The sequence below is a fragment of the Halomonas sp. GT genome (genome assembly GCF_002082565.1).
Lineage (GTDB): Bacteria > Pseudomonadota > Gammaproteobacteria > Pseudomonadales > Halomonadaceae > Vreelandella.
Window position 1 is genome coordinate 800,463 of the sequence record NZ_CP020562.1, and the last position, 115,343, is coordinate 915,805.

At 51.5% G+C, this 115,343-nt stretch carries 99 protein-coding genes (1 of these 99 only partly in view); 48 read left to right on the forward strand and 51 right to left on the reverse strand.

Translation table 11 applies throughout. The annotated features are described in order from the left end of the window. The 3 genes in view from B6A39_RS03740 to B6A39_RS03750 are tightly spaced (each overlapping or abutting the next) and all read left to right on the forward strand, a layout consistent with a single transcriptional unit that may run on beyond the window. Positions 1-736 carry the 3' portion of a DUF2157 domain-containing protein gene (locus B6A39_RS03740; RefSeq protein WP_083001499.1) on the forward strand. It extends 239 nt beyond the left edge of the window, so only the last 736 of its 975 coding nucleotides appear in the window; its start codon lies beyond the left edge, outside the window; it ends in the stop codon at positions 734-736. Continuing rightward, positions 733-1,827 carry a DUF4401 domain-containing protein gene (locus tag B6A39_RS03745; RefSeq protein ID WP_083001501.1) on the forward strand — a complete coding sequence of 365 codons (1,095 nt, stop codon included), beginning with the start codon at positions 733-735 and terminating at the stop codon, positions 1,825-1,827. The genes B6A39_RS03740 and B6A39_RS03745 overlap by 4 nt, the downstream gene beginning before the upstream one ends. Next, positions 1,817-2,362, forward strand: a complete 546-nt coding sequence (locus tag B6A39_RS03750; RefSeq protein WP_083001504.1) for a GDYXXLXY domain-containing protein — start codon at positions 1,817-1,819, stop codon at positions 2,360-2,362. The genes B6A39_RS03745 and B6A39_RS03750 overlap by 11 nt, the downstream gene beginning before the upstream one ends. 9 nt (positions 2,363-2,371) lie before the next feature. Here the strand turns inward: B6A39_RS03750 and B6A39_RS03755 are convergent, their stop codons facing one another. Beyond that, positions 2,372-3,283, reverse strand: coding sequence for a LysR family transcriptional regulator (locus B6A39_RS03755; RefSeq protein WP_083001506.1), 912 nt, complete (start codon positions 3,281-3,283; stop codon positions 2,372-2,374). A 156-nt stretch (positions 3,284-3,439) separates the two neighbouring features. Between B6A39_RS03755 and ycaC the strand changes: the two genes are divergently transcribed. After that, positions 3,440-4,069, forward strand: coding sequence for an isochorismate family cysteine hydrolase YcaC (gene ycaC / locus B6A39_RS03760; RefSeq protein ID WP_083001508.1), 630 nt, complete (start codon positions 3,440-3,442; stop codon positions 4,067-4,069). A gap of 188 nt (positions 4,070-4,257) precedes the next feature. Then, the gene (locus B6A39_RS03765) at positions 4,258-5,205 is read left to right on the forward strand and encodes a pirin family protein (RefSeq protein ID WP_083001510.1); all 948 of its coding nucleotides are present in this window, start codon (positions 4,258-4,260) and stop codon (positions 5,203-5,205) included. A 105-nt stretch (positions 5,206-5,310) separates the two neighbouring features. Here B6A39_RS03765 and B6A39_RS03770 read toward each other — a convergent pair whose 3' ends face one another. Then, entirely contained in the window at positions 5,311-6,192 is an 882-nt protein-coding gene (locus tag B6A39_RS03770) for a pirin family protein (RefSeq protein ID WP_083001513.1), read from the reverse strand. A gap of 247 nt (positions 6,193-6,439) precedes the next feature. Between B6A39_RS03770 and B6A39_RS03775 the strand changes: the two genes are divergently transcribed. Next, a complete protein-coding gene (locus B6A39_RS03775; RefSeq protein WP_083007838.1) occupies positions 6,440-8,170 on the forward strand; it encodes a mechanosensitive ion channel family protein in 1,731 nt (576 codons plus the stop codon). Between the two features lie 55 nt (positions 8,171-8,225). Here B6A39_RS03775 and B6A39_RS03780 read toward each other — a convergent pair whose 3' ends face one another. Beyond that, entirely contained in the window at positions 8,226-11,402 is a 3,177-nt protein-coding gene (locus B6A39_RS03780) for an acyl-[ACP]--phospholipid O-acyltransferase (protein ID WP_083001515.1), read from the reverse strand. 134 nt (positions 11,403-11,536) lie between these two features. Between B6A39_RS03780 and B6A39_RS03785 the strand changes: the two genes are divergently transcribed. Both B6A39_RS03785 and B6A39_RS03790 read left to right on the forward strand, forming a co-directional pair. Continuing rightward, the gene (locus B6A39_RS03785; RefSeq protein ID WP_083001518.1) at positions 11,537-12,295 is read left to right on the forward strand and encodes a helix-turn-helix domain-containing protein; all 759 of its coding nucleotides are present in this window, start codon (positions 11,537-11,539) and stop codon (positions 12,293-12,295) included. A gap of 60 nt (positions 12,296-12,355) precedes the next feature. Further along, positions 12,356-13,219: a putative RNA methyltransferase gene (locus B6A39_RS03790; protein ID WP_083001520.1), complete on the forward strand. Its 864-nt coding sequence runs from the start codon at positions 12,356-12,358 to the stop codon at positions 13,217-13,219. Between the two features lie 101 nt (positions 13,220-13,320). Here the strand turns inward: B6A39_RS03790 and B6A39_RS03795 are convergent, their stop codons facing one another. Together B6A39_RS03795 and B6A39_RS03800 are read right to left on the reverse strand one after the other, a co-directional pair. Beyond that, positions 13,321-13,527, reverse strand: coding sequence for a cold-shock protein (locus tag B6A39_RS03795; RefSeq protein ID WP_009722287.1), 207 nt, complete (start codon positions 13,525-13,527; stop codon positions 13,321-13,323). 222 nt (positions 13,528-13,749) lie between these two features. Next, entirely contained in the window at positions 13,750-13,965 is a 216-nt protein-coding gene (locus B6A39_RS03800) for a TIGR02450 family Trp-rich protein (protein WP_083001522.1), read from the reverse strand. 141 nt (positions 13,966-14,106) lie between these two features. On the opposite strand from B6A39_RS03800, the gene B6A39_RS03805 reads away from it, so the two are divergent. Then, the gene (locus B6A39_RS03805; RefSeq protein WP_083001524.1) at positions 14,107-14,580 is read left to right on the forward strand and encodes a nucleoside deaminase; all 474 of its coding nucleotides are present in this window, start codon (positions 14,107-14,109) and stop codon (positions 14,578-14,580) included. A gap of 150 nt (positions 14,581-14,730) precedes the next feature. Here B6A39_RS03805 and B6A39_RS03810 read toward each other — a convergent pair whose 3' ends face one another. Beyond that, on the reverse strand, positions 14,731-14,904 hold the full coding sequence (locus B6A39_RS03810) for a YqaE/Pmp3 family membrane protein (RefSeq protein ID WP_009722289.1): 174 nt from the start codon (positions 14,902-14,904) through the stop codon (positions 14,731-14,733). A 346-nt stretch (positions 14,905-15,250) separates the two neighbouring features. Here B6A39_RS03810 and B6A39_RS03815 point away from each other — a divergent pair, with 346 nt between their 5' ends. Further along, positions 15,251-17,299 carry a TonB-dependent receptor family protein gene (locus B6A39_RS03815; RefSeq protein WP_083001527.1) on the forward strand — a complete coding sequence of 683 codons (2,049 nt, stop codon included), beginning with the start codon at positions 15,251-15,253 and terminating at the stop codon, positions 17,297-17,299. A gap of 74 nt (positions 17,300-17,373) precedes the next feature. Here the strand turns inward: B6A39_RS03815 and B6A39_RS03820 are convergent, their stop codons facing one another. From B6A39_RS03820 to B6A39_RS03830, 3 genes are all read right to left on the reverse strand, one after another. Further along, complete coding sequence (locus B6A39_RS03820; protein WP_083001529.1) at positions 17,374-19,854, reverse strand: glucose/quinate/shikimate family membrane-bound PQQ-dependent dehydrogenase; 2,481 nt, start codon at positions 19,852-19,854, stop codon at positions 17,374-17,376. Between the two features lie 275 nt (positions 19,855-20,129). Further along, on the reverse strand, positions 20,130-21,134 hold the full coding sequence (locus B6A39_RS03825; RefSeq protein ID WP_083001531.1) for an NADP-dependent oxidoreductase: 1,005 nt from the start codon (positions 21,132-21,134) through the stop codon (positions 20,130-20,132). A 193-nt stretch (positions 21,135-21,327) separates the two neighbouring features. Continuing rightward, positions 21,328-21,708, reverse strand: a complete 381-nt coding sequence (locus B6A39_RS03830) for a septal ring lytic transglycosylase RlpA family protein (RefSeq protein ID WP_009722293.1) — start codon at positions 21,706-21,708, stop codon at positions 21,328-21,330. A gap of 317 nt (positions 21,709-22,025) precedes the next feature. Here B6A39_RS03830 and B6A39_RS03835 point away from each other — a divergent pair, with 317 nt between their 5' ends. Both B6A39_RS03835 and B6A39_RS03840 read left to right on the forward strand, forming a co-directional pair. Next, positions 22,026-23,465, forward strand: a complete 1,440-nt coding sequence (locus tag B6A39_RS03835) for a hypothetical protein (RefSeq protein WP_083001539.1) — start codon at positions 22,026-22,028, stop codon at positions 23,463-23,465. A gap of 114 nt (positions 23,466-23,579) precedes the next feature. Continuing rightward, on the forward strand, positions 23,580-24,353 hold the full coding sequence (locus B6A39_RS03840) for an RsiV family protein (RefSeq protein ID WP_083001541.1): 774 nt from the start codon (positions 23,580-23,582) through the stop codon (positions 24,351-24,353). A gap of 4 nt (positions 24,354-24,357) precedes the next feature. On the opposite strand, the gene B6A39_RS03845 is transcribed toward B6A39_RS03840, so the two are convergent. Further along, the gene (locus tag B6A39_RS03845; protein WP_083001543.1) at positions 24,358-25,236 is read right to left on the reverse strand and encodes a DMT family transporter; all 879 of its coding nucleotides are present in this window, start codon (positions 25,234-25,236) and stop codon (positions 24,358-24,360) included. 101 nt (positions 25,237-25,337) lie between these two features. Here B6A39_RS03845 and B6A39_RS03850 point away from each other — a divergent pair, with 101 nt between their 5' ends. From B6A39_RS03850 to B6A39_RS03860, 3 genes are all read left to right on the forward strand, one after another. Continuing rightward, entirely contained in the window at positions 25,338-26,210 is an 873-nt protein-coding gene (locus tag B6A39_RS03850) for a LysR substrate-binding domain-containing protein (RefSeq protein ID WP_083001545.1), read from the forward strand. Positions 26,211-26,247: 37 nt separating this feature from the next. After that, positions 26,248-26,442: a tautomerase family protein gene (locus B6A39_RS03855; RefSeq protein ID WP_083001547.1), complete on the forward strand. Its 195-nt coding sequence runs from the start codon at positions 26,248-26,250 to the stop codon at positions 26,440-26,442. A gap of 81 nt (positions 26,443-26,523) precedes the next feature. Then, on the forward strand, positions 26,524-27,081 hold the full coding sequence (locus tag B6A39_RS03860) for a cytochrome b (protein WP_083001549.1): 558 nt from the start codon (positions 26,524-26,526) through the stop codon (positions 27,079-27,081). Between the two features lie 22 nt (positions 27,082-27,103). Here the strand turns inward: B6A39_RS03860 and B6A39_RS03865 are convergent, their stop codons facing one another. From B6A39_RS03865 to B6A39_RS03885, 5 genes are all read right to left on the reverse strand, one after another. Continuing rightward, positions 27,104-28,897: a diguanylate cyclase gene (locus B6A39_RS03865; RefSeq protein ID WP_083001551.1), complete on the reverse strand. Its 1,794-nt coding sequence runs from the start codon at positions 28,895-28,897 to the stop codon at positions 27,104-27,106. Between the two features lie 140 nt (positions 28,898-29,037). After that, entirely contained in the window at positions 29,038-29,904 is an 867-nt protein-coding gene (locus B6A39_RS03870; protein WP_083001553.1) for a LysR family transcriptional regulator ArgP, read from the reverse strand. Positions 29,905-30,027: 123 nt separating this feature from the next. Continuing rightward, positions 30,028-30,795 carry an ABC transporter ATP-binding protein gene (locus B6A39_RS03875; protein ID WP_083001555.1) on the reverse strand — a complete coding sequence of 256 codons (768 nt, stop codon included), beginning with the start codon at positions 30,793-30,795 and terminating at the stop codon, positions 30,028-30,030. Positions 30,796-30,968: 173 nt separating this feature from the next. After that, on the reverse strand, positions 30,969-32,303 hold the full coding sequence (locus B6A39_RS03880) for a glycerophosphodiester phosphodiesterase family protein (RefSeq protein WP_083007839.1): 1,335 nt from the start codon (positions 32,301-32,303) through the stop codon (positions 30,969-30,971). A 234-nt stretch (positions 32,304-32,537) separates the two neighbouring features. Then, a complete protein-coding gene (locus B6A39_RS03885; RefSeq protein ID WP_083001557.1) occupies positions 32,538-33,494 on the reverse strand; it encodes a siderophore-interacting protein in 957 nt (318 codons plus the stop codon). A gap of 174 nt (positions 33,495-33,668) precedes the next feature. On the opposite strand from B6A39_RS03885, the gene fhuB reads away from it, so the two are divergent. Both fhuB and B6A39_RS03895 read left to right on the forward strand, forming a co-directional pair. Further along, on the forward strand, positions 33,669-35,669 hold the full coding sequence (gene fhuB, locus B6A39_RS03890) for a Fe(3+)-hydroxamate ABC transporter permease FhuB (protein WP_083001559.1): 2,001 nt from the start codon (positions 33,669-33,671) through the stop codon (positions 35,667-35,669). Positions 35,670-35,779: 110 nt separating this feature from the next. Further along, complete coding sequence (locus B6A39_RS03895; protein ID WP_083001561.1) at positions 35,780-36,391, forward strand: LysE/ArgO family amino acid transporter; 612 nt, start codon at positions 35,780-35,782, stop codon at positions 36,389-36,391. Between the two features lie 15 nt (positions 36,392-36,406). On the opposite strand, the gene ltaE is transcribed toward B6A39_RS03895, so the two are convergent. Then, positions 36,407-37,414 (reverse strand): low-specificity L-threonine aldolase, encoded by a 1,008-nt coding sequence (ltaE, locus tag B6A39_RS03900; RefSeq protein WP_083001563.1) that lies wholly within the window; start codon positions 37,412-37,414, stop codon positions 36,407-36,409. A gap of 129 nt (positions 37,415-37,543) precedes the next feature. Between ltaE and B6A39_RS03905 the strand changes: the two genes are divergently transcribed. After that, complete coding sequence (locus tag B6A39_RS03905; protein ID WP_083001565.1) at positions 37,544-38,773, forward strand: NAD(P)/FAD-dependent oxidoreductase; 1,230 nt, start codon at positions 37,544-37,546, stop codon at positions 38,771-38,773. 55 nt (positions 38,774-38,828) lie between these two features. After that, positions 38,829-39,350, forward strand: coding sequence for a spermidine N1-acetyltransferase (gene speG, locus B6A39_RS03910; protein ID WP_083001567.1), 522 nt, complete (start codon positions 38,829-38,831; stop codon positions 39,348-39,350). 117 nt (positions 39,351-39,467) lie between these two features. Here speG and B6A39_RS19135 read toward each other — a convergent pair whose 3' ends face one another. After that, positions 39,468-39,590: a hypothetical protein gene (locus B6A39_RS19135; protein ID WP_269747981.1), complete on the reverse strand. Its 123-nt coding sequence runs from the start codon at positions 39,588-39,590 to the stop codon at positions 39,468-39,470. Between the two features lie 606 nt (positions 39,591-40,196). On the opposite strand from B6A39_RS19135, the gene B6A39_RS03915 reads away from it, so the two are divergent. Beyond that, complete coding sequence (locus B6A39_RS03915) at positions 40,197-41,024, forward strand: alpha/beta fold hydrolase (protein ID WP_083001569.1); 828 nt, start codon at positions 40,197-40,199, stop codon at positions 41,022-41,024. 34 nt (positions 41,025-41,058) lie between these two features. Then, complete coding sequence (locus tag B6A39_RS03920; protein ID WP_083001571.1) at positions 41,059-41,823, forward strand: metallophosphoesterase; 765 nt, start codon at positions 41,059-41,061, stop codon at positions 41,821-41,823. Here the strand turns inward: B6A39_RS03920 and B6A39_RS03925 are convergent. Beyond that, positions 41,769-43,205 carry an aminotransferase-like domain-containing protein gene (locus B6A39_RS03925; RefSeq protein ID WP_083001573.1) on the reverse strand — a complete coding sequence of 479 codons (1,437 nt, stop codon included), beginning with the start codon at positions 43,203-43,205 and terminating at the stop codon, positions 41,769-41,771. The two genes, B6A39_RS03920 and B6A39_RS03925, sit on opposite strands and share 55 nt — an antisense overlap. Before the next feature lie 136 nt (positions 43,206-43,341). Here B6A39_RS03925 and B6A39_RS03930 point away from each other — a divergent pair, with 136 nt between their 5' ends. Beyond that, positions 43,342-44,502, forward strand: coding sequence for an MFS transporter (locus B6A39_RS03930; RefSeq protein WP_083001576.1), 1,161 nt, complete (start codon positions 43,342-43,344; stop codon positions 44,500-44,502). A 244-nt stretch (positions 44,503-44,746) separates the two neighbouring features. Beyond that, positions 44,747-46,174: a Glu/Leu/Phe/Val family dehydrogenase gene (locus tag B6A39_RS03935; protein ID WP_083001578.1), complete on the forward strand. Its 1,428-nt coding sequence runs from the start codon at positions 44,747-44,749 to the stop codon at positions 46,172-46,174. Positions 46,175-46,259: 85 nt separating this feature from the next. Here the strand turns inward: B6A39_RS03935 and B6A39_RS03940 are convergent, their stop codons facing one another. Beyond that, entirely contained in the window at positions 46,260-47,147 is an 888-nt protein-coding gene (locus B6A39_RS03940; protein ID WP_083001580.1) for a LysR family transcriptional regulator, read from the reverse strand. Positions 47,148-47,294: 147 nt separating this feature from the next. On the opposite strand from B6A39_RS03940, the gene B6A39_RS03945 reads away from it, so the two are divergent. The 6 genes from B6A39_RS03945 to B6A39_RS03970 all read left to right on the forward strand — a co-directional run bounded on the left by B6A39_RS03945 (position 47,295) and on the right by B6A39_RS03970 (position 54,415). Beyond that, a complete protein-coding gene (locus tag B6A39_RS03945) occupies positions 47,295-48,734 on the forward strand; it encodes an aldehyde dehydrogenase family protein (protein ID WP_083001582.1) in 1,440 nt (479 codons plus the stop codon). Positions 48,735-48,744: 10 nt separating this feature from the next. Then, positions 48,745-49,734 (forward strand): dipeptidase, encoded by a 990-nt coding sequence (locus B6A39_RS03950; RefSeq protein ID WP_198036755.1) that lies wholly within the window; start codon positions 48,745-48,747, stop codon positions 49,732-49,734. Positions 49,735-49,831: 97 nt separating this feature from the next. Continuing rightward, on the forward strand, positions 49,832-51,409 hold the full coding sequence (locus B6A39_RS03955; RefSeq protein ID WP_083001585.1) for a BCCT family transporter: 1,578 nt from the start codon (positions 49,832-49,834) through the stop codon (positions 51,407-51,409). Next, positions 51,402-53,246 (forward strand): hypothetical protein, encoded by a 1,845-nt coding sequence (locus B6A39_RS03960; protein ID WP_083001587.1) that lies wholly within the window; start codon positions 51,402-51,404, stop codon positions 53,244-53,246. The genes B6A39_RS03955 and B6A39_RS03960 overlap by 8 nt, the downstream gene beginning before the upstream one ends. Continuing rightward, positions 53,243-54,010, forward strand: a complete 768-nt coding sequence (locus B6A39_RS03965) for a DUF3726 domain-containing protein (RefSeq protein ID WP_083001589.1) — start codon at positions 53,243-53,245, stop codon at positions 54,008-54,010. Before B6A39_RS03960 ends, B6A39_RS03965 begins: the two co-directional genes overlap by 4 nt. A gap of 21 nt (positions 54,011-54,031) precedes the next feature. Continuing rightward, positions 54,032-54,415, forward strand: a complete 384-nt coding sequence (locus tag B6A39_RS03970) for a RidA family protein (protein ID WP_083001591.1) — start codon at positions 54,032-54,034, stop codon at positions 54,413-54,415. Positions 54,416-54,691: 276 nt separating this feature from the next. On the opposite strand, the gene B6A39_RS03975 is transcribed toward B6A39_RS03970, so the two are convergent. Continuing rightward, the gene (locus tag B6A39_RS03975; RefSeq protein WP_083001593.1) at positions 54,692-55,627 is read right to left on the reverse strand and encodes a cation diffusion facilitator family transporter; all 936 of its coding nucleotides are present in this window, start codon (positions 55,625-55,627) and stop codon (positions 54,692-54,694) included. A gap of 168 nt (positions 55,628-55,795) precedes the next feature. Here B6A39_RS03975 and B6A39_RS03980 point away from each other — a divergent pair, with 168 nt between their 5' ends. Then, a complete protein-coding gene (locus B6A39_RS03980) occupies positions 55,796-56,314 on the forward strand; it encodes a GNAT family N-acetyltransferase (protein ID WP_083001595.1) in 519 nt (172 codons plus the stop codon). A 290-nt stretch (positions 56,315-56,604) separates the two neighbouring features. On the opposite strand, the gene B6A39_RS03985 is transcribed toward B6A39_RS03980, so the two are convergent. Further along, positions 56,605-57,162, reverse strand: a complete 558-nt coding sequence (locus B6A39_RS03985) for a carboxymuconolactone decarboxylase family protein (protein WP_083001597.1) — start codon at positions 57,160-57,162, stop codon at positions 56,605-56,607. 32 nt (positions 57,163-57,194) lie between these two features. Continuing rightward, positions 57,195-58,520 carry an aspartate aminotransferase family protein gene (locus tag B6A39_RS03990; RefSeq protein WP_083001599.1) on the reverse strand — a complete coding sequence of 442 codons (1,326 nt, stop codon included), beginning with the start codon at positions 58,518-58,520 and terminating at the stop codon, positions 57,195-57,197. A 188-nt stretch (positions 58,521-58,708) separates the two neighbouring features. Here B6A39_RS03990 and B6A39_RS03995 point away from each other — a divergent pair, with 188 nt between their 5' ends. Continuing rightward, the gene (locus B6A39_RS03995) at positions 58,709-59,596 is read left to right on the forward strand and encodes a MurR/RpiR family transcriptional regulator (protein ID WP_083001601.1); all 888 of its coding nucleotides are present in this window, start codon (positions 58,709-58,711) and stop codon (positions 59,594-59,596) included. A gap of 23 nt (positions 59,597-59,619) precedes the next feature. Here the strand turns inward: B6A39_RS03995 and nirD are convergent, their stop codons facing one another. The 3 genes from nirD to B6A39_RS04010 form a co-directional block, all read right to left on the reverse strand. Further along, positions 59,620-60,009, reverse strand: coding sequence for a nitrite reductase small subunit NirD (gene nirD, locus B6A39_RS04000; protein WP_083001603.1), 390 nt, complete (start codon positions 60,007-60,009; stop codon positions 59,620-59,622). A 62-nt stretch (positions 60,010-60,071) separates the two neighbouring features. Next, positions 60,072-62,579 (reverse strand): nitrite reductase large subunit NirB, encoded by a 2,508-nt coding sequence (gene nirB, locus B6A39_RS04005; RefSeq protein WP_083001605.1) that lies wholly within the window; start codon positions 62,577-62,579, stop codon positions 60,072-60,074. Between the two features lie 2 nt (positions 62,580-62,581). Beyond that, complete coding sequence (locus tag B6A39_RS04010; RefSeq protein ID WP_083001607.1) at positions 62,582-63,970, reverse strand: NAD(P)/FAD-dependent oxidoreductase; 1,389 nt, start codon at positions 63,968-63,970, stop codon at positions 62,582-62,584. 654 nt (positions 63,971-64,624) lie between these two features. Between B6A39_RS04010 and B6A39_RS04015 the strand changes: the two genes are divergently transcribed. From B6A39_RS04015 to arfA, 3 genes are all read left to right on the forward strand, one after another. Then, complete coding sequence (locus B6A39_RS04015; RefSeq protein WP_083001609.1) at positions 64,625-67,363, forward strand: nitrate reductase; 2,739 nt, start codon at positions 64,625-64,627, stop codon at positions 67,361-67,363. After that, complete coding sequence (gene cobA / locus B6A39_RS04020) at positions 67,323-68,222, forward strand: uroporphyrinogen-III C-methyltransferase (RefSeq protein WP_083001611.1); 900 nt, start codon at positions 67,323-67,325, stop codon at positions 68,220-68,222. Before B6A39_RS04015 ends, cobA begins: the two co-directional genes overlap by 41 nt. Positions 68,223-68,384: 162 nt before the next feature. Further along, positions 68,385-68,534 (forward strand): alternative ribosome rescue factor ArfA, encoded by a 150-nt coding sequence (gene arfA / locus B6A39_RS04025; protein ID WP_083001613.1) that lies wholly within the window; start codon positions 68,385-68,387, stop codon positions 68,532-68,534. Between the two features lie 66 nt (positions 68,535-68,600). Here the strand turns inward: arfA and B6A39_RS04030 are convergent, their stop codons facing one another. Further along, positions 68,601-69,341, reverse strand: coding sequence for a response regulator transcription factor (locus B6A39_RS04030; protein WP_083001615.1), 741 nt, complete (start codon positions 69,339-69,341; stop codon positions 68,601-68,603). Between the two features lie 159 nt (positions 69,342-69,500). On the opposite strand from B6A39_RS04030, the gene B6A39_RS04035 reads away from it, so the two are divergent. Both B6A39_RS04035 and B6A39_RS04040 read left to right on the forward strand, forming a co-directional pair. Then, positions 69,501-70,013 carry a hypothetical protein gene (locus B6A39_RS04035; protein WP_083001618.1) on the forward strand — a complete coding sequence of 171 codons (513 nt, stop codon included), beginning with the start codon at positions 69,501-69,503 and terminating at the stop codon, positions 70,011-70,013. Between the two features lie 53 nt (positions 70,014-70,066). Next, positions 70,067-72,295 carry an ATP-binding protein gene (locus B6A39_RS04040; RefSeq protein WP_083001619.1) on the forward strand — a complete coding sequence of 743 codons (2,229 nt, stop codon included), beginning with the start codon at positions 70,067-70,069 and terminating at the stop codon, positions 72,293-72,295. Between the two features lie 6 nt (positions 72,296-72,301). On the opposite strand, the gene B6A39_RS04045 is transcribed toward B6A39_RS04040, so the two are convergent. Both B6A39_RS04045 and B6A39_RS04050 read right to left on the reverse strand, forming a co-directional pair. Further along, positions 72,302-73,486 carry an EAL domain-containing protein gene (locus B6A39_RS04045; RefSeq protein WP_083001620.1) on the reverse strand — a complete coding sequence of 395 codons (1,185 nt, stop codon included), beginning with the start codon at positions 73,484-73,486 and terminating at the stop codon, positions 72,302-72,304. A 152-nt stretch (positions 73,487-73,638) separates the two neighbouring features. Then, positions 73,639-75,324: a methyl-accepting chemotaxis protein gene (locus B6A39_RS04050; RefSeq protein WP_083001621.1), complete on the reverse strand. Its 1,686-nt coding sequence runs from the start codon at positions 75,322-75,324 to the stop codon at positions 73,639-73,641. Between the two features lie 518 nt (positions 75,325-75,842). On the opposite strand from B6A39_RS04050, the gene B6A39_RS04055 reads away from it, so the two are divergent. Together B6A39_RS04055 and B6A39_RS04060 are read left to right on the forward strand one after the other, a co-directional pair. Further along, entirely contained in the window at positions 75,843-77,429 is a 1,587-nt protein-coding gene (locus B6A39_RS04055; RefSeq protein WP_083001623.1) for an amidohydrolase family protein, read from the forward strand. 6 nt (positions 77,430-77,435) lie between these two features. Then, the gene (locus tag B6A39_RS04060) at positions 77,436-78,329 is read left to right on the forward strand and encodes a CobW family GTP-binding protein (RefSeq protein ID WP_083001625.1); all 894 of its coding nucleotides are present in this window, start codon (positions 77,436-77,438) and stop codon (positions 78,327-78,329) included. Between the two features lie 57 nt (positions 78,330-78,386). Here the strand turns inward: B6A39_RS04060 and B6A39_RS04065 are convergent, their stop codons facing one another. From B6A39_RS04065 to B6A39_RS04095, 7 genes are all read right to left on the reverse strand, one after another. After that, entirely contained in the window at positions 78,387-80,234 is a 1,848-nt protein-coding gene (locus B6A39_RS04065; protein ID WP_083001627.1) for an ABC transporter ATP-binding protein, read from the reverse strand. A gap of 140 nt (positions 80,235-80,374) precedes the next feature. After that, complete coding sequence (locus tag B6A39_RS04070) at positions 80,375-81,982, reverse strand: gamma-glutamyltransferase family protein (RefSeq protein ID WP_083001630.1); 1,608 nt, start codon at positions 81,980-81,982, stop codon at positions 80,375-80,377. Between the two features lie 35 nt (positions 81,983-82,017). Further along, positions 82,018-83,526, reverse strand: a complete 1,509-nt coding sequence (locus tag B6A39_RS04075; protein WP_083001632.1) for a tripartite tricarboxylate transporter permease — start codon at positions 83,524-83,526, stop codon at positions 82,018-82,020. A 16-nt stretch (positions 83,527-83,542) separates the two neighbouring features. Next, positions 83,543-84,013 carry a tripartite tricarboxylate transporter TctB family protein gene (locus tag B6A39_RS04080; RefSeq protein WP_083001635.1) on the reverse strand — a complete coding sequence of 157 codons (471 nt, stop codon included), beginning with the start codon at positions 84,011-84,013 and terminating at the stop codon, positions 83,543-83,545. Between the two features lie 65 nt (positions 84,014-84,078). Next, the gene (locus B6A39_RS04085; RefSeq protein ID WP_232318748.1) at positions 84,079-85,059 is read right to left on the reverse strand and encodes a Bug family tripartite tricarboxylate transporter substrate binding protein; all 981 of its coding nucleotides are present in this window, start codon (positions 85,057-85,059) and stop codon (positions 84,079-84,081) included. 111 nt (positions 85,060-85,170) lie between these two features. Then, positions 85,171-85,701 (reverse strand): chromate transporter, encoded by a 531-nt coding sequence (locus B6A39_RS04090; RefSeq protein WP_083001637.1) that lies wholly within the window; start codon positions 85,699-85,701, stop codon positions 85,171-85,173. Continuing rightward, positions 85,698-86,255, reverse strand: a complete 558-nt coding sequence (locus tag B6A39_RS04095) for a chromate transporter (RefSeq protein ID WP_083001639.1) — start codon at positions 86,253-86,255, stop codon at positions 85,698-85,700. Before B6A39_RS04095 ends, B6A39_RS04090 begins: the two co-directional genes overlap by 4 nt. Before the next feature lie 190 nt (positions 86,256-86,445). Between B6A39_RS04095 and B6A39_RS04100 the strand changes: the two genes are divergently transcribed. After that, entirely contained in the window at positions 86,446-87,114 is a 669-nt protein-coding gene (locus B6A39_RS04100) for a GntR family transcriptional regulator (RefSeq protein WP_083001642.1), read from the forward strand. A 97-nt stretch (positions 87,115-87,211) separates the two neighbouring features. Then, positions 87,212-87,760, forward strand: a complete 549-nt coding sequence (locus B6A39_RS04105; protein ID WP_083001644.1) for a DUF1415 domain-containing protein — start codon at positions 87,212-87,214, stop codon at positions 87,758-87,760. 59 nt (positions 87,761-87,819) lie between these two features. Here B6A39_RS04105 and B6A39_RS04110 read toward each other — a convergent pair whose 3' ends face one another. The 8 genes from B6A39_RS04110 to B6A39_RS04145 form a co-directional block, all read right to left on the reverse strand. After that, positions 87,820-88,314, reverse strand: a complete 495-nt coding sequence (locus B6A39_RS04110) for a GNAT family N-acetyltransferase (protein ID WP_083001647.1) — start codon at positions 88,312-88,314, stop codon at positions 87,820-87,822. A gap of 23 nt (positions 88,315-88,337) precedes the next feature. Beyond that, entirely contained in the window at positions 88,338-89,330 is a 993-nt protein-coding gene (locus B6A39_RS04115; RefSeq protein WP_083001649.1) for an LLM class flavin-dependent oxidoreductase, read from the reverse strand. A gap of 133 nt (positions 89,331-89,463) precedes the next feature. After that, complete coding sequence (locus B6A39_RS04120) at positions 89,464-90,150, reverse strand: SDR family oxidoreductase (RefSeq protein ID WP_083001651.1); 687 nt, start codon at positions 90,148-90,150, stop codon at positions 89,464-89,466. 81 nt (positions 90,151-90,231) lie between these two features. Continuing rightward, the gene (locus B6A39_RS04125) at positions 90,232-91,515 is read right to left on the reverse strand and encodes a nitrate regulatory protein (protein ID WP_083001654.1); all 1,284 of its coding nucleotides are present in this window, start codon (positions 91,513-91,515) and stop codon (positions 90,232-90,234) included. Between the two features lie 114 nt (positions 91,516-91,629). After that, positions 91,630-92,982: a NarK family nitrate/nitrite MFS transporter gene (locus B6A39_RS04130; RefSeq protein WP_083001656.1), complete on the reverse strand. Its 1,353-nt coding sequence runs from the start codon at positions 92,980-92,982 to the stop codon at positions 91,630-91,632. 301 nt (positions 92,983-93,283) lie between these two features. Continuing rightward, entirely contained in the window at positions 93,284-94,303 is a 1,020-nt protein-coding gene (locus B6A39_RS04135; protein ID WP_083007842.1) for a patatin-like phospholipase family protein, read from the reverse strand. A 102-nt stretch (positions 94,304-94,405) separates the two neighbouring features. Next, on the reverse strand, positions 94,406-95,503 hold the full coding sequence (locus B6A39_RS04140; protein WP_083001658.1) for a CZB domain-containing protein: 1,098 nt from the start codon (positions 95,501-95,503) through the stop codon (positions 94,406-94,408). A 228-nt stretch (positions 95,504-95,731) separates the two neighbouring features. Next, positions 95,732-96,457 carry a murein L,D-transpeptidase catalytic domain family protein gene (locus B6A39_RS04145; protein ID WP_083001661.1) on the reverse strand — a complete coding sequence of 242 codons (726 nt, stop codon included), beginning with the start codon at positions 96,455-96,457 and terminating at the stop codon, positions 95,732-95,734. A 127-nt stretch (positions 96,458-96,584) separates the two neighbouring features. Here B6A39_RS04145 and B6A39_RS04150 point away from each other — a divergent pair, with 127 nt between their 5' ends. Further along, the gene (locus B6A39_RS04150; RefSeq protein WP_083001663.1) at positions 96,585-98,225 is read left to right on the forward strand and encodes a L,D-transpeptidase family protein; all 1,641 of its coding nucleotides are present in this window, start codon (positions 96,585-96,587) and stop codon (positions 98,223-98,225) included. A 138-nt stretch (positions 98,226-98,363) separates the two neighbouring features. Here B6A39_RS04150 and B6A39_RS04155 read toward each other — a convergent pair whose 3' ends face one another. Next, complete coding sequence (locus tag B6A39_RS04155) at positions 98,364-100,025, reverse strand: peptidoglycan DD-metalloendopeptidase family protein (protein ID WP_083001666.1); 1,662 nt, start codon at positions 100,023-100,025, stop codon at positions 98,364-98,366. A 634-nt stretch (positions 100,026-100,659) separates the two neighbouring features. Between B6A39_RS04155 and B6A39_RS04160 the strand changes: the two genes are divergently transcribed. Together B6A39_RS04160 and B6A39_RS04165 are read left to right on the forward strand one after the other, a co-directional pair. Continuing rightward, positions 100,660-101,580, forward strand: coding sequence for a LysR family transcriptional regulator (locus tag B6A39_RS04160; RefSeq protein ID WP_083007843.1), 921 nt, complete (start codon positions 100,660-100,662; stop codon positions 101,578-101,580). Positions 101,581-101,679: 99 nt separating this feature from the next. Next, on the forward strand, positions 101,680-102,702 hold the full coding sequence (locus tag B6A39_RS04165; protein ID WP_083001668.1) for a glutathione S-transferase family protein: 1,023 nt from the start codon (positions 101,680-101,682) through the stop codon (positions 102,700-102,702). Between the two features lie 128 nt (positions 102,703-102,830). Here the strand turns inward: B6A39_RS04165 and B6A39_RS04170 are convergent, their stop codons facing one another. Then, on the reverse strand, positions 102,831-103,313 hold the full coding sequence (locus B6A39_RS04170) for a PRC-barrel domain-containing protein (RefSeq protein ID WP_083001670.1): 483 nt from the start codon (positions 103,311-103,313) through the stop codon (positions 102,831-102,833). A 50-nt stretch (positions 103,314-103,363) separates the two neighbouring features. Next, positions 103,364-103,561, reverse strand: a complete 198-nt coding sequence (locus B6A39_RS04175; protein WP_083001673.1) for a CsbD family protein — start codon at positions 103,559-103,561, stop codon at positions 103,364-103,366. Positions 103,562-104,068: 507 nt separating this feature from the next. Between B6A39_RS04175 and B6A39_RS04185 the strand changes: the two genes are divergently transcribed. Together B6A39_RS04185 and nfi are read left to right on the forward strand one after the other, a co-directional pair. Then, positions 104,069-105,781 carry a DEAD/DEAH box helicase gene (locus tag B6A39_RS04185; RefSeq protein ID WP_083001675.1) on the forward strand — a complete coding sequence of 571 codons (1,713 nt, stop codon included), beginning with the start codon at positions 104,069-104,071 and terminating at the stop codon, positions 105,779-105,781. A gap of 157 nt (positions 105,782-105,938) precedes the next feature. Next, on the forward strand, positions 105,939-106,631 hold the full coding sequence (gene nfi, locus B6A39_RS04190; RefSeq protein ID WP_083001677.1) for a deoxyribonuclease V: 693 nt from the start codon (positions 105,939-105,941) through the stop codon (positions 106,629-106,631). Here nfi and B6A39_RS04195 read toward each other — a convergent pair. Then, positions 106,624-107,340 (reverse strand): glutamine amidotransferase, encoded by a 717-nt coding sequence (locus B6A39_RS04195; RefSeq protein ID WP_083001679.1) that lies wholly within the window; start codon positions 107,338-107,340, stop codon positions 106,624-106,626. The two genes, nfi and B6A39_RS04195, sit on opposite strands and share 8 nt — an antisense overlap. A gap of 150 nt (positions 107,341-107,490) precedes the next feature. On the opposite strand from B6A39_RS04195, the gene tpx reads away from it, so the two are divergent. Beyond that, a complete protein-coding gene (gene tpx / locus B6A39_RS04200) occupies positions 107,491-107,994 on the forward strand; it encodes a thiol peroxidase (RefSeq protein ID WP_083001682.1) in 504 nt (167 codons plus the stop codon). 22 nt (positions 107,995-108,016) lie between these two features. Here the strand turns inward: tpx and B6A39_RS04205 are convergent, their stop codons facing one another. Together B6A39_RS04205 and B6A39_RS04210 are read right to left on the reverse strand one after the other, a co-directional pair. Further along, positions 108,017-108,688, reverse strand: a complete 672-nt coding sequence (locus B6A39_RS04205) for a gamma-glutamyl-gamma-aminobutyrate hydrolase family protein (RefSeq protein ID WP_083001684.1) — start codon at positions 108,686-108,688, stop codon at positions 108,017-108,019. A 29-nt stretch (positions 108,689-108,717) separates the two neighbouring features. After that, a complete protein-coding gene (locus B6A39_RS04210) occupies positions 108,718-109,725 on the reverse strand; it encodes an amidoligase family protein (protein WP_083001687.1) in 1,008 nt (335 codons plus the stop codon). A 128-nt stretch (positions 109,726-109,853) separates the two neighbouring features. On the opposite strand from B6A39_RS04210, the gene B6A39_RS04215 reads away from it, so the two are divergent. Further along, entirely contained in the window at positions 109,854-112,367 is a 2,514-nt protein-coding gene (locus B6A39_RS04215; RefSeq protein WP_083001689.1) for a mechanosensitive ion channel family protein, read from the forward strand. Here B6A39_RS04215 and B6A39_RS04220 read toward each other — a convergent pair. Then, the gene (locus tag B6A39_RS04220; RefSeq protein ID WP_083001691.1) at positions 112,284-112,715 is read right to left on the reverse strand and encodes a hypothetical protein; all 432 of its coding nucleotides are present in this window, start codon (positions 112,713-112,715) and stop codon (positions 112,284-112,286) included. The genes B6A39_RS04215 and B6A39_RS04220 overlap by 84 nt on opposite strands. Positions 112,716-112,780: 65 nt before the next feature. Further along, complete coding sequence (locus B6A39_RS04225) at positions 112,781-113,779, reverse strand: J domain-containing protein (RefSeq protein WP_083001694.1); 999 nt, start codon at positions 113,777-113,779, stop codon at positions 112,781-112,783. Between the two features lie 115 nt (positions 113,780-113,894). On the opposite strand from B6A39_RS04225, the gene B6A39_RS04230 reads away from it, so the two are divergent. Beyond that, positions 113,895-115,325, forward strand: coding sequence for a hypothetical protein (locus B6A39_RS04230; RefSeq protein ID WP_083001696.1), 1,431 nt, complete (start codon positions 113,895-113,897; stop codon positions 115,323-115,325). Positions 115,326-115,343 lie beyond the last annotated feature (18 nt).

The window sequence follows — 115,343 nt, forward strand, 5'->3', positions numbered from 1 at the left end:
CGCGTTGGTATTGGCGGCTGGCATCGCGGTGTGGGGCAGCGCGAGGGTAATGCTTTTTCGCGTGGCATTAACTGCGGCGTTTCTGTTGATAGGCGTACTACTGGCGCTGGTGGGGCAGGTTTATCAAACCGGTGCTGACCCATGGCAGCTGTTTTTCACCTGGGCGTTGCTCACTTTGCCGTTGGTATGGGCAGCACGCTTTGATGCACTTTGGGTAGCGTGGCTAGGGCTTTTGAACCTATCCGTGTGGCTGTATAGCAGCACCTGGGGCGGTATTTTAGGCAGCGTGTTCTTTACTGATAACGCCGGTTTATGGGGGCTGGTGCTTATTAACTTAGCGGCTCAAGTCGTGTGGGAGTGGGGCGCGCAGCGCCGAGGTTGGCCAGGGCGTTGGGCAATTTGTTTGTTGGCGCTGGGTAGCGGCGTGCCGCTGACGCTACTGATGATGGCGTGGGTGAGTGGGGAAACGCATGCGTTGACACCGATTGTGGCGGTTTACCCCGTGTGGTTGGCGGTGCTGTATGGCGTTTATCGTCAGTGGCGGCTTGAGTTATTTATGTTGGCAGGGGGGTGCGTATCGCTGATAGCGGTGGCCACATTGCTGCTCGCACGCTACGTACTATGGGAAGGCCAATGGAATGAAGGCGGCTTGCTGTTGCTGGCAGGTGCAGTCTTTGCCATGGGGGCGGCAGCGGTGATGTGGCTGAAGCGATTAAACGCGGAGGAGGCGTCATGAGTCAGTCGATGAGTACGTTAACGCAGCAATTAACTCAGGCTGGCATTGCGCTAAATGAGCCTTCATCAACAGCGCCGCTGGAATCACCTTGGTTTGTGCGGGTTCTGCAGGCGTTTTCCGGCTGGTTAGCAGCGCTGTTTCTATTGGGTTTTATTGCCACTGCAGTGGTATTTGTACTGGAAAGCACAGGGGCTTCTCTTGTTGTAGGCAGCCTGTTGATTGGCGGGGCATTCGCGCTACTACGCGCAGCGAGAAGCGATGTGTTGGAACACATGGCGCTGGCATTTAGTTTAGCTGGGCAATTATTAGTGGCCTGGCCAGCGGTCGAGATGTGGGGTGTTTCCGCAAGCCTATGGTGGGTACTGCTGGCGCTACAGTGCGCGCTGGCGCTGATCATGCCGAGCCAGGTTCACCGCAGTATGTCGGCGTTTTTAGCAAGTTTAGCGTTAGCGATGGCGTTGGCAGCCAATGGACTGGCACCGGTGGCGATTGGTTTGGTGGTGCTGGTGCTGACACTGCTCTGGTTGAATGAATGTCGTTGGCCTAGGCGCATAGGGGCAGTTCAGGCATGGGGAGCTGGCCTGTTAGTGGGGTTGTTGGTGCTTCAAGGGCAGGCGTACTCTAACCAGCTTGCCTGGTTCTACGATTCAGGTGCTCAGTGGTTTGGCCCATGGCTTGCCAGTTGGCTGAGCACTGCGTTGGTGGCGTTAGCCTTAGTATGCGTTATTCATCAGGCATTTCGTCAGCACTCTCAGCCTGCCATTGTGCAACGCTTGGCGATTTATGGCGCAGTCGCGCTAGTGGCGGTGGTATCAGTTTATATGCCGGGGCTTGGCGCTGGGGTTACCGTACTATTGCTCGGATTCACGATTGGCCATCGGGTGCTGATGGGAAGCGGTATTTTGTTACTACTGATGGCGGCTAGTAGTTATTACTACTGGCTAGACGTGACGCTGTTGGTGAAATCACTCATGTTGCTGGCAATGGGGGCGTTCCTGTTAACCCTTCGCTGGTTATTGAAGCGTTGGTGGCTCAACCAGTGGCTAACAGTGCATAAGCCCGCGCTGCTAGGAGATACCAATGAGCAGTAACGTGAAGCGACACCGCTGGATAGTGATTGCCGCCACTGTCGTTGTGCTAGCGGTGGTTAACTGGATTATTTGGCAGAAAGAGCATCATCTGGCCGAAGGTGAGATTGTTTATTTGGAGCTTGCCCCCGTTGATCCGCGCTCGTTAATGCAGGGCGACTACATGGCGCTAATCTTTGCGTTGGCTAATCGTATTCGCATGCAGCACGCAATGGATCGCCACGAAGAGGCGGGTGGAAATGCCATGCAAACGGCAGCCAATGACAGCGTGGTGGTTCGTTTGGATGACGCATCAATCGCCCACTTCCAGCGCTTGGATGATGGCACGCCGCTAGGCGACGACGAAAGGCGTTTACGTTATCGGCTGCGCAATGGAGGCGTGCGCTTTGCTACGGATGCGTTCTTTTTCCAAGAAGGCCATGCTGAGCGTTTTGAGCCCGCCCGTTATGGTCAGTTTCGAGTCAACGAGCACGGCGAGCTACTGTTAGTGGCGCTATACGATGAATCGCTAAACCGCTTGGGAGAGATGGAAAGGTGATGCGTTGCATCAGTGTTCAATACCCATTGCCGCATAGCGCTCGGCTAAGAAATCAAGCAGCGCCCTTACTGAGGGAAGTAAACCGCGGCGAGAGGGGTAAACAGCGTGGATGACTTCTCTGCGCGGTTCCCACTCAGGTACTACTTGCACTAGCTTATTTGAGGTCAACGAATCGCCTAGCATTAAACTTGGGAGTTGCACCACACCAACACCAGCCAGCGCTGCTCTATAAAGTGCGGTCATATCCGTGGTAATAAACCGTGGCGAATGTTCAATTCGGCACTCTTCACCGTCGCGTTGAAGGTGCCAAGCGTGAGCTTCCTCTGGCCTTGCTCTGCTTAGGCTAGGCATTTGGCGAAGATCGTTGGGCGTTGATGGCATGCCATGCTGCTCAATCAGTGCTGGGCTTGCTACCAAGCATTGCCCGCGATCCGATAGTACCTTCAGAATAAGCTCGCTATCTTCCAATGGAAGGGGGCGGGCACGGAGCGCAATATCAAAGCCTTCAACAAAAGGGTCAATGCGGCGGTTAGTTCCTTCCAGATGTACCTGGACATCTGGGTATAGCACCATGAAATCCGCCAGTATTGCACTTACGTGAAAGCTCAATAGCCCAGTGGGACAACTGATGCGGATGGTACCGCAGGGCACTTGTTTGGTTTCTTCGATGAACTGCTGGGCCGCTTCAGCTTCCACTAACATGGCTTTGCAGTGCTGGTAGTAGCGTTGGCCAATATCTGTGAGCGTTAGGTGGCGGGTCGAACGGTGCATCAAGCGCACGTTAAGCTGACTTTCTAACTCTCCCACTCGCCTACTTAATTTTGATTTGGCAATACCCAGCGCACGACCTGCTGGAGAAAAACCACCATGGTCGACTACCTTCACAAAATAATAAAGATCATTCAGATTAGGGGGCGTCATGTGTTCTCCCTCTGTTCTCCCTATGCAACGCTGTGTCTTAATTTCCCATCTAATCATCAAGTAAGCGAACTACTAAACTCTTTATGGCATGCGCAACAGCTTTTGGATCTTTGTTTTCCAAAAGCCCACTCAAGCTAATAGATAAAGGAGTATGTCATGGCTAACCCCTATGTTCGTCTCGATAAAGATAACGCCGCCGTTCTTTTAGTAGATCATCAAACTGGGCTGTTGTCCTTAGTTCGTGATATTGACCCTGATCGGTTCAAAAATAACGTACTGGCGCTTGCAGATTTGGCGAAATACTTTGGTCTGCCAACGATTCTTACCACAAGCTTCGAAGATGGGCCTAATGGGCCCCTGGTGCCTGAATTAAAAGAGATGTTTCCAGAGGCGCCTTACATAGCACGCCCTGGACAAATAAATGCCTGGGATAACGAGGATTTCGTAAAAGCGGTTAAGGCGACAGGAAAGAAACAACTGATTATTGCGGGCGTAGTGACAGAAGTATGTGTTGCTTTCCCGGCGCTTTCCGCACTTGAAGAAGAGTTTGACGTGTTTGTTGTCACAGACGCATCGGGTACCTTTAACGAGCTTACCCGTGATGCTGCTTGGGATCGCATGAGTAGTGCAGGCGCGCAGTTGATGACCTGGTTTGGAACAGCCTGCGAGCTACATCGCGACTGGCGCAATGATATAGAAGGCTTGGGCACACTTTTTGCAAATCACATACCTGACTATCGTAATTTAATGAATAGCTACAGTACTTTGACAAAGAGCTCTGAGTAAGGCCTCTGACAAAGAGCTCTGACAAGAAGTAAACCGTGTTTTGACCGGAAGTGAGTGAGCTTCCGGTTTTTTTAATAATTTTGAGCTATTTATTAAAGGCAAAAGACTGGCTAGACGATAGCTTTGTAAAATAAAAACTATCGATGATGCCATTGCTCCGTTGTCCATTGTATATGGAGGAAATTCCTATGAGCTGGATGCCCGACATTGAGCCAAAATGCCCTTCCGCAGGCAATCTACACGATATTGAAACACTGATCGTACCTCGTGCACACGACCTAGGTGGCTTTGAAGTACGACGTGCGCTTCCCGCGCCCAAGCGCCAGATGGTTGGCCCGTTTATTTTTTTCGATCAGATGGGACCCGCTGAATTTCTTAGAGAGGATGGTATCGATGTTCGTCCTCATCCCCATATTGGACTTGCCACAGTTACTTACTTGTATCAGGGAGAGTTCCAGCATCGTGACAGTCTGGGGACTAATCAGATGATCCATCCTGGGGCGGTTAATTGGATGGTTGCTGGCAATGGCGTGACCCATTCCGAGCGTACTAGCCCCGCTACACGTCAGAATAAGCACTCCCTGTTTGGTATTCAGACGTGGGTGGCATTGCCTGAAGCATACGAAGATAAACCCGCCAGTTTTGCGCATCATGAGCAGGAGACATTGCCGCTGCTTAAAGGTGAGGGTAAAGAGGTTCGCTTGATTCTAGGTTCGGCATGGGGTGAACAGGCGCCTGTTCAGACTTTTTCTGAAATGTTCTATGCGGATGCGGTACTCCAGCCCGGCGCTAAGCTTCCTTTGCCCGATGACCACGAAGATCGAGGCCTCTATGTAACGTCGGGTAGCGTTAGTATTGCAGGGGATACATTCGATGCGGGACGAATGATGGTTTTCCGTCCGGGTGATCCCATTACCTTAACCGCGGGCGAAAGCGGAGCTCGGCTAATGCTGCTCGGCGGCGAAACGCTCAATGGACCACGCTATATCTCCTGGAACTTCGTGGCGTCTTCACGGGAAAAGCTAGAGGCTGCCAAGCAGGCGTGGATGGAAGGAGACTTTGAGCATGGGCGGTTTAAATTGCCGCCGGGGGACGATGAAGAATTCATCCCCTTTCCAGACCAGCACCGCAATTAATTTACAACGAAAGGGATGGCTGTCTAAGCCAGCCCTTTCGTTACTTCAACAGTAGTTATTTCAACAATAGAAGCTTCAATAGTCGTTACTTAAACAGCGGTGTAATTAACTTGGCATTTGGCCAAAGCGGCCGTTGTTAAAGTCTTCTATCGCTTCAATGATGTCACGTTCGCTATTCATCACAAACGGCCCATGACCGACCACTGGCTCATTGATCGGCTCGCCACTCAGCAGCAAAAGGGTTGCATCATTATTGGCTTCAAGCGTCAGTGCGTCACCTGCTCTAGAAAGCTCGGCTACTTGTGCGTCACGCAGTACCTCTTCGCCATTGATTTGAACCGTCCCTTTTAGCACGACCAGCAGGGTTGTCCATCCATCCGGTTGCGTCAGCGTGGTTGTCTGGCCACCGTTTAGTCGCACATCCCATACGTTCATCGGCGAGAACGTCTGTGCTGGGCCCGAGTGAGCCTTACGGTTGTCATCTATATAGCTGCCGGCGATCACGCGGACGCTCCCAGCGTGATCAGGTAACGTTGCCACAGGGATCTGGGCATTAAAAATTGCCTGATAGCCTGGCGTGGCCATTTTGTCTTTGGCAGGCAAGTTTACCCACAGCTGCACCATCTCAAGTGTGCCGCCTTGCTCTGTAAACGTGGGCGAATGAAACTCATCGTGCAGGATACCCGCACCTGCCGTCATCCACTGCACGTCGCCAGGGCCAATTACGCCGCCTTTGCCCGTTGAATCTCGGTGCGCCACTTCTCCCTGGTAGACAATCGTGACTGTTTCGAACCCTCGGTGCGGGTGTTGCCCGACACCGCGTGGCCGCGTGGTGGGAGTAAAGTCGGCGGGGCCAGCATAGTCTAGTAGCAAAAAAGGACTTAACTGCTCGGAACGTGGGCCATAGGAAAACAGCGAACGCGCCGGAAAGCCGTCACCAACCCAATGAGGGTGCGGTGCGCTGGTAACACCTACTAACTTTTTCATTGTTTCTCCTCACAGAGTACGTTGTTGGTTAAGAAGGGTACGCGTTAGGGAAAGCAACTAATAGATAGTGAATATAAGACGCAGAGTTGCAGTGCTGGAACACTAGGTGCTTGCTTGATTGAAGAACGTAGTCTGTACTTTGGTCAACCACTGACATGGAGGCACTGTGTTTAGCGCAGGGCTGGCGGCTTTTGCGCCAGTTGGTGGCTGGTTGTTTGGCTCACTTACTTTTAATGACAAGGTTGGTATGAAAAAAAACAGCTCGTGGCCTGTGTGGGTTGCGCTGGTTGTCACTTTGGTGTTTTCCAGCGTCTGCGCAGCGCAAACTCAAGGAGATGAGAGCGAGGATAAGCGATGGTTCGCCATTGATTCGCTTAACACAGGGCTAGGCGATGTGCCTGAGGATGTTGGGCGGATGTCGCCACGGGAAATGGTTCGCAGCTTTTTAGCGTTCACCGAAAGCGAGAATTACGCCGCAGCCGCGCATTTGCTTAACCTCAACGATATTGATCCAGGCGAACAGCAGGCTCAGGGCGCCGAGCTCGCTAAGCAGTTGGCTGAGGTATTAAAACGCGGTGAGTGGCTGGACGCATCTAATATGTCCGGCCGTCAAGACGCGGTGATAGAAGACCCTTCCGGGCAGAATCCGCAGGCAGGCGAGCCGCAGCGCAATATTGAACTGGCAGCTTTAACGGCAGAGGGCCAGGCCTACGATGTTCGGCTGGGGCGATACCGCGTGGGTGAAGAAGATCCGGTGTGGTTAGTCATGCCAGAGAGCGTGACGTTTATTCCGACTCTTTACGAAGAGTACGGGCCTTCAATGCTGGAACGCTATATTCCCGAACGGTTAAAAGCATCGTTTGGCATGCTAAAAATCTGGGAGTGGTTAGCAATCCCGATTTTTTTAATCGCCATTGGTACGGTGGGAGTGGTCACTTATTACTCAGTTGGGCTAGTAGCTCGCATCCTGCCTTCTGGCGTGTCTACTATTTTTGCCGATCAAATTGGCGTGCCCATGGCGATGATTGTTATGTCGCTGGTAACGCAGATGCTGCTGGACTACGTCGTATCCTTTTCCGCTATTGCGACGACGACGTTTCGCGTGCTGTTGATCTCTATTATGGCCTGGGGTGCAGGTACTATTGCGCTGCGTTTTGTCGACACGATTATGCTGCGTTTAACGCGACGCTTGGTGGGGGAAATTGATGACACGAAGCCTAAAGATCAGCGACGGCTGCTAACCTCGCTATATGCATTGCGCCGCGCCATTATTCTGATCACCGTAACCGGTGTATCTATCTACATCCTAGGCCAAGTCCAGCTTTTCGAAACCCTTGGCTTGTCTATTCTGGCGTCTGCTAGCGTATTGGCAGTATTAGTGGGTGTGGCGGGGCAAACGGTTCTTGGCAATATTCTCTCCTCGTTTCAGTTATCGCTTGCGAAACCTATCCGTATCGGCGACTTGGTGATCTTTGAAGGGGAGTGGTGTTATGTCGAAGGGATCTTTTATACCTATATTCGACTGAGATCATGGGACGAACGACGCTTGATTGTGCCCGTCACCTACTTCACTTCTAAGCCTTTCGATAACTTGTCTGTGAAGAGCACCAAGCTGTACCGATCCTTGGTGCTGACGCTTCACCTCAGTGCCGATATAGGGCTGCTAAGAGATAAGTTCCTCGAATTTGCCAAAGAGGAAGAGAACGTTGTTGAACACCATAAGCTGCTCTGTTACGTGACGGCACAAACGGGGACGGCCCAGACTATCACCTGCTATTTAATGACATCTGACCCCATGGCAGGCTGGACGGCCGAGATGAACCTGCGCGAGAAGCTGCTGGCCTTTATCCGCGATAACCATCCAGAGTGGTGGCCAAGGGAAATCATGGTTATTAGCCATGAGGATATTGCGCGTGGAGAAGGGCAAGGAAAACGTTCTCAGGAATCGGATAGCTCTGCGGATAAACCGCCTGAATAATAGGCATTAAGCAGCGGCAAGTGCCGCTGCTTTTATCAGTTCTATCGCTCAGTGTTTATTTACAAAGTGTCAAAAAGCCGTCTTCATCGATAAACCCTTTATCGCCGGTGACGAACCAGCGTTGGCCATCGAGTTCTTTAATGGCGGCGGCTGTGCGCTCTGAGTTGTTTAGGTAGCCCTGCATCAATTGGGGGCCGCTGATCAAAATCATGCCCGCTTCTCCGGTAGGCTGTTCCACAAAGCTTTCCGGCTCAACGATTTTAAAGCTGGTGCCGGGGAGCGGCATGCCGACGGTACCCGCTTTACTGCCTTGCTGTATTGTTTGGTAATGAGCGCCCAACGAATCCGGTAGATTGACCGATGCCACAGGAGCGGTTTCGGTTGCCCCGTAGCCTTTATAAATAGGCTTATGGAATTTTAGGACGAAGTCGCTGCATACCTGCTCATCCAATGTTTCGGCACTGACAACGACTGCCCGTAGGCTTTCTAGCATGAGTGGGTGCACTTTGGGGCTGTGGTTTAGGTGCTGTAGAAAGTCTGATGTGCCGAACATCAGGGTGGCTTTGTGCTTGGCGACAGCGCTGGCAATGCCAGCAGTGTCGTTGGGGTCCGCGTGGCAGACCAACGGCAGGCCTTCGATAAGTGGCAGCAGTTGGGTAACGGTGAGCCCAAAGGCATGAAACAGAGGCAGCGAGCCGATCACCACATCGTCATATTGGGTATTAAGCACATCGGAGGTCTGCTTGATATTGGCCATCAGATTGCGGTGACTCAGCATGACGCCTTTAGGCTGCCCTTCGCTTTTGCTTGGAAACACAATGGCGGCGGTGGTATTGGCATCTCTACTGCGGCAGTAAAGGCGCTGAAGCAGCCACGCAGGTAGCAGGCGAACGGCAAGCCAAGTGCTGACGCGTTCATGGCGCCGGGTATCGGCTTGTAGGTCTTCCAGGTAGATCGTCTGAGTGTTTGCTAGCCGCTGGCTGATGTTTAACCCTTGTTGCTGGAGTTTTTCGACGAAGTGGCGCGAGGTCAGCACTGTATTGATGTTGGCTTGGGTGAGTGACGCAGAAAATGGGGTTTCGTACGAATTGTCATTGGGGCTGTCGTGGAGACTGTCGTTAAAATGATAGTTGAGGTTAACCAGTGTTTTTCCAGCCAGAAGTGTTGCCATATTGGCCAGTGCACCCACGCTGCTATTGGGCAGCAGTAAACCTACGTTTTGCCTAGGAGTTAGCGTGTGGATGCGCTTTGCAATAAGCAGACTGGCGGTAAGTGCTTGGCCTGCCGTCAGCGGGTGGCTAAGGGTATCCGTGAGTGCTTGTGCGCCAAGGTTACGCTTCACGCTTCGAATCCAGGCGTCAGGCAGCGAGGGCAGTTCATCGATAGCATGTTGCCACGAGTTGGTTGCTTGTTCGAAGATGCGCCGTTTGAGCACGTCGGCCGGGGTGTCTTTAGGCAGCGGCTTGCCAAACGCAACGACGACTGAGCGATGGAGAGGCGCGTTACGCAGCTCTTTGAGTTTGCTGGATGAGCGAGAAAACTGGCTACCCCACAGCCCGCGTAGGTAAAACGGAACAATACGTACCTCTGGGTTGGCAAGCTTACAGGCGCGTTCATAGCCTCGGCGCAGCTCGCCTAACTGGCCGTTGCGGCTAATCGCGCCTTCGGGGAACAGGCATACCACTTCACCGTTATTCAGCTGTTCGGCAACGGCGGCTAGGGCGTTATCTGCTCCTGCGCCCCGTTCGATAGGAATACAGCCCAGCGCCTTAAAAAACCAACGTAAATACCAACGCTGATAAATATCCTTCAGCATGACAAAACGCACAGGGCGAGGGCTGGCAATTTGCACCATTGCCCAGTCCACCCAACTGATATGATTGCCGAGCAGCAGCACGCCGCCTTGGGCGGGCAGGTTTTCGAGCCCATGGACATCAACACGATAGCGGCGGGTCAGTAGAAAACTGAGTAGAAAGCGCACCAAGCTTTGGGGCAATTTGAAGATAGTGTAGCCACCGCCCACCATGGCAACGGTCGCCACGAGTAGCAACAGGTAGTGGCTATCCACACCTGCCAGGGCGAACAGCGCGGTAAGCGCCAGAAAGCCCAGCATAGAAAGGTTCTGAATCCAATTGTTGGCAGCCAGCACAGTGCCTAGCTCATGGTCTGCCGCGTGAAATTGAATCAGTGCATTGAGCGGCACAATGAATAACCCGCCCATCATGCCAATAAATATAAAGTTCAGTGCTTGGCTGATGGGAGTAGTAAGCATTGGCAGGCACCACAGACCCACCGCAACGCCGATAGCGCCTAATGGAATCAAACCGGTTTCAATACGGTTACGAGACAGCTCGCTGGCCAGCAATGATCCTAATGCAATCCCAATACCGCTAGCGGCAAGAATCCCTTGCAGCACTAAGTTGTTATCAATGCTGAGTGCATCTTTGGCATAGGCGGGAAACGCGGCGAGCAGCACTTGACCCACCGACCAGAAAGTTGCAAGACCGATAATTGACAGCCGCAGCACCGGTTGGCGGCCCAAAATGCTCAGGTTGTCTTTCAGTGCGCTGCCTTTGATATAGCGCTGCCAAGTGAGTGGGGGCGTTGAGGGCTGCGCGTTATCTGGTTTCAAGCGATACAGTGCCATCACTTGTATAACGCTGTTCAACACCAGCAGCCAACCCAGCGGCGCAATGCTGCGCAATAGCTCGCCGGGTGTTTGGGCGCTGGGTAAGATCCAGCTTTCAAACAGCGCGGTAAAGACCACGGTGCCGGCCAGAATGGCACCAATGGTGACGGCCTGGATAAGCCCGTTAGCTTCTGCCAAGCGGGGTTTGCCAAACAGCCCTTTCACCAAGCCATATTTGGCGGGGGAGTAGAAGGCCGATTGAATTGCTAGCACTAGCGTCATGGCAAACGCCAGCCAAAACCAGCCTTGGTAATAAGCGGCGGTGATGCCCAGTGAAACAGCGACAGCAGCCCAGGCGGAAACCCGGAGAATGCGAACTTTGGGATAGCTATCCGCCACATGACCTGCGGGGCTAAACAGCAAAATAAACGGCAAAAGGATAAGCCCATTGACCAACGCCGTCAGTACCACCTGGGTTTCGCCGTCGTAGCTTTTAAAAATCGTGTTTTGAATGACGATTTTATGTCCTAAATCCACAAAGGCATTCAAGAAAATGGCAATCAGGTAGGGCCAAACACCCGTGATGCGTAGTAAAGGTTGCATGAAATGACGCCTTATAAACCAGAAGTTAGGGCACTTTCGGTAAATGGGGTTAATGTTGCAACTTTGGTGGTTCAAGTTGTGTTATTTGGGCTTTACGGTATCGTTATACGCTACTTTATATGTCTGGAGGTCATGTGTCTCAGACAAGTGCACTTATCGATACCTTAAAACGTCAGCTGCGTTCCCAGGGTAAAACCTACGCTGATGTGGCGTTATGGCTTGGGTTGAGCGAGGCCTCGGTCAAACGGCTATTCGCTGAACAGCACATTACCTTAGAGCGGCTAGAGCGTATTTGCGATCAGCTTAACCTGGAATTTGCTGAGTTGGTGCAATCCATGCAAGAGGAAGAGCACCGTTTGCAGGAGCTGACCCAGGCGCAGGAGCAGAGCATTGTCGATGATCGTGAGCTGTTTTTGGTCGCTGTGTGTGTGATTAACGGCTATCGGTTTGATGAAATTCATCACCAGTACCAGCTCAGCGAGGCTCAGTGCACTCGGCAACTGCTGGCGCTAGAACGGCTAAAGCTGATTGACCTATTGCCGGGTAATCGAATCCGGCGGCGTGTGGCCGCGAATTTTCGCTGGCGCCCTGGTGGCCCTATTCAGCGTTTTTTCCAGCAATATATTGCCACGGAGTTTTTTCACTCTCGTTTCGAGAGCGACAGCGAAAAGCTTATTGTGCTGAATGGCCTGCTTTCTCATGCGGGTAATGCTGAATGGCAACAAACGATGCAGCGGCTGGCAAAAGAGTTTCACGCCCTGTGTGAACGCGAAAGCGGGCTGCCCATTCATCAGCGCTTTGGCACTACCTCGGTGCTGGCTGTTCGTCAGTGGCAGTCAACGCTGTTTAAAGAGTTTGCCCGCGGACCATATGGGCAAAAGAAAAGTGTATAAACTATTGTTTTTTTATGAGTATACGTTTTATGAGTACACATTTTATGAGTTTGCAATGCTATGAATAGCACTCCTTTTCAATTACTAGCCTGCCCGTTAGATGGCGAGCCACTTTATCTGGCAGGCAGCACTTGGCGTTGCTCTGCTGGACATAGCTTCGATGTTGCCAAGCAGGGTTATGTCAACTTGCTTCCGGTACAGCAAAAGCGTTCCACTGACCCTGGTGACAGTAAGCTGATGGTGGCGGCAAGACAGCGTTTTCTTGGGGCTGGTTACTATCAGCCCATTGCTCAGGCGGTAAGCAAACATCTGTTAAGCCATGCTGAGGCTCAACCTGCTAGCTCGCTATTTGGCTGCCTAGATGCTGGCTGCGGTGAAGGCTATTACTTGCGTGAGCTATCCCGTGCTGAATCGAATTCGCGACCACTTTCACTGGTGGGGTTAGATATTTCCAAGTGGGCAGTGCTGTCGGCGGCCAAGCAAGATAATAAGAAATCTCCACTCTGTAGCTGGGTAGTCGGCAGCAACGCGCACTTGCCAGTTCAAACGGCAACGCTTGATAGTGTGCTGTGTATGTTTGGCTTTCCAGTGCATCACGAATTTGCGCGGGTATTAAAGCCGGGCGGCTTGTTGTTGCAGGTTGAAGCAGGAGCGGAGCACTTGCGTGAGCTACGAGAGGTGATTTATCCCACGCTTAAGCCAGAAGCGATAAGCGAACGGGAGGTGCCGGAAGGCTTTGTATCGTTGCAGACAGAATCACTTAGCTATCAAATAGCGCTGGAAGGGCAAGACTCGATTGGTGATTTATTAGCGATGACGCCCCATCTTTACCGCGCTAGTCAGGAAGGGCGGGCACGTGCAGCGGCACTTGATGCGTTAACGCTGACGGTGGATGCCAAACTAATGGTATATGAGCGTAAATAAGGGGCGAAGGTTTTCAACACGCAAACGCAACAAGGCCCGCATAAGCGGGCCTTGTTATCCGAACCGGTTAAGGTTCGAGCAAATTCTTAAACCGTTAAGGCTTAGGACATTTGCTTGATGTTAGAAGCCTGAAGGCCTTTCTTACCCTGGGTAACGTCAAAAGAAACGTTAGCACCTTCTTGAAGGGTTTTGAAACCGTCAGACTGAATTTCAGAGAAATGAGCAAAAAGGTCGTCGCCGCCGTCAGAAGGAGCGATGAAACCAAAACCTTTAGTGTCGTTAAACCATTTAACTGTGCCAGTTGCCATGATGTAGATCCTTTCGCGCTAATGCGCCGTAATAAAGTTCCTGGTATTACCCAGATGAATAGTAGCGGGTGAAACAAGGAATACAATATCAGGCTGCCGAAATAGATCGTACACTTCTGAAACCATGCTGCTTGCTAACCAACTGACGCTACAGTGACATGATTTTTTCTTCGGGTCAAAGCCTTTTATGAATATTTTCTGAGGGTGGTGTCAGGATAATGGCTACTTCCACCCCATTTTCCAGATGCTAGCGTCTTTTAAGTCTTGCCAAGCAAGAATGGTCTCGCGGTTGGAATGAATAGCTTCAATGATCACCTCTACGACCTGCTCCTCTTCATTACGTCGTAATTTGGTGACGATGAAATGCTTCTCTTTATGGTGAGGTTGGACGGCAGTCCATTTGCTGTTGTGAAGTTTATTCGGGTTGATGTTGTTCACGATGATATTCCTGTGGGGATTGTGTTTGGGAGTGCTATACGGTGAATCAGACCTTAAATGTTAAAAATGGTATCTTTGACGAAGCATTTTTGAAACGACAACCCTGCCGGTAAGGCACGTTATCAAAACGAGGAGAATCCAATGATTGCCGAATACGAACTGGCATATCTAAAGCGCGCCGTGGCTTTAGCAGAGGAGGCTTTAAATGCAGGGGATGAGCCATTTGGTAGTGTGCTGGTAAATGCTGAAGGTAAGGTATTAGCCGAGGATCGAAATCGCATTGCCGGTGGAGATTCTACTCAGCATCCAGAGTTTTCGCTGGCCCGTTGGGCAGCGAATCATATGACGCCTGAAGAGCGCTCTAAAGCGACCGTCTATACCTCTGGAGAGCACTGCCCAATGTGTGCAGCGGCTCATGGGTGGGTAGGGCTAGGGCGTATCGTTTATGTCAGCTCCTCTGAACAATTGGGTGCATGGCTGGCTGAACTTGGCGTAGCGCCGCCGCCTGTCGCTCCGCTGTCGATTAATGAGGTGGTGCCCGATTTGGCTGTTGATGGCCCAGTGCCTGGTCTGGATGAGCAAGTTCATGCCTTGCATTGCCGCTTGCATGCATAACGTCAGAGTCGAGTTTTGAAGGGCAGGATTTTTATTGGCTGGCTAGGATCGTTGATAAACGTATGGCCAATAAAGACAAACACCGCCTTGTGTTCTACAAGGCGGTGTTTATTAAATCAGTGCAAAAAAAGCATCAGTGCTTCGGTTTGTCTAATGTTTCAATATGACATAGAACGCATGGATGATGCCTGGAACAAAGCCAAACAGCGTGAGAATGATATTCAGCCAGAAATGTCCTTTGAAACCGACCTCAAAAAACACCCCTAGTGGGGGCAGAATAACAGCAAAGATCATCTTGATCGGGTCAGTTGCGGTAAACGCCATGCAGCCTCCTTTGCTTACACAGTCTGTGTTAGTAACGAACACGTTAATAACGTAGGTATCAATAGCGTGGGTATTGATAACGTAGATATCGATAGTGGTTTTAGCGCTGATTGCTAATGCTTCAATAACAATGCTTTGCAGCTGCTGACTGTAGCGTAGTCATAATGGATAATTTTAGCGAATCAGAGCGCTTTAAATAAGACCCCGCGTTTGGGCTATCGTTCACCCGCTTAGCCAGGCGTATTCAAGAAACTAGGTTTTCAAAAAAATTAGGGCTTCAAGAAATTAGGGCTTCAAAAAATTAAGGCTGCGAAAGCCCGTCAACTTCAGATTATTAAGGGACATCATGAGCCACTATCTACCGCCATCACTACTGCTCGCGAGCGTTTTTCTAGCCAGCCCTGTGGGGGCGCAGGCACCCAGCAGCGAAGAGACTGTGCTGGCTACAGTAGAGGTGAGCGCCCCGCGTTTAGCCCGCGAGCTGTATGCCACGCCAGCGGCCGTTTCTACCTTGGAGCGTGAAGAGATTGCCCAAGGTCAGCAGCGGGTGAGGTTGGATGAAGCGCTTAACCGAGTGCCGGGTGTGTTTTTACAAAACCGCGATAATTTCGCTCAAGGACAGCGAATCGCTATTCGCGGCTTTGGCGCGCGTGCTCCATTTGGTGTGCGTGGGATTACCGTTATGGTAGATGGCATTCCGTACACGCTTCCAGATGGTCAAGCCCAGCTGGATGCTATTGATTTAGATAGCGCCGAGCGCATTGAGGTGATCCGCGGGCCGTCTTCAGTGCTTTATGGCAATGCGGCTGGCGGGGTGATTGATGTGACCACTGCCGATGGGCGTGATAATCCTGGTACACGGCTGCGGATGGGTGCAGGTAGCGATGGCTATCAAAAAGTGGCACTGCAAAATGGTGGTGTACAGGGCGATTGGTCGCACCATATCAGTCTGACGGCGCTTAATGTTGATGGCTATCGCGAACAAAGCTCAACCGAGAAGTATTTGCTGAATGCCAAAATACGTCGAGAATTAGGCAGTGAGCGGGCGGTTACCGCGATTATTAATCTACTGGAGAACCCCCGATCGGAAGATCCCGGTGCACTTAATGCCCGTGAAGTTGCCGCTGGGCGTGATCAAGCAGCGCCTAATTCAATCGCGCTAGATGCAGGACAAAGCGTTGACCAGCAGGTGTTTGGCCTCCAGTACGAAGACTTAGCGGCAGGGGATGGTGAGCTGTACCTCAAGGGCTTTATTGCTAAACGTAGCTTTGAACAGCAGCTTCCATTTGTGGGCAGTAGTCGTTTGGGGTATCAGCGCGACTATATGGGCGCAAGCGCTGAATACCATCACGAGGTGGCGTTAGGAGGTCTGCCGCTTAGCTATATTGTGGGCGTTGATGCGGCTCGCCAAGAGGATGAGCGTTTTCGTAATAATGTCGATGCCCAGGGGGGTGTTGGCGAGCAGTTAGCGGATGAAACCCAAACTGCGACGTCCGCTGGCGTGTTTGCCCAAGGAGATTTAGCGCTCTCGGAACAGCTCTCGCTCTCGTTGGGCGCGCGATTTGACCGGGTGGCGCTAGACGTCGACGATACGTTTCTTGATGACGGAGATCAAAGCGGAAAGCGTACCTTTAACGAGTGGAGTGGCTCGGCGGGGCTAAGCTATCGCTATCGTCCGCAGCACCAAGCGTATATTAATACCGGCACCGCGTTTGAGACGCCCACGTTTTCTGAGTTTGCCAATCCGACTGGCGGTGGTTTCAATCCCGCTGTTGAGCCGCAAAAAGCATGGAATCGCGAAATAGGGTTGCGTGGCTACATTGAGCCGTTGGCAATGGATTACGATCTCGCACTATTTTCGGTCCGCGTTCGCGATGAGCTAGTGCCGTATGATGAGGGTGGCCGTACCTTCTATCAGAATGCAGGCGACACAAATCGCGATGGCCTAGAACTGGCGCTGGGCTGGCAGCTTGCCGACCAGTGGCGTCTGGATAGCGCTTTAACTCTCGCGCGTTATGAATTCGATAAGTTTGCAACACCTAGTGAACGCTTTGATGGCAACCGGATTCCTGGATTGCCAGAGCAGACGTGGGTCAATCAATTAACCTGGGAAAACCTTGATCAGCGTTTCGCCACGTTGGAAACCGAATACATCGGTGATTTAGTAGCGGATAACGCTAATGCGACGGAGGTAGATAGCTATTGGCTGCTCAACCTCCGAGTGGGTGATAGTTGGCAGTTAAGTGAAGGTACGCGACTAAGCGCTTATCTTGGTCTGCGCAATTTGCTTGATGAAGAGCACTATGCCAATGTGCGCTTAAACGGCACCTTTGGCCGCTTTTATGAGCCAGCCCCAGGGCGAAGTGTTTATGGCGGCGTGGAGCTGAGTTTTTAATCAGAGGCTCCTTAGCAAAAAACGGGCGACCCATTGGGGCGCCCGTTCTCATTTATTACTACGCTGAGTGATGGCTATTCCGGTAACGCGTAACCAATCACGTAGTCACCCATTTTGGTGCCGAAGGTGCCGTGACCACCGGCGGTAACGACTACATACTGGCGGCCATCTGCGCCGGTGTAGGTCATCGGCGTTGCTTGGCCACCAGCAGGTAAACGAGCTTTATACAGCTCTTCGCCAGTGGTGATGTCGTAGCCGCGCAGGTATTGATCCAGTGTGCCGCTTAGGAATGAAACGCCACCCGCAGTAGTCAGTGGGCCGCCTAGCGCAGGAACGCCGACGTTCAGGCCAATCGGCAGATCAAAGGGCATGCTGTCGCGGGTGGTGCCATTGCGGTGCTTCCACACAACCTCGTTACTTTGTAGGTCGATTCCTGCCACATCGCCCCAAGAAGGCGCCTGGCAGGGAAGGCCGAGTACTGACAGCAGCGGGCCGAGTTCAACCGCATAAGGTGCGCCTGTGTTGGGCTGCAAACCTTGCTCGCTAGCGGATCCTTGGCCATCCTCAACTTCATCACGTGGAATCAGCTTGGAAACAAACGCTAAGTACTTCGCGCCGGTAAACAGTGCTTGGCGTTCGGGGTCTACCGCAACCCCCCCCCAGTTCATCACTCCAACGTTGCCGGGGTAGATAATGCTGCCTTCCAGCGAAGGCGGTGTGTACTGGCCTTCATAACGCAGCGAGCGGAACTGGATGCGGCACATCATCTGATCAAAGGGTGATGCGCCCCACATGTCGCGCTCAGTCAGCGGCGGTGGCAGCAAATTCAGCGCTGAGCGAGGTTGAGTTTCTGCCGTCCAGTCGCCTTCAATAGCACCTTGAGGAGCGGGCACTTCTTCAATGGGCACAATCGGCTCGCCAGTCTCACGGTTTAATACATACAAGCTGCCTTGTTTAGTGGGCTGAATGACAGCCGGCTGGCTGCCATCTGTCGTCGCCAAGTCAATCAATACGGGTTGTGCGGGTGTGTCCATGTCCCATAAGTCGTGGTGCACAAACTGGTACACCCAGGCCACTTGGCCGTCGTCCAGATTAAGCGCTACTAGCCCGGCGCTGTAAGTCTCATCATTTTCAGAACGGTTAGCGCCGTATTGGTCCGGTGTTGCGTTACCCATGGGGAGATAAACGAGGCCGAGCGCTTCATCAACGCTAATCGGTGCCCACACATTCGGTGAGTTGCGTGTGTACGTCTCGCCTTCCTCTAACGGTGCGGTGTCTTCGGGGTTACCGCTGTCCCAGTTCCACACCAGCTCGCCAGTATGCACATCAAAAGCGCGTATAACGCCAGAGGGTTCGTCGGTTGAGCTGTTGTCGGTAACGTGGCCACCCAAAATCACTAAGTCTTCAGTGACAGTAGCAGGCGATGTCGAGTAATAGCCCCCTGGGCTAAATTCGCCAATATTGTTCGTCAGATCGATTTCACCGTTCTCACCGAAACTTTCGCAGCGCTCACCTGTATCGGCGTTAAGCGCAATCAGGCGGGCGTCGGCGGTGGGCAGATAAAGCCTGCGGGGGCACATCACATTGGTGGCGCTTAGCAGCTCAGAAGAGGAGCCTTCGTCAGAGGTCAGCGAGAAGGATAGGTCGAGTTCAAATTGGCTGCCATCGGCATACAGTGTTGGTTTATCGATGGTGGAATCTTCAGCACTGCTGGAATAGTTAGCCGCATCGTAGTAAGCCAAGCCACGGCAGGTCATATGCGCCCAGCCGGAAAAATCCTCTGCGCCCATGGTGCTAATATTGGGATCAAACGCCCACAGAGTTTCGCCAGTTTCGGGCGACAATGACATCGCACGGCTGTGTGATGTACAAATATAAAGGCTATCGTTGACCTTCAAGGGTGTGTTCTGGTTGGTGATTTCAGGTGGTGCATTGGGGCCGGGTTCATCACCGGTTTGAATACGCCATACTTCTTCCAGCTCGCCGATATTGTCGGGGGTAATCTGGCTAAGTGAGGAGTAGTGTGTTCCTGCATTGGTGCCGCCATAAGCGGGCCAATCATCGCCTGCAGCCTGTGCAGGGTTAACTTCTGCATTGTTACTGGCCGACTCAATCGTGCCTTTAATAGTGCCTGGGTAGGTAAATTGGCTGGCAATTGCCACGATAATCGCTGCGGCAATGCTTGCCATTAGCGCTAGGCTGCCGCCGCGTGAATGTAGCGGTTTTCGCCACCAGGGAAGCAGTAAAATAATGCCAATTAAACAGACAATGGCAACCCTGGGAACCAACTGCCACCAGTCTAAGCCGACTTCCCAGAGTGCCCATAGCAGCGTTGCAAAAAGTACCACCGCATAAAGCCATAAGGCGGTGCCTTTGCGCATTGCCAGCAGTATACCGACAACAAAAATACTAATCCCAGCGATTACATAGTAAGCACTACCGCCTAAGTTGAGCAGCTTGGCGCCGCCAATGGTTAGTGCAACACCAGCTACCGCGAGTAGCAGGCCCAACAGTAATGCTGGCCATTTTCCGCGGGCACGCGTGTGTTCATCCATGAGAAAGCCCCTATTAACAACGAGTTGAAGTCGCTTGGTAAAATTATAAAAGCGACAGATCTGCAACGTGCCCTAACCCATTGGCAGTGATGATGGGTTAAAACACACATTGATTGTCAGTAATTTTAATAATCAATTCGCTTTTGGTCTAACTATTTGCTTGCTAATTAGTGCCATAAACCAAAAAAGCCGCGCCTGTTGCCGTAGCGCGGCTTGTTATTGAGATAGGAAATAGTGAGGTAGGAAATGTGGGGTTAGCTTGACGTAAGCATGGCTTAGTTAGTGAGCTTCACCAGCATTTTGCCGGTATTGCCCCCTTCAAAAAGCGCTAAAAAGGCATCCGGTGTACTTTCAAGCCCCTCTTTAACGGTTTCTTTATAGACTATATCGCCTTTCGCTACCTGAGGAGAAACTTCGTTAAGGAAGTAGCGATAGCTCGACCAGTGATCAGCAACAATAAACCCCTGCATTTTAGCCTTACGTACCACCAGTTGGGAAAGGTTGCTCGGCCCTGGTGCTGGCGCTTCAGCGTTATAGCTGTCAATCATGCCGCATACGGCAATACGTGCGCCGTCATTGAGCTGATTTAACGCGGCTTCTAAGCAGATACCGCCAACGTTCTCAAAATACACATCAATGCCATTTGGGCTAGCAAGCTTAATAGCGTCGCTAAGCTCCTGTGCACTTCGGTCTTGGTAGCTAACTGGCTCAACGCCCAATGATTCAAGCCACGCAAGTTTATGTGCAGCACCAGCAATGCCAACTACGTGGCAGCCTTTTGCTTTCGCCAACTGTACTGCAAGCGAACCAACGGCACCACTGGCAGCGCTTACCAGTACATTGTCGCTAGGTTTACATTCGGCAATAAGGTTCAAACCTGTCCATGCTGTCATTCCTGGCATGCCCAATACGCCTAGGTAAGCTTGTTCAGGCACATCACTGTCTGGTAGGACAGTGACACTGTCGCCGCTCACCTGAGCGATATCACGCCAGCCGCCCATGTGGCTAACTTTATCGCCTTCCTTAATCGTTGGGTGATTAGATGCTATGACGTCGCCGATTGCGCCGCCTTCCATCGGTTTGCCCAGCTCAAAAGGGGCAACATAGGTGCGCACCCCTGTCATTCGGCCACGCATATAAGGGTCAACGGATAGCCAGCGATTGCGAATCCTCACTTCACCGTCGTCAAGGTCAGGAAGTTCCTGGCTTTCCAGCGCAAATAATTCGCGCTTAGGTAAGCCCGTGGGATAATTAGTTAATGTAAAAAAGCGAGATTGCATGGGTGCCTCCTGCATATATGATTTAGACAAATCTCCTTGCAGCATAGAGACCGTTAGCGTGCTTTCAAGTTCGGCGAAAGATTAATTTCAGTGCAATAAAAAAGCGGCCCTTGTGAGCCGCTTCCAATCAAACTGATTGTTCTTTAACGCTGTTTGTTTAAGGGGTATCACACGCTTGCGGGTGTGTTATCCGTTAATCGACCAGGGTGATCATGACTGGTGCAACGCCACGTCGAATCATACCGAGTTGGCGAGCTGCCCGTTTAGAAAGGTCAATAATTCTACCTTTAACAAAGGGACCGCGGTCATTGATTAGTACTTCAACTTCTTGCCCAGTATCAGGGCGAGTTACAAGCACCTTGGTGCCAAAAGGAAGTGTTGGGTGAGCTGCCGTCAGCGCCTGTTGGTCAAATGGTTCGCCACTGGCAGTGGGCGACCCTTGAAAACGGTCACTGTAGAAGGAAGCAACCCCTTCACGAATTTCGATATCAATAGCAAACGCATGACTAGCGGTAAAAAAAATGAGTAATGCCGCTGCACAACTCGTTCGGATGAAACGTTTAGATGCTCCCATTGGAGTGCCTCAGTTTTACATAGTGCGAATTCTTTACGTGTCGGTGTGTTACCGAACATATCCTTCGATAGTAACGTGAGCTTTTTGATACGGCAAGCTTTAAGAAGATCGACGCAATTGGCTCCTAAATTATGAATTTTTGCAACTTTCTATAGTGCCTTTGCTTTTCAGCAAGTTAACGAAATGTGGCTGATATAACCAGGCTGTCTTTTAGGGCTAATGTAAATTTTAGATAAACACTCACTTTAATCAGGTAAGCATCATATAATTAATGCTCGCTAGGTTTTAAAAGTTTGCCAATAAACAAGGATGCACCTATGGCTAAGTCTTCTTCTCTAACGCTGATTTTGGTTGCTGTCGGCGGGGTTGCTGTTGGGTTTTTAGCTGCTCAGACCGTGCCGAGCTTTACGACACCGGCCTCCGCTGAAGAGTCTGCCAGCCCAGAGCAGGGAGAGGCTTCCCCGGCATTAGCAGGGCTTGATAGCGTCACGCTTGGCGAGCGTGCTAGAGGTGAAATTACCTCGGCAGGTGAGTTAAACGGTAATGACGGTAGTCGCTATTTGCGCTATGCCATCAGCCTTGAAGAAGGTTCGTTAGTAGAATTTTCTCTTAGCGGCGCCTTGCAGGGGTTGGTAGCACTCTATGACGATCAGCTACAGCTGTTAGAGAGTGCTGAGACAGTTCGTCACCATGTCGAAGAAACTGGAGACTATCTGGTGATTGTCAGTGGGGCGGATGCAAGTAGCTATGGCCCATTCACCCTTAATAGCCGCACGGTTGAACTGAGCGATTCTGACACGCTGGCCATTGGCGAGCCGATGGATAGCTGGTTAGATGGCACCTCTCGGGAAGTATCGTTAACCGTCGAAGAAGCAGGCATGTATCAAATCGAGATGCGCGCTGATGAGTTTGATGCGTATCTGGAGCTATCCGGTCCGAACGGCTACTACCGTGAAGACGATGATGGTGCTGGCAACTTAAATGCACGTATTTCAGACTTTCTTGCTCCTGGTGATTATACCGTCACTGCACGGTCTGCATTCGGCGAAGGGAGTGGCCTTTTCACGTTGAGTGCCGAACCGCGTGAATTGCCGGGTGATGGTGAGCTACGCAACGATGGTAGCGTTATGCCTAGCGATACGCTTAGCGGTTGGTTGAGCGGTCAGGAGCTGAGTTATCAGCTAGAGATCGAAGAAGCAGGTATGTATCAAATTGATATGCGTTCAAACGATATCGATGCTTACCTTGTGTTGGAAGGACCTAATGGCTATTTCCGCGAAGATGACGACAGTGCTGGCAATTTGGACGCCAGTATTGCTGATTTTTTAGCGCCGGGTAATTATCAGTTAACAGCACGCACGGCGTATGGCTCCGATAGTGGTTTGTTTACGCTGTCAGTAGAGCCACGTGAATTGCCGGATGATGTAGAGCTGCGTAATGAAGGTGAGCTAACGCCCAATGAAACGCTCAATGGCTGGTATAGCGGTGAGCCGTTGACTTATGAACTCACCTTAGAAGAAAGCTCTTTGGTCAGGCTTAACATGCGTTCAAGTGACTTTGATACGTATTTAGAGATTTATGGAGAAAACGATTCTTACAGCGACGATGACGGCGGTAATGGCACTAACTCACGTATAGAGCAGGCGCTTTTGCCGGGAACCTACACCGTTATTGCTCGTGGCTTCGCTGTTAGCGGCAGTGGTATGTTTGAGCTACAAGTAAACGCAGAGCCAACAGAAATGCAGCCCGACGCGTAATGTAGCGCACACTGCATGATTAACAACGCCCTTGCTGGTTACAGCAGGGGCGTTTGCTGTTGTATTACTATTGACCTGATTTGAAAGTGGCTACGTTATTCACAAGGAGGTTTTATGTTGCGCTATTCAGCCGGTTTAACGGTGATTGGTTTATTGTTATTAGGTGGCTGTCAGTCGTCAGAGGATGCTTCTGCAGAGTCACTTACGCTTGCTTCAATAGCAGTTGAAAAAGAGTACTCAGCACCTGAGTGTCAAGTTGAAAAGTGCTCTACAGTCACCGTGTCGGCGCTCGCGTTTCCTCAATCTCCTGAGCTAACAGACCAGTTACAAAAACGGCTATTAACGCTTGGTATGGGCATCACTGAAGAGAGCACATTGCCAGCGGATAGCTGGGATGCCTATGCACAAAACTTTTTTGAGCTAGCAGAGGAAGATAATCGCACCGCACCTGGAGCAATGACTAGCGAAGCGATGTTAGAAGCCAAGGTTTACGGGCAGCACAATGACTTATTGATACTTGAATTGAATAGCTACGTTTATCATGCGGGGCAAGCGCATGGTTTACCAATGACTGAGTTTATGGTGATAGATGAACGTCTGCGACGCGTGGTTGATTCAGACGATATGCTGCTGGAAGGCCAGCAGGAAGCTTTTCAAGCACTGCTCGATCAGGCCCATCAACGCTGGATAGAGGAGATGGGCCATGATGAGCAGTTTGCCATCAGTTGGCCGCTCAGCGAAAGCCACAACATAGCCCCGTTAGCAACTGCCTGGGAAGTTAAATATAACGTCTATGAAATTGCTCCTTATGCCGTCAGCCAGCCTGTCTTGACGCTATCCCTTGATGCGTTGGAGGGCATCGCAAAGCCCCGCTATTTAGGAAAATAATGAGTCAGCGGCTCGCCTTTAAGCAGCCCACGACGACCAATAAGGCAGCCGTTGGCAGTCGCCAGTCGAATACGCTGACGCCTGCCAGCACCAGAAGTAGTGCCGCTAGGATCGGTACGCCATAGGCAAGGCTGCCTACTAGGCTGGCTTGACCAAATCGTAGCGCTTTATCCCAGGCCACCATAGCGATACCGTAAGGCCCAAGGCCCAGCGCGATGCCCGCCAACAGAGCCTCGCCCTGTGGCATTATGAAAGTTCCTTCCATTATCAGGCTGGCGCAGGTTGCAAACGCACAGGCGATCATTAATAACCGCGGTAGCAATGGCGTCAGTGATACGGGGGCTACTTGCCCCAGCCATGAGTAGAGCGCCCAGCAACAAGCCGCCAGTAGCGCTAACCCATACCCAGAAGCAGCGCCACCAAAACCACCACTTAAGGCCTGAGGCAGCAGCAAAATAGCGGCGCCAGAAAAAGCGATTAACGCGCCTGTTACGCTTGCGATATGCAGACGGCCCAACCGACTCCACTGGCTTAACAGTACAAACAGTACTGGCCAGGTGTAAGTGATTAACGCGGCTTCTGCGGCGGGAGCTAAGCGCATACCGATGTAATAACTGCTAACAGCGCCGACAATTAACAGCGGTAGGCCAAGCCATACGCTAATTTGCCAGCGAGGTCGGCAAGCCGCGACATTGACTCGACGGCTTAGTGGCAATGTTGCAAGTGCACCTGCCAGCAACGTAAGTGCGGTGAGCTGAAGCGGAGAGGTATCCCGCGCCAACTCTGCTAATAGCGGCGCTATGCTCCATAACATCACCGCCACAAGCGCTGCGCATACACTGTACCTGGGTGATATTACAACGGGGGAATGAACGGGATGCATGGCGTCTCTCCTTGCGTTAAACCTGAGACGCGCAGCATACTCAGTAAAAACTCATCACAATATCGATCTTTTATGATCATTCTTATCAATAATGGTGATGTATGCGTGCGCCAACATTTGACCTAACGCTACTTCGTACGCTGGTTACGATTGCCGATACTGGTAGTGTCACGGCAGCGGCAAAGCGGCTGGCGTATACCCAGTCAACAGTGAGCATGCAGTTACAGCGCTTAGAGACACAGCTTGACGTGAGTTTGCATGAGCGAGCGGGACGGCGACTACGTTTTACACCTGAAGGAGACCGCTTGCTGGCTCACGCACGCCGCCTATTGGCACTTAATGACGACGCGTGGAGTGATATGCAGGCGCGCCAGATAACAGGCGATTTAACGTTGGGTATTCCTGAAGACTATGCGTCGCTGTTGCCGTCAGTATTTGCGTACTTTCACCAGCTTTATCCTGCGGTGGGACTAACCGTAAAGTGTGGCACCAGTGCGCACTTGGTCGAACAGGTCAAAGCAGCGGAGTTGGACTTGGCGCTAGTAACTCGCCAACGGAACTCGCCAGGTGGCGATGTGATTCGTCGTGAGCCGCTGATATGGGCAGTGGGGGTTAATCAGCAGCCTTCGCTAAGTGACCCTATTCCGCTTGCGCTTTATTCGCCGGGTGCTGATGTTTTTCGGGAGGTTGCTGAGCAGGCGTTACAGGGAGCAGGACGTGATTGGCGCGTTGCGTATACCAGCCAATCAATGGCGGGTCTTGCGCCTATCGTCACGGCGGGGTTAGCCGTTGTTGTGGTAACGCGTAGTATGTTAACTCCATCGCTACGTCCGCTGGATGACAGTAGCGGCCTTCCTGCCTTGCCAATGATTGAACTAGCGCTCCATCGTGCTCCACACCGTCCTTCTGAACCTGCGCGGCGTTTAGGGGAGTTGATTCGCGAACAGCTAGCGGCACCTAGCGAAGCGTTATAAGGTGTTGCTTTAACGTATTCTTTGACAGGAAGCTACGATGCCTATAGTCACTATCCAGCAATTCCCCCGTGATCTTGCGCAAAAGCGAGAATTGGCAAAGCGTATTACTGACGCTTTCTGCGAGGTGTATGGTACCGATCCGGTGAGCGTGCAGGTGTTTTTTCAAGAAGTGACGCAGGAAAATTGGTCCAAAGGCGGCCAAATGGGGGTTGATCGTGATTCTGCTCAATGAGGAGCTCGATAATTAGTTTTTCTAACGCAACCTGACTGAACTAAGCTAACTACCATGACGCGAATGGCCCAGGAGTTCTGAATGCACGAGTTAGATCACTATATTTATCCGCACCGAGTGTTGCATTGGTTAGTGGCAGTCGCCGTGTTGCTGTCATTGGCAAGTGGCTTGACGCTTGGATTCCTGGGCTATGAACGCACCGTAGATTTGCTTGGGAATACGCTTACCAACGTGCTCTATACCAGTCATAAAACGTTAGGCGTGACAATACTGTTGCTAATGACCTTGAGGATTATTACGCGGCTAGCTTTTGTTGTGCCCGACCACGAACCGCCGCTCAATGCCTTCGAGCGGATTGTCAGTACTAGCGTGCATCACTTGCTTTATGCAGGGTTAGTGGTTATGCCGCTAATTGGTTGGGCAGCCACCGCTACCGGCGGCTTTCCTGTTGAGTTTTTCCAATGGCATTTACCGGGGTTATTGGGCAAAAACGAAGCGCTTTCGCAAACGCTGTTTATTTGGCATGAGCGTTTAGGGTGGGCGTTAGTCGTGCTCATTACGCTGCATATTGCGGGCGCTCTATTTCATTGGCGAATCAAGCGCGATAACGTTATGAAACGTATGAGCTTGTTTGACTAATATAGCTTAATATCCGTTCGGGTCACGCTGAACCATAGCCATAGTAACGGGTGGTTTGGCGTGACTTGACGGCGTACATTTGGCTATCTGCCTCACGCAGCAAGCTGGCTAACGTATTGTTATTTTCATGGCTAATACTAATACCTATGCTGACGCCTACGCTAACTAGCGTGCCGCAAGGCAATTTGATAGGTGAGCGAATGGCCTGTTCGATACGATTGCGCATCTCCTGTAACACGGTCTGATCAGACACCCCCTCTAGCAAGAGAATAAACTCGTCGCCACCAAAGCGCGCGCAATGATCACTCTCACGTGCGACATGAACGAGACGTTTGGCAACTTGCTGGAGCACGAAGTCGCCTACTTCATGGCCATACTGGTCGTTAATAGGTTTGAAGCAGTCAAGGTCGCACATGACCAGAACCAAAGGCGTATGCGTTTGTTTACAGCGTTCAAGAGCGGCCTCTGCACAGCGTGCCAGCCCATTGCGATTAAGTAGGCCAGTGAGCATATCGTGGTTGGCAAGCTTTTCTAATGCTTGGGTACGAGCGGCTACCTTGGCTTCAAGAATAGCTTCCTGCTTTTTTAAAATTGCGACGGTTTCTGCTTGAGCGCGCTCTTTCTGCCATTTTAATTTATTAAAACGTGCGGCCAATGCGAAAGATAGCAGCAACATCTCAATGGCTGAGCCGATTTGTATTCCGTGAAGCGTAATAAAATTCGCGGGCAGAATACTGAGATTGCGCAGCGCAAATACAGCAGCGCCTAATAGAAATATTGACCAAGCGAGAACAAAAATACGGGCGCTAGGTACGCGGCACCAACTGCAATAAATACCGCACACTAGCATTAACAGCGAGGCAGCAAATCCTGTTATATCCATTAAGCGCAGGGCAGGTTGAATCGGCAACAATATCACTGCTATGAGCGCTAAATAGCAGTAGCCTCGAAACAGCGAGATGGCTTGGTGCCATCGTGGGCAGTAGATGGCTGTATTGAGGAAGCTTTGGGCAAACAGGGTTCCTATTGTTGAAGCAAACGTAAAACCAATCGCTACCAGGCGGGCAGTGTTATCGCCCAAGAAGCTCCAGAACATCAGTGTGCCAATGCCATTGAACGTCAATATCGCCAGTGTAAAACCAAAGGCAAAGAGAGCGTAGTAGAGAAATACGCGCTCTTTAAGCCCAAAAAATAGCAGCAAGTTGTAAATGCTTAATGCCAGCAGCATGCCGAAATAGGTCGCTAGCCAGAAATTATGCCGGTCATTTTGAGTATAAAAAGCTTCAGGTGTCATTAAGCTATAGCTTAGAAACTTGCTACCTGTGGCATTTACCTGGGTATAGAGCGTCACCGTTTCATTGCCGGCCAGCATCAGAGGGAAAACAGCCTGACGGTGGGCGATTGACCGTTCATCAATGGGTACGGCGCTCCCGCTGTGCTGAACTTCACTAGCGTGTTCTCTCAGCGTATACAGCGTGACATGATCTAAAAATGGGTACTCGAACTTAACCATCCATGTAGTGGGGAAGGGGGACGCATTATAAATTTGCGTCTTTAGCCATACATCGCTTTGTGTATAGCCGAAATGCAAATCAGAAGCGTGATGGGCCGGTTTAAATGAGGGAGATAAGGCTAAAATATCACTTAGGTTCAGTGATTCTGACGTATGCCAGTATCCGCTTACTTCATTTAAATCGTAGTGTGCCTGTTCAGAAGAGACGGCGATTGTGGTAGCTGCACTCGTTTGAGTGTGCCAGCTAATAATAAGCACTAAAAAGCCTGCCGGAAGGCGCTTTAACCAACAGTAAGCATCCATAGATATCGCTATTTTGGATTTTTTGGGTTGGGCTTTGTTGCTACTAGGTCTTAGTGCCTAGGTTCCCTTGCCTGCCTTGGACGCGATTTCCTCCTAAGCTGAGTGTAGACGCCTTTTAAAGTGAGTGGCCGACAATGAGGCTAAAGCATGAGGCAGTTCAGTCTTTCTGTTAGGCGTTGGACAAGCTGTCCACTGTGGCGCCAGAAGTGCCAATAAAGTGGAACCGTAAGCGAATGACCAGGAGCGATGCTAACCAGATGGCTGCTTTGTAACTGATCTAGTACCTGTAATTGTGGAATCATCCCGTATCCAATGCCTGCTGTGGCGAGACGCACAAACCCTTCTGAAGTAGGGCAAAGATGGTAGGGGAAATGGCCATGATAGCCACACTGGGCAAGAAACTGATGCTGAAGCTGGTCATGAGGGCCGAATACTATCACCGGGGCTTGCTGAAAGGCCTCTGGAGAAAGGCCGTCAGGAAAGTAGCGTTTCACGTAAGCAGGTGAAGCAAGCGGTAGATAACGCATCTCGCCTACGTTAATACACCGAGCACCCGCAATGGGGGTTGGCGTAGAACAAAGACAGGCCGCTACATCTCCATCTCGCAAACGTTTAAGCCCAACGTCCTGATCCTCAATGACTAAATCGAGCAATACGCCCTCGGTCTGACAGATATCTGCCACTGCGTTTGCCCACCACGTCACCACGCTGTCAGCGTTGATTGCGATTCTTAATCGAGTCGTTGCGTTATCAAGAGTCGGTAGCGACTGATGTAGATCGCGTTCCAATAACTGTACTTGCTGGTAGTGGGTGAGTAGCCGCTGACCCGCAGGCGTGGGCGAAAGTTTGGGGTGGCGCATTAGTACTGGCTGGCCTAAACGCACTTCCAGGGCTTTTATGCGTTGGGAGATGGCTGATTGAGAAAGCCCCAATACATCGCCTGCTCGTTCAAAACCGCCGCACTCCACCACTGTGGCCAGGGCATGGAGAAGTTTGTAGTCAAACATGGCGGTATCTCAATCAGCTGGGCAGTAAACGATAATCAAAGCCCTTGTGTTAAGCAAAGCCAATTCTCAGGTGAAGACTGCTCTGGAAAGAAAACTAACCCGACCGGGTGGTGTGGCGAAAACTCATTGGGCCACGGCAATATTGTGCTCTCCGTTGGGGTGCTTCATCACCTGCATCGGTAGGCCATAAATCGCTTCTAAGGTGCTGCAGCTCATCAAATCATCCGGGCTGCCATGGGCTAGCAAGCGACCGCTGTGCAGTGCCATCAATTCATCGCAGTAGCGCGAGGCCATATTGATATCATGCAACACAATAATGACGCCAAGGTTCAGCTCATCGCATAGCTTGCGAACCAGCGCTAGCACCTCAATTTGGTGGGCGATGTCCAGCGCTGCTAGCGGCTCATCAAGGAGTAGAAAACGACTTCCCTGGGCGAGTAGCATCGCCAGCCACACCCGCTGGCGTTCGCCGCCAGAGAGCGTATCGACTAGGCGGTCGGCAAATGCCTCTGTATGGGTTAACGCTATGGCGCGTTCTACGGCATCTTTATCTTTCTGTGTATGGCGACCCAGTAACCCGTGCCATGGGTAGCGACCAAAGCTGACCAGTTCGCGCCCCGTCAGGCTTTCAGCACTCGGTAAATGTTGCGGTAAATAAGCGACCTGACGTGCGAACTCTCGATTACCCCAATCACTCAGTGGGCGCTGGTCGAAGTAAATCTCTCCCCGGCTGCTGGGCTGCTGCTGGGCCATGAGCTTGATTAGCGTCGATTTTCCCGAGCCGTTGTGGCCAATCAGGCCATATACCTTACCTTCATGAAAGGTATGCTCAATGGGCGTTAGAATCGGTTTGCCATTGATTTCAAAGGCGGCCCCTTTGACCTCAAACATGCATTACTCCTAGCAATAGGATGAAGAATGCGCCTATTCTAGTGCTAATGGTTATCATTTTTAACAAAAAAGTAAAAAGATTTATGTGGAATATGAAAGATGCCGCTTTTGAAAAGCAGGTAATTGATAGGTCTTAGTCAGTAAGTGGTTAGCTAAAAAGTTATTTAAAACAGTCAGGGAGCACCCCGCTGGGCGCAGTTGTCGTAGAAAGTAACCGTGGCGGGCCAGTCGCTGAATACGCCGATGACCCCTACCTCATTGACGAGGGCATCCAAGGTGATCAGTTTGTCGCCATCACGCTTGATAACATCTTCAGTCGTGTTGTGGTACCACTGGCCGCCTTCCCCTAGCGGCCCTGAGCGCTCAAGTGTCCAAGTAATCATTGCTAAACCTGCGTCTCTAGCGTGCCGGGCATAAAGTGAAGGTTGGAGGCGTCTTTCCTGCTCGTTACTGCCAAACGCTGGGTTCGCCTCGAGTAGCATCCAAGTAGGAGGAGCGATAATCTGAACACCACTTTCTACCAGCGACTGCATGCTCGGTTGCCATGTATCAGGGTTAGTGTGATCAAAGCCTTCATCGCTGTAGCGGCCATCTAGGTAAACCGCCTGTTTGCCAAACTCCGGCTCATGTTCAATCCAGTAAAGCACATCATTTAGACTGAATGACTGTGGGAACACGTCATTAGGGCGAACACCTGCGGCCTTATACTCATCTATCATTTTTTGTGCGTAGGCCTGCTGTGTGAACTCTGGCGTAAACGGCATCTCTACCTCAGGTGTTTTCAGTTCTGGGGTCATCTGCACGCCTAACTGTTGAAAGAGAGCAATACTGTCGGCATGGCTCATCAATGTGCCGCGTGTCGCATAAAGCTCTGTGCGCCACTCAGGCGTGCCTGCAAGATACTCCTCAAGGGTGGTGGCTTCGCTGTTGACTCCTTCCATGGTGCCTTGCAGGCTGCGAAATTCAGACAATGTGATGTCACTTGTACAACAGCGAATATCTGCTGCATTCATTAGCTCTCCATTGGCCTCATCAACAATAGGAGGAACGCTACATTTTTCAGCTAAGTCCGTCTCGACGATGTTGGTGGTGTAGTGTAAGTCGCACTGAGAGTGGCGGCAGACAAGTTCTTCATCAGCGGTGAAGGCGACATCGCACTCCAGAATGCCTGCACCGCCTTGGGCACCGGCAATGTAAGATTCGAGCGTATGCTCAGGAAACTGTAACGGGGCACCACGATGGCCAATCGTTAGAGGGGACCTCTGCCACTGGGTTTGCTCTGCAGCACAATTCAGTAAAGAGGCTTTCAAGGCACGCTCGTGCTCGTTATCTGCACTCATATCATTTACCAAAAACAGCGGGCGTGGCCCCAGCGTCACCTGCTGTGCTGCGCTAATAAGGGCGTCTTCCCCATGCGCTGAGCCTGTCGCTTCTTGGGCATGAGCAGTGTTAGCGGCCAGCAGGCCACTGACGACAAGGGTGGTAGCTAAAAAGTTGAAGTAGGTCATCAGCGCAATTCTCTGTGCCGCAAAGTGGATGTTTTGAGTGTAGGCAGGTCTCACGCGTTCTTCGATGACAATCGCAAGCTTCATAGATATTTACATAGTAATTCTAACTTTTTGAGATGTTACCCCTAGCATCAATACGGTGATGACGTGAGTTTGGCCCACCAGCCCTAGCGTGTGTTAACGGAGGTAGCGTTATGAACATTTTTGAAGACTATATTGTTTATCGCCGCACCCTTAGCCATTGGCTTTACCCAGCCGCCAGTAGCCCATGCTAGTGACATATTGTTTGGGTAGACCGCACTCGTTAATCAAGTAGCGGCGGAGCGTCATGGCGACTTTGGTTTCAGCGGCAATCCAGGCATAGAAGGGCGCGCTGTCGTCCAAATTGGCAGGCTCCCAGAGCGGTGCGTTTTCATCATGACCCAGTTCATCCTCACTGCATTTATCCTTACTGCCATGAGTCGCAGTCGAAGGACTGCCTCCCAGAGTGGCAATCTCTTTTTGTAAATCGATATCGCGCAATGCTCTCAGCAGCAGCTCGCCGTGCTTGCTATGGGGCTCTCCATCACGCGCCAGCCAGCGCAGCTTCGCGATCTGGGGAAGCGGCTGAACATCGTCGCTACGAGGGACTTCGAAAAGCGCTTCGACGTTGGGTTTGAAAGGTAAATCGTTAAGCGCTTCGAGTATGCCTGCGGCGGCGGGAAGCGCAGTTTCGTCGGCGATAATCAGGATACGTCGCACGTCTTTAGGCGGTTTCCATTCGTAACCCTGTTTGGGGCCTTCTGCATTGGCGACGGGGGCTGCCATGACTAAGCGATCACCTGGGCGGGCGCGCATTGCCCAGCGTGACGCAGGCCCATTGTCGCCGTGCAAAACAAACTCTACATCTACCTCGGCCTGTTCTGAGCGGAGCGCGCGAAGGGTATAAGTGCGCGCGGCGGGCCGCTGGGCATCGGGCAAGGCGCGGTAAGCACCATACCAGTCGTCCTCTTCCCGTTTACCGATCTCCAGTAGTGGGTTAAGAGTGCCACCGCCTTCAGGAAAGAAGAGTTTTATACGTTGATCCGGTGCGTAGGTCGCCATGTGGCTGACACTAGGACCGCTAAACGTGAATTTAACTAACGAGGCGCTGACTTGGGTGCGCTGAGCGAGGGTGATATCGAAAAGCTGGTAACTCTGCTTGGCCGCCATCGTAGCTGTCTCCGTTCATAAAGTAGTTAATTGTAGTGCTAATTATTATCATTTAGAATAATTGTTGATAATTCAATCATCAATTCCAGAAAACACCAAGGCTAAGACAATGACGCTGCTGCCTATCACGCCGTGCGTGACGATGTGCCCGGCTATAAGAAGAGGTTGTTTGCCATGTTAGGTGCCGGGCTATTTACCCAGCGAGCAGGGAGGATGTCGCCCGCGAAAGCTTTCCTACTGCTTAGCTTGCCGATGGTGCTGCTGTTTTGGGCGGGCCTGCAGGGGCAGGGCGGTTTTGCGCTGGGGGTGCAGGCGTTAGTGGCGCCCACCTTCGAGAATGTTGACGAGTTACTGCTTTATTATGCGTGGTGGCCGCGCTTCTCGATTGCACTGCTAGCCGGAGGGGGCTTGGGGTTGGCCGGAGTTCTGATGCAGCAGGTGTTGCGTAATCCGCTGGCTTCGCCTACCACGCTGGGTGTGGCATCGGGCGCCAACCTTGCACTATTGACCGTCACTTTGATGGCCCCTGGACTACTAGTAGTGGGGCGTGAGTGGATCGCTTTAGTGGGGGGGGCGTTGGCGGTGGGGTTGGTATTCCTACTTTCCTGGCGGCGTGGATTGGCGCCGATCGTGGTCGTGCTGGCGGGATTGGTGGTTAATCTGTATTTGGGGGCGCTCTCTACAGCGCTGCTGCTGTTTAACCACGAGGCGCTCTCAGGATTGCTGATCTGGGGCGCTGGTTCGCTGACGCAAAACGGTTGGGACGGCGTTGCCATACTCTGGCCACGGCTGGCAATTAGCTGTGTGGCGGCATGGTTTCTGCTGCGTCCCTTGGCGGTTCTGGAGTTGGACGACGCCAGTGCCAAGAGCTTGGGTGTCTCGCTGACCTATTTGCGTTTTGCCGGTATGGGGTTGGCGGTATTTATTACCGGTAGCATCGTTAGCGTGGTGGGCATTATCGGGTTTATTGGCTTGGCGGCGCCCAATATTGTGCGTATGGCCGGTGCGCGGCGCTTAGGGCCGCGGCTGCTTTGGTCGACGTTGCTGGGGGCCGTATTATTGTCCACCACTGACCTATTGCTTCAGCAGTTCTCTGGCATGGCTGCGGCCTTTATTCCTACTGGGGCGATTACCGGTGCGCTGGGTGCACCGCTTTTAATGTGGCTGATTCCGCGTTTGAAGCTGCAGGGCGATCGGCCACCAAAAGGTGCGGGCGTTTTCGCCAATCGCCATCCTGCACCGTCACGCTTGGCTACCGGTTTACTGATCGCGTTACTGGCCGCGACAGTGCTTGGGTTGTTAGTTGGGCAGGGGGTAGACGGCTGGTATTGGCTAGCGCCCCATAATTGGGGTGTTATGCAGTGGCGTTTTCCTCGGGTAATGGCGGCTGCGGCCAGTGGATTAATGCTGGCGATTGCAGGCACTATTCTTCAGCGACTTTCCGCTAACCCCATGGCCAGCCCTGAAGTGTTGGGTATCAGCGGAGGCTGCGCCATTGCGCTAATGTTGGGGATTTTCTTACTGCCCGCGCCCACTAACATGATGTTGATTGGCGTAGGTACCCTGGGGGCTTTTGCAACGCTGTTAGTGTTGGTCGTTATCAACCGCAAGAGCGGTTATCTCCCCGAACGTTTGCTGCTTACCGGGGTGGCGGTCAGTGCACTGTTTGATGCAGTGCGCAGCGTAATGCTAGCAGGCGGCGACCCCCGAGGTCAGCAGGTGATTGCTTGGTTGGCGGGCTCCACCTATTACGTGGATGTTACCAATGCGGTAGTCGTAGGAGGCATTGCCGCTGTACTAGCATTGGTCTCGCTGCCCTTTACCCGCTGGCTGGATATTTTGCCCCTGGGCGCACCGACGGCCAAGGCCCTTGGAGTAACTCTTAACCGAGCTCGTTTGGCGTTACTGCTGTTGGTATCACTGCTAACTGCCTGTGCCACCCTGGTGGTGGGGCCGCTTTCGTTTATTGGCCTGCTGGCGCCGCATATGGCGCGTTTAATGGGCTTCTCTCGTGCAGGGCAGCATCTGTTGGGGGCCGCGTTAATCGGCATGCTATTGATGGTGTTGGCCGACTGGGTGGGGCGTCAGATTATTTTCCCTTATGAGATACCGGCAGGCTTGGTCGCTTCCTTGATTGGCGGTGCCTACTTTATGTGGGGGCTTCGGCGACTATAAGTAAAACTAATGCTCTATTAGCAAGATGATTTTTAGTTATTTAGATTGCCCGTTACCTTAGTGCCACGATTCTTTAAAGCGGCATTAATTCTGACACTGGGGACAGGGCAATGTGGGAAAGCTACTTAACGGGCTTAGTGGTATCTGGCGGGATCATTATGGCTATTGGGGCGCAAAATGCTTACGTTTTGGGGCTGGCGGTGCGTCGTGAATATCACTGGTGGTCAGCTGGGATGTGCATGAGCGCGGATATTATCTTGCTAACCGCTGGCATGTTCGGCGCCAGTGCATTTTTACTGACGATGCCGAATGCGATGGAAGCCATGCGCTGGATAGGTGTGGCGTTTTTAAGCTGGTTGGCCGCACAAGCCTTACTTCGGGCTGTTAGCGGGCGGGAAGGGTTGCAGGCGGGTGGCGTAAAAGCTCGGAGTTTGCGCGGTGTGCTACTGGCAACCTTGGCCGTTACAGTACTGAACCCCCAAGTGTATCTGGACACGCTATTGTTAATTCCTGCCATTGGCGCCCAGCAGGAGAGCGCTGGTGTATTCGTTGCCGGTGCGTCGACTGCCTCTGTTTTATGGTTTAGCTTGCTGGCGTGGGGCGGGTCCGCGCTTTCGCCTTGGCTTTCCCGCCCGGGTGCATGGCGTACCATCGATGGGCTAATTGGACTGATGATGGCGGCCATTGCTATGCACTTGGCGCTGGGTTCTACGTTGCTATAACAGGCCCTATACTGATTAGTGGCGACTGAAGTAGCTTTGCATAACGGCGATTACTTTATCGATATCAGTCTCATCAATATCCCGGTGGACAACAAAACGCGTGGCGTAAAGCAGCTCAATCAAAATGCCATGTTCTTTCAGCCACGCAGAGAGCGGCTTCACATGTTCGTCGGGGAAGTGCGCGAACACCATATTGGTTGCCTGATCGGTGATTTTAACGCCAGGCAGTTTTGCTAAGCCTTTCGCCAAGCGTGCAGCACGATGGTGGTCATGGGCTAAGTCTGCGACATGGTGCTCCAAAGCATACTGGCAGGCGGCGGCGATAATGCCTGATTGGCGCATGCCGCCACCGACCATTTTGCGCCAACGCCGTGCGCGGTCGATCAATGCTTGCGAGCCCACTAAGGCAGAGCCGATGGGCGCGCCCAGGCCTTTCGAAAAGCAAAGCGAGACGCTGTCAAACGGCAAACAGAGCTGCTTGAGTGAGGCATCAGTGGCTACTGCTGCATTAAATAGTCGCGCGCCGTCTAAGTGCGTTGCCAGCCCTCGTTCCCGGGCAAGCTCAGTGGCTTTGATTACGTAGTCTGCGGTTAGCACTTTGCCGCCAATGGTGTTTTCTAGCGCCAGCAGCTTTGTGCGCGCAAAGTGAAAATCATCGGCTTTGATGGCTGCGCCTATTTTCTCTAACGGCAAGCTACCATCGACGGCATTTTCAATCGGCTGCGGTTGAATGCTGCCTAATACCGCAGCACCGCCACCTTCATAGCGATAAGTATGGGCTGACTGCCCGACAATGTACTCATCGCCGCGTTCGCAGTGGGCCATTAGCGCCACTAGGTTGCTTTGTGTACCGCTTGGAAATAGCAGCGCCGCTTCCTTTCCTGTCTGCTCAGCCAGCTTTTCCTGAAACGTGTTGACCGTTGGGTCATCACCCCACACATCATCGCCCACTGGAGCGGCCATCATGGCATCTTTCATGGCAGCGGTAGGACGGGTCACCGTGTCACTGCGTAGGTCAATCATGCGGAACTCCTTTTTGGGTTAGCCACGTTGAGACGCTTTACCGAGCAAGTTGTCAGGAACCATCTATGGTTAACAGCATACTTCTATCGCTCATAGCATACTCCAGGGCAACCCAGCATAGGCAATCAGATGGATTTGAAAAGTGGCTACCCGTTTTGGGCCGTAAAGAATGGCCTGTTAAAAACATTTCCCCAGCTTACCCGTGATCATCAAAGTGAAGTGGTTGTTATTGGCGGTGGTATTACTGGAGCCTTGATGGCGGATGAACTAAGCCGCAACGGCCATCATGTGGTGGTGCTTGAGCGTCGTGACGTTGGGTGGGGAAGCTCTGCCGCCAGCACAGCGTTACTGCAGTACGAAATTGATACCCATATGGCCGAGTTAACCAAACGCTATGGGGAAGATGAGGCGGTGCTTGCCTATCGCGCCTGTGCCGATGCCATCGGTGAAATTGAAACCTTGGCCGCAGGGTTAGGGGATGTAGATTTTGAACGTCAAAAAAGCCTTTATTACGCCAGCAATGGAGAGGATGTTTCGTCGCTCAAGGAGGAACTGTCTCTACGCCAAAAGCATGGTTTTGACGCTGACTGGCTTGAAAGCGAGGCGGTATTGGCAGAGTACGGTTTTGTGGCACCTGGGGCTATTCTTACCCAGCTGGCCGCTGTTGTTGACCCATATCGGATGGCCTATCAACTGTTTTCCAAGGTTGTTGAGCGTGGAGGGGAGGTATATGACCGCACGCAAATGCAGATGATGACGCCGGATGAGCAAGGCGTCACGCTGACGCTGTTGAATGGCGCCAAGCTGCGCTGTCAGTATGTGGTGATGGCTGCAGGGTATGAGTCGCAAGCCTGGTTGCCCGAATCGGTGGCCGTCAACCGCAGTAGTTACGCATTCATTACTGACCCGTTACCGCCTGAGGCATTAGGTAAGTTACGTCACACCATGGTGTGGGAGTCGGCGCGTCCCTATCTCTATATGCGTACTACCCGAGACGGACGGCTTCTTGTGGGCGGCGACGATGATAATGAAGACATACCCAAGCGTCGTGACGCGCGAGTAGAGGACAAAGCCGAAGGATTGGCACGCAAAATAGAAGCATTATGGCCAAAGCTTGCTATTAACCCGACGTTTTCATGGGGCGGCACTTTTGCAGAAACTGACGACGGATTGCCGTTTTTCGGCCCTCATGAGGCATATGGCCCACGAGTGCATTTTGCGATGGCTTATGGCGGTAATGGGATCAGTTATAGCATGATTGGCGCCAAGCTACTTAGGGCGCTGATTGAAGGCAAACAGCATCCCTTAGCTGTGCTTTTTTCATTTCAGCGACTGACGAGATATTCCCGTAAAACGTGATAGTCCTCAGCGGATAATGAGTAATTTGAATGACGATGCAAGAGAGTAGTAGGTGATGGATAAACAACTTTATTTACGTGCATTAGAGCGTAATGATCTGCGCTTTGTTCACGAGTTAAATAATAACCAGAGCATCATGTCGTATTGGTTTGAAGAGCCTTACGAATCATTTGATGAGCTGGAGGAACTTTATAACAAACATATTCATGATAACGCCGAACGGCGCTTTGTAGCAGAGGACAGCGACGGGAATGCCATTGGTTTAGTCGAACTGATTGAAATTGACTATATTCACCGCAGCGGTGAATTTCAGATCATCATCACGCCAGATCACCAGGGTAAAGGATTTGCTCGGTCATTAATCCGTCAAGCACTGCACTACTCGTTCACGATTTTAAACCTACACAAAATATATCTGATTGTGGCGGTGGAAAACGTTAAAGCTATTCATCTCTACGAGGAGAGCGGTTTCATAGAGGAGGGGCATTTGGTTGAAGAGTTTTTTATCAACGGCAAATACCGCGATGTGAAGCGAATGTATATCTTGCAGGACACTTACTTAGCGCAGTTGGCTTGATATACAAGCAGTGAATGGTCTTTGCCCCCAATGCTGTATAGAAGTGTTTTGATGAAATATTAATCAGAACGACAACGCCTCAGGCTGAAAACTAACCAAGGACTGAGGCGTTGTTGCTTACTGCTGACTCATATAAGCAGCGATGGCGTCGAAAGCTGCACGTTGCTGTTGGGCACGATTAGCCCAAACCTGCATCACATCCACTTCTCCTGTCTGACCTTGAGCAGCGAAAGATGACATAGCGAGTACTCCTAATTCAGAGGTTGAGGGACGGTTCAGCCATAATGGGCTCTAGTGACCCCAGTTTAGTTATACATAGTTTGCTTTGTGCATCGCAGCAAGTTAGCTGCAGGTTAAAGTCTATGCGCATTTCAGCCCTTAAAGCTAGTCCTAAAGATGTAGGAGAATTGCTATGCCGTGTAAGAAATGGCTTACAAAATCGAAAGATGGTCACCTATATCTTTGAATGGAAAAGATTTTCATAAAATAAAAAAGCCGACTGAAAAAGTCGGCTTGTGTCGTTATCTTTTCGTCTACAGGGGAGAGATGGCGATAAAAAAATGCTTCTTTCAGCCGAAATAGGCCGCTAATGCTTCATTAGCAGCATGCTGCCAATGGGCTTGACGGCGCCAAAAAGCAAGTACCTCGTCATCTTGAGTAGATAATGCGAATGTAGAGATCATAAGGTGGTCCTCCTATTGGGACACACCTAGAGTATAGGCTATTTTTGTTGCGGTGCAGCATTTTGGCCATTAATAACCAAAATAATCGTACACAATTTTATGTACCTAGAAGGGTATGCTGATGACATACCTATAACTAATCAATAAAACAACGAGTTATATCATGGTGCCAACTACTGCCGATTCTGACACACTCTCTCCTGAACCTAATTTTCAAGACCGTTGGGTAGCAACTCCGCGTGGTCGCCTGTTTGCTCGTACTTGGGTAACGTCTCATTTGCGCTCGGACGTGCCCATTGTCCTGCTCCATGACTCGTTAGGTTGTGTGGATTTATGGCGTAGCTTTCCAGCAGCGCTATGTGCGGCGACCCAGCGACGAGTGATTGCTTATGACCGTCTAGGGTTTGGGCGCTCCGATGCGTGCCTGACACCGCCACTGCTGAGCTTTATTGACGATGAACCCTTTACTAGTTTTGCAGCACTTCAGAACGCCTTTCAACTAACGCGTTTTATTGCGCTGGGGCATAGCGTCGGCGGTTGTATGGCGGTGCACTGTGCAGGACAGTATGCAGAGCAGTGCCAAGGAGTGATTACCATTGCAGCGCAGGCGTTAAACGAACCACGCACGCGACACGGTATTGAAGAGGCAAGGGCCGCGTTTCAAATGCCGGAACAATTTGCCAAATTAGAAAAGTATCACGGCGATAAAGCTCGTTGGGTACTGAATGGCTGGATAGACACGTGGTTGCATCCAGCGTTTGAACACTGGTCGCTTATTCCCGCTCTTAACCGCGTTCACTGCCCCACGCTAGTGCTTCATGGTGAAAATGATGAATATGGTTCGCACCGCCAACCTGAATGCATCGCTCGCAATACCCGTGGTTCTGCGCACAGTGAAATACTGCCGGGCGTTGGGCATGTGCCCCACCGTGAAGCGGAAGTAGTGGTTGTTAATTATGTTAGAGAATTTATTGAGCGGCTTACGCCATAAGACAACCGTTCCACAGGGAAACGTGAGGAATGCTATGCGCTTACGAATTTTATCCGACCTTCATTTGGAGTTTTTTGATGGAGACCGCGAATTGCCAGAGGTAGAAGCCGATCTCATCATTTTGGCAGGCGATATTCATCAAAAAACGGACGGGCTTGCCTGGGCCAGGCAGCGGTTTCCAGAGATGCCTATTTTATATGTGCCGGGAAACCATGAATTTTACGGTACCTGTATGCCATTACTTCGTGAAGAGCTCGCCATGGAAGCCAAGCGCTACAATATTGAGTTGCTGGATAATCGAGCGGTGACTATCGGGGGAGTGCGTTTTTATGGCACCACGTTATGGACTGATTTCTCGCTCTATGCCGATGACCCAACGCACAACCCAGAAGAGACCGATGCTAAAGCATTGCGCTATATGCCTGATTTTCGCATCGTGACAACCGCTCCTGGCCATGTTTTTACGCCTCAAGCAAGCCAAGAATTACACGTTGAAGCACTTTCTTGGCTCAGCAATGAGCTTGCGCAACCCTTTAATGGGCCACGCGTTGTTATTAGCCATCACGCGCCTTTACACAGCTGCATTCCTGAGCAGTATCTCGGTGATGCGTTGTCCCCAGCCTTTGCCTCCCACCTGCCTCAATTGATGGGCAAGATGGACCTATGGGTGCATGGTCATGTTCATGAGCCCGTTGATACTTTATGTAATGGCACGCGCGTCATCGCTAATCCAGGCGGTTATCCCTATGAGTTCACTCCAGCCCTGTTTGAGCCGAGCTTGGTGGTTGAAGTTGATTGATAGGTCATTGAATCAATAAACCCTTTCGCCCTTGGGTCTTCAATATAAGCAACGTTGAGTCTCCGCCAGGGCGTTGGTTGATGATCGGCAAAGAATAAATGCCCTGGCGACAGGGTAACTTTCCAGTCATCAGCCAGTTCACTCAATCGTTCAGATGTTATCGCTGTCGGTGGCTTTGCCCACACAAACATCCCGCCGGTAGGCTCGGTATAAACTTCCCAATTGGCACGTTTGAGCATCGCAAGCGCCAGAGACATGTGGTTGGAAAGCCTAGCACTTAACCGTTCAGTCAGTTTTCGGTAGCTACCGTTTTGAAGCATGGTGGTAATAACTTGCTCTGCAAAGCGTGAAGAAGAAATGCTGGTTAGCATTTTGATATCGACAATGCGTTGCACCATTGAAGAAGGCGCTGCGATATAACCAACGCGCAGTGAAGAGGAGAGGCTTTTTGAAAAACTGCCCAGATAAATAACTCGGTTGAGGCCATCTAACGCAGCTAAGCGAGTGCTTGGCGCATGTTGAAAGTCTGCATAAATATCATCTTCTATCAGTTTGAAATCGTACTGCTCGGCTAATTGTAATAAGCGATGCGCAACGGTGGGCGTTAGCGTTCCCCCTGTGGGGTTTTGAAAAACGCTGTTGGTATAAAAAAGTGTCGGCCGATGCTCTGCAAGTAATTCTTCTAAGCGTTCAAGATCAGGGCCGTCGGCTAAGCGAGGCACGCCGATAACACGGACACGTTGCAGATGTAGCAGGCCAAATAAGTTGTAATAGCCTGGTGATTCCACGAAGACAACGTCTCCGGGTTCGAGAAGCAGGCGTACCAATAAATCTAGCGAATGACTGCTGCCGCTGGTGGTGATTATTTGCTGATGATTGGCCGTGATCGCTAAAAGCCGAAGTCGCTCTTGTATTAAGTGCCGTAACGCCGTGGGGCCTTGGGGGGTGCTGTATTCAAAAATGTCCGCGCGATTCATACGCGCAACGTGACGGATCGCATAAGTTAAATCATCGCTCTCCCGCCAATGACTGGGTAACCAACCACATCCAAGGGGCAGGGCCGTCTCATCAGCACTAAAAAGCCCCCAAAGCCCGTTGGTCACTTCCTGCAGTGGGCTGGAAACTGTTTGGTGCTCACTTGGTGGACTATCGGCAACAAAAAATCCTGCCCCCGGTTTTGAGCGGACCAACCCTGCCGAGATTAAACGCTCGTAAGCCTCAATGGCCGCATTGCGGCTAACGTGGTGTGTCGCAGCTAAATAGCGAATGGAGGGTAGGCGGCTGCCATTGCCAGGTTTGTTTTGTTTAATCCAAGTGCTGATCGCCTCTTCAAGTTGCTGTGCAATAGGCGTATTGGCATGCCGATCAACTTTTAACTTCATATATAGTCCTGCTGGATCAACTGTTCATTAAAAAATCGGAACAGTGCCTCAATAATAGTGGCCCAGTGTATCTTACCCCGCTTGAATAAGCGTGCGAGCTTTATGGTTCTTTTAGCAATCTCAAGTGAGTTAATGCATGAACCAGTACAGCGCAGCCCGCCTTGCTTTCGGGCTATGTATGATTACCACAGCCGTTAATTTGCAAGCACCGCTATATAGTGCGTTAGCAGCGCAAGGCGGGGTTGGTGTTGGTGCCACGACAATTGCTTTTGCCTGTTACGTAGCAGGGGTGATGCCCGTATTGCTGGGGCTTAATGGCTTGGCCGAGCGGGTAGGTTACAAAGCAATCATTGTCACTGCGTTACTGCTTAATATGCTGGCCACTTCCCTGATGCTAATAGCGCCTGGCATCGTAATGCTCGGCGTGGCGCGTTTTCTACTTGGGGTGGGGACCGCGCTGGCATCCGCGGTGGCGCCAGCCTATATGCAACAATTATGGCAAGGCGATGATAAACAAGCTTCTACCAGTTACGTCACGATTAGCAGCGCGCTTGGGTTCGGTTTAGGGGCTGCGGTGACTAGCGTTTTTATCGTTACTACGCCTAGCTTAACGCCCCCCAGTTTGTGGTTATATCTATGTATTAGCGCTTTCGCATTAATAGGCGTGTTGACGCTGCGAAAAAGCATGCCTAGTGGGCCGAAAGGCAGCATGTTACGTTTGCCCAGTTACCCAAAAGGGGCTATTCGATTTGGCTTTGCGATTTTAATTGCCTGGGCCACGGTGGGGTTGGTAATTGCCATATTGCCTTCCGCATTAGAGCAGCATGGTTTAAGCGTTTGGAGTGGTTTCGCTGTTTTCGGTATTTGCAGCTGTGGCGTGTTATTTCAACCCTGGGCCAGAAAGTTGTCGTCATATCGGTCTACGTTATTGGGGCTTGCGATTCTGCCACCGGCTTATGGGCTGATTGCTTGGGGAGCTATCGCGGGGCACTTACCCATATTACTACTAGGCACGATCATGGCTAGCAGCGCCTGTTACGGCTTTATTTACCTAGGCGGATTAAGTGGCGTGTTAGCCGTGGCTGGCCCATCTTCTACCCAAGCGAGCGCTGGATATTTTCTAATGGCCTACATTGGTTTCAGTATTCCTGTGGTCACAACGGGAGTGCTTATAGATGCCCTAGGGCATAACGCGGCATTAACGCTGTTTGGAGTTGCCTTATTGGGGGGAGTTGTCACAACACTCTGGTTAGTTATCCAGAATCAACGAGAGTACCGCCCAGTGCTAATGGATTAGGCTGGCGCCGTGGCTCTTTAAGCAAATAGCTGACGAAAAATTTAGTGGCGCTTTATATGCTGAGACTATTTAACAATAGTTGAAAGTTGCTGGCGCAGAGGCTTTGTTAAAGTCAGTGAGTTGGGAGGCTTAAACAACAATAATCTTGCAATACAAACGTAAGCGTTGGTTATCCCCAAAACAGTACTGATAACAGCACTGATAACAATACTGATATAAACAACGCAGCAATGGAGCGCCACTAATGAGTGATACTAAGTTCGCCCAACAGGGTATGTCTTTTCGTGAAAGTGTTGAGCACATGGTGGATCACGCCATCGACATCATGGAGCTGGAAGAGGGCATTGGAAATGCTCTGAAGGTATGCCAGAGCGTGGTGCAGGTATCGTTTCCGATTGATATCGACGGCAAGATTGAAATGTTTACTGGCTGGCGAGCCACCCATAGTGATCATCGTCTGCCCTCAAAAGGCGGTATTCGTTTTGCGATGATGGTCGATCAGGACGAAGTCGAGGCATTGGCAGCGCTAATGACCTATAAATGCGCGATTGTCGACGTACCGTTTGGTGGTTCAAAGGGTGGGCTGATCATTGATCCGAGCAAGTACACTCAAAAACAGCTGGAAGCCATTACGCGGCGTTTCGCACGCGAGCTGATAAACAAAGGTTATCTAAGTCCTGCCACCAACGTACCTGCTCCCGATATGGGCACCGGACCGCGTGAAATGGGCTGGATGGTAGATACCTACCGCCAAATGTTCCCTAATGACATCAACTACATGGGGGCGTTAACCGGGAAGCCGGTCGAACATGGTGGCGTGCGAGGGCGCAACGAGGCGACCGGACGCGGGGTGCAGTATGCGTTGCGCGAACTTTTTCGCCACCCTGAAGAAATCAAGCGTTGTGGTCTGTCTGGCAGCTTGGCTGGCAAACGAATCGTGGTGCAGGGGTTAGGCAATGTGGGCTATCACGCCGCGCATTTTCTGCAAACCGAAGATGACTGCTTGATTACCGCGATCATTGAACGTGATGGCGCCTTGGTTAACGACAATGGTTTAGATGTTAAGGCCGTGCGTGAGTATATTGCTGAGACCGGTGGCGTTAAGGGATATCCGGCGGCTGAGTACCAAGAAGATGGCAGCAAGGTGTTAGAACGTGCCTGCGATATTCTTATTCCAGCGGCATTGGAAGGCGTTATCAATGCCGAGAATGCACACCATATCCAAGCGCCGCTTATTGCTGAAGCTGCCAATGGCCCGATTACCTATGAAGCAGATAAAATTCTTCAGCAGCGGGGGATTGAGATTATTCCCGATGCTTACTGCAACGCCGGTGGCGTAGTGGTTTCCTATTTTGAGTGGATTCGCAACCTGAATCACGTTCGCTTTGGCAGGCTCGATAAACGCTTCCATGAAGCACGTGGTCAGCACATTATTCGGGCGATTGAAGAATCAACGGGCCATAAGGTGCCAGATCATCTGGCTGATGAGCTAGCCCGCGGCGCCGACGAGTTTGATCTAGTACGTTCTGGTTTGGACGACACCATGCGTTTGGCGCTACAAGAGATCATTCGCACCCGTAATGAAAACCCGAAAGTTAACGACTACCGCATGGCGGCTTATCTGATTGCCATCGAGAAAGTTGCCCGCCACTATCGCGATATCGGTGTTTAATACAACGCTGCTATTGCTAGCTCAGCTGTAACGCAGTAGTGCATAAGCCATCCCTCATGTGTGTCATGAGGGATGGCTGAGTGTCTTAGCGATGACTTCCTTCCAGCTGCGCTATTAAATAGCCATACATTGCATCTGCGGCGGGTGAAAGGCTTTGACGTGCTCGCCTTAATACACCAATTCGGCGCTCCAAGTGTGGGGTGGCGAGTGGAATAAAGCGCAGCCGCTGATGTTCTTCCTGAAACGCTAACCGGGGCAGGGTGGTTACACCTATACCCGCTTCCAGCATGGCAGTCAGCGAAATCATGTTGGAAATATACAGCGTGCTATGGGCTAAAAGCTCTGCTGCTGGTGACCCTTCAAGCAGGCGCGAGGTGCCGTTACGAATGAGTGTATACGGCTTTAAAGCGCGCCAATGCAGTGCATCTTTCTGAGCCAGTGGGTGGTCGTCACGACACACCACGCCAATATCATCGTGGAGTAGCGCATCAAAGCGGAGGGTGTCATCGGGTAGCCATAAGCTAGTGATGCCGAGCTCTACCTCGCCTTTCAGAACCATCTCATTGACTCGCTCGGAGTGGCCGTCCTGTAGGCTGATATCAATACCGGGGTAAGCCTCCAGAAATCCGGCTAATAGAGCGGGCATAAGACGGCTGGCGACCGAGGGTACAGCGGCAATATCAACGCGGCCACGCTGCTGGCGAGCAATGGCCAGCGCATCGCGACATACTCGGTCGTGATGCGCTACCAATTCGCGAAAACGTGGTTCGCACCAACGGCCAAAGGGCGTTAACAGGGCTTTGCCGCCGCCTTTTTCAAAGATCGGCTGGCCAAGGCGCTCTTCAAGGTCACGCACGGCCATAGAAATGGCTGGCTGACTGCGATGCAACTGATTAGCTGCGGCGTGAAAGCCACCCGAATCAAGAATCGCCAGTACATAGCGTAAAGGTGCCAGTTTCAATTCGGGGAGCATGGTCGGTGTTTCATCTCGCTATAGTGGCAAGCTGCAATGGTAAGTTTTACTGATCATTTTATCTGAATTATTGATTATCCTTATCTTCCCGCCTTCTCTAGCATGTCGTCAACAACCCGTATCAACGACATTAAGAGAGAGGTCGCTATGTCATCCCTCCACGCGCTCTATATCAACGGCCAGTGGGTCGATGGCGAAAGCCATATCACCAACGTCAATCCCTCGGATCTTGCTGATGTGATTGGTGACTATGCCCAGGCGAGTGTTGCCCAGGTTAACGAGGCAATCAATGCAGCTCGCAGTGGTCAGCGGGAGTGGGCCAAGAGCGGTTTGGAACAGCGCTATGGCGTGCTGATGGCAATCGGGGATGAGTTAATGGCGCGAAAGGAAGAGCTTGGCTGCCTGCTATCCCGTGAAGAAGGCAAGCCGCTGGCTGAAGGTATGGGCGAAGTGGCGCGTTCGGCGCAGTTTTTTCACTATTACGCCGCTGAAGTGCTGCGCCAGATTGATGAGCGGGTAGAGTCAGTCCGTCCTGGCGTTGAAGTTGATACACGCCGCGAGCCGGTAGGCGTGGTGGGCATTATCAGCCCGTGGAACTTCCCCATGGCTACCGCGGTGTGGAAGATCGCCCCAGCACTGGCCTTTGGTAATGCGGTTATTTTTAAGCCTGCCAATCTAGTACCGGCCAGCGCTTGGGCGCTGACCGAAATCATCAGTCGTCAAACACTGCCAGCGGGTTCCTTCAACCTACTGATGGGGAGTGGTGGTCGTGTTGGCGAGGCGCTGATCACAAGCCCAGTTATTAATGCGCTGACCTTTACCGGGTCGCTGGAAGTGGGGCGCCGGGTGGCGGCCGCTACCGCCGGTAATCTGGTCAAGTGTCAGTTGGAAATGGGCTCCAAGAACGCCCTGATTGTTGCTGAAGATGCCGATCTGGATCTAGCGGTGGAAGCGGCGTTTAACGGTGCCTATTCCGGTACGGGACAGAAGTGCACAGCGTCTTCACGGCTGATTGTTCATGAAACCATTCACGATGCGTTTGTGGACAAGCTGACTGCGCGGCTAGCGAAAGCCAAAGTCGGGCCAGCCCTGGAAGAAGGTGTGCAGATTGGGCCCGTCGCTGATGCCCGTCAGTTGGAGTCCAATCTTCATTGGATTGAACGTGGTAAAGCTGATGGCGCCAAACTGGTCTTTGGCGGTGAGCGGGTAAGTTGCGCCAGCCAAGGCTTCTTTATGGCCCCCACGCTGTTTGTGGAGACCACTAATGAGATGGCCATCAACCGCGAAGAGGTCTTCGGACCAATAGCCTGTGTGATCAAGGTCGCCGATATGGACGAGGCGATCGCTACCCTGAATGACACTAATTTCGGCCTAACCGCAGGCATTATTACTGACTCATTGGCGCTGGCGACTCGCTTTAAAGCCGAAGCCGAGACCGGCTGTGTGATGGTCAACCTGCCCACCGCTGGCACCGATTATCACGTGCCGTTCGGCGGACGGAAGGACTCCAGTTTCGGCCCCCGTGAGCAGGGGCGCTATGCGCGTGAGTTTTATACTGTAGTCAAGACTTGCTACGTGAAAGCGTGAGGAGCGGCGCATGTCTAAACAGGTGCTGACCGTTGATGGACTGCAGTATTCCAACTGGTCTCGAGAGATTTTTGAGCAGATGCGCGAGGGTGGTGTGGATGCCGTCCATGCCACTCTGGTGTATCACGAAACCTTGCGCGAAACCCTAACCCGCATCGGCGAATGGAACCGCCGTTTTGAAGCCCATGGCGATTTGATTATGCCGGTGCATGCCCCGAGCGATATTTTGCGCGCTCAGCAGGCAGGCAAAGTGGGCATATTCTTTGGCGCTCAAAACTGCTCGCCGATCGAAGATGATATCGACATGGTGGCGGTGCTGCGCCAGTTGGGCCTTTTGATTATGCAGCTCACCTATAACAACCAAAGCTTGCTGGCGTGTGGTTGTTATGAAAGTGAAGACAGCGGTATTACCCGCTTTGGCCGCCAGGTGATTCGCGAGATGAACCGGGTCGGTATGGTGATTGATATGTCTCATAGCAGCGAACGCTCGACGCTTGAGGCTATCGAGATTTCCGAGCGCCCGGTAATTATCTCTCACGCAAACCCGAGCTTTTTCCACGCCGCCAAGCGTAATAAGTCTGACAAAGTGCTTCATGCAATTGCTGAAAGCGATGGTCTGCTGGGCTTTTCGGCTTATCCGTTCCACCTGAAGAACGGCCCGGACTGCACTCTGGAAGATTACTGCGACATGATTGCCCGCACCGTAGACATGATGGGGATTGAACACGTCGGCCTGGGAACAGACTTGTGCCAAAACCAGCCGACCACGGTGCTGGAATGGATGCGTAACGGTCGCTGGTCGAAAGAGATGGATTACGGTGAAGGCAGTGCCAACAACGCAGGCTGGCCCCAGCCGCTAGCTTGGTTACGCGATAGCCGCGATTTCCCCAACCTGATTATTGGGCTGCGTACCAAAGGATTTGGCGACGAGGAGATTGCTCGCATTATGGGGCGCAACTGGGTCGAACTGTTAGAGCGAACGATCATGTTAACGACCTAACCGGCCAATTTATCACGCCACACCGGCTGCATTGATCACTATCAACACTTACCACCAACACTTACCACCAACAATAATCAATAACGAGGTTCCCCCCATGAACTCACCCAAAGACACAGGCCCTGCCCATGGGCTTGCTAAGTTCGGCGACCCGGTGGTACTCGGGCTTAGCGGCGGTTTTGTAATTCTTTTCGTGGTGCTTTCGTTAATCAATCTCGAGGGAGTCGCTGGGGCTATTTCAGCTGGTTTTGCCTGGACAGCGGCTGTGCTGGGTTCGTATTTCCAACTGCTATTGCTACTGACGTTCTTTATTGCCATTGGCTTGGCAATTTCGCCAGCAGCCAGCGCTAAGGTGGGTGGTCTGGATACGCCCGAGCTGAGCACCTTTAAATGGCTTTCTATCATTATGTGCACCCTGCTGGCGGGCGGCGGCGTATTTTTTGCTGCAGGAGAACCGGTGTATCACTTCGTGGTTACACCGCCCGCCTTCGACACTGAAGCTGGTACGGTGGAAGCCATTGCCGGTGCGCTAGCGCAGTCATTTATGCACTGGGGCTTTCTGGCCTGGGCGGTACTTGGCTCGCTGACGGCTATTGTGTTGGCTTACTGGCACTATGACCGCGGCCTACCACTTCAGCCACGTACCTTGCTTTACCCAGTGCTGGGCGAGCGGTTGATGCGTAGCTGGGTCGGTGGTGTCGTAGATGCCTGCTGTGTCATTGCCGTAGTCGCAGGCACCGTTGGCCCCATTGGCTTTCTGGCGACCCAGGTCAGTTTTGGCCTGCATGAGCTGTTTGGGTTGAGTTCAGGTTATGGCACCCAGTTGGCCATTCTGTTGGTACTGGGCACTGTCTATGTCACTTCTGCCGCGACCGGTATCCATCGTGGTATTCAGCTGCTCAGCCGTTTCAATGTGTTTCTGGCCCTTGCAATCGCTGCCGTGATCTTTGTATTTGGCCCAACGCTGTTCTTTACCAATGCTTACCTGCAAGGCTTTGGTGTCTACATCAGCTCCTTTTTCGCCATGGCGACCATGACCTCGGAAACTGCGCCGGCTTGGTGGATGCAGTGGTGGACTGTGTTCTTTTTCGCTTGGTTTATTGGCTACGGCCCACTAATGGCGATTTTCGTGGCACGTATTTCCCGTGGTCGCACTATTCGTCAGATGATTCTAGCAGTGGCGGTTATGGCGCCCATTGCGACTACCGTCTGGTTTACTCTGCTGGGTGGTGCCGGTATCCACTATCAGCTAACCGGAGCGATTGACTTGGCCGAGGCGCTCAATAACTTCCAGTTTGATGTGGCCACCTTGACGGTTGCACAGGCGCTACCGGGTGGCACCCTAATGGCTCTGGCAATTTTGCTATTAACGACCATCTTTGTGGCTACCACGGGTGACTCAATGAGCTACGCCATTGCTGTGGTTTGTACTGGTCATGATGAGCCACACACAGCTGTGCGCATTTTTTGGGGGATCACTATGTCGTTAATGGCCGCGATCCTGCTTTACATGGGCTCCGGTCAAATCGGTGTTCTGCAGCAATTTATCGTGATTACCGCCATTCCCGTTTCGCTGGTGCTGTTGCCATCTCTGTGGTTAGGGCCAAAAGCGGCCTATGCCATGGCACGTGAACAGGGACTGACGACGCGCAAGAAGGTGATCGTTAATGAGTAACCGAGACTGGGTGCTGGCGCCACTCGCGCCCCTGAATCTTCGCCCCGCTGATGAAGTGATGCGCTTGGAGCGTCTGGGCAGCTTGCATGCTTGCCGACTGAGTTTTGTGCGTTCCCTGATGCGTCAGATGGGGCGTCAGCGTTGGCAAATAAGCAGGGTGCGTTTTGATCTTGATGAAAATGGCTATGGCACTGCCGTTTATCGCCTCCAGACTCCCTATGGGCGTTACCACGGCGTTATGTTTGCCCAGGCGCTTGACGATGAGCGCCGCTCCGACCGCGTTATTGCTGACGCTTGGGACGTCACGTTTGGCTTAGTGGAAGGTGACGTAGATGACAGTTTGCTGGAACAAATGGCCGCCAATGTGCCCTTGCAGGAAGCAGGGCGTCAACATCCTCGGGTGCTGGTGCTGTCCCGCGCCAACAAGAGTTTGCGTAACTTTGCCCACTTTGTAGAAGCGTTAGGCAATGGTCAGCAGCCGGACCCGCAGTGGTTAACTCGGGTGGGCTATCTCTATCGCACCACGGCGGTTTACGGCAATGGTAAGTTTGGTCTCGCTGACTTCGCTCGCTTGCATGAAAACCCTGACTTCCGTCGGCCATTCTCGGTGCAGATGGCCGGCGTCTATTTGTTGCGGCATTTCTCGATTGAACAAGTGGAGCATCTGGCACGCAGTCAATCCCCTGAAACGGCTTGCGGGCTAGCCATCGAGTTGCGCCGCTATTTGGGGATAGGGAACTCAACTGGTCTAGGGATGGCTCCCTTTCTAATTAACCATCCGCAGCTGATTGCCCAGTGGGTCACCCAGCGTGAAACCGCATTGGCGTTGGCACAGCGTCAGGCGCCTAGCGAAGAAGAGCGAGCGCGCTTGATTGCGCTGACCAAACGTGCCCAGCAGCATTTGGCAGAAACCGTAACCGAGGATGCTGAGCAGCGCGAGCGCAACGTCGCAACCGTGGCCGCATTACCAGATGTGTTGAGCTGGTTGGAAAGTGTACCGTTGGAAGAGAACCTATGGGCTCAGTTAGTGGCGTGGAGCGAGCGCACTCTGTCGCTAGAAGCTCAGGAGCTCATCAATACGCTGTTGATCGAGCTGTACCCTGAGCAGGTTGACCCGCTGGAAGAGCAGATGGGGGTTAATGAAAACCTCGACCTTGAGCCGGATATGCCATTGATGCGTCTGCGCCAACTAATTGAAACGCACTACGGTTGGGCACTTTCCCATGATTATACCAGCGATGAGGGTGCGTATTGGTTCTGGTACCGGTCGGCTGAAAAAGAGGAGCCGCGCCTAGGCGTGCGCGATGAGGAGCCTGGCGCTGAAAAGGAGGTGCCCATTGCCATGGGGCCACGTGTCGCCCACAGCCACGCAGCGATTTGTGAGTTTTTAGAGGATACACCGCGGGCCAAAGTGGTCGATTTTCTACTCGCCAAGCCACGGCATAAGGAAATTATTCGCCGCGTGCAAACCCTAGTAAAAGCCACTTACGGCGATATTCATGCCAACCTGTGGCATCGGGAAATGAAGCCGATGCATCTGCTGCGCACTAAGCTGGCGTTTTTTGGTGCTAGCCGCTTCGACCCCAAATCAGATCGCTGGGTGCGTATTACGCTGTTCCAAGGAGCGCCGTTGGTGGAAGAACTCAACGCCGAGCCGGAAGATCTCAGTCACTTCGATGATTGGAGTTTTCCGCTACAGCCACAGTTGGAAAAGGGCTGCGTGGCACCCGCTGGGCTATCTCCTCAGGGTGATCAATATCCACAGGGCGAGCGGTCGCCATTACAACAGTCGTCATTCCAGCAACAGCGAACTGCTAAAGGGGGAGTGTCGTTATGAAAGTCTCCTTTAATGAGCTGCAAGGTCTGTGCAGAAAAGCATTTACTGGGATTGGATTTGAAGACGGTGATGCCGCCGATGCCGCCGATATGGTGGCGTGGATGCAGTGTCATGGTTTCAACGCAATTGATCAGCTTAACCGCGGGCTAGATTTCCTGCTTGAAGAAGACCCTGAGTCGTTACCCAAGGTGATTTATCAGGACGGTGACCTAGCCGTACTGGATGGCCATGGCCAAAGCGTGCTGCGCAGTATTAGCTTGGCGACTGAATTGGGTTTTGCCAAAGCGCGTGCCCGCGGGCTTTCGGTGGTCAAAATTCGCCGCTGCCATAACCGCCAGCTCATCATGGGCTATCTGTCACGCCTCGCGGGTCGTGGTATCAATATTACTGCCTTCTGGCGTAATGCTCAGGAGCCGCTCACCGAGCAGGTGGTGGGCTTTCGTGCGGGCCGCTCTACGCCAGAAGTGCGTATCTATTCGGTGCGCGATGTTCCGGAAGAAAACGAACCCAACGACGGCATCACCCTAGTGATGGCCAACCACGTTGAGCTACTGCCTTCCCTCGGTGTTGATCATGACCTTGACCTGCTGGCTCGTCATTCTGAGTCTGATCTAATGGCCTGCCGCGAGCGTTCTCTGCAGGAAGGTATTGAGGTGAATGACGCTATTTGGGCACGCCTTAAAACGCTTGCTCATCGTATTCTTGTGGAGTCTTCTGAGGCTTCCCGAGGCGGTGCTGGCGCAGGTGTCAACGACAACGATTGAGAGCTAAATGGGAAGACTGTCATGATCCAACCGGTAAGAACTGATCTCTATGCGGCTAAGGCCCCGCTTGAATGGGCCGTGGTCGGCAATGGCATCTTATTCACCACACAAATTCCCATCGGCGACGATGGCGCTGTGGTGGAAGGCGGTATCGAAGCACAAACTCGTCAGACGCTAGATAATTTGCAACATACCCTGAAAAGCGCCGGCGCAGGAATGCAACAACTGACTCAGGTATTGATCTACGTGACGCAACGCGAAGATCTGGCCACCGTTAATCGCGTCTATGCGGAATATGTCACCGCGCCTTTTCCCAATCGGGCCGCCATTATTGTGTCTGGTTTTGCGCGAGAAGAGATGTTGGTAGAAATGGTGGCTTATGCCGCTGTATCAGAGGTTTCATAGTTATCATAGACACAAGCGTTATTCCCGAGTCACCGCATGTCATTCCCGAGTGGGGTTATCGGGAATCCAACTTGACCTTGGCCTGCAGCAGCCCGAAACCCCAGGTCAACATGGATTCCCGCTAAAGGCCTGCGGGAATGACGAGGGCGGCTCGGAGGTCTGGGGTGGAGTCATCGTCAAGCACTTATTAAACAAAAAACCAGCCCATCTGCTAATGCCAGTCAGCCTTAACTGACTGGCATTAGGCCCACGGGCCGCTTTTTTAGTGATGTGCGATTAAGCGCGTTTTTTCACTAACTGCCCGCAGGAAGGCGCTGCCCAGCGATCATCTTCGGTAAAGACCACATCGCAGACGACCGGCGAGTAAATACGGCGCACTTCTTCATCAATTTGCTGGCGTAGGACATCTTGATGGGCAAGCGTAGACGCATGAAATGCTTTGGGTAGCACCACATGGACCATGATATACAGCAGGCGGCCAGGGCGTACCATGCGAACCCGCACTTCCTGGGTATCGATATCTGCAAGACCACGAGCAACCGCCTGGCGAACTGGCTCGGCGATTGTTTCGTCGGGTGTTTTATTGAGCAGTTCTCGCAATGCCTGGGAGGCCATTCGCACCGGTACGCCAAGGCATAGCAGCACCACGGCCATTACCAGAAGTGAATCGACATAAGGTACGATTCCCCGCCAGTCTAGGCGCTCAAATAGCATCACCAAGCAGAACGCCGCTAACACAGCAGCCGAGATAATACTGTTCACCAGCCAGTTGAGTTTGTCAGCAGCCACCAGCGGGCTACTAACATGGCGCTGACTGCGGTGCATGACCCATGCGGTGAGCGAGCAAGCGGCGGTGGCAAACAGTGCGTAGATAACCGCCAGCCCCGCTGAGATCTCCCGTCCACCTGTCAGTAACGCAGCGATGGCGTCCACCAACGCAAAGATGGAAACGCCTAATATCAATAAGCCTTTGCATAGATTTACCAATGACTCGAAGTAGCTGTAGCCAAATGGATAGGACTCGCTATCGGGTCGGCTGGCTAGCTTACTAACCTTGATGGTGACCAGGGCTACGCTAAAATAGATAAGGTTAAATAACCCATCCAGCAAAATAGCCTGGGAGTTAGATGCCAGTGTCGCAGTGATACCTGCACAGCCAATCAGCAGCGCCATAAAGGCAGAAAACGCTAAGGTGCTGGATTCTGTTTTCACGAACGTTTGCTCCAATATTACCTACCCAAGAGGCTGGCAAGCATAGCAATATCAGTGGTCGCAATGTCAGTGATTTGTTTATTCTAAGGCTACAGAGATAGTCTTTAGAGATAGCCTTTAGAGATAGTCTTTGATGCACTGATTTAGCATCCAAGGAGAGATGTGCTTATGCGCCATGCTGATGCTGTTTCCTTTAGACAAATTGCTCCGGAAGATGCCGCCGAACTATTGTTGTTCGAAGCCACTGAACGTGACTGGTTTGAGCAGCACATAGAGGCCAGAGCGGAGCACTTCTACACGCCTGAAGGTACTCGCCAGCATATTAATGAGTGCTTGGCGTTAAATGCCCGAGGACGTATGAGACCGCTTATTATCCAACATCGAGGTGTGATAGTTGGGCGCGCCAACCTACGTGAGATAGAGAATGGTTACGCTAAGGTGGGGTATCGGATAGCCCAACATGCGAGTGGTAATGGGCTGGCGCAAAAGGCATTGAAGCATCTTATTAGCGAAGCTCGTTGCATTTACCAAATTAATACGCTCACGGCGACTGTTTCTTTAGACAATCACGCTTCACAGCGGGTACTGAAAAAAGCTGGGTTCGAAGTAATGGAAAAGCTACCTGAGTATTCGGTAGTAGCAGGGCGGAAGCTTGACTGCGTGGTCATGCAAAAAACAGATGTGTAGTGTTTAGAAACAAATGTATTGTTGTGAGATAGGGCTTTAGCTTTGGTTCGACACTTCGACGATGATTCAACTGATTTACCTAGTTATAGCAAGGGTGGCTACGCCGCCATCGCCCTCTAAAGTGGCCTCCTACATTAGATGATGAGCCTTGAGTGCCTGAATAAAATTAAGCGGGCACTGATCATGGGCAGCCACTGATTTAATGAGACCTGAATCCTCGCAAACGTATGCATAAGTACTTAATGGTCTGCCCTGGGATAGGTTGAAGCCTGCACCAGGGACAGGAATGTCTAAGAGGTTAACGAAAATAGCGCTGGCATTTTTTCCGCTTCTTGTTGAATGTTGTCGTCGACCGGCGTGTCGTAAGTCTTGAGCAGGTAGCCCAATACCGAATAAAACCCCACCATAGCAATCAGGTCGATAACGGCCTTACGTCCGATGGCGTCTGCTAACTCTGCTTCTTGCTCAGTGGACAGCATTCGGTGATCAAACAATGCATCCACCGCGTCGACGATAAGACCATCAACGCCTTCGGGGCGAGTTCGAATGGCATCGATCCGAGTCGTGGAGAACCCAAGAGCGAGCGCCCGACTAACATGATGAGCCCATTCGTAGCGTGACCCCATGCGCAAGCCCGCGCGTAGAATCACCACCTCGGTTAATTCTGGCCCTAAGGCATTTTCCTTAACAACATGCTGGCGCAAAGGTGCCCAGGCGTTGAGTAAATCCGGGTGATGAGCCATGGTGCGATAGACATTGAGAGCACCGGCAAAGTCTTCGCGTAATTCTGCGATCTCGTTTGGCCAATCGGCATCAGCAATAGGCGGGCAGGGAGAAGAGGGCGTCATGGGTGAGCTCCATTCAGATAGGGTGCGTGACATCACTCGGCGATGGCGGCGTTGATGGCGTTGGCAATGCGCTCAATGATTAGGTCGACATCATCGGCTTCAATAATATAGGGCGGTGCGAGCAGGATATGATCACCGTGAATACCATCAATCGTGCCGCCCATAGGGTAGCTGATTAGCCCACGAGCCATGGCTTGTCGCTTAATCTTGGCGTGAATTTTTCGGCTCGGATCGAAAGGTGTTTTCGTGTCCCGGTCCGCCACCAGCTCGATACCGCGAAACAGCCCTCTTCCCCGGATGTCGCCGACATAAGGGGATGCACCGAGAATGTCTTCCAAACCGCTTTGTAATCTCGCGCCCATGGCGTTTACATTGGCAAGTGTCTCGGGGCGCGCAATGATTTCAACCACTTTGTTAGCGGTTGCCGCGGCAACAGGGTGGCCGATGTAAGTATGCCCGTGCTGGAACAGGCCAGAACCGTTGGCGAAGCTTTCGTAAATTTTGCCGGACAGCATCACTGCGCCGATCGGCTGATACCCCCCGCCCAAGCCTTTGGCTATGGTGACGATATCCGGTATGACGTCGTCTTGCTCGCAGGCGAAGACCGTGCCGGTCCGCCCCATGCCGCACATCACTTCGTCGAGGATCAGTAGCACGCCATATTTGTCGCAAATCGCACGAACACGTTTAAAATAATCCGCGACAGAGGCGACAGCTCCAAGGGTGGCGCCTACGACGGGTTCGGCAACGAACGCCATCACTTCTTCAGGGCCAAGTTCCAAAATTTTTGCTTCGAGTTCATCGGCAAGCCGAATAGCGTAAGCCTCAGGCGACTCATCGGGGCCTTTCTCGCGATAGGCGTAGCAGGGGGAGACATGATGAGTTTCTGGCAGAATGGGCTGAAACTGCTTACGCCGCATCGCATTGCCACCGGTTGCCAACGCACCAATTGTGTTGCCATGGTAACTCTGACGCCTAGCAATGATGTGCCTACGCTGTGGGGCGCCAATTTCCACGAAGTACTGCCGTGCCATCTTCAGCGCCGCTTCAACGGCCTCTGATCCGCCTGACACGAGATAGACGTAATTCAAGCCTTCAGGTGCTAAGTTGACGAGTTTTTCGGCAAGTGCTTCGGCAGCATCGGTGGTGAAAAACGAGGTGTGTGCGTAGCAGAGGTTATCAATTTGAGCACGCATCGCTGCCAGCACTTCCGGATGGGCGTGACCAACGCTGGTGACCGCAGCGCCACCCGAGGCATCTAAGTATCGGCGTCCAGCAGTGTCTGTAATGTAGACGCCTTGCGCCGACGCGGCATGAGGGAGTGTTGGGCCGATACTGCGATGAAGAATACGAGTCATGGAGACGGTTCCTTATGGTCACTAAGCGATGAGAGCACGCCATAAGGAGAAGATTGGCACAGTTCAGTTCATAAGTGCAACATGTGAATCATTTTTGTTTTTAATAAAACACATAGATCATTGTTTTTTTAGAACTGTAACGTTTAAATCGGCGGCTGTTTTAACAAGCCGTATAAGAGGCAACACGCATGCCGCAGCGCGACCCTTTAAGGGAACAGATTATCGCCCAGTACGATGCTATGTCGCCGCAGCTTCAGCAGGCTGCCCGCTACGTGCTGGAACACCCGGATGAGGTGGCGCTGGTTTCTATGCGCGAGTTGGCGCGCCATGCGGCGGTGCAGCCTGCGACCATGACGCGGCTTGCAAAATTCCTGGGCAAGCAAGGATACGATGACATCCGCGAGCACTATGTGGCAGCGCTGCGGCGGGGAAGTGATGGCTTTGCCGCTAAAGTTCGCCAACGAAACGAGGGGGCTAGAGCCTCGGCCAACGGCAATATCGCCGCGCATATGCTGCATGGGCTGAGTGCTCAGATTTCCCAGCTCTGTGAGCCTGACTCGCTGCAGCGATTGGAAGCCATCGCTAACACGCTGAAATCGGCGAGAAAAGTGTATGTACTAGGCTTGCGTTCATGTCACTCCGTGGCGTGGCATTTCCATTACGTTATGTCACTGTTGGGGGACCGCTCGGTCCACCTAGATGGGCCGGCGGGCACCGGCGGCGATGCGCTAATTCGCGCCACGCCCGAAGATGCCTTGCTGGTTGTCTCCGTCAAACCTTATGCAGTAGCGACACTGGAACTGACGCAGTTGGCAAAAGACAAGGGGCTGACGATTCTGTCGATCACCGATAGTGAAGTATCGCCACTGGTAGGGATGTCAGAGCAGACGATTTTTTGTCCCACGGAAAGCGACAGTTTTTTCCATACGTTAACGCCCGCCTTAGCCATCTCAGAAGTACTGTGCACCTTATTGGCAGAAGATGATCGACCACAGGCACTCGATGCGTTGCAGCGGGCGGATGAACATTTCTTGAGCCTGAATACCTACGCGAGCGCTATTCCTCGACGGGAGTAACGTCATCGTAAAGCAGTTGTCAGTTACCCCTGCACCCATACCTCCTCGCCCCTAAACGCGACTTTCCAGGTACGCAGCTTGACGTTCTCATCCTCTAAGCATTGGCCATCTTCAAGGCGAAAGTGCTGCTTATAGAGTGGCGAGGCAACCACCGGGCTGCCTTGTACATCACCGATAATGCCGCGGGCAATGACGTTGGCGTTAGAAAACGGATCAAAGTGGTCGAGTGCGTAGAGTTCTTTCTCCTGTCCCTGGGAACGCTGCCCCGGTAAGTAGAAAATGGCCACTTGGGCAGGGCCTTCTGACGTGTTCAACCAAGCAGCGACGCCGGAAAATGCCACTAGGTCAGCTTTAGCGCAGAGCGGCTGCCAGGTGTCGGTGCTCACGGTGTGTTTGATTGCGGTTGCGGTCATCAGTAACCTCATTGGCGTTGTCTGGTTTGCGATTATGTAGTGTTTAAGCAGAGCATTAGTGTTTAAGCGGGACGTAGCTGGCCGCGCTCGGACGTCATAATGATTGACGGGTCGGGGCGCGCGTCGTTGACGAAACTACGGAAGCGTTTGAGTTTGTCTGGGTCGCTAATGGCGTTGGCCCATTCGCACTGGTAGCTATCGACAACATGCTGCATTTGCCGCTCCAGCTCGCTATTAATGGCTAAGCTGTCTTCCAGAATCACCTCTTTGAGGTACTCCAGGCCGCCGTCGAGGTTTTCGCGCCATACGGAGGTGCGCTGCAGTCGGTCGGCGGTGCGTACATAAAACATCAAGAAGCGGTCAATAGTGCGGTAGAGCTGCTCGTCGTCCAGGTCAGTGGCGAACAGTTCAGCGTGGCGAGGGCGCATGCCACCGTTACCGCACACGTAGAGGTTCCAGCCGTTTTCGGTGGCGATAATACCGATATCCTTGCTCTGAGCCTCGGCGCATTCCCGGGTACAGCCTGAAACACCAAACTTAATTTTGTGGGGCGCGCGCAGGCCTTTGTAACGATTTTCCAGTTTGATGGCCATGCCGACGCTGTCCTGCACGCCGTAGCGACACCACGTGCTGCCGACACAGGACTTCACCGTGCGTAGTGATTTGCCATAGGCGTGGCCGGTTTCAAACCCTGCCTCAATGAGCTCGCCCCAGATAGCGGGGAGGTCTTCTAAACGTGCGCCGAACAGATCGATGCGCTGGCCGCCGGTGACTTTGGTGTAAAGCTGGTACTTCTGGGCCACTTGCCCGAGCACGACTAACTTATCGGGAGTGATTTCACCGCCTGCAATGCGCGGCACCACCGAGTAGGTACCGTTTTTCTGCATATTGGCCATAAAGGTGTCATTGGTATCCTGCAGCGGCACGTGAGCAGCATCGGTGATCGGTTCGTTAAAGCAGGAGGCTAGAATGGACGCCACAGCGGGCTTGCAGATATCGCAGCCCAGGCAGTGGGTGTCTTGATTGCCGTGTTTTTCGATCAATTCGCTGAAGGTTTTGATGCCTTCCACGCGCACAATATCGTAAAGCTCCTGGCGGGTATGGGCGAAGTGCTCGCAAATCGATTTATCAACTTCTACGCCGCGGGCTTCTAGCTCGTGGTCGACTACGCTTTTGAGCAATGCGGTGCAACCACCACAGCCTGTGCTGGCTTTGGTCGCCCCTTTGACGTTGGCAAGGTCAGTGGCACCGCCATCAATGGCGGTGCAGATATTACCTTTAGTGACGTTATGGCATGAACAAATCATCGCGGTTTCCGGCAGCGCGTCTGGGCCTAGCGCTGGGGCGGCTCCGCTCTGCTGGGGAAGAATCAACGAGGCTGGCTCTTTGGGCAGCTCAATGCCGTTGGCGTAGTACTGTAAGAGGGTGTCGTACGCGCTGTTATCGCCTACCAACATTGCGCCCAGCAGCTTTCTACCATCGCTGGTTACCACCATCTTGCGATACACCTGGGTGAGTGGGTCGAGATAGCGAAACATGCGCGCACCGGGGTTTTGAGTACCATGGGCATCGCCGATAGAACCTACATCCACACCCAGTAACTTCAGCTTGGTGCTCATGTCGGCACCGCTAAAGTGTGTGTTGCCGCCCGTCAGGGTGGAGAGCGCCGCTTTGGCCATTTGGTAGCCAGGAGCGACTAAACCAAAAATACTCTGGTTCCACAGCGCGACTTCGCCAATGGCGAGAATGGCGGGGTCGCTGGTGCAGCATTGGTCATCAATAACCACGCCGCCGCGCTCGCCAATGTCTAAACCGCATTCGCGTGCCAAGGTATCTTGTGGACGAATGCCTGCTGAAAACACAATCAGGTCGGTTTCCAGCACTTTGTCATCCTGGAACACCATGCGCAGGCGGCTGGTCTCGCCAGGTTCGATACGCTGGGTAGCTCGCTCGGTAAGCACCTGGACGCCCAGAGCTTCAATTTTTTCCTTGAGTAGCTCACCGCCTTCGTTATCTACCTGCATGGGCATCAAGCGTGGAGCAAACTCCACCACGGCAGTATCTAGATTAAGGTCGCGTAGCGCATTGGCGGCTTCCAATCCGAGTAACCCACCCCCAACAACCACACCGTTCGTAGCGTTTTCTGCTGCTGCTTGAATGGCGTCCAGGTCATCCAGCGTGCGATAGACCAGACAGCCTTCGCTGTCGTTGCCGGGAATAGGCGGTACAAACGGGAAGGAGCCGGTGGCCAGAACGAGCTGGTCATACGGGTAACTGCCCTGGGCAGTGATGACGGCTTGCTGTTTGCGATCAATGCGAGTGACCGCCTCACCGCTGCGCAAAGTAATGCCATGGGTGGTGTAGTAATCGGCCTCGCATAGCGCAAGCGACTCTGCGTCGCGCCCGCTAAAGTACTCCGAAAGATGCACGCGATCGTAAGCGCGGTGGCGCTCTTCGCCAAAAATTGTTACTTCGAAACGCTCAAGCGCACCGCTCTCAACTAGCTGCTCGGCCAAGTGGTGGCCGACCATGCCGTTACCAATAATGATCAGTTTTGTTGGGGTTGCCATGGTTATGCCGCCTCTGAGGTCGGTGGATGAGAAGAGGATGGAGAAGCCGATGATGAAGAAGCAGGACTGTTCGCGTTATCAGTGTGCTCGGTTTGCAGTACCTCGGCATCGGAAGGGCCAAACAGTAGTGCTTGGCGGCAAGCCGTAAGGTCAGCACTTGCCAATGCCTGTTCGAAATACCAAGGACCGTGGCGGGTATCGCCGTAGAGCACCGCCCCTTCAAGTTGGCCATCTCGGAGTAGCAGGCGGCGGTAGTCGCCGCTTTCTGGGTCGCGGTAGCGCAATACGTCGTGTTCGTGGCCTGCTTCGGTAGGGCCAAATGCGAAGAGCGCTACGCCGCTGACTTTCAATTTGGTAGCAGTGGTGACTTCTTGATAACCATCGGTTGTTTCTCCACACAGCACGGCTGCCAACACGTCAACCTGACGCCAAATCGGCTCCACTAACCCATAGGTGTGCTGCTCAAATTGGCAGCATTCGCCCAGGGCTGCGATATGCGGGTCAGATGTGGTCAGGTGCGCGTCAACCACAATGGCACGTTCGCAGTGAAGCCCCGCCTGCTGCCCCAGCTCCACATTGGGCGTAATGCCCGCCGCGACAATCACACTATCGGCGGGTAAACGGCGGCCATCGCTCAGCATGACCGCCTTGACGCGTCCGTGGCCGTTATCTTCCAGTGCAGCAAGCGAGGCGTTTGTTTCGATGTGGAGACCACGCTTACTCAGGGTGTTCTCCAGCAGTTGGGCGGCGGTTTCATCCAACTGATGATTCATTAAACGCGTGCTGCGTTGAAGTACGCTAACCGAGAGCTTTTGAGAGAGTTTTTGAAAAGGCTCTTGGGAAGGCTCTTGAGAGAACGACTGCTCGCTGCGCTTACGCAGGCCTTCGGCGGCTTCCAGGCCCAGCAGGCCGCCGCCGATAACAACCGCATTACCGCCACGTTGGGCGATGGCTTCTAGGGCGGTGGCGTCTTGCAAGTCGCGAAAGCTATGGACGCCCGCTAGCTCAATGCCGGGAACGTTGGGTATCGTTGGTCGTGAACCCGTCGCGAGCACTAAGCGATCGTAATCCAGGCAGCGGTCGCTCTCCGTAGTAATACGGCAGTTGTCGCGATCAATCGTTACTACTTTGTCGCCGAGAAGCAGGGTAATGCCCTGTTCGGCGTACCATGCTTGGTCACGGAAAGTAAGCGCGTCAGTGGCAAGCTCACCCGCCAATAAGGGGGAAAGCAGTATTCGGTTATAGGCAGGTACAGGCTCTTCACCAATAACGGTGATACACGTTGGGCGCTGTGGGTGGCGCACCAGCGCTTCAATTAGGCGATGGCTGGCCATGCCGTTGCCAATGATAATTAGGTGGTCGATAGATGCGCACCGGGAAGCGGTTTCCATAGGTGGCTCCTTGCATTCAGCATGTGTGTCGAGCAATAAAAAAACGCCCCTGACACTGCCCTTCGTTAAGAAAGGTGTGTCAGGGGCGTCGTTGCCCGTTAGCGTCGTTAAGTCACGTCGATGAGCACGCTGTGCAACCGCCGTTGGCTGCCGAGTTGTCTCATATGCTTAATACGCAGCAAAAAATTAGCCAGCTACTCCCTTGATATGAATTAATCCTTTCTAATCAGTTGCTTGTTTTTTTGATGTGCCCACAAGCTCTCGCCTGAGTAAATAAGTAAGCGCACACGATTGGTGCGTTTGGCGAGTGCTGCGCACGGTCATAGAACGCTAGTGGGCAGACAGCGGGGGTTGAGCGTGCTATCAAACGGTTTGGTGGTTTTTATAAGATTTTGTTTTTGAATGTTATTTTGTTTTTTGTAGGGAGTTGGGCTTATTGATTGCAGTAATGTTGATAACAAGTAATAACGGCTCATTGCAGTGTATTAGCCAAATAAAACACAACGACAAATCGCAACGAACAACACTAACTGCAGCAAACCACTGATGAGTATGGCACCAAAGTGGGTGCCCCTGTGACAACGGCGTCCAGGCAGGCTTCTTTTAGAGGCTCGCTTGGGCGCTTTTTGCTTTTTAACGTCGGAGGAAAACGCAATGCCAAAGCCTAATCGGCTCGCTGAAGGCGATATCCGCACCACGTGTCCCTATTGCGGCGTTGGCTGCGGAGTGAAAGCGACGATAGACAGTGGCAACGTCATCGCTGTGGAAGGGGATCGTGAACATCCTGCTAACTACGGGCGCTTGTGTGTTAAAGGCACGGCGCTGCATGAAACACTGGGTGTGCACGGCCGCTTGCAACACCCTCGGGTGGATGGAAAAGACGTTTCCTGGGAGCAGGCGTTAGCCGAAACGGCACAGCGTTTACAGGCGCAGCGTAACGCGCATGGCAATCATACGGTTGCCGCGTATCTTTCGGGGCAGCTGTTAACGGAAGATTACTATGTGGCTAATAAGCTGTTTAAGGGCTTTTTGGGCACGCCGCATCTGGATACCAATTCGCGGCTGTGTATGGCGTCAGCGGTGGCGGGCTACAAGCGCGCTTTTGGCGCCGACGCGGTGCCCTGTAACTATGAAGATTTAGAAGAAGCGGAATTGGTAGTGTTGGTCGGCTCTAATCTGGCCTGGAATCATCCGGTGCTTTATCAGCGCCTGAAAGTTGCCAAAGAGCGCAACCCATTGATGCGTGTGGTGGTCATCGACCCAAGGGTGACCGATAGCTGTGAAATTGCCGATCTTTATCTTGGTATTCGGCCGGGCAGTGATGCTTATCTGTTCAACGGGCTGCTGGCGTGGATGTCAGCACATCACCGATTGGACAGCCTCTACCTTGAGCGTCATACCGAAGGGTTTAACGAGGCATTAAGCGCTGCTCAGCAGAGTGCCAGCAGCGTGAATGATGTCGCAATAGCCTGTGACGTCGACCCGGAGCGCTTAGAAACCTTTTACTACTGGTTTGCCAGCCAGCTGCATGTCGTCACGCTCTATTCCCAAGGGGTTAATCAGTCCACCAGCGGCACCGATAAGTGTAATGCCATCATTAATTGTCACTTGGCGGGCGGTAAAATTGGCCTGCCGGGGGCTGGGCCGTTTTCAATCACTGGCCAGCCTAATGCGATGGGCGGGCGAGAAGTGGGTGGGCTTGCCAATCAGTTGGCTGCGCATATGGACTACCACACCCCCGGTGCGCTTGATCTGGTCAGCCGCTTTTGGGCCACTGAACACTTAGCACCCACGCTGCCGGATGCCCCCGGCCATAAAGCTATTGAGCTGTTTGATGCCATTGACCGTGGTGAGATTACGGCGCTGTGGGTAATGGCTACCAACCCGGCCGTTAGCTTGCCGGATGGCGCAAAGATACGCCGCGCGTTGGCATCGTGTCCGCTGGTAATTGTATCGGAATGCGTTGCTAACACTGATCTGCTGCCCTATGCCGATATTGTGCTACCCGCGTCAGGTTGGTCGGAAAAGGATGGGACGGTCACCAATTCTGAACGACGAATCTCCCGCCAGCGCGGCATGCTGACACCGCCTGGTGAAGCTCAACACGACTGGTGGATTATCTGCGAAGTTGCTAAACGCTTGGGGTTTGCTGAAGCGTTTAGCTACTCCCATCCATGGGAAATTTTCGACGAGCACGCACGGCTCTCCGGTTTTGAAAACTGTGGCACGAGCAAGCGGTTGTTTGATATTTCGGGACTGGCAGGCAAAGGGCAGGCCGCTTATGATGCGCTCTTGCCGATTCAGTGGCCGGTTAATCAATCTGCGCCTCGGGGCACGTCAAGGCTGTTTGAAGAGGGTGTGTTTGCCACGGCCAATGGCCGAGCCAAACTATTGCCGATTACGCCACGGTTGCCAGAACAGGCGCTCAGTTCGACCTATCCGCTGCGACTGAATACCGGGCGAGTGCGCGATCAATGGCACACCATGACCCGCACCGCCAGAGCACCGCGGCTGATGAATCATCGGGCAGAGCCGTTTATTGAACTGCACCCTGTGGATGCGGCCAACGCGGGCGTAGCTGACCAAGGGCTTGCGATGCTGACGGCAGTTGAAGGTGAGTACCGTGGGCGAGTACGTATTTCAAACGCCCAGCGGCAAGGGGAAGTGTTTGTGCCCATGCACTGGACCGACTGCTTCACCAAGCAGGGCCGAAGCGGCGCACTGATCACCGGCTATACCGACCCTGTGTCTGGCCAGCCAGAAACCAAACAAGGTGCGGTAGCATTAATGAATTTGCCCATTGATTGGCAAGCAACGCTACTGGTGGCCAACGACCAAACCAGTACGGATACTCCCAGTTGGTGTAAGAACGCTTATTGGTCGCTTATTCCTATGGGTAACTGTGAGCGCTGGCAGCTCGCTGATACGGCACCGGTCAGTGATTGGCTAGCAACGGTGGAGTCGTGGCTCGATGTACCTGCGTCGCTGTGGTGCGAGGATAGTGGTAGCGGCAGACTGCGCGCAGCAGGAATAGTGAATGGCCAGTTATGCTGGTGGCTAATGGTAGGGCCACCGCAAGAATTACCGGGGTTTGCTTGGCTTGAGGCGCGCTTTAACGACGCGACGCTAGACCTTCACCATCGCCAACGGCTACTGGCAGGTTGCGATGACGGTGCGGTAGATGCGGGCCCCGTTGTGTGTAGCTGTCATCAAGTAGGACAAACCACTATCATTAAGGCAATTCGTGGGGGCGATATCAGTGTTGAAGCCCTCGGCGCACGGCTGGCTTGCGGCACTCAGTGCGGCAGCTGTATTCCAGAATTAAAATCATTACTTGAAGAGGAGCGTCCAAATGCGTGCGCTAAGCAAACAACTCACCCAGAAATGGCTTGAGGCCTTTATGCGCCTCAGCCAGCGGGTGTTAGCGCCCTTTGGCCGCGAATCAGCCACGCGCTTAAGCCTTCCGCTTAGCGGCGAATGCCGTTCTGGGACAGTATATTTAGTCGGTGCAGGTAGTGGGGATATGGAACTGCTCACCTTGAAAGCAGCACGTCTGTTAATGCAGGCCGATGCGGTAGTGTATGACCGCTTAGTGGGTGACGATGTGCTGGGGCTGATACCGTCAGGCACTGAACGCTATTACGTGGGGAAAGCAAGCGGGCATCATAGCGTGCCTCAAGATGAGATAGGCGCGCTAATCGTCTCGCTTGCCCAGGCGGGTAAGTCGGTTGTGCGTTTGAAAGGTGGCGACCCAGGCGTGTTTGGGCGCATGGGTGAAGAGCTGGGAGCATTAGCAAATGCCTCAATATCCGCCGAAATAGTGCCAGGCATTACCGCTGCCTCGGCAGCCGCTGCGGGGATGGGTATTCCGCTAACTGATCGTGGGCATGCCCAGCAGCTGCGCTTTATTACGGCGCAACTGTGCCGGGAGGGCGGCACGCCGGACTGGACCAACCTTGCCCGTCAGGATGAAACCCTGGTGTTCTATATGGGGCTTTCCAAAGTAGACGCTATCTGCCACGGCCTGCGCCAAGCGGGTCTGCCGGATACGTGGCCCATTATGTTGGTGGCCAATGCTAGCCAGCCCGAACAGCAATCATTGGTGGGCACGTTAGCGGACATGCCCGCGCGACTCGCTGCTCAACCGTTACCCTCGCCATGCCTGATTATGGTGGGCAGCGTGGTGAGCATGGTGGCAGAAAGCCCTGCCGCGAGCACGTTAGCCACTTATGGTGATCAAACGTCATCGTAAGGCATTGGGAACTTGATCAATCTCATTTGGTCCTAGAAGCGGCTAAACAAATAGGAATGGCGGCAACAGTAGGGGCAGGACAAACTACTGCGCTGCCAGACAAGCGTTTGTTAATGTCTGTTTTTTCAAAGACTGTTTTTTTCAAAGACTGAGGAGTACACCGTGAAAAAAGGCAAGATACGCGATAACGCACTGAAAGCGCAGCTGCGAACGCCCATGTTCAAAATGCAGCAGCAAACACCGAAAAAAGGCAAAGGCAGCTACTCCCGCAAAGGTAAAGCCTCAGCGCGAGGGCATCGCCAAGCCGCTTAATCAGGCGTTTTGGCGATGCCTTCCCCAGGCATCTAATTGCTCGGCCTTTTTACCGAGCAACTCTCATCAGCTTGGCCGACCTATTGGGTCGGCTTTTTTAGTAGGTATTGATGAGGGGGAGGTTGATGACGTTTCCATTCGATAGCCTGACTGGTAAACGCTGCGCAGCCGAAGCCCATGGCGGCCATCCAATTCCAGCTTGCGGCGTAGTCGACTGACATGAGTATCCACCGTGCGCGTAGAGATACTACCTTTAATCCCCCACACTAGTTCCAAAAGATGGGCGCGTGTTAGCAGCTCGCCGACTTTAGAAAAAAATAGGGTTGCTAATCTGTATTCCCGCTCAGTCAGCGCCACATAGCTCCCCGCGATACTGATGCTATGTTCTTCCTTATTAATAGAAAATATATCTGGGCAAGTAATCGCTGGCCTTGGAGTCTCGTAACCTGAGCGACGGCCAAGTGCGCTAACGCGGGCAATTAATTCTCTTGGACGTAACGGCTTGGCTAAGAAGTCATCGGCGCCTTGTTCAAGTGCTTGTACGACGTCATCTTCGTTTTGGCTTGCAGTAATAAAAAGGATTGGGCCTCGCCAGCCATCATTTTGACGGAGATGGCCTACGACATCCATTCCGCAGCCATCAGGCAGACGCCAATCAACAATAAGAAAATCGAAACGTTTCTCTTGGGTAGCTCGGCGCAATTCGCTTGCGCGACTAAACAGAGACACTTGATGTTCGTCAGAAATAAGGCACTGTTCAATAAAAGCTTGCTGATCAAGGTCGTCCTCAAGCACACCGATATGCATAGCGCGTTACCTACCATTTCATCGTGTGATAAATCTCACACCGTTAAGTGTAATTATTCATACCTTAAGTCTAGTTTAGAGGATGGTGATGACACAAAGGTTTACAGTTAACGCTTAAGTGGCAGAGCTATACTATTTCCACAGTTGAGGAGGGTGGAGATGATCAGTCAGTTGAATAAAAAACGACGTTGGGGTTTGGCTTATGTTTGCTTGAGTTTAGCATCAACAGCCCATGCACTTGACGTACCTACAGGCCCTGTGGTGCTGGAAGTCGGCGGTAACATTGCGATGACCAATGTTGGTGATGAAGCGCATTTTGATAAATCGATGCTCGAAGCACTGGATCAACACACAACAGTGACGAGCACTCCATGGCACAGCGGTGTAGTGAGTTTTGAAGGTCCGCTAGGGCGTGCCATCCTTGAAGCCGTTGACGCTAATGGTGAACAGCTGAGAGTCGTTGCGTTAAATGACTATGCGTCAACAATACCGATTAGCGATTTTTACGACTATAACGTTATTTTTGCCATGAGTGCAGACGGTAAGGCGCTGCGTGTACGAGATCATGGTCCACTGTTTGTCATCTATCCATTTGATGAAACCCCCTCGTTACTGAGTGAGGAGATCCTAACTCGCTCTGTATGGCAGGTGAAAAGAGTCGTTGTGGAGTGAAAATGGTAGAGTAAACGAGAATATTACGAGACCAGGGTTGCCGGATAGCTCTTATGCTGAAGTTTTTTAAACACTATTTTTCACGCCGTGTTAGGGTCGCTACGTTTTCAGCGATCCTTTTTTTTCTTTCAGCAATTATTACTGGCGGGGTTATTTTTCAGCGTCAGCATGCCATAGAGAATAGATTGTTAGAAAATTTAGTGTGGGCAGGCTATCAGTTTGATAGGGAGGTTCGAGAGTTTCATTTGGCGCTAGTTGATAGACAGGTTGGCAATATTTCTGTTGAAGACTTACTGCTTCGATTTGAAATTTTGTATAGCCGTAAAATGTTATTTCAACAAGGTGAAATTAGTGTTGCAGTTTCAAAAATAGAGGGAGTTGGTAGTTTAGTCGAGAAAACTAGCTTTATGATTAATGAAATGGACAATCTGATAGCGCCGGAGTGGGATTCTCCTGAAAGTATTAGTGCTACCGTTATTGCAGAGTTGCTTACTAAAACATTGATGTTACAGGGCTTAACAAACAACATTTTGTTGGAAACGAATGCTAACGTGGCAGGGATGAGAACCCTTGAGCGTGAAAAAATGATGCAACTTTATGGCCTCGCGTTGGTGCTGCTATTGTTGCTCATGTTCTCGGGAGGGATGCTGGTACGTGCATTGATTCGGGAGGGGAGAACTAGTTTACGCAAAGCTCAGGCTTTAGAAGTTAAAAGTCGTGAACTTAAAGAGACAGCGAAGCAAGCTGAAATAGCCAGTCAAGCAAAATCGGAATTTATGGCAGTAATGAGCCATGAAATACGTACGCCATTAAATGGCGTGGTAGGTATGACGGACTTATTAAGTGATGAGGTTGAGGGAGAGAAAGCAGAGACATATTTATCAGCATTAAAACGTAGTGCAGAAAGTTTACGCGCTGTTATTAACGATATTCTTGATTATACCAAGATTGAAAGTGGCTATTTAGATCTCGATGCTCGTGCATTTGATGTGAAAGCGTGTATTGAAGAGCTGTGTGTAGGTTATCAGCTGCAGGATAATCATAAGAGTGTGACCTTCAGCTATTCAATTGATCCTGCGTTACCTCAGCTTGTGGTTGGGGACGTCGCTAGGTTACGCCAAGTAATGATGAATTTGATCAATAATGCACTCAAGTTTACTGAAGAAGGGTTTGTTAAATGCCATGTTGCCCCTAGGGGGGAAGATCGATTATTTGTCGAGATACATGATACTGGCTGTGGGATTGCTGCTGCCGATCATGAACGATTATTTTCTGCCTTTTCTCAGGTGGACACATCTATCGCTCGACGGCATGAAGGCACTGGTTTAGGGCTGGCGATTTGCAAGCGATTAGTGGAAGCGATGCAAGGTGAGATTGGTGTGATCAGCGAAGTAGGTCTGGGGAGTCGATTCTGGTTTGTGGTTACTATGCCCAGGGCCGAGAACGTGGAGGTCTATCAGCCTAGCGAGCCTCGATTGGCATTAGTCGAAGATCATCATATTCTTATTGTCGAAGATAATCCGATTAATCAAATGGTTGCCAAAGTCATGCTTGAGCAGCTAGGGCAGCGGAGTACAGTAGTGGAAAATGGTTACGCAGCCCTAGAATATTTAAAAGCACATGCCGCACAGTTAGATTTAGTCTTGATGGATATGCAAATGCCCATCTTAGATGGTGTCGAAACCACAAATCGTTGGCGTGAGTTTGAAACTGAACAGAATTTGCCGCGACTGCCAATCATTGCCATGACAGCCAATGTAATGGCTGAGCACCGTGACCGCTGCATTGAAAGCGGCATGGATAGTATGATTACCAAACCCTTTACACGATCAGAGCTGTATCAGGCGATCAGCCGTTACATCATCACAGAGGCAGCGTCTCCAGCGTTAATGTTAAGCGATCAAGAAGATGAGAGCGGTTTGAAGGAAGGAGATATTTTAGATCAGTGTATTTGTAATGAACTTAAGGAAGCTTTTGAACCAGCTCAATTAAATACGTTGCTAACAGTCTTTTTTACTCGTTTTGAGGAGCGGTTGGAAAAACTTACTAGGCACTATCAGTACGAGCAAAGAGAGGCACTACGTGAAGAAGCCCACTCCTTAAAGGGGGCCGCTGCTTCGTTGGGCTGCCTTGCCATAGGGGAAAAGGCGGGGCAATTAGAAGAAATAGCTCTAAATGCAGAGTCTTTGGAACTGACTAGATGTATAGATGAATTGGTCTCGTTACGCGAAAAATCTCAGCAAGCTTTAATCGCAGCTGGCTTGTTAACTCTTTCCTTCTAGCCTTTTCTAATGAACTCTTTCTTTCGGTTCCTTCCGCAGTGTCGGTTGTTCGAGGGCCTCTTTCATCCAGCGGTTAAATGCCTGTGCAGTTAAAGGGCGGGAAATATAATAACCTTGGCCAGCAGGGCAACCCGCCTCCACTAGCAGTGTTTGCTGAGATTCATTCTCAATCCCTTCAGCGACCACTGTCATGCCAAGTCGTTTTCCAAGGTCGACAACCGACAGTGTGATTGCCAGCGCGCGGCTGTCTTGATCAATATGTGATACAAAGCATCGATCGATTTTTAATTCGTTAAATGGGAGCCGATGAAGTTGAATAAGTGATGAGTAACCGGTTCCAAAATCATCCAAGGCGAGCTTGCATCCGCGTTGGCGCAATGCCTCCAAAATGTGGCGTGCATAGCCCAGGCACTCAACGCCGACAGACTCAGTAAGCTCCAGCGTGAGATAAGGAAGTGCACTTTTTCGATGTTGAGTGAGCTTGTCAAATTTCTCCAGCATGTGCTCTGATTGAAGGAAAGCGGCAGGTACATTGATGGCTACCTGCAGGTTCCAGCCTAATGCTTGCCACTTTTCCTGCTGTTCAAAAGCGAGTTCGAGAATGCACCAAGTCAGCGGCCCCATTAGCCCACTTTTTTCTGCTAATGGAATAAAAGTATCTGGATAGAGCATGCCTCGCTTTGGATCCTCCCAGCGGACTAGTGCTTCTACTCCAGTAACCTGGCCGTTCTGTAAGTCTTTCTTCGGTTGAAATGCTAAGCAGAGTTGTTTCGCGCTGATAGCAGTCGCTAACTCGTCGCAAGTAGGTGCTTTAGGTGTCGCCTTTAACTGTTCAAGAAACGGAGTGAGATGAGTAAGAAGCTGGGATTTTGGAAGAAAGCCCAGCATTCTGAGGCCTCTGGCCTTACCAGCGGCAATGGCATAAGCCGCGGTTTCTTCTGAGCAACTGCTGAGCAAAAGAATGGCGGCGTTCAAACGTAAATCGTAGAGGTAATCAAGAATATCAAGCCCGGTAAATTCGCCCAGACCAAAATCAAGTACGATCAACTCGGCCTCTAATAATGCTGGCTGTCGAGCCAGTTCCCCTAAACTGCCAGCTGTTACCACGTTGTATCCATGCTTGCAGAGCAGCATTTTACCCAGCAATTGCACATCACTATCGTCATCAATGACTAACGCGCTAGATGGCATATATCTTCCTTTGATTACTCACGCCACAGGCGGCTGTTTTTAACAGCGGCTTGGCGCGATAGCAGTGAGTGTGAACGTAGTAAGTCAAAAACTAGCACCCTTAGTGTTAGGGGAAACTAAGGGCGCATTTTAATTAAGGGTACTCTAAAACGTTAGAAGGCCTCCCACTCGGGCTGGCTTGTTGAACGTATTGGCCGTTGTGGCGCGGCTACTTTGGCAGGCTGCTGATAATGACTACTTTGATTAAAGGACATTTGGTAATGCGTTGTGTGCACGACAGAGGAGTCACTAAGCTTAAATGAACCTACCAGCGCACTGAGCTTATCCGCTTGTTCACGCAGCTCCGCGGCAGCCGCACTAGACTCCTCGACCATGGAGGCATTGTGCTGTGTCATGCTATCCAATTCGCTCACTGCATCATTGACTTGACCAATACCAACACTTTGCTCTTTAGCGCCAGCGCTAATGTCGGCGATAACATCGGCAACCCGCTCAATACTGGTAACCATTTCTTTGATGGTCGCTCCCGTTTGCTTAACTTGCGCAACACCAGACTGTGTCCGCTGAACAGACATGCTCACCAACTCTGCAATACTTTTTGAGGCATCGCTAGCACGGCTGGCGAGTGTTCGAACCTCTTGGGCAACGACCGCAAATCCACGGCCGTGTTCGCCAGCACGCGCGGCTTCAACGGAGGCATTTAACGCTAATATATTGGTTTGGAATGCGATACCTTCAATCATGGTAACGATGTCGCTAATTTGGCTGGAAGAGTCACTGATAGCATCCATCGTACGTTCTACTTTATGCATAGAATTAAGGCTTTGTTGCGCTGTGTCTCGTGTCGAAAGGGCTATCTGGTTAGCCTGCTGGGCAGATTCAGATGCATTGGTCACGACTGCCGCAATCTGCTCCATCGATGCAGATGTCTGCTGCAAGTTGGCAGCTGCTTGCTCCGTGCGCGACGCAAGTTCCTGGCTACTTTTCGCGATTTCAGTAGAGGCATGCTGCACACTGGTAGTGCTATGATTAACTGACTGTAAAGTGTCATCAATGCGTTTTATAAAGGCATTGAACTGATGAGCTAAATCACCAATTTCATCACGACGACGGCTTTCAATACGTGCGGTAAGATCGCCGTCGCCGTCAGTAATTTCTTTAATTCTGTGCGTGATGTGTTTAATTGCCCGGGACATCATCATTGGGCCAAATAGTGCTAGCAATACGGCAAATACAAACACAACGATAGAAAAAATAACCGTACTTGTTTGCTGAAATTTAATTCTCTGAGTGACTGCTAACTCTGCACTAATAATGGCGGCTTCAATACTTTGGTCAGACCAGTCATATATTTCTCTTAGTCGTTCAAAATGCTGTAAAGATGTGCCAGAGAGCGTGCTTAATGCTCTAGAGGTTTCACCCGAACGGTGCAAGTCAAAAACACGCTGACTTTCCTGGCGCCAATTTGAATATAAATTTTCAAAATTATTAAAATGGTTAATCAATTCAGGGTAGTTTTGCATGCTTTGGGCGTACCTTTGCATACGGTCATACGCTTGCTGAGCATTCTCCTCATAGCTTGCAATGAGCACTTCCGCTTGATCAGAATTAGGATCTGTCAATATATACTCCATTGCTGCAACTCTGGCCTGATATAAGTCACGATCACCATTCAGCGTTGCTGATAGCGCAGGAATATAATTGTCTGTAAACGTATTTAAACGGTTTTTGACCATGTTAACCAGTAAAGCGTCTGCAATGACAACAGCGAGAAGCGCTAATGCAACACTGATAAAAGCGAGGGTGTATTTAAAGCTAATTCGATGGATATGACTCATGCTGGCCACTCCTAGGGTAGGAAATTATGAGTGGACAATAGCTGTAAAGACCTCATTCAGTCGATAAGCGATGTGAGTGTGTCACCTTTTTTAACGTTTCAAACTAGTTCTATGGCTAACTATTTTTAAATCCTAAAATAGCAACTGTTATTCTTCTTATTGCTACTGATAGCCTTCTGCCTGCAAATGAAATAACGAAGCATACCTTCCGTTGACTGCTAGCAGTTCTTCATGGGGTCCGCGCTCAATAATTCTCCCCTGGTCAATCACAATGATCTGGTCGGGGCTGCGCACCGTCGAAAAACGGTGAAAACTGCACCAGGAGAAATGCTTAGCCTCGTACAGTGAACTTCTGCCGCCTAAGGAGTGAAGAGCAATTCCTGGCAGAGAAAAAAGTGTGCGCTATGATGTTAAAACACCTATCAAAAATAATTCTAACAATTCCTTCTGCATACCGCTCACTCTGATTCTTTGGATGGGATTGCGATGATCTTTTGCATTAGGGGAGGAGGTATGTGATGTCTAATGTAGATATTAGCCGCCGTACTTTACTTGCGCTTGGAATGGTCAGCGTTGTTACCCCTGCTTTAGGGCGATCTCTACCAGTAATATTGCGCCAGAATGAAGAGGGCCCCTTCGATACTGTGCTCATCGGTGGTCGTGTGATTGACCCGGAGACAGGCCTTGATGCGATTAGAAATGTTGGGATAAAGGGTGAACGTATTGCCGCAATCTCTGAGACACCTCTTAAAGGCGACAAGACGCTAGATGCATCGGGGTTGATCGTTGCGCCTGGTTTCATTGATCTTCATGCGCACGGCCAGCAATTACCTGCTGCCTGGATGCAGGCTTTTGATGGTGTAACCACAGCACTTGAGCTGGAGTCTGGGTTGCTACCTATTGCCCAATTCTATGATAAAACCGCTGCCGAAGGGCGCCCGATCAACTATGGTGCCTCTGTCGCTTGGACTTACGCGCGTATTGCGGAGAAAGAAGGGATAGAACCTGACGGTACGCTCCAATGGTTTCAACAGGCTTTTTCCTTGGATAACTGGCAAAACACGCTTGCCACTCCCGACGAGCTTGAGCGCATTATTAGTCGAGTCGAAAGTGGGCTGCAGCAGGGAGGCATTGGCATCGGAATAAATGCTGGCTACGCTCCTGGTTACGGGCGTAAAGAGTATTACGCTTTGGCACAACTTGCTGCTCAGTACGAAGTACCTACCTTTACACATGTTCGCTCAATCAGTGTTGTGGAGCCTCTCAGCGCCTTTGAGGCGCTTCAAGAACTCGTTGCGCTGGCTGCAGCGACAGGTGCTCATATGCATGTCTGCCACCTTAACAGTAGTGCCGGGCGCGATATTGAAATGTGCGCAGAGCTGCTTAAAGGCGCACAGGAGCGCGGTCTTCCAATCAGTATTGAAGCCTACCCATACGGTGCAGGTTCATCAGCAGTGGGCGCGGAAATTTACCGAGGGAATTGGCTGGAGCGCTGGGGAGCGCCTGATCCGACGAGTTTGGAGTTGGATGGTGTTCCACTTACGCAAGCTAAAATAGATGAACTTCAAGCGAGTGAACCTGGAGCTGTTGTCGTCATGCATTTCTTGCGGCCAGATGATAGCGAAGAGGATCAGCGATTGCTCGATTTATCTGTCCTTTATCCAGGTTCAGCTATCGCATCGGATGCTATGCCTTGGGCTGTACGTGGTTCAGCCCTAACGGAAGACGTTTGGCCGCTCCCAGAAGGGGCTTTTGCCCATCCGCGCTCATCAGGATGCTACGCGCGCTTTATCAGTCAATGGGTTCGTGATCGTCAGGTAATTTCTCTGTCTGAGGCACTTGCGAAGACAAGCTTAATTCCAGCGCAGATACTTGAAGCCTCAACACCGCAGATGCGCACTAAAGGTCGCCTCCAGGTTGGTGCTGATGCAGATATCGTTATTTTTGACCTTGCTGAACTGCAGGATCAAGCAACTTTCTTGGAGCCAGCGCGTCCATCTACTGGTGTTATGCATCTGATTGTTAATGGTACACCTGTAATCCTCTCAGGAGTACGGCAGGAAAATGAGCGACCTGGGCAGGCTATACGACGCCCTATAGGATAAGCAGAAATGGTTCCTATTACCCTCGTTACCGGTTTCCTTGGGGCGGGAAAAACAACGCTCCTCTCTCATGTTCTACAAGACCCACAAGGGCTGCGCATTGCAGTGCTTGTCAACGATTTTGGCGCAGTGAATATTGATGCAGAGCTTTTGCGGGAAACTGGGGAGGAAATTATTTCACTTGAGAATGGTTGTATCTGTTGCAGCCTAAGCCAGGGGCTACTTGCCACAGTGCGGGGGGTGCTGCAGCGCCATGATCTCCCTGATCGCATACTGATTGAGGCGTCAGGTGTTTCGGATCCCTTTGAAATAGTTGAAACTCTATCTGACCCTGAATTGCGTGATTACGCACCGCTGGATGGAGTAATTGCAGTTGTTGATGCTGGAATGGCCCTTTTTAACTCGGAAATTCTTTCGTTGGCTCAGCGGCAAGTAGCGTGTGCCGGGTTAGTACTTTTAAACAAAGTAGATATTGGCCAAGGAAATGAGGTTCGTGCTTGGATTAGGTCCGTTTCTCCAAAAGTGACAATCATTCCAACGCAGCAATCATCCGTTCCGCTACCGACACTTTTTTGCGTTGGCTCACATGTGGATACTTTCGTTGGAAATGCGGTAGTGCCCAACTTCGAAAGTAATGATTTACTAGTGAAGGCACCCATTTCATTGCAAAGTCTGCACAATCTTCTTAGCGCTCTCCCTCGGGGCATCTTTCGAGCTAAGGGGACCGTAAATTTGGTAGAGAAACCTGCCCATCGTTGTCACCTGCAAGTTTCTGGCGGGCAAGCAACCTTAACGGTGGGGCAAGCTTGGGGAGAGGATCCTATCGAGACGAGACTTGTTTTTATCGGCTTATCAGGTAGTTTGGATTCATCATGGCTAGAAGCCCAGCTTGGGTTGTCGTGATCATATTCGAAAGCTGTAGTTTTTTTGAAAACATAACAATGAATTAATTTATTATTGCTACTGATAGCCTTCCGCCTGCAAATGAAATAACGAAGCATACCTTCCGTTGACTGTTAGCAGTTCTTCATGGGTGCCACGCTCAATAATTCTCCCCTGGTCAATCACAATGATCTGGTCGGCGCTGCGCACCGTCGAAAAACGGTGAGAGATCAAAATCGTCATTTTATCGCGGCTGTGCTCGCGGAAACGCGCGAATACTTCTGCTTCTGCTGCGGCATCCATGGCTGCAGTAGGTTCATCTAGCACCAAAATATCGGCATTTTTCCGCATATAAGCACGCGAAAGCGCGACTTTCTGCCACTGGCCGCCGGAGAGCTCTTGGCCATTTTTAAACCAGCGTCCTAGCTGGGTTTGGTAACCCTGCGGCATGCGGTCGATAAAGCCATCTGCCATGCCGTCGTGAGCCGCCTGCTGCCAGCGTTTCTCATCGCCAAAGGCATGCGTATCACCCACACCTAAGTTTTCACCTACTGAAAGCTGATAGCGCACAAAGTCCTGGAAAATAACGCCCACCCGTTCCCGTAATGCCTGGGTATTCCAGTGATTAAGGTCGCTACCATCTAACAGAATTCGTCCGGTCGTCGGGCGATAAAGTCGCGTCAATAGCTTAATTAGCGTCGTTTTACCTGAGCCGTTTTCGCCAACGAGTGCAATACTTTTGCCGGGGGCTAAATGCAGCGAAATATCGTGTAATACTTCGCTGCCACCTGGGTAGGCAAAGCTGACGTGCTCAAAGCGCAGCCCATCTCCTGGCGTTATGCCCTGGGAGAGATGGCCTTCTTCGGCGTCCGTTGGCTGCTCAAGGTATTCGTAGAGGTTTGATAAGTAGAGGTTATCTTCGTACATACCGCTGACCGCTGTCAGGCTTGCCGATAACGCTCCTTGGCCTTGCTTAAACACCATTAAGTACATGGTCATTTGACCCAGGGTGAGTGCTCCAGCGACCGTTTCGACCACCACCCAGCCATAAGCAGCATAAAACGTTAATGTGCCGAGCAGCCCAAGAATAAATCCCCAGCTTTCGCGGCGCAGGGTTAGGCGGCGATCTTCGGCAAAGAGCGCACTAAAAATATCCCGATAGCGCTGAAGAAACAGTCCCTCTAGGCCGAACAGTTTGACCTCTTTAATGCTGTCTTCGCGGGCAAGCACCGTTTCTAAATACATCTGCATCCGCGTTTGCGGCGAACGCCAGCGAAATAGCCGAAAAGCATCGCCGGAGAACTTCGCTTCTGAGAGAAACACCGGTAACGCTCCAACTACCAAGATCAATAGCGCCCACGGTGAAAACTGCACCAGGAGAAATCCGAAACTGACCAACGAAATAGCGTTCTGTAGCAGTCCAAAGGTTTTATTGACGAGGGCGAGCGGACGGGTGGATGCTTCGCGGCGGGCGCGAGTGAGCTTGTCGTACAGTTCGGAGTCTTCAAATTGGCTGAGTGATAAGGTGCCCGCCTTCTCTAAAATCATCACGTTGACTTTCTGGCCTAGCAACGCACGTAATAGTGATTGCTGAGCAGCCAGCCCACGCTGAGCCAGGGCGATAAACGCAATAATCAACCCTTCCAGGGCCACCAAACCTAATACCGGGGTTAGCGTTTCCCACAGATTAGGTGAATTCGCTGCCTGATAGCTGTCCATTGCCGCCACGACGCCATCAACAATCAACTGACCAACCCAGGCGGCCACGGCAGGCAAAACCCCAGCGACTAAGGTACATAACGCTAAACCAAGCATCATCCAGCGGGAAGTTTCCCACACCAACGCAAGCGCGCGTCGGCTATAACGGAACACGCTAAAAAATCCGCTGAAAGGGGAGTGAGCGGGTACAGAAGGGGGTGGCGTCATTGATTAGCAACATAACCGATAAAAGTGGTTGCCATGATGCGATGCTTTGGCGTTGATAGCTAGCCTACTGCTGGACAGTGCGTTAATTGCCCAGCAGTAAGTGAACCAAGTCGGTGCTGCAACGTGGAGCAGCAGAACGTTTAAAGAGGTAATACCGCACCATCAGTGCGTGGTTCTGTCCCCCCTTGCAGAACACCGCTTTCAGGGTCACGCAGAATAATTTGACCGCGACCAAAGCTAATTGAATCAGCCACTTTTACAATGTGATGTCCGCGACGTGCCAACGCCAAGGCAAGATGGTTGGGGAAATCGGCTTCAACCTCAACCGTTTTGCCTTTGGTCCATTTCCAGCGGGGCATATCTAATGCGGCTTGCGGGTTTAAGTGATCTTCCAGCATGGCCGTCACTACCTGCAGCTGTCCTTGGGGCTGCATATAACCGCCCATGACGCCAAATGGCCCCACGGCTTGGTTATCTTTGGTAATAAACCCAGGAATAATGGTGTGATAGGTGCGTTTGCCAGGGGCTAATGCATTGGCATGTTCTGGGTCTAGGGAGAACGACCAGCCGCGGTTTTGTAGGCTAATGCCGGTGCCTGGCACCACCATGCCAGAGCCAAACCCTTTAAAATTACTCTGGATAAACGACACCATATTGCCGTCGCTATCGGCGGTCGCAAGATACACGGTGCCGCCTTGTAAGGGGTTGCCATGGACAGGGTCAACGGCCTGCTCGCCAATCAGTGCGGCGCGCGCTTTTAAGTAGCCATCATCTAGCATCTGCTCGGTGCTAGGAGCCATGTCAGCACGCTCAGTAATGTGTTTGAAACCATCCATGTAGGCCAGTTTCGTAGCTTCGATGCGGCGGTGAAGAGTTTCTAAGGTGTTACCTGGGCAGGCTTCTAGACGTTCCAACATACCAAGTGCTTGGAGCACGATCATACCGCTGCCGTTGGGGGGAATCTCCCAAATGTCGTGTCCTTTATAGCGAATGCTAATGGGATCTACCCATTCCGGTTGATAGGCGGCAAGATCTTCTTTACGCAATAAGCCGCCGTGTTTCTGGGAAAACGCATCAATAGCGTCTGCCAGTTCGCCTTTATAAAAGGCCTCGGCCTTGGTGTTGGCGATAGCGTTTAAGCTGTTAGCGTGATCAGGTGATGACCACAACTCACCCGGGCGTGGAGCGCGACCTTTTGGCGCGAACGTGTCGAACCAAGGTGTAAACGCCGCATCGGAGTAAGTTGCATAATTGTTGAAGGCTTCTTGCCACATTTGATGAATAACGGGCGTCACCGCAAAGCCTTCTTCCGCCAAGGCAATGGCTGGAGCTAGCAACTGCGCAAACGGTAACTTACCAAAGCGTTCAGAAAGCACCGCCCAGGCGGCGGGGGCGCCAGGTACGGTAACTGGCAGCATGCCGTGGTTGGGTATCGTGTCATGGCCAAGGGCTTTTAGGGCGTCGATAGTCGCTGCTCGTGGGGCTGGGCCACTGGCGTTAAGGCCGTGTAGCTTGCCATCAACCCATACAATGGCGAAGGCATCGCTGCCAATGCCGTTGGAGGTCGGCTCCACCACGGTGAGCGCTGCGGCGGTGGCAATGGCGGCATCAATGGCATTACCGCCCTGCTGTAAAATGCTAATACCTACCTGGGCAGCTAATGGCTGGGAAGTTGCCACCATGCCGCGTTTTCCGAAAGTAGCCATGCGGCGAGAGGCGCTTGGGTAGTAAAGGGCATTGTGTTGCATCATAAAATCCTTTGCAGCGGCATAAGAAAAACTATTTATGGCGATCGAGTGGTTTGTTGAAGGCGCTTAACTTTGCGGTCTTGGTAAAGTGAGAACACCACCGAAGCAACCGCTAGTGCCAAAAACAGGGCAGAAAGCGGCCGTGTTAAAAAGGTGAGCCAGTTGGGGTCAAGCTCTAAGGCTCGGAATAACTGCCGCTCTAGATTATTGCCTAGCACAACACCCAGAATTAACGGGGTAAGCGGCACGCCTGCTTTCCACAGCAGATAGCCAATCACGCCAAAAATAAACAACACCCAAATATCGAATACGTTATTGTTCAATGCATAAGCACCGATGGCGCACAGCATCAGTACAGCAGGCACCAGAATTTGCTGAGGGATAAGGGATATCTTGGCGAACCAGCGCACCAGCAGTAAGTTACATAGCACCATTGCAATGGCGCCAATTAATAGACTGGCGTAAATAGCCCCCACCAGAACCGGGTTTTGTTCAAACATCATTGGCCCTGGGGTGATACCGTGAAGAATGAGCACACCCATCATAATAGCCATTGGCAGGTCGCCAGGAATGCCCAGCGCTAATGTGGGAACAAAGGCACCGCCGGCAACGGCACTGTTTGAAGCTTCAGACGCGACAATCCCACTAGGTGTCCCTTTGCCAAACTCTTCAGGGTGGCGTGAAAATTTCTTTGCCTGATCGTAGCTGACAAAGTTAGCCACTGTTCCCCCAGTGCCCGGTAGCGCGCCAATCAAGCTACCAATTAATGAGGAGCGCAACGTATTGAGCTTTTGGCTGGCTATATCCTTCATGATTAAGCCATAAGGGATAGTGACGTTAGTATCGATTTTCTGGGCACTGCTCTTCTCATCGTTTAGCTTTTCGATATTGCCAAGCAGCTGCGAAAAGGCAAATACCCCAATCATTACCGGCAACATTTCGAAACCTGAGCCTAGAGCAGGCAAGTCAAAGTCGAAGCGCAAATTGCTGTTACGATCATAACCGACCGTGGTAATGAGTAGACCGATAGCCGCCGCCAGTAGCCCTTTTAACAGAGCCCCGTTGGAAAGCCCTGCGACCAGTGTTAATGCAAAAACAATCAGCGCAGTAATTTCCCATGGGCGAAAATTCATACTAAAACTAGCGATTAAAGGGCCAAAAAACACCAGCACCGCAACGCTAATGAGTGTGCCAAGAAACGACGCCATTACCCCAATACCCAATGCACGTCCAGGTTCTCCGCGCTGTGCCATCGGATAGCCATCATAAACGGTGGTGATTGATGAGGGGGTCCCAGGTATGCCTAACATCACGCCAGATACAATGCCTCCTGAGTAACCGCCGACAAATACACCCACCATTAGTGATACGCCGCTGACTGGGTCCATAGCGAAGGTAAAAGGGAATACGACCAGAATCGCCATCGTGACGGTGAAGCCCGGGATACTTCCACCGACAATGCCGAATAGCACACCAATAATAATTAAACCCAAAACAGATGGATTGCCCACTTCGGCAAGCGCTTGAAGAAAAAAGTTGGTCATTAGTCGTTCCTCAACATTAGGGCAGCCAAACATTTAAGCCGTAGCGAAAAATCACAAATACCAACGGCACGAGTGTGCAACTGATCCCTAGGTTGATGGCCCACTTACGCTTAGTGTCTACGCCCAATAGCAGTGCAAGTGACGCAATTAAAAAAACCATAGTGGCAACGATGTAACCCAATACAGGCAGCAAGGCGGCGTAAAGCCCAAACATAACAAAGAGCGCCACAACGGTTTTACGACGTTCAAACCACTCAGTTAATACCCCCCTCCCAGAAGCTGGGGGAGCTACTTTGGTGAATAGTGAGCGAACCAAGATGACGACTGAAAGTAGCGCAATAGTGACGAGTAAAATGCGCGGAAATAGCGCTGATCCATAAGGCTGCCAACTAGTAGGTGGTCGGATAGACCCGGACTCAACCCACATGACAGCCACAATTAATAGTAGCGCCAGCGCCAGCGCGCGGTCTTTCGTTAGCGTTAGCATTCGCGATGCCTCCAGGCGCTCCCAGGAGAACTACCACTGGGAGCGTTAGCTTGGAAATGTGGGCGTTAGTTCTGAAAATCGATATTTTCAGCCGCCGCAGAGAGCGCCGCTTCGTTTTCGGTCAAAAACGCCTGATAGTCATCTCCAGCAAGGAAGCGCACCACAGAACCAAACTCATTTTCGATACGACTTTTCACCTGCTCACTTTCAAGGGCTTGGCCATAGGCCTGGGCAACAGCATCAAGAACTTCTTCAGGGGTGCCCTTAGGAGCAAAAATACCTCGACTGGTAGAGTGGTCCATGGCAATTCCTTGTTCACGCAGAGTGGCCACATCCGGCATGCTGTCTAAGCGCTCTGGGTGAGCGATACCTAGCGGTTTAAAGGTGCCATCTTCAAAGAAAGCGCCCCCGGAAGGCAGGTTAAACATGGCAAAGTCTACTTCTTCAGCCATCAGTGCCGAAACCTGCTGACCTGTGTCGGGATACCCCACAAGACGGACATTTGCCATATCGATGCCAGCCTCTTCAAAAAATTGTGCCCAGAAGAAGTGGTCGGTAGAACTGGGGATCATGCTAAAGCGGACTTGGCCAGGGTTCTCGCTGACATAATCGGCGATTTCATCAGCGCTATTGACGGCATGTCCTGCATAAGTGGCGGGGATATTAATTGTTTGGGTAAGTAGTGCTATAGGCTCAAAGGCGTCGTAAGAATAATCAACAGTACCTGCGAGTTTTGAGAGAGCAATCGTGTCGTGGCTGCCCAGTAGCGTATAGCCATCTGGAGAAGCATCTTTGACATTGCGTGACCCTAGCGTTGCACCGGCACCTGCCATATTGACAGGGACAATTGACTCACCGAGATACTGCTCTGCTTCTTGTGATATTAAGCGAAAAATAATATCCGTTGCGCCACCTGGGCCGTAAGGGATTATTAAGCGGATATCCTGCTCAGGATAGTCAGCCTGAGCGGTGGATACGAGGGCCATACTGGAGGTCAATCCAATGGCGGCGAGAGTGGTACTTAGAGCAAGTTTTGAACGCGTCATTCTGCTACACCTTTTTTGATTGAGTTGGTGTGGTGATACGCTGCTGTAAAGCAGCGGGGTGGTGAGCGCGTGATCCCATAGTGGGTTCTTATTGTTTGCAGTGAAAACACATTAGCCCAGGAAGAGCCCTCCATAAATCAATGCGCCGATAACAACAAACGCTGGATGAGTGTTAAAACGCACAAGAGCAATAGCCGCAATAACGCCCAGTAAAACGGTATGTAATGCACCGCTGGTATCAATACTTTCCAGGAAAAAACCGAGAGTTAGCCAAGCCATCATCATGGCGATTACCGGGCGAACCCATTGGCTCATACGCTTGACGCGAGGAGAGTCTCGATGACGATAAAGCAGCCCCAGCGCCCCGAGCATCAGCAGTAAAGAAGGAATAACCGTGGCAGAAACAGCCACAAATGCACCGCCAATGCCGGCGATGTCATAGCCAACATAGCCCGCCATTTTGGTTGCAATAGGGCTGGGGAGTGCGTTGCCCAAGGCCAGGGTTTCGGCGAACTCTTGAGAGGTCATCCAGCTATAACGGCCAACTACCTCGGCTTCAACAAGAGGAATAATCGCGGGGCCACCGCCATAACCAATAATGTTAGGAATAAAAAACGCTAAGAAAAGCTCCCAATAAATCATGCTGAGCCCTCGACGCGTTTTTTACCCGTTGGACGCAGTAAGGCTGTTAATAGGATGGCACCAATGACCCAGCCAGGATGCACACCCAGCCAATAAATTAATCCACCTGCAATAACTCCCATTAGCGCGCTTGCTATCCAGCCAAGAGCTGCTTGAGATTTGTCGAAAAAATCCCAAGCTAACTGGCCCATCATGACCATAACGACAGGGATAACTGCCTGTCCCATGCCGCGTATCCACGTAACATCACGATAGCGGCTAAAGATACCTAGCATAATAATCATCGCAACGATCATTGGCAGAACGATGGCAATCACTGCCGCCACGCAACCACTGATGCCAGCAACTCGATAGCCGATATAGCCAGGCATTTTCGTTGCAATGGGTCCAGGCAGCGTATTGCCGATAGCAAGTACGTCGGCAAACTCTTCATCAGTTAACCACTTGTGTCGCGTAACCACTTCAGCACGTACTAGAGGTATCATGGCTGGGCCTCCACCAAAGCCAAAAATGCCCACACGGAAGAAAGCCCAAAAGAGTGCTGACTGTTTCATATGCCCAATGCCATGAGGGAAAGCATTTCTATTAAAAGCATCTTTTCTGCCTGTTTATCGTTTGTTTTGTAAAAAATCGATTATTCTATGTAAAATAGAATATAGGTCAGGCTATTGTGAGTCGTCAACACCTAGCCCTACAATCTTTGCTAACAGATGCGATCGTGAAGATACGTAAAAGGATTACGGCATGAACAGACACATCCCGCTTCCCCCTGATACCGCCTCTAGTCCTATTTACGATGCGTTGCGCAGAGATTTAGTTGGTGGCCGCTTTGCAGCTGGAGAAAAATTAGCCATTAATGCGCTGAAAGAGCATTACCAAGTTGGGCTAAGCCCGTTGCGTGAAGCATTAAACAAACTAGCGGCGTATGGTTTATTAATCCAAGAAAACCAACGTGGCTTCAGGGTTCCGAAGCTGTCACGGGAAGAATTGGATGATATTGCGCGTTTGCGCACTGAGCTAGAAGGCATGGCGTTTGAGCGTGCTATTGTCCACGGCGATGCGGTCTGGGAAGCTGATCTTTTAGCGGCAGCTCACCGCTTAAAACGTGCGGATGTATCACTCGATAAAGGAGAGGAGTGGGAGCAGCTACACACTCAGTTCCATCGGACTCTGGTGGCGCCTTGTGGGTCGGTTTGGTTGCTTCGATTTATAGAACAGCTACACGACCAGTTTGATCGTTATCGCCGCTTGGGGCCCAAAATGCCCTCTATTCGCCAAGAGCTGGACGATCAGCACCACGAGCTGGTTGAACTGGCGTTAAACCGAGATGGAAAAGCGGCTCGAGCCCTAATGGATGATCATATCCATAAATCTTATGAGGTGGCGTTGGCACGGTATCAGGCGCACACCTGAAGCATTTGCTTGTTCTTGCAGGTACACTATTTCTTACAGGTACACGGGCAGGTTCTAACCGTGGTGGCAGCCACTTTAATGTAAGGTAGTAGGTGCGATGCAAGAGGCAGATAATCAGATAGCAGAGCAGACGTTAGCGTGGGTCCGCACCTTTATCGTGGAACACAATATCTGCCCATTCGCTAAGCGTGAGATTGATGGCGGCAACGTTCGGGTCGAGGTAGTGCGCTCGAAAAAAATCGACGTGGCACTGGAAGAACTAATAGCCGAAGTAGAATGGTTGAACGAGCATCCGGAAACGGAAACCACGTTGCTGATATTTCCTACGCTGTTTAAAAGCTTTGATCATTACCTGGATTATGTCGAACTGGCCGAAAGCCTGTTGGCAGAGTTGGGGTATGAAGGGGTCTATCAGTTAGCAACGTTCCATCCGGATTACTGTTTTGCCGATGCTGAACCCGAAGACGCGGCCAATTACACCAATCGCTCGCCTTATGCGATGGTTCATCTATTGCGCGAGGCCAGCGTCGAAAAAGCGATTGCTTTTTATGGTGATACGGAACAAATCCCTGAGCGAAATATTGCCCATTTAACCGAGTTGGGCAGCGCCGCTGCTGAAGAGCTTCTACAACGCTGCCTTAAATAACCAGACCCGCTATCACGGATGTCCTAATTATAAAGCGCTGCCCTTTTTTCAAGCGGCCACTAAAGCGCTTTATACATCACGTAGCTATCGACAAAACCAAGGGACGCATGCCGGTAGGCGTTAGGAATCGTGCCGACAATCGCAAACCCTAGCCGTTGCCAAAGGGCGACGGCCACCTCGTTAGTGGACACTACCGCATTAAATTGCATCGCTTCAAAGCCATAGTGACGCGCTACATGCTGCGAGTGTTCGCACATCTGGCGGGCGACACCTTTCCCTCTAGCCGCAGGCGTTACCATATAGCCGCAGTTACAAACGTGCTGGCCAGGGCCTGCTGCATTAGCTTTTAGATAGTAAGTGCCTAGTAATTCGCCTTGATCATCTTTTACCGCAAATGACGCCTTAGGCTGCTGACACCACAGTGTATAAGCCGCTTCAAAGGTCATGTCGGGATCGAACGCATACGTTTCTTGAGCCATCACGATGGACTGAAAGGTAGGCCAGAAGACCACAAAGTCCTCTTGCGTCATTGGTGTAAAGCTAAGTCTGGTCATGGTCTTTGTGTTTAATTAATGGGTTATCGAGCGATATCTGCCACAATTTCATAGCTACGCAAGCGGTCGGCATGATCATAAAAATCGCTATTGATCATTAACTCATCAGCGCCAGTGCGCGCTTGAAAGGCCTCTAGCTCAGCTTTGACCGTATCGGGCCCGCCAATGATGGCTGCGCCTAGGAACTGGCTTACTTGGGAGCGCTCCATCGGTGTCCAGTCCATCTGTTCAACCGGGGGCAGAGACTGAGTCGGCTTGCCTCGAATAAGGCTAAGAAATTTCTGTTGAGAGGTCGTTGCTAAGTAATGGGCCATGGCATCACTTTCGGCAGCGATAACGGGCAGCCCTACCATGGCATGGGGTTTGTCTAAGTGCTCCGACGGCCGAAAGTTATCACGATAAAGCCGCAATGCTTCAAATAAGTAACCCGGTGCAAACTGGGCCGCAAATGCAAAGGGTAGCCCGAGTTTTGCCGCCAATTGCGCACTATAACCGCTAGAGCCAAGTAACCAGATAGGCACGTGGGTGCCTTGCCCAGGGACGGCTTTCACTCGCTGCTGTGGGTCCGCATCCGCTAAGTAGCTTTGCAGTTCATTAAGCAGCTGTGGAAAGTCATCGACGCCCGCCTGAGCATTACGGCGCATTGCCTGCATGGTGGCACCATCTGAGCCGGGTGCACGGCCCAGCCCTAAGTCAATCCGGCCTGGGTAAAGTGTTTCTAAGGTGCCGAACTGCTCGGCAATCACCAAGGGTGGATGGTTGGGTAGCATAATGCCACCACTGCCCACGCGTATAGTGGAGGTTTGCCCAGCAACATGGCCAATTAATACGGCTGTTGCTGCGCTCGCGATGCCAGCAATGTTGTGGTGTTCAGCCAGCCAGTAACGCGTGTAGCCGAGCTGTTCTGTCCGTTGCGCTAGGGACACGCTGTTGCGAAACGTTTCTTCAGCGCTACCACCTTGACGAATGGGTGCTAGATCGAGCACGGAAAGGGCGGTATTAGCGAGTTGGCTCATGGGGCACCTGCATTAAAAAGCGTATGGACGGCTAAATTTACGGCGTTATTTATTAGCACGCTAGGTATCCCAGTGTTATGTGGGCATGCAAGAAGAAATGCAAGGTGCCATTGTTGTCCGTTCGCAGCGTCGATTAATCAGTGGGTGGCGTTGGCCGAATTAAAATCTCGTTCACATCGACGTGCGGCGGTTGAGAAAGTGCATAAATCACGGCGTTGGCAATATCGCGATCTTCAAGTGCGTGCTCTGGTGGCTTATCAAAGAAAGGGGTATCCACCATGCCGGGCTCAATCAAGGTAACGCGCATGCCCGTTCCGCGTAGCTCTTCACGCAAGTTATAGCCTATGCCGGTCACTGCCCACTTTGTGGCGCTGTACATCGAGCCTGGAATCGTGGTTCGTCCTGCGGCTGACCCGGTTAAAAGTACATGCCCTTTGTTCCGCTTTAGCGCGGGAAGGCATGCCTGAAGCGTTAGTCCTACACCGTAAATGTTGGTCAGGATCATCTCGCGCCAAGCGTCGTGATCTGCACCGCTAAAGCCGCCGGGAGAACCACCGCGTCCAGCGTTAGCAAAGACTGCATCGATACGTCCAAATGTTTCAATTGCTTGATCAACCATTGTTTGCTGTTGCGACATGTCGGTGACATCCAACGCGCATGTCAGCACGTTTTCAGGGCCAAGTTCCTGGGCCAGTGCGGTGAGTTTGTCGGTAGAGCGGGCGGCAAGTACCAGCTTATAGCCTTCACGTGAGGCCGCTCGCGCGGTGGCGGCACCAATTCCACTTGAGGCGCCTGTAATCATTAGGACACGGTGCTGCATAGCGTGTGCTCCTAGCTCATTCAGAAAGGGGAAATATAAGAATGGCTAATTGCCCATAGTGTTGCAAATGAGCTGTTTCAGCTAGTGTGCGTGTTTTTCGTCTTTGCGTTTGAGCATAGATGAAAGATCGAGTATTGACTGCGCCATATCGGCCATGCTTTTGCTGTGATCCATCGAGGTTTTACGTAAAAAACGGTAAGCCTCTTCTTCGGTCATTTCCTGGTGGGCCATGATAAGGCCTTTGGCGCGTTCGATGAGCTTACGTTCACGCAGGGCTTTGCGGGTGTTTTCCAGCTCATCGCTAAGACCTTGAAGGTGGCTCGATTGGGCATGGGCAAGCTCAATCAGTGAACGTCCTAATGGAGAGGTTAAAGCGCTAGCGGTCAGCTCTCCTAATGGTTGTGTATCGCTTAAGGCAAGAAGCTGCTCGCAGGGAGCAAGAGTTGGTTGGTTAAGAGGTGTTTTAGCCTGCTCTAATGTCGAATGCACCAGAGCGATTTTTTGATGACATAGCGCCGTTAATTGGTGATTTAGCGTGTCTTCAACGGCTTTGATGCTATCTATGCGTAATGTGGTTAGGTCGTACCATGTTTCACTAAGCGTTTTGTCTGCACGGCCTTCTTGATGAGAGTGTTGGCAAACATGTTGGTAAGCAATGTTGCGAAGCTGTTGAATCCCCGCGAGTGTTCGCGGCGAGAGAGTCTGCTGCCAGACAAGCTCAGCGTCGGGTGAGGCAAACTCTTCAAAGGTGTCGAAGCAGCGCTGCTGGCCACGTACTAATTGATTCATTAATTCGCGATGGGCTTCGTCGAAATGCCCATGGGTAAAGCCAAAGGCACCACAGGCACGTTCTTGCCCTGCGAGCTCTTTACCTTGCATAAGGTGGAAAATAGCCACTAGTGCGCGAGTGATATCCGGGTCTGCCGAGGTGTCTGCTGCTTCAAATACAATAGCGAGGAGCCCGCTGATTAAGTGGTTAAAGGCTTGGGTTGCTGCATCTGGAGAGATTGCAAGCGAATGTATGGCTTGCCGTAAAGTGCTTAAGTCATCCAGGGCAAGCCACACCGCAGCGATCCGCCTAAGTAAGCGTGCCGCTGCCTGTGGTCGTGCTTCTTCGGTAAGCGCTTCTAGCCGCTGGCGCATAACGGTCTCGGCTTCTTGGCTATGCTGTACAAATTCCTTTCGCCGAGTAGCAAACCGTTTACCTTTCGAGACAAGGTAAATCGTCGAGGCACCTCGTTCACGTTGGAGCGCATGGATAAAACCGCTAATGTCGCCAACGATCTCTGAGGTAGTGGCTAAGTGGTGCAGGCTATCGATATCGCATCGAAGGGCGGTCAAGAGTAGCTGTTGGGCTGAAGACATAGTGGTTTCCTTTACTCCCCGCCTGAGATGAAATCCCCTCTGTTGCGATAAGGGTCGCGAAAACGTGTCGTAAAAAATCGTCGCGGATAAAGCGTACAGAGGGGTAAGTGAATGCTAACGCAGCGAGAGTGCGCCTGCGCTCGTATCGTCGCCAACCGCATCACGATAGGCGGTTGCTTCTTCGGCTTCAGTGGCATCGCTGAAGCGTACTACCAGTACACAGGAAGCAAGCACTAATACGGTAATGCCAAGGTAAAAAAGCCCTTGTTGATAACCAAGACTTTCACTACGAAACAGAAAGGCGGCGGATACGGCACCTACGTTTCCACCCGCCCCCACGATACCGGCAACAGCACCGAGTGCTTTTTTATTGATAAAGGGCACCACGCCAAATGTTGCTCCTTCGGCCATTTGAACAAACAGGCTAAAGACCAGCATGATGCCGATTGCGAGACTTAAGACATGCATTTGTGAGAAGGCAATGAGTGCTATTCCTTCACATACCAAGGCGATAAACAGCCAGCGAACTCGCCCTTTTAAACCACCTTGTTTGGCGAACAGGTCTGAAAAAACGCCGCCAAGGGTACGGGCGAAAATATTCATTAGGCCAAATAAGCCAGCGATTAAACCTGCGGTCGCCAGGGTCAGATCAAACTTGTCGAAGAAGTAGATAGCGGCAATATTATTGATGGTTAGTTCGACGCCAAAGCAGAGCCCATAAACAATAAACAGCGCCCATACGCGAATATCTTTTGCTGCGGTCAGAAAGCTTTGTACTGCGCTATTTTCACCTGTGGCTTCGGGTAGCTCACCGCGGGCGCGCAGGTCGCTAAAATTGCCATCGGGAGCGTCTTGGGTAAACAGCCAATAGCCAATCCCAGTAAAGAACAGTACGACGCCAGGGACCACCATTGCTAAGCGCCAACCTAGCGTTTCACTAACGCCAAGCATTAGTAGACCTGAGAAGATCAACGGCATCAGGATTTGCGTCGTACCGCCGCCCAAGTTCCCCCAGCCAGCACTGGTTGCATTGGCGGTGCCAACGACATTCGGCGCAAACATCATCGTGGTGTGATATTGGGTGATAACAAACGATGCACCAATGGCTCCGATGGCCAAGCGTGCGAGTAAGAAGGTCTCAAAGCTATTGGCAAAACCTATGCCCATGACGGGGACAGCGCCCAGCATCAACAAACCAGTATAGGTTTTGCGAGGCCCAATTTTGTCGCACAGCACGCCAATGAGCAGGCGGACAATAACGGTAATAGCAACGGAAGCAATAATGGTATTGCCGATTTGTGTTTGAGTAAGTGATAAATCTTCACGAACCACTGCCATCAGAGGGGCGATACCAAACCAGCCAAAAAAGCAGATATGAAACGCGAACCAAGAAAAGTGGAACGCGCGCATTTGAGGGGTAGAGAAGTTTAATAGCCGAATGCGGTTAGCTTTATTGCGAATGTCCATGGATGGCCTCACAGAGCACGATACGAGTGGGTCAAAACATGGCGCTTGGAAAGGCGCTATGTTGTTAACGAGAACATGCCTTCGCCATTGAAGGGCAGGTTCGACGCACTCGTACCCGTTGGGCCTGGTCCACGCCTACCATCATTCAGTAAGGGTTAAGCAATTAGTTCGCCATCATATTATTTTTAATTTAAAATTAATGGTTTATGTGTGTATTCTTGATGGGTGGAAAGTTGCGGTAGGCTAGTAATGCACCAAGATGGCGCATCTGCAGTGAAGGCGTGCGACACGTGAGTGCTGGTTATTCGTGCAAATAAACAGCGTCAATATCCAGTGTTGAACGTTCACCTATCGCTTCAAAGTGCGTTTCTAGCCAGCGTTCGGCGGCATCGCGCCCTTGGTCAAACAGGTAACATAGAAACGCCCACTCTGAGTTCATTTTGCTCGATACCGAGAGATCTTCTAGCGCCTGTTCGCCACTGATGCGGTGGAAGAGCGCTTGCTGGTAGCAGTTTTCGATGCCCTGCTCATCCAGTGCGCGCTTAAGCAGCGCAATCATACGTATTTCTTTAATCAGGGCTGAGTTAAAGGTAATTTCATTTAGCCGATTCATTATGGCTGAGGCAGAGGTGGGGACTTCTTCTCTGCTGATGGGGTTAATCTGCACCAATAGAATGTCGCGTGCGCTGCACTCCTCCATTAAAGGAAACAGTGCTGGGTTACCCATATAGCCGCCATCCCAGTACGCTTCACCCTCTATTTCAACCGCTTGAAATATAAAAGGCAGGCACGCTGAGGCCATGACCGCATCTACACTCATCTCTTCGCGGCGAAAGACACGCTGTTTTCCGGTGCGAACGTTAGTGGCTGTCACGAATAGCTTAAGCTGATCACAACGTCTTACACGTTCGAAATCAATATGTTCGGCGACAATGTCGCGCAATGGATTAATATTCAGAGGGTTCAGTTGGTAGGGGGATACCAAGCGGCTTAAAAGGTCCATGGCCACATAACCCGGAGAATGATCGAGTGACCAGTTTCCAGTAAGTACATCTAGGGGGGAGCGGCGAATTGGGCTCGCCATACCCGCTCGACTAACTGCTTTCCAAAACTGGTGTAGCGCTTGGCGAGCCGTCTCTTTGTCACCGCGGGTGAGGGCGTCTGCCATGACCACGCCATTCATTGCGCCAGCGCTTGTACCGCTGATGCCCTCTATTTCGATACGGTCATCCTCAAGTAGACGATCGATAACACCCCATGTGTAAGCTCCGTGGGCTCCACCGCCCTGTAAAGCGAGATCTAGCTTTTTGATCTGCGACATTGCCTTCCCTGCTAAGTGGGTGATTAAACGCGGTAATGCACCCAGCATGGCATAAAAGGGTGTTATATGTGTACGCCTGCAAGGAAGGCGTACGGCACGTCATTAAGGTGAGTCTGCTAATGGTGATGGGCGGCCAGTTGAAATGGGAATCTCATATACGGCATGTTCCATCAGTTTATCAAGCTGGAGCGCTAGCTGGCTGCTGGCTTCTTCCATCATAGCCAGCGCCGCAAGCTGGCCATTATGATCACCTTGGCGGGCAAACTTAAGCGCTTCTAAACCACTTTCATGAAAACGCTTATGTGGTGCTGCCAGCGCTTTGTAAGACTCCGTATGCTTATAGCGACGACCGTCACCCATAAAGTACCAATGCCCAAGCGTGCAGTGCTGATGATCTTCTAAACTCTCTTCCAGATGAGCAGAGAGTAGTTGCCTATAAAGGCGACTTTTCCATACTGCATGCTCGAGTTTAGCGGCGTGCAAATAAGCCGTGGTTGTACTGTGGTGTATGACCTTATACATATGCCGTGACTGGTCTATCAACTGCTCAATTACCTGCTCTGCTGATTGGGCGGCGCTGGTTAGAGCCTTTATTTCTTGCTGTTGATAATCACGGATCTTTGCATCTTCATTTACTTGCGATGTGGTGCGCTCGATCCATTGCGCTAGCTGATGTGCTAATTGCTGAGAGTGTTCTGATAATTCCTGCAGGTCCTGCACAATCGCTGGCATACCTGCCGGTTGTTTATGAAAGTGGGCGACTTCCAAGGCCGCAGTAATGGCTAACGCTCGCGTATGGCCTGCGTTGTGCCCTAATTCGACACTCAATTGGCGTATATCGTGAAAGGCTTGCTCAGTCACTAAAGAGGACGATAGATACGCGTCTGTTTGCTGGCAGCGTTGACGGTGTTGTTGCAACGTTTGTGCGGCTTGCTCGGCTTTATGGAGACGGCCAAAGGTGTCGGTGAGTGTAGATTGCTCGGCAGCAAGGTGCTGAGCATGCACTTCTACGCCTTTGCTCAATGAGCAAAGCATGTCCGCGCCTCTGGCCTGAAGCATGCTGAGCGACTCGACCGGCGTCATCAAGCTGATCGCGCGACAGCTGTGACGCTTTTTTTCAGCTTCTAATTGGGCATTCAACGCTGCCACTTCTTGCTCTAGGCGATGGATAGTTTGATAAGGGTGTATAAAAGCAAACATGGCCAGTACCTGCAAAATAGTAAATAGCTTTGTGATGTTTTGTCACAAAGTATTGCAGGTGGTTGCCTTGCTTGCCGGAGTTACCTTGTATTAATGATGAAAACCAGTCTCTTGCGTTTTTGAGGGCTATGTTTCTTAATGTATCTGGATCAGTCTCAAAGACCAGCCTAAAGGCTGGTCTAACAAAGTAGGCAGCTTCGCCGCTCGACAATTTTGGTAGGAAGATTATCAGCGTTGGGCTAAGTGGGGAGCATTGTTATTTGGGCAGCGCAGAAACTGTGACGTTGCTAACCACTCCTCATCAGGGTAATAGGCGAAGACATATTGATTCTCTTTCAAACTGTCGATAAGTGGATAAGTGATGTCTTCACGTACAGCAGGGCAGCCGTGGCTACGTCCGAGCCTGCCAGTCTGGGTAATAAAGTCGTCGCTAACATAGTCAGCGCCATGGATCACAATCGCTCGCTCAAACGCGAGGTCATTAACCTCAGGCTCTAAACCATCTAGGCGTAATGAGTAGCCATTACGACCATAATAACTATTCATAGTGCGAAAGAGCCCAATGCTGGATTGGTGGCTTTCGGGGGTATTGGAGAAGACCTCTGCCAGTGCATCACCAGAGCCTTGCCCATGGGAAACAAGCTCTTCAAATAGCAGTTTATGTTGATGCAGGTCGAAGACCCATAGCCGTGGCTCGGTAGACGGAAGCGAGTAATCAATGACGGCTAAGCGCTCAGCAGTTGGGTCAGCACAGCTAAGTGATTGAGCGGCGAGTCGCAGCGCCTCTGGTGTTGCAGATGGGGCTAGCTGGAGTAGTTGATGATGCAAGGGCGAAACACCGGGAGGCGCTGAAGAGGCGACCTGTGAAAAAAAGCTGGCTGCCTGTAAGGGAAGACTCAACAACATTAGTGGAAGCGAAAAAACGGCGGTAGAAGCTCGAAGGTAAAAAGACATAGAGTGCAATCCTGCAATAGATATCGACGAAGGAGACATGGAAACGGCTATGATAAATAGATGTAGCGTAATAATGATCAATAGCAATGATGAATAGCGACGATGAATAGTAACGCAAGGAGGAGCGATGAACGAGACAACGTTAATAAGACGATGGGCGATAGGGATGGCTCTATGTCTGACGCTGATCCAAGCGCCTCAGTTGATTACCAGCGCGCATGCTGATGCAGGCTCTCTTGGGCAGGCGTTAGCTCAGCGTTTAGCTACTCAGACCAGTGCGTTACTGCCTGTTGAGGACTTCTACCAACAATTAAATCAACGGCCCGTCTGGCAAGACATCAACCGGGTTGAAGCACTGGTGCAGGCGTTAAACAGTCTTGAAGATGATGGATTAGCACCTAGTGATTACGACGCGGGCACTTTGCTGAACGCATTCGAGGCTAGCCAGCAAGCAGGTGCGTTGGCGCAAGCTGATTTTGATATTCAGGCCACGACAGCACTTTTACTAGCACTTGAGCACCTTTCGCGGGGCAAGGTGAATCCAAACGAGGTTGAGCCTAAATGGGATATCCCGAGGCCTGAGCGTCGCTACTCTTTATTGCGTGTTGCCCATGCGGTGGAAAATGGCGATATTCAGGGCGCGCTTGACTATGTGAGGCCCTCATCAGCGGAGTACGCTCAGCTACGTGATGCGCTACGTCAATACCGTACGCTGGCTGAAAAAGGCAATGTTCCCTATTTGTCGGGCAGGGATGAGGCGTTACGCCCAGGTGACACGAATGAGGATGTGTTGGTACTACGACAACGTTTGTCCTATTGGGGCGAAATTAATTTGCTGGCGGCAGATAGCAATGCTTACCCCATGATTGAGGTTCAATCAGCGGTTAGCAACCAGCGCACCTATGATGCTGAGTTAGAAAGGGCCGTTAAGCAATTTCAACGTCGCCATCAGTTACAAGAAGATGGTGTTGTGGGTGAGCGCACGCGGCTTGCACTTAACACACCGGTTACTTCGCGTATCGATCAACTTCGCGTCAACTTAGAGCGGGCTCGATGGATCAAACCCACCCAAACCAATGAACCGAGAGTATGGGTTGATATTGCTGGTTATCGATTGCACTACACTCGGCCTAATGGTGAGCACTGGGATGCCCGCGTCGTGGTCGGTACACCGCGGCGCGAAACACCTATTATTCACTCGGCGATTAGCCACTTAACCATAAATCCGTCATGGACGATTCCGCCGACCATTATGCGTGAGGATGTTTTACCTCAAATAAGACGAGACCCTGGCTATTTAGCACGGCGAAATATCCAAGTACTAAGTCCTTCCGGCGAGCGGTTAGACGCTGAGACTATCGACTGGCAACGGCCGGGTGCGGTGATGTTGCGCCAAGTATCAGGTGGCGGTAATCCACTAGGACGTGTGGTAGTACGTTTTCCCAATAATGAAATGATCTATCTTCACGATACACCCGCCAGAGGGTTGTTTCAGCGCGATCAGCGAGCGCTCAGCTCGGGCTGTGTGCGTGTTGAAGGCGTAACGGAATTTGCACAGTTACTGCTTCAAGATAGTGGCAGTCGCCATCAGCTCTCTTCGTTGCTTAACAGCAGTGGAAGCGATCGAAATGTTAATCTCCCACAGCGTATTCCTGTCGCACTGCACTACTTGACTGCTTGGCCAAATGCCCAAGGAGACGTAGAGTTTCGCGATGATATTTATCGTCGTGACGCCGCCCTATTAGCCGCCTTGTCACGTTCTGCATAACGTGGTGATTGGTGTTTATAAGAATGGCTGATAAGCAGGGGTTTTAAACACAGAGTTGTTAAAAATTAGACTCGCTCCAAAGCAATAACGCCGCCCTGTAGGGCGGCGTTATTGCTTAATACAAAGAGAGTGAGAAGGTTACTGCTCTTCTTGGCGTTCGTAGTTGGCAACGCTGATAGTGCCTGTCTCACCGCTATCCAATGCTGCCAGCATGGGCTCAGCTTGGCGCTGGAAAGCAATCAACGTGTCGCCGCTAAGGCTGGTATTTTCAGGCAGCTCTACGTTCATCGCGTTTACTGGCGTGTTGTTGACGATGACTTCATAGTGCAGGTGAGGTCCCGTGCTACGCCCTGTATTGCCTGAAAGTGCAATGCGTTCACCCATCTCAATACGCTCCCCTTGAGTCACAAGTGGGCGTGAAAGGTGTAGATAGCGAGTGCGGTAACCATTGTCATGGCGAACGACGATGTAGCGTCCAGCTGCATGGTGGTTGCCCACTCGTTCTACCAAACCATTGGCGGGAGCAACCACGGGAGTACCAATGGGCATCGCAAAATCGGTACCATTATGTGGGCTGATACGGCCAGTCACCGGGTGTTTGCGGCGCGGATTAAAATTCGAGCTTAAACGATAATTGCCTTCAAATGGGTAGCGCGAGAAGGCTGGGTCTAAGCTACTGCCTTCGGGCGTATAAAAGTTGCTATCAGTAGCATTACGAAGTAGCGTCAAGTCCATGCGTTCACCATCGTATTTAACGGCAAGAACGCGAGAGTCAAGTGCTTCTCCATCAATCATGTCTGACTCAACTAACACTTGAAAGCGATCTCCGCGACGGCTGTCGCGGCGAAAATCGAGTTTCTTCTCAAGTAAGTGAGTGAGTTCAGTAACGGCACTGCTGCCTAGGCCGGTTGCTTGGGCAGAACGTGCAAAACTACCGCTTACACTACCTGCGTAGAGACGCTGAACCGCCTCACCCTGACGCTCAATAACGGTTGCGGCAAAGTGCTCTTCATCACGCTCTAGCAAAATACCGTCGCGGGTGTTTTTCATCATGCGTAACGAGAGTAAGCGACCATCTTCATCTAGTTGATAGTCAAAACTATGGCCTGCGCGCCAATGAGTAAGCATGCGTGGATCTGGGAGATCCTCAAGCAGCGTCAGCACTTCACTGTAGCCAAGGCCTAGCTTATTTTGTGCAAGTAGTGCGAACGTCTCGCCCGACTCAACAATGTGCGTCTTCCACTTAGGTACGTAGGGCTCGTCTGTCGCAAGTTCTAGTTCGAGAAACGAAATGTCATCAAACAGCTCTGCACCATAATCTTCGTAAGAAGTGGCATCGGCGATTTCGACGGAAGCCGTATTGTCGACATCGAGCATACCGCTTGTGAGAGTCCCAAGTACCACGGCCATGTGAAGCGCGCCGTCATCAAGCTGGGCATTAGTAGGGGAGACTGTCGTGACGCTAGCCATTGAGGCTTCAGCGCTAGTAATGACATCCAGATCGACAATTTCCGTAGCTGCGAGGTCCTGAAGTGGGATGTTTTCTCGCGTGGCATCAATAGCGCGTGAAGCTCTATCAATGGCTTCGGCAACGGGGGTGCGCTCTTGGCGTAATGAAGGAACCCCAGGAGCAGAATCGCTGGGAAGCGGTACCAGCACGCTTTCCAGTGGTGTATGAGAGTGATTTAAGTCGTGGTAGGTCGTAATTAACTTTTGTGTGCCCAGCACAGTGACCATTGTAGCCACGGGTAACAGTAACAGTTTATGCGTGCGGGGCAGCGAATGAAGAATTCGCAACATGGGTAAATGGGCCGCCGAGTTCGTGATAAATGAGTAACATGAAAGAAAGTAAACCCAGGAACCATACCCCATGACGGTAAGAGTGAACAGACTGTATGCCTGTACACTAAATGTACTTCATTGAAATACGGAAGCAATAAGTAAATAAATCTGTTTATGAACGCCGTTTGCTAAAAAAAGTAACTTCGCGAAAGCCGCCCTAGAGCGATGCAGGCAAACTAATTAACCATAGGAAGGTGACGCTAATCAATATTTGCCACCAAATTTAGAAGTTAAATTAATTTCGTAATGATTCTGTATTGGTTTTGTACTGTTTTTGTCAAGGAGTTGGGCTGCTCAAAAGCCAATTACCGAGCACAAAGCAGTCTTTTTTAGCTTTCTTAAGGAATCTTAGTAGTCGGTAGGTGTTAGATACCCCCTTTTTTGTAACGAATTGTTTTTTTGTCGTGTTTGACAATTTTAATGTCGATTGACCGTCATTTAAGGGAAAAAGAGTCAGGTAGCCCCTTTGGGCAGCCTGGTACCTAGGAATAATTGTTTGCAAGCAAGTACTCAGCGCTTTTTCCTGGCATTCTATAAGGGTTTTTCGAAGATTAAGCGGATTATTTCGCTGTTTAGCGTCGAGGGAATCGAAATGTCTCGAGTAACTCTTGCACAGTGGCAGATGCTGGCAGCCGTTGTTGACCATGGTGGGTTTGCACGGGCGGCCGAGGCTATTCACAAAAGCCCATCTACGCTTAACCATGCCGTGCACAAGCTAGAAGAGCAGTTGGGTGTTCAGGTGCTGGAGCCTGTGGGCAGGCAAGTACGCCTAACTGAGGCGGGCGAACTTTTATTGCGCCGAGCACGCCAGTTAATTGAGAGTGCTGCTTCTTTAGAAGATGTCGCTACCCGTTTGGCTGCAGGTCTGGAAGCTGAAATCGTGGTCGCTATTGACCAGATTTTTCCAGCGGCTGCCCAAGCGAAAGCACTTGAGCGTTTCTCAGAAATGTATCCTCAGGTCAGAGTGCAGTTGCATGAGAGCGTGCTCAATGGTGGTACGGAAATGCTCCACGATGGCCGTGCCGACTTGGTGGTCTCAGGGATTGCGGCTCAAGGGTATTTAGGTGAGCCGCTGGTGAACGTCCGGTTTATAGCCGTTGCGCACCCAAGCCATGAGTTACACCAGCTTAGTCGCTCACTAGACCTGCGGGATCTTACCCAGCATCGGCAGTTAGTAGTGCGCGATTCAGCGCTACGCCAGTCGACTAATTCCGGCTGGTTGAAAGCGGAGCAACGATGGACGGTGAGCCACTTAAATACGTCATTAGATATGCTGAAGCGTGGACTGGGATTTGCCTGGATGCCAGAGACTCGTATTGCTGAAGAACTTTCAAATGGACAGCTCAAACCCTTGCCGCTCAGTGCGGGCGGGGTACGAATGGTGCCTATGCAGTTAATATTCAGAGACCGAGATCGCGCTGGCCCCGCGGCGCATGCCATGGCACAGGCATTGAAGCGGGGAGTAAGCGAGCTCTGTCCTAAGGATTCGATTTCATCGAATGAATCGCCGTAAAACATCCGCTTGAGCATCGGGAGTGCGGGCGTATGCTAAACGTCATCAGCACTATTAATACGTTTACTACATACGATTATTACAATAGGAGACCGCCCGATGGGACTGCTTGTTAACGGCGAATGGGTTGATCAGTGGTACGACACTAAAAAGCATGGTGGAGAATTTGTCCGCGAGTCTGCCCAGCTTCGCGACTGGGTAGGTGATGATACGATGATGGATGCACCGTCAGGCAAAGAAAGAGAAGGGCAGAGCTACCCTGCGCAATCAGACCGTTACCATCTTTATGTATCTCTAGCTTGTCCTTGGGCGCATCGAATTCTGATTATGCGCAAATTAAAGGGGCTGGAATCACTCATTGGCGCTTCTCATGTCAGCCCGTTGATGCTGGATAAGGGCTGGACGTATGACCAAAGCGAGGGCTCCAGTGGAGATCCTATTAATCATGTCGACTATCATCATCAGCTCTATACGATGACTGATTCCACCTATACGGGGCGGGTCACGGTACCAGTGCTTTGGGATAAGCAACGTAGCGCAATTATCAATAATGAGTCGGCTGATTTGATGCGCATTCTTAATCGCGCGTTTGATGAGTTGACCGGTAACGATTTAGATTTTTACCCTGACGACTTGCGTAGCACTATTAATAATATCAACGACGATGTGTACGAGCACATTAATAACGGTGTTTATAAATCAGGGTTTGCGACGGATCAGCACGTGTATGAAAAACATGTGAAGGCGTTGTTTGATGCCTTAGACCGAATGGAAAAACGCTTGAGCGAGCATCGTTATCTAGCAGGGGAGTGGTTAACAGAGGCCGATATTCGGCTTTTTACCACGCTGATCCGTTTTGATGCTGTCTACTATGGCCATTTTAAGTGCAATTTAAAACGTATTGAAGATTATCCAAATTTGGCAAATTATGTGCGCGAGCTGTACCAGTGGCCGGGTATTGCAGAGACTGTCAATATGGAGCAAATAAAACGCCACTATTACTACAGCCATGACACGATTAACCCAACGCGCATTGTGCCAGCCGGGCCGCTTCTCGGTTTAGAACGTCCGCATGATCGTGAACGCTTACAAGGGCAGGGTATCCGTCGTAGAGCTTCATAATTTATAAACAGAGAGCTTCTCAGAAGTTGCATCTCAAACCTTGGTACTAACAAACAGGGCCACCCAACAATTAGGTGGCCCTGTTCGCTAATTAACCGCTACTAGATTAAGCAATTTAAGCTAGTCGCTTACTCGTCATCATTAACGGCTTCGCGGGTAGACTGCCAGGCGCTTTGAGCACCTTCTTTGGTCGTTTGCCATGCATCGCGGGCACTGCTTTTAGTCTGTTCCCACCAATCACGATCATAAGTAGGGAAGGATTCAACTTCCTCTTGGGAGGCCTCAAGCATTATGCGATGCTCGGTATCACCATCGCTCTCGGTATGGGTCTCCAGGGTAAATTGATCGGTATTGATAACAATTTCACGACCACCCAATCCAAGAATTGCACCGCTTTCGATGACTAGCGCTGAAATGCGCATTTCTTCATCAAAAAGAATGTCTTCGACTTCACCTATCTCTTCACCAGAACCACCAGAGAAGAACACCTCTGCATCCATGATGTCATCTGCCGAATACATACCTTGTGGTTCAGTTGATGCCTGAACACCAAAGGCTAGGCTGCCTAAAAGGGCGGTGCTGATAGCGGTGGTAAGCATTGTCTTACGCATAGCATCTCTCCATGTAGCTATAAGTGTGCAGTTTAATTGGACGACAAATGTTAAAGACCGTTCGCCCATTCATCGGCACGGCGTTCGGCTTCTTCCCGTTCTAAGCCATATTTCTGCTGTAGCTTGCCGACGAGTTGATCTTTTTTGCCGCCAATCTGAGTAAGCTCATCGTCAGTTAATTCGCCCCAGCTTGCGCGAGCTTTTCCCTTCATTTCTTTCCAGCTGCCTTCAATTTGATCCCAGTTCATAGCATCACTCCTTGAAGTTAGTGAACATCATTAGGCATTTCTCAGGTTAGACGAATAGTGAATATGTGCAAGCCAGAATGTTAATAACAGTTAAAGTAAAAAAACTGGTCATGAGCGACTGGTGGTGTTAGGATGCGCCCTCCTCGCATGTGTTGACCCCTCCATCACGACGATAAGCGATTTCCTATGTAGCTATGACTACGAAGTGAAATGCTTGCGGGAACATCTTGCCAACTGTAGATGTTCATTGCTGTGAAGATGGCGCGCCTCCAGCATTTCACCAAACGGGTGAAATCGGCGCAGAAGGTCGCCACAGCGGTTAGCCCGCTTTCGCGATGTTTGCTAACCGAATGCTAGGTGCGACCGGCGTCTCCGACTCCACTGATGATGATATCCGCCTTGCGGATCCTTGTTTATTAATATGCATTGTCACGCGTATTAACAAGCAGAGTCAGAGACGCTTACGATGTTTTTTGCCGGAAAAACCGGCCTACCAAGGTGTGATTAATGACCTCGACTTCTGTCGCTTCGCCGAGCTTCGGCGATCTTGCTCTGTTGCCTGCCGTTCTCTCTGCTGTTGAAGCACAAGGCTACGAAATTCCCTCGCCGATCCAGGCGCAGACAATTCCTGCGTTATTGGAAGGCCGCGATATGCTGGGCCAAGCACAAACCGGCACCGGCAAAACTGCTGCGTTTGCATTGCCATTGTTATCGCGTTTAGAACTTACCCGTCGCGAGCCTCAAGTACTGGTTATGGCTCCGACTCGTGAACTTGCTCAGCAGGTTGCGGCTTCGTTCAGTAAATATGGCCAAAACCTCAAGGGTCTTGAAGTAGCTATCCTTTGTGGTGGCCAAGAATACCGTGAACAGTTAGGCGCGCTAAAGCGCGGTGCCCAAGTTATTGTTGGCACTCCTGGCCGTATTATCGATCACCTTGATCGCGGTAGTCTGAAACTCGACGGTCTTTCGGCACTCGTGCTGGATGAAGCTGACGAAATGCTGCGCATGGGCTTTATCGACGACGTAAAACGCGTGGTTGCCGATACCCCTAAAGATGCTCAGCGTGTGTTCTTCTCGGCAACGCTGCCGACTGAAATTGAGCGCATTGTTAACCGCTACTTGGTTAATCCGGTGAAAGTCGCGATTGAGTCGCGTACGACGACCGGTGAAAACATTGAACAGCGTATTGTACGCGTCGATGGTGGCGCTAAGCTTGAAGCCGTGGCACGCATCCTTGAAGTTGAGCCGGTTGATGCTGCTATTGTCTTCGTGCGCACTCGAGCTGCTTGTACCACGCTGGTTGAACAGCTGACAGCGCGCGGCGTTAACGCCGCCGGTCTGTCTGGCGATCTAGACCAAAGCCTGCGTGAGCGCACCATTACGCGTCTCAAGCGTGGCAAGATTGATGTGTTGATTGCGACCGATGTGGCTGCTCGTGGCCTCGACGTTCCGCGTATTACGCACGTTATCAACTATGATCTGCCGCAAGACGCAGAAGCGTATACCCACCGCATCGGTCGTACCGGTCGTGCGGGCCGTAGCGGTATCGCGATTACGTTCGCTGGTTTCCGTGAAGGCCGTAAAGTGGGCTGGATGGAGCAGGCTACCGGTCAGAAAATGACTGAAATGCCGCTGCCAGACGAAGCCGCTATTCGCGCTCACCGTGATGACGTGTTCCATCATCGCGTTGTAGCAGCCCTGACCAAAGGTGCTGAAGAGCAACGTGCATTGGTTGAGCGTTTGGTAGAAGAAGGTCATGATGCCGTTGAACTAGCCTGTGCTTTTGCCGCAATGGCACGTGCTGACGAGGCGCCGATTGGTCGCTTGCAAGCACCGCGTAAAGAGCGTACTACGCGTGATAGTGCGCCTGGTGGCAAGCCCGGTGGCCGTCGCGAGCGCTCAAGCGCACCTAGCGAAGGTATGATTCGTTACCGTGTTTCTGTTGGCCATAAGGATGGCGTTAAGCCTGGTCAACTGGTTGGCGCATTGGCGAACGAGGGTGGCATCGAAGGTGCACGTATCGGTCGTATCGATATCCGCAACGCTTTCTCGGTAGTTGAACTACCCAGTGGCCTGCCTTCCACTATTCTGGCGAAAATGGCGCGCGCTCGCGTTGCTGGTCGCCCGTTAGAAATTAGTGAAGACAGTGCACCTGAGCGTGCTCCACGTCGTCGTCGTGATGACGGTGATGCACCAGTTCGTCGCCGCGAACGCGCTTAAGTTAATGTATAGCGCCATATAATGGCGCTTTAAACGACGTTTAACGATCGTTCTATCCCCTTACGCCCAACGGCGTAAGGGGATTTTTTTTGCCTGTAATTGCAGCTGGGAAGTTGAGCTACGTTAGTATGATGATGGTTTAGTAAAAGGAGGCTGCATGGACGCACCGCTACATGACTGGAATTTAGCTCCAAAAGAGGCCGTAGCGCTGCAAACAGAGCTGGCGAAACGACTTGAATCCACTGATCGTATCGGTTCTGTGCACCACATTGCTGGGGTCGATATTGGGTTTGAAGCGGGTGGTGATATCACTCGGGCGGCGGTCGTCGTTTTAGCGTGGCAGCCTGACAGCACACAGCATTTGGCTGTGGTAGAGCAGGTGGTTCATCGTGAGCCAACGCGGATGCCGTATATTCCTGGTCTGCTCTCTTTTCGCGAGATCCCAGCCGCTCTGGAAGCGTTCGCTAAGCTGACGATCACACCAGAGCTGGTAATGGTCGATGGGCAGGGGATTGCACATCCTCGGCGGCTTGGTGTCGCTGCCCACCTGGGGCTGTGGCTAAATTTACCGACGATCGGCATCGCTAAGTCCCGCTTAACGGGGCAGCATGCAGAGGTGGGAAATACGCGTGGTGATTGGGTGCCTTTAACATCAGGTAACGACGTTATTGGTGCCGTGCTACGCTCGAGGGAAAATGTGAAGCCGGTGTTCGTATCGCCTGGACATCGATTATCCCTTGAAACATCGCTTGACTGGGTGGTGCGCTGTTTAGGACGCACCAAGTTACCAGAACCCACGCGACTAGCGGATCGGCTTGCGTCAAGACGCGACCAAAAGCGGCTTACGTAAAGCGTAGGAAGTGGCGCAGTAAGCCCGAGGCTGCTTGAGTATCGGTGATGGCATTAATAAGTGCGTCAGGATTTTCACCTTGATCGCGCAATGCGGCCTTCTGGCGCTCGATATAAGCATGCATCACTGGTTGGGTGAATTCTGGATGAAACTGCACGCTCCATTGGCGGGGGCCATAACGTAATGCTTGATGAGCATCGTGGCTGTTATGAGCCAATACCGTGGCGCTGGGTGGCAGTTGCATGACGGACTGGGCATGGGTTAAGTGAGCCGGGAAGTGTGTGGGCAGCTTACTAAAGAGAGGGTCTTGATGACCTGCTTGGGTAAGCCGTACATTGCGCGTTCCTGATTCTCTTCCTGCAGGGTGGTAATCGCTAATGCCCCCGAATGCTGACGCCATCAATTGATGACCATAGCACACGCCAAGCATAGGGATGTTCTCGGCTAGCGCTTGCACAAGCCAAGGTTTTAGCGCCTCGCTCCACGGCTCCTGTTCGCTCACCATGCTGTGGGAACCTGTGAGCATAATACCGGCGAATGAGGTGGGTGAAGGAGGAATACCTTGTTTGCGTGCATCCCAAACCTTGAGTGACAGATGTGTTGGCAGTGCCGTCGAAAGCTGATTGATAAAGAGTTGCTCGAAATCACCGTATTGGTCGACCACTTCAGGGAAGGCGTCACCGGTTTTGATAATGACTAAAGAGGCCATGGCGTTCTCGTTGTCCTGTCAGAGGTAAAATTAGAGAAGAAAGGTTAGAGAAGAAAGGTTAGAGAGGAAAGGTTAGCCCAACCAGGGCATTGCCCTGTAAGGTGGTAGCTCTCACCATATACCTTTTTAGCTTTATATTAGGAGCCTAATATGCAACAGATTACGCGTGCTGGCGAGCCCATGGATGTGGCGGGGACGCTACCTGCTCCAGGCCAAACTGCTCCGCCGATGACGCTCACCAATGCCGATTTAAATGATGTCACCCTTGATACTTATTCAGGCAAGCGCAAAGTGCTGAATATTATCCCGAGTGTGGATACGCCCACTTGTGCGGTGTCTACTCGACGGTTTAATGAACTGGCCTCGCAATTGGATAATACCGTTGTGCTGGTCGTGTCTGCTGACTTGCCATTTGCAGCCAAGCGCTTTTGTGGCGCAGAAGGGTTAGATAACGTTGAAACCTTGTCTACCTTCCGCCATCGAGAGTTTCAAGAAGCTTGGGGTGTCGCATTAGCTAATAGTGCAATGGAAGGATTGTGCGCTCGTGCCGTGGTAGTGCTCAATGCAGACAACCGCGTGTTGCACAGTGAACTGGTGAGCGAGCTGAAAAATGAGCCTGATTATGAGGCCGCGCTGGCAGCCTTAAAAGGCTAGCTAGATGACAGCACGCAGGTTTCTAGCGTGCACTTTGCGTAGCTGCCGCCACCAGTGCACTAATTAAACGCTGCTGGGGGCGGTTGAAAATAAGCCACTCGGGATGCCACTGCACACCAATCAAAAAATCATGTTTTGTCGACTCAATTCCCTGTACTAGCCCGTCCCGGTCGCGGGCGACAATATTGATGCCGTCACCTGCTTTATTGACCGCCTGATGGTGCAGGCTATTCACGCGACACCATGTGACGCCTAATAGCTGATAAAGCTTGCTCCCTCCGACAATATCTACTGTCTTACGCGGTAACACAGTACGCCGTCGTTTCAGGCCTTCATGGGTGGTGTAAATATCAGGGTCGAGGGTGCCACCTAAATGGACGTTGATTAGCTGCGCCCCCCGGCAAATACCCAATACAGGCGTATTTTGCGGAATAAATCGGCCGAGTAGGTTGAGCTCCAGTTCATCGCGAGCTGGGTCTAGCCTTACATCCAGCTGCACCTCACCGCCGTAAAGATGTGCTTGAATATCATCGCCGCCACCAATAATTAGCCCGTCAAGGTGGGCAGGCAAGGCACGTGAAGGTGACAGGCGAAGTGGTTTGCCGCCATGTCGCCATACGGCGAACCAGTCAAACCACCACGCTAGATGGCTTTTTTGATCAGAGGTTGTAATCCCAATAAGCGGTCGAGACATGCTGGCACGTTCTCACTAAGGCGGTGTGTTTAGGATGACTTGAATAGGCCAAGCAGCTTCGTTTTACAGCGTCTCCACCAAGGTTGGCTGTGTTCAGCAATATACTCATCGCAGCGTGCGCGTAGTGCGTCACTGTTTGCGGCCAGCTTTTCTACCTCAACCCAGCGGTTCCATTCCACAACTGACCCCCAACCGGGTTGAGAAAGCTGCGCATTTGGCAGCCGGTAATGAAACGTCGGGCGTGGTTTAGTGAGCTGGCTATGCAGTAGTTCATGAGGATGGTCTGGACGCAGGTGCGCAAACAGCGGCAGTAAATCTAACTCTCGATTACGCGTTGGGTTGTAGTGTAGATAGTCATCGATAAACGTATCTAAATCAGGCTGATAACCAGAATCCAGGACTTTAAGGGCGTACTCTTTATGAAATGGATTGGCGTGAGGCAGTACTTCACGGGTAATGTCGACTTTGATCTCATCGCGCAGCCAGCTGGCGAGTAGCAGGTACGCTTGCATCATGGCCAGAAGGTAATCAACGTCAAGCCGTTCCACTTCAGGGTTTAGATGCAAGCCAAATCCGTAGAGCAAACTGGCATCGGTGCCTTTCGCGCCTTTGTCACGCAAGGCACCAAATAGCTGGTCTAGATCCTCTAGCTCATTCCAGGGAATCGGCGGGCAGACAATTTCCGTAGGCACTAAGCCCGTCACCATGTCGCCTATCAGTTCACGAGTTTTTTGATGGAACTCTATTCGCCGATGGCGCTGCTGGCGTGCCCATTCACTGTCGCTTTCATGGTGTTCTTCCAGTAGCGTCTTATCAGGATGAGCATACTGGGTATCCAGCTCAATACCGAACTCGCCCCATCGAGTCGCTTCAACGAGTAGCCGATGGGGACTTACCACGTTAAGCTCACCCCCAAATAGCTCGCGTACCAGCTCAGCGGTATCACGCGGCGGAAGTCCGGCGAATTCGATTTCCACACCGACACGCCTTGTTTTTCCATCACTATTTGTACGGTTAGGAGGAGCTTGCAGCGTCATCTCGGTATCCTTGAGGTGAACGTTTAAGCCAACAGCCTATCATAGTCACGCATTAAGGCTGAGAGTATAAAGTTAAGTAAATGCTAACTAATCGGCGCGTTATGTCGATTCATTTTCAGGAGTCAGGCGTGCGACAGCACTGGACAATCAATATCGTGTTAGGCGTTTTTTTGACGCTACTCATAGGTGTGATGACTTACGCACAGGCACAGAGTGTTTCTCTGCCTAGCCTGGGTGGGGGGAGTGATGCATCAGAAGAGCAGAACGTCAGTGGTGAAAGCTTCCAAAACTCGCTTAACGATGTGATCGCAATGCTTGAGAACGAAGAGCAGCGTCAAGCGCTACTCGACTCCCTACGTGAGTTACAGCTTACTACCGAGGAGACTGAAGATGACAAAATTGTCCATCAAGGTTTACTGGGTGCATTAGCCGATACGTTGACTGATATTGGCGAGCAGGCTCAAGCTGGCGATTCACCGATTGACGAGTGGTCGCGGCAATTGGTCCAAGGGGCAGCTGATTTACGCGCATTAAATGATGGTGCTGATCAGGGTGAGGCAATACGTGCAGTGGCAGATGGTGCCGTCCTTGCGTTTGTTTGGGTTGTACTGTTGATCGTTATGATTGCGTTTGGGCGCTTGCTCGCCACGCGTCGAGAGTGGCCGCTAGATTTACCTCGAGACCCAAAAGCGTGGTTATTGGCAGTGCACTTTTTGCGTCGCATGCTGCCTTGGGCACTGTCATTTGCGATCACACTGGGGATTGGGCAGATATTGCCTTACAGCCCCGGCCGAACGGTTGTACTGGTTGTGGCTTACGTTTGTGTGTGCGGTCGTGCGCTGTCGGTGGTTATTGAAACGGTCATTGCATTTTTCAGTCGAGGTCATCGTTTTACAGCGGTGCAGGTGCTACAACAAAAAGCGTTACGCGGCCTGTTTGTCATTGGCGCATTAATTGCCCTGGGCGATGCAGTGAACTCCACCCGCTTAGTAGAGCTGTTGGGTAGCGAGCTCTCCAGCTTAGTGTCTGTCCTTGCAAACATGCTGGCTGCGCTGCTGTCGGCGCGCTTTATCTTTAAGTTTAAACGACCTGTCCGCCATTTGATCTGTAACCGCCCTTACAAACAGCGCCGCGATGCAAGTGCAGCTGTTGAGATGATCCGTGCGCTGGGCGGCCTTTGGCATATTCCTGCGCTGCTGATGGTGGGTGGCTCATTATTAGCGATCTTTATCACCGTGGGGGATGTGGGTACGGCGCTTGCGCGCTCGATTATCTCGGCAAGCTTATTAGTATTGACGTTGGTAGTAACGGGTTTGCTAAGACGTCAGTCTGAGCGCTTAGGTAAACGCCGTCATCGCCGACGTTATAGCCAGTATCGTAAGCGTTTAGAGCGTTTCGGCTTTGTACTTGCCCATCTTTGCGCCTGGATGGTGTTTGCTGAACTGTTTATGCAGGTTTGGGGCGGTTCGCTGTTTGGCCTTGGCCAGCAAGCGGTGGCCAGTGCCCGTATTGGCCAAGCTCTGGTAAGCCTGGGGTCAACTATTCTGCTGGCTTGGCTGGTCTGGATCTTTGCTGATACGGCTATTCAGCGTGCGCTAACATCATCCGCGCGTTCTCGCGGTAGGCGAGTGAATCAAGCCCGAGCGCAAACCATCACGCCGATGATACGCAATGTGATTTTTGTCACGATTTTGATCATCGCGGTAATTGCCGGGTTAGCAAATCTTGGTGTTAACGTTACGCCGCTACTCGCAGGTGCGGGTGTTATCGGTTTGGCGATTGGTTTTGGTGCCCAAACGTTGGTGCAGGATTTAATCACTGGGATCTTTATTCTGATTGAAGACTCCTTGGCGGTGGACGACTTCGTTCAGATTAATGGTCATATGGGAACCGTTGAGGGATTGACACTGCGGACCGTGAAGCTGCGTGATTTGGATGGTGTTGTCCATATCATTACCTTTAGCCGTATTGAGTCGATTCATAACATGTCGCGCCAATTCGGGATTGCGCTGATGCGGATTCGTATCCCTTATGCGATGAAAATTGATGATGCAATTACGCTGATGCAAGAGACGGCGCAAGAGCTACGCAAAGATCCTATGATGCGCCACTATATTTGGTCACCTTTAGAAATGCAGGGTATTCAAGGTTTTGAAGATGGTTGCCCCATTTTACGAATGCGTTTTCGTACAGCACCAGAAATGCAGTGGGATGTATCGCGTGCCTTTAACCTGCTATTGAAGCAACGCATGGAAGCGCAGGAAATCGATCTGGGCGTACCGCGCCTCAGTGTCAGCATGGAGGCGCGCTCAGAAGATGGCAGGCAAGATTATATGCCCGATGAGGCGAGAAAAGAGAGTACGAAAAAAGAGAGCACCGGCACGGATTTCACGCTCGACGAGCCAAGCGATGAACAACCGCGGGGAGATAAGGCTAGGGGAGGTAGTGCTAGGGATGAAGGCGACGATAGCCCACGTAAACGACCACCGCCGCCAAAGCCTGCTCCGCGTCCGACAGAAGCAGAAATGCGCCGAGATGAGCGTGAGCGGACAAAGGCATCATCCCATGCTAAGCCCAAGGCCCAAGGCGAGCCCAAAAGCGAGACCTATGCCAGCACCAATGGTGAACAAGGCGACGAGTAGCCACGGGCCTTTGAAACGCCTCCAGCGGTTATAAAGTGATACCGAGAGACTAACGCGATCAATTAGCTCGTCATGGCGCGAAATAGCATTATCGGGTGGCAGGGAAAAGTCGTTGGCCACATCGCCTTGCCAATGAGCGCCGTGGGTTAGTCCAAGCCTTGCCCGCAGTTGTCCTATGTCACTCACTGTTTTATGGAGCTTGTTATAAGCATCGCGGTGTTCTACAGCACCAAATACAGTTTCAGCATCCTGGCGCAGCGCGCTGTTTGGGCAGCGGGTCACCGCGCTTTTGATTTCTTGATCGCTCGCGTCGGGTGTTAGTGTCAGTCGTTGATACAAATCGCGCATAATGTTCGAGTCGATACTCACTGTCGGTTTGGGTGCTCTGCCCTTAATCGTTAACAGTAGGCTGATCAGGTGTTTTGCATCAAATAATCGTAGGCGCTTTTGATGCGCTGAAAGCGCGTTGATGCCAGTGCTATTTGATGTTCACTACCCGAATAGAAGCGGTCAGGGTGGTGCAGCTGAGCCATACGGCGATAGGCGCGGCGAATATCGGCACGATTAGCTCCAGGTGTTAGCCCTAATACTGCCAGCGCTCGTGTGTTGCGGTCGGGTGGTGAAGAGGGGCGTTCCCGCTGTTGGCGGCGGGCTTCTTCCTGACGCGTCTGCTCTTGTTGCCAGCGCTGATGCTCTTGTTGTTGAGTATGTTCTTGTCGTTGACGGCGCTCTTTTTGCTTATTCTGTTCTTGTTTGTCCTGTTTTTGCTTGGCCTGATCCTGTTTTGCCTTATTACGGCGTGCATCATCCTCTTGGCGCTGTTTATTCTGCCGCTTTTGTTGCTGTTGTTCATTATTAGCACGCTGGCGCTCTTCGGCCTCTTTTGCTTTCTGCTCAGCAGCGTGTGCATCACGTGCCTTGCGCGCGTGATATTCTGGATTGTGCACCCGCCAGTAGGCGTCTCGACTGGGATCCTCTGCTGCTCGCAGTGGTTTGCCCGTTAACTCATGAAAGAGGGTATTGAACGTGGTAGGCGTGACATTTAGCAAATCAGCGAGAAAGCCCAGAATGTAATGGTTATTCAGAGATAGCTCACCATCGTCGGTAGCAACCGTGATCGCTTGGTGAAGTATGCTCAGACTACGCTCGTTGGAGCACTCTTTGCGCACTACCTCGGCCGCTAACTGTATGGCTTGAAGGTCTTGGCTATGGGCAATGCTCATCACTGGCCCAAGTTCATGCCCATGACGAAATTGCGCAGTGACTTGAGCCAGTCGGCGTCGCCTCTGGCCTTCAGACACCTGTTGGCGATGAACAAGCACCCAGGCTAACAGTAGTAGTGTTGCCGTATCCACTTGGCTGCGGCTTTTTAGCAGCAACAGCTCAAAGGGTGAAAAACGGGCAATGGACATTCCCTGGCTCCAAGGCAAAAAAGAGGGTAACCACAGCGGCGCTTTAACGGCCATCCTGATAATGATTGGCCATGGTATATCATCGCGTTACGCAATGAAGTAGGAGATTCGTTAGGTGATCAATGTTGAGCGTAAAAATAGCTTCCAGCTGAGGCTCACTCGACGGCTCAAGGAAGAAACGTCGCACACGCTCGATGTTTACCTATTTGTGCCCAAAGAGCTTGGGCTTAGCACCCATGTCATTTCCGAAGAGGCGTTTTATCACGGCGCGATCAGCGTTTCACGCACTTACTACAGTGATGAGTATCATTTGCCACTGGTTCATAGTCGCTTAGCGAGTCGCAATCAGTTAGGCAGTGATTCCTATCGATTAAGTTTGAGTTTGTACGCTTACCAATACGTTGGGGCGTTAGAACGAACGACGCAGGCAATGCTGGTTAGCGCCAGAAAACTACGCCATGCCACCAGTGACCAGCGCCAGGAGAGTGGCGAGCTTCAAGAGCTGGCCGATGCGCTCCGTGATCAACTGTATGAAATGAGCGATTTGAGCGAAGGCATTCTTAAGCGATTGCGACGCAATTCACCCACAGATGAGCGGCTCTATAAATACTTTGCCAACATCGATAATTACCTTTCCTGGTTTACCGAGCAGCAACTGCTGGCATTGGTAGCGCATATGCCTCGTGGCGGCGAATTTAGTGAGATAAAGCGTCGATTTATCATCGTCTGCCAGCGTGAGAGCGACTATCGAAAAGAGCAAGAGTATAACGCCGAACGGGTGATGGAAGATCCCACTCGGATGTCGAATAAAATGCGCTTGCTAAGGCGGCTTATTGAACACCCAATTACGCTTAAACAGCGAGCCCTAGAGCTTGGGGGCGGTGAGCAGAAAGCAGTGAAAGCGCTGGCTACCGCAGTGGTAATGACCTTTGTATCGCTTGGTGTACTCCACCTTCGAAGCGTACTGGGTGATGTTACTGCACTGTTTGTATTAGCCATGGCGTTGCTTTATGCGATGCGGGAAGTGTTTAAAGACGACTTGCGTAACACGCTTTGGCGCTGGCTTCGGCGCGGAAGGCCAAAGTGGCGGCGACAATATATCGACCCCACCCGCAATCAATCGGTGGGCCGGCAGTTAGAGTGGTTCGACTATAAACGTTATGCCGCACTAGAGGCGGACATTCAGCAAATGCGCCGTCGTACGGTTGCTCAGCGTGAGGAAGAGGTGCTTCATTACCGTTCCAGCTCACGTATGTCGCCCACCCGCTTTTTAAGTGGTTATGAGCATACCCGTGAAACGCTGCATATCGATCTTTCCATGTTGACGCGCTTAATGAGCAAAGAGAAGCACTTCATTTACCGGCTGAAAGAAGGACAGGCCGTTAGAGAAAGTGTCGAGAGACGTCACCTGTTTAACTTGGTCATTCGTGAGACGGGTAGTGAGGACACAACCTACCTAGCTCGCTGGAAAGTGGTTGTGAGCCGTTCTGGCATTGTCGATGTCGAGAAAGTCGCTGAGGAAAGTGTAGAGAAAACCAGCAAATAAACTGCGTTGGATCAATAG

What these genes read in the sequence shown, in the direction of transcription:
- B6A39_RS03745 (WP_083001501.1), top strand. Translation starts at nt 733, where the DNA reads ATGAGTCAGTCGATGAGTACGTTAACGCAGCAATTAACTCAGGCTGGC.
- B6A39_RS03750 (WP_083001504.1), top strand. Translation starts at nt 1,817, where the DNA reads ATGAGCAGTAACGTGAAGCGACACCGCTGGATAGTGATTGCCGCCACT.
- B6A39_RS03755 (WP_083001506.1), bottom strand. Translation starts at nt 3,283, where the DNA reads ATGACGCCCCCTAATCTGAATGATCTTTATTATTTTGTGAAGGTAGTC.
- ycaC (WP_083001508.1), top strand. Translation starts at nt 3,440, where the DNA reads ATGGCTAACCCCTATGTTCGTCTCGATAAAGATAACGCCGCCGTTCTT.
- B6A39_RS03765 (WP_083001510.1), top strand. Translation starts at nt 4,258, where the DNA reads ATGAGCTGGATGCCCGACATTGAGCCAAAATGCCCTTCCGCAGGCAAT.
- B6A39_RS03770 (WP_083001513.1), bottom strand. Translation starts at nt 6,192, where the DNA reads ATGAAAAAGTTAGTAGGTGTTACCAGCGCACCGCACCCTCATTGGGTT.
- B6A39_RS03775 (WP_083007838.1), top strand. Translation starts at nt 6,440, where the DNA reads ATGAAAAAAAACAGCTCGTGGCCTGTGTGGGTTGCGCTGGTTGTCACT.
- B6A39_RS03780 (WP_083001515.1), bottom strand. Translation starts at nt 11,402, where the DNA reads ATGCAACCTTTACTACGCATCACGGGTGTTTGGCCCTACCTGATTGCC.
- B6A39_RS03790 (WP_083001520.1), top strand. Translation starts at nt 12,356, where the DNA reads ATGAATAGCACTCCTTTTCAATTACTAGCCTGCCCGTTAGATGGCGAG.
- B6A39_RS03795 (WP_009722287.1), bottom strand. Translation starts at nt 13,527, where the DNA reads ATGGCAACTGGCACAGTTAAATGGTTTAACGACACTAAAGGTTTTGGT.
- B6A39_RS03805 (WP_083001524.1), top strand. Translation starts at nt 14,107, where the DNA reads ATGATTGCCGAATACGAACTGGCATATCTAAAGCGCGCCGTGGCTTTA.
- B6A39_RS03810 (WP_009722289.1), bottom strand. Translation starts at nt 14,904, where the DNA reads ATGGCGTTTACCGCAACTGACCCGATCAAGATGATCTTTGCTGTTATT.
- B6A39_RS03815 (WP_083001527.1), top strand. Translation starts at nt 15,251, where the DNA reads ATGAGCCACTATCTACCGCCATCACTACTGCTCGCGAGCGTTTTTCTA.
- B6A39_RS03820 (WP_083001529.1), bottom strand. Translation starts at nt 19,854, where the DNA reads ATGGATGAACACACGCGTGCCCGCGGAAAATGGCCAGCATTACTGTTG.
- B6A39_RS03825 (WP_083001531.1), bottom strand. Translation starts at nt 21,134, where the DNA reads ATGCAATCTCGCTTTTTTACATTAACTAATTATCCCACGGGCTTACCT.
- B6A39_RS03830 (WP_009722293.1), bottom strand. Translation starts at nt 21,708, where the DNA reads ATGGGAGCATCTAAACGTTTCATCCGAACGAGTTGTGCAGCGGCATTA.
- B6A39_RS03835 (WP_083001539.1), top strand. Translation starts at nt 22,026, where the DNA reads ATGGCTAAGTCTTCTTCTCTAACGCTGATTTTGGTTGCTGTCGGCGGG.
- B6A39_RS03840 (WP_083001541.1), top strand. Translation starts at nt 23,580, where the DNA reads ATGTTGCGCTATTCAGCCGGTTTAACGGTGATTGGTTTATTGTTATTA.
- B6A39_RS03845 (WP_083001543.1), bottom strand. Translation starts at nt 25,236, where the DNA reads ATGCATCCCGTTCATTCCCCCGTTGTAATATCACCCAGGTACAGTGTA.
- B6A39_RS03850 (WP_083001545.1), top strand. Translation starts at nt 25,338, where the DNA reads ATGCGTGCGCCAACATTTGACCTAACGCTACTTCGTACGCTGGTTACG.
- B6A39_RS03855 (WP_083001547.1), top strand. Translation starts at nt 26,248, where the DNA reads ATGCCTATAGTCACTATCCAGCAATTCCCCCGTGATCTTGCGCAAAAG.
- B6A39_RS03860 (WP_083001549.1), top strand. Translation starts at nt 26,524, where the DNA reads ATGCACGAGTTAGATCACTATATTTATCCGCACCGAGTGTTGCATTGG.
- B6A39_RS03865 (WP_083001551.1), bottom strand. Translation starts at nt 28,897, where the DNA reads ATGGATGCTTACTGTTGGTTAAAGCGCCTTCCGGCAGGCTTTTTAGTG.
- B6A39_RS03870 (WP_083001553.1), bottom strand. Translation starts at nt 29,904, where the DNA reads ATGTTTGACTACAAACTTCTCCATGCCCTGGCCACAGTGGTGGAGTGC.
- B6A39_RS03875 (WP_083001555.1), bottom strand. Translation starts at nt 30,795, where the DNA reads ATGTTTGAGGTCAAAGGGGCCGCCTTTGAAATCAATGGCAAACCGATT.
- B6A39_RS03880 (WP_083007839.1), bottom strand. Translation starts at nt 32,303, where the DNA reads ATGACCTACTTCAACTTTTTAGCTACCACCCTTGTCGTCAGTGGCCTG.
- B6A39_RS03885 (WP_083001557.1), bottom strand. Translation starts at nt 33,494, where the DNA reads ATGGCGGCCAAGCAGAGTTACCAGCTTTTCGATATCACCCTCGCTCAG.
- fhuB (WP_083001559.1), top strand. Translation starts at nt 33,669, where the DNA reads ATGTTAGGTGCCGGGCTATTTACCCAGCGAGCAGGGAGGATGTCGCCC.
- B6A39_RS03895 (WP_083001561.1), top strand. Translation starts at nt 35,780, where the DNA reads ATGTGGGAAAGCTACTTAACGGGCTTAGTGGTATCTGGCGGGATCATT.
- ltaE (WP_083001563.1), bottom strand. Translation starts at nt 37,414, where the DNA reads ATGATTGACCTACGCAGTGACACGGTGACCCGTCCTACCGCTGCCATG.
- B6A39_RS03905 (WP_083001565.1), top strand. Translation starts at nt 37,544, where the DNA reads ATGGATTTGAAAAGTGGCTACCCGTTTTGGGCCGTAAAGAATGGCCTG.
- speG (WP_083001567.1), top strand. Translation starts at nt 38,829, where the DNA reads ATGGATAAACAACTTTATTTACGTGCATTAGAGCGTAATGATCTGCGC.
- B6A39_RS19135 (WP_269747981.1), bottom strand. Translation starts at nt 39,590, where the DNA reads ATGTCATCTTTCGCTGCTCAAGGTCAGACAGGAGAAGTGGATGTGATG.
- B6A39_RS03915 (WP_083001569.1), top strand. Translation starts at nt 40,197, where the DNA reads ATGGTGCCAACTACTGCCGATTCTGACACACTCTCTCCTGAACCTAAT.
- B6A39_RS03920 (WP_083001571.1), top strand. Translation starts at nt 41,059, where the DNA reads ATGCGCTTACGAATTTTATCCGACCTTCATTTGGAGTTTTTTGATGGA.
- B6A39_RS03925 (WP_083001573.1), bottom strand. Translation starts at nt 43,205, where the DNA reads ATGAAGTTAAAAGTTGATCGGCATGCCAATACGCCTATTGCACAGCAA.
- B6A39_RS03930 (WP_083001576.1), top strand. Translation starts at nt 43,342, where the DNA reads ATGAACCAGTACAGCGCAGCCCGCCTTGCTTTCGGGCTATGTATGATT.
- B6A39_RS03935 (WP_083001578.1), top strand. Translation starts at nt 44,747, where the DNA reads ATGAGTGATACTAAGTTCGCCCAACAGGGTATGTCTTTTCGTGAAAGT.
- B6A39_RS03940 (WP_083001580.1), bottom strand. Translation starts at nt 47,147, where the DNA reads ATGCTCCCCGAATTGAAACTGGCACCTTTACGCTATGTACTGGCGATT.
- B6A39_RS03945 (WP_083001582.1), top strand. Translation starts at nt 47,295, where the DNA reads ATGTCATCCCTCCACGCGCTCTATATCAACGGCCAGTGGGTCGATGGC.
- B6A39_RS03950 (WP_198036755.1), top strand. Translation starts at nt 48,745, where the DNA reads ATGTCTAAACAGGTGCTGACCGTTGATGGACTGCAGTATTCCAACTGG.
- B6A39_RS03955 (WP_083001585.1), top strand. Translation starts at nt 49,832, where the DNA reads ATGAACTCACCCAAAGACACAGGCCCTGCCCATGGGCTTGCTAAGTTC.
- B6A39_RS03960 (WP_083001587.1), top strand. Translation starts at nt 51,402, where the DNA reads ATGAGTAACCGAGACTGGGTGCTGGCGCCACTCGCGCCCCTGAATCTT.
- B6A39_RS03965 (WP_083001589.1), top strand. Translation starts at nt 53,243, where the DNA reads ATGAAAGTCTCCTTTAATGAGCTGCAAGGTCTGTGCAGAAAAGCATTT.
- B6A39_RS03970 (WP_083001591.1), top strand. Translation starts at nt 54,032, where the DNA reads ATGATCCAACCGGTAAGAACTGATCTCTATGCGGCTAAGGCCCCGCTT.
- B6A39_RS03980 (WP_083001595.1), top strand. Translation starts at nt 55,796, where the DNA reads ATGCGCCATGCTGATGCTGTTTCCTTTAGACAAATTGCTCCGGAAGAT.
- B6A39_RS03985 (WP_083001597.1), bottom strand. Translation starts at nt 57,162, where the DNA reads ATGACGCCCTCTTCTCCCTGCCCGCCTATTGCTGATGCCGATTGGCCA.
- B6A39_RS03990 (WP_083001599.1), bottom strand. Translation starts at nt 58,520, where the DNA reads ATGACTCGTATTCTTCATCGCAGTATCGGCCCAACACTCCCTCATGCC.
- B6A39_RS03995 (WP_083001601.1), top strand. Translation starts at nt 58,709, where the DNA reads ATGCCGCAGCGCGACCCTTTAAGGGAACAGATTATCGCCCAGTACGAT.
- nirD (WP_083001603.1), bottom strand. Translation starts at nt 60,009, where the DNA reads ATGACCGCAACCGCAATCAAACACACCGTGAGCACCGACACCTGGCAG.
- nirB (WP_083001605.1), bottom strand. Translation starts at nt 62,579, where the DNA reads ATGGCAACCCCAACAAAACTGATCATTATTGGTAACGGCATGGTCGGC.
- B6A39_RS04010 (WP_083001607.1), bottom strand. Translation starts at nt 63,970, where the DNA reads ATGGAAACCGCTTCCCGGTGCGCATCTATCGACCACCTAATTATCATT.
- B6A39_RS04015 (WP_083001609.1), top strand. Translation starts at nt 64,625, where the DNA reads ATGCCAAAGCCTAATCGGCTCGCTGAAGGCGATATCCGCACCACGTGT.
- cobA (WP_083001611.1), top strand. Translation starts at nt 67,323, where the DNA reads ATGCGTGCGCTAAGCAAACAACTCACCCAGAAATGGCTTGAGGCCTTT.
- B6A39_RS04030 (WP_083001615.1), bottom strand. Translation starts at nt 69,341, where the DNA reads ATGCATATCGGTGTGCTTGAGGACGACCTTGATCAGCAAGCTTTTATT.
- B6A39_RS04035 (WP_083001618.1), top strand. Translation starts at nt 69,501, where the DNA reads ATGATCAGTCAGTTGAATAAAAAACGACGTTGGGGTTTGGCTTATGTT.
- B6A39_RS04040 (WP_083001619.1), top strand. Translation starts at nt 70,067, where the DNA reads ATGCTGAAGTTTTTTAAACACTATTTTTCACGCCGTGTTAGGGTCGCT.
- B6A39_RS04045 (WP_083001620.1), bottom strand. Translation starts at nt 73,486, where the DNA reads ATGCCATCTAGCGCGTTAGTCATTGATGACGATAGTGATGTGCAATTG.
- B6A39_RS04050 (WP_083001621.1), bottom strand. Translation starts at nt 75,324, where the DNA reads ATGAGTCATATCCATCGAATTAGCTTTAAATACACCCTCGCTTTTATC.
- B6A39_RS04055 (WP_083001623.1), top strand. Translation starts at nt 75,843, where the DNA reads ATGTCTAATGTAGATATTAGCCGCCGTACTTTACTTGCGCTTGGAATG.
- B6A39_RS04060 (WP_083001625.1), top strand. Translation starts at nt 77,436, where the DNA reads ATGGTTCCTATTACCCTCGTTACCGGTTTCCTTGGGGCGGGAAAAACA.
- B6A39_RS04065 (WP_083001627.1), bottom strand. Translation starts at nt 80,234, where the DNA reads ATGACGCCACCCCCTTCTGTACCCGCTCACTCCCCTTTCAGCGGATTT.
- B6A39_RS04070 (WP_083001630.1), bottom strand. Translation starts at nt 81,982, where the DNA reads ATGCAACACAATGCCCTTTACTACCCAAGCGCCTCTCGCCGCATGGCT.
- B6A39_RS04075 (WP_083001632.1), bottom strand. Translation starts at nt 83,526, where the DNA reads ATGACCAACTTTTTTCTTCAAGCGCTTGCCGAAGTGGGCAATCCATCT.
- B6A39_RS04080 (WP_083001635.1), bottom strand. Translation starts at nt 84,013, where the DNA reads ATGCTAACGCTAACGAAAGACCGCGCGCTGGCGCTGGCGCTACTATTA.
- B6A39_RS04085 (WP_232318748.1), bottom strand. Translation starts at nt 85,059, where the DNA reads ATGACGCGTTCAAAACTTGCTCTAAGTACCACTCTCGCCGCCATTGGA.
- B6A39_RS04090 (WP_083001637.1), bottom strand. Translation starts at nt 85,701, where the DNA reads ATGATTTATTGGGAGCTTTTCTTAGCGTTTTTTATTCCTAACATTATT.
- B6A39_RS04095 (WP_083001639.1), bottom strand. Translation starts at nt 86,255, where the DNA reads ATGAAACAGTCAGCACTCTTTTGGGCTTTCTTCCGTGTGGGCATTTTT.
- B6A39_RS04100 (WP_083001642.1), top strand. Translation starts at nt 86,446, where the DNA reads ATGAACAGACACATCCCGCTTCCCCCTGATACCGCCTCTAGTCCTATT.
- B6A39_RS04105 (WP_083001644.1), top strand. Translation starts at nt 87,212, where the DNA reads ATGCAAGAGGCAGATAATCAGATAGCAGAGCAGACGTTAGCGTGGGTC.
- B6A39_RS04110 (WP_083001647.1), bottom strand. Translation starts at nt 88,314, where the DNA reads ATGACCAGACTTAGCTTTACACCAATGACGCAAGAGGACTTTGTGGTC.
- B6A39_RS04115 (WP_083001649.1), bottom strand. Translation starts at nt 89,330, where the DNA reads ATGAGCCAACTCGCTAATACCGCCCTTTCCGTGCTCGATCTAGCACCC.
- B6A39_RS04120 (WP_083001651.1), bottom strand. Translation starts at nt 90,150, where the DNA reads ATGCAGCACCGTGTCCTAATGATTACAGGCGCCTCAAGTGGAATTGGT.
- B6A39_RS04125 (WP_083001654.1), bottom strand. Translation starts at nt 91,515, where the DNA reads ATGTCTTCAGCCCAACAGCTACTCTTGACCGCCCTTCGATGCGATATC.
- B6A39_RS04130 (WP_083001656.1), bottom strand. Translation starts at nt 92,982, where the DNA reads ATGGACATTCGCAATAAAGCTAACCGCATTCGGCTATTAAACTTCTCT.
- B6A39_RS04135 (WP_083007842.1), bottom strand. Translation starts at nt 94,303, where the DNA reads ATGTCGCAGATCAAAAAGCTAGATCTCGCTTTACAGGGCGGTGGAGCC.
- B6A39_RS04140 (WP_083001658.1), bottom strand. Translation starts at nt 95,503, where the DNA reads ATGTTTGCTTTTATACACCCTTATCAAACTATCCATCGCCTAGAGCAA.
- B6A39_RS04145 (WP_083001661.1), bottom strand. Translation starts at nt 96,457, where the DNA reads ATGTCTTTTTACCTTCGAGCTTCTACCGCCGTTTTTTCGCTTCCACTA.
- B6A39_RS04150 (WP_083001663.1), top strand. Translation starts at nt 96,585, where the DNA reads ATGAACGAGACAACGTTAATAAGACGATGGGCGATAGGGATGGCTCTA.
- B6A39_RS04155 (WP_083001666.1), bottom strand. Translation starts at nt 100,025, where the DNA reads ATGTTGCGAATTCTTCATTCGCTGCCCCGCACGCATAAACTGTTACTG.
- B6A39_RS04160 (WP_083007843.1), top strand. Translation starts at nt 100,660, where the DNA reads ATGTCTCGAGTAACTCTTGCACAGTGGCAGATGCTGGCAGCCGTTGTT.
- B6A39_RS04165 (WP_083001668.1), top strand. Translation starts at nt 101,680, where the DNA reads ATGGGACTGCTTGTTAACGGCGAATGGGTTGATCAGTGGTACGACACT.
- B6A39_RS04170 (WP_083001670.1), bottom strand. Translation starts at nt 103,313, where the DNA reads ATGCGTAAGACAATGCTTACCACCGCTATCAGCACCGCCCTTTTAGGC.
- B6A39_RS04175 (WP_083001673.1), bottom strand. Translation starts at nt 103,561, where the DNA reads ATGAACTGGGATCAAATTGAAGGCAGCTGGAAAGAAATGAAGGGAAAA.
- B6A39_RS04185 (WP_083001675.1), top strand. Translation starts at nt 104,069, where the DNA reads ATGACCTCGACTTCTGTCGCTTCGCCGAGCTTCGGCGATCTTGCTCTG.
- nfi (WP_083001677.1), top strand. Translation starts at nt 105,939, where the DNA reads ATGGACGCACCGCTACATGACTGGAATTTAGCTCCAAAAGAGGCCGTA.
- B6A39_RS04195 (WP_083001679.1), bottom strand. Translation starts at nt 107,340, where the DNA reads ATGGCCTCTTTAGTCATTATCAAAACCGGTGACGCCTTCCCTGAAGTG.
- tpx (WP_083001682.1), top strand. Translation starts at nt 107,491, where the DNA reads ATGCAACAGATTACGCGTGCTGGCGAGCCCATGGATGTGGCGGGGACG.
- B6A39_RS04205 (WP_083001684.1), bottom strand. Translation starts at nt 108,688, where the DNA reads ATGTCTCGACCGCTTATTGGGATTACAACCTCTGATCAAAAAAGCCAT.
- B6A39_RS04210 (WP_083001687.1), bottom strand. Translation starts at nt 109,725, where the DNA reads ATGACGCTGCAAGCTCCTCCTAACCGTACAAATAGTGATGGAAAAACA.
- B6A39_RS04220 (WP_083001691.1), bottom strand. Translation starts at nt 112,715, where the DNA reads ATGCGCGATTTGTATCAACGACTGACACTAACACCCGACGCGAGCGAT.
- B6A39_RS04225 (WP_083001694.1), bottom strand. Translation starts at nt 113,779, where the DNA reads ATGTCCATTGCCCGTTTTTCACCCTTTGAGCTGTTGCTGCTAAAAAGC.